The 115,343-nt window shown below is 40.4% G+C and carries 98 protein-coding genes, 3 tRNA genes and 4 pseudogenes (1 of these 105 running past the window's edge); 43 read left to right on the top strand and 62 right to left on the bottom strand.

Annotated elements, in window-relative coordinates; translation table 11 throughout:
* The 5 genes from ctaD to BCU68_RS07315 form a co-directional block, all read right to left on the bottom strand.
* On the bottom strand, positions 1-1,438 hold the 5' portion of the coding sequence (gene ctaD, locus BCU68_RS07335; RefSeq protein ID WP_102564138.1) for a cytochrome c oxidase subunit I. Its footprint begins 167 nt before the window's first position; 1,438 of the gene's 1,605 nt are visible here — the first part of the coding sequence; its start codon is at positions 1,436-1,438; its stop codon lies beyond the left edge, outside the window.
* Entirely contained in the window at positions 1,438-2,616 is a 1,179-nt protein-coding gene (gene coxB, locus BCU68_RS07330; RefSeq protein WP_102564137.1) for a cytochrome c oxidase subunit II, read from the bottom strand. The genes ctaD and coxB overlap by 1 nt, the downstream gene beginning before the upstream one ends.
* Positions 2,617-2,836: 220 nt before the next feature.
* On the bottom strand, positions 2,837-3,469 hold the full coding sequence (locus BCU68_RS07325) for a LysE family translocator (RefSeq protein ID WP_102564136.1): 633 nt from the start codon (positions 3,467-3,469) through the stop codon (positions 2,837-2,839).
* Between the two features lie 133 nt (positions 3,470-3,602).
* Entirely contained in the window at positions 3,603-4,217 is a 615-nt protein-coding gene (locus BCU68_RS07320) for a fumarylacetoacetate hydrolase family protein (protein WP_102564135.1), read from the bottom strand.
* Positions 4,218-4,380: 163 nt separating this feature from the next.
* Positions 4,381-5,421 (bottom strand): porin, encoded by a 1,041-nt coding sequence (locus tag BCU68_RS07315; RefSeq protein WP_102564134.1) that lies wholly within the window; start codon positions 5,419-5,421, stop codon positions 4,381-4,383.
* A gap of 881 nt (positions 5,422-6,302) precedes the next feature.
* Between BCU68_RS07315 and BCU68_RS07310 the strand changes: the two genes are divergently transcribed.
* Together BCU68_RS07310 and BCU68_RS07305 are read left to right on the top strand one after the other, a co-directional pair.
* Positions 6,303-7,235 carry a porin gene (locus BCU68_RS07310; RefSeq protein WP_102564133.1) on the top strand — a complete coding sequence of 311 codons (933 nt, stop codon included), beginning with the start codon at positions 6,303-6,305 and terminating at the stop codon, positions 7,233-7,235.
* 229 nt (positions 7,236-7,464) lie between these two features.
* Positions 7,465-8,097, top strand: coding sequence for a glutaredoxin (locus BCU68_RS07305; protein ID WP_102564132.1), 633 nt, complete (start codon positions 7,465-7,467; stop codon positions 8,095-8,097).
* Positions 8,098-8,155: 58 nt separating this feature from the next.
* On the opposite strand, the gene BCU68_RS07300 is transcribed toward BCU68_RS07305, so the two are convergent.
* Both BCU68_RS07300 and BCU68_RS07295 read right to left on the bottom strand, forming a co-directional pair.
* A complete protein-coding gene (locus tag BCU68_RS07300) occupies positions 8,156-8,770 on the bottom strand; it encodes a LysE family translocator (protein WP_102564131.1) in 615 nt (204 codons plus the stop codon).
* A gap of 165 nt (positions 8,771-8,935) precedes the next feature.
* The gene (locus tag BCU68_RS07295; protein ID WP_102564130.1) at positions 8,936-9,952 is read right to left on the bottom strand and encodes a porin; all 1,017 of its coding nucleotides are present in this window, start codon (positions 9,950-9,952) and stop codon (positions 8,936-8,938) included.
* A 247-nt stretch (positions 9,953-10,199) separates the two neighbouring features.
* Here BCU68_RS07295 and BCU68_RS07290 point away from each other — a divergent pair, with 247 nt between their 5' ends.
* Entirely contained in the window at positions 10,200-10,415 is a 216-nt protein-coding gene (locus BCU68_RS07290; RefSeq protein ID WP_347230765.1) for a hypothetical protein, read from the top strand.
* Positions 10,416-10,534: 119 nt separating this feature from the next.
* Here the strand turns inward: BCU68_RS07290 and BCU68_RS07285 are convergent, their stop codons facing one another.
* The 6 genes from BCU68_RS07285 to BCU68_RS07260 all read right to left on the bottom strand — a co-directional run bounded on the left by BCU68_RS07285 (position 10,535) and on the right by BCU68_RS07260 (position 15,204).
* The gene (locus tag BCU68_RS07285) at positions 10,535-10,885 is read right to left on the bottom strand and encodes a helix-turn-helix transcriptional regulator (protein WP_102564128.1); all 351 of its coding nucleotides are present in this window, start codon (positions 10,883-10,885) and stop codon (positions 10,535-10,537) included.
* 221 nt (positions 10,886-11,106) lie between these two features.
* Positions 11,107-11,451, bottom strand: coding sequence for a YajD family HNH nuclease (locus BCU68_RS07280; protein ID WP_102564127.1), 345 nt, complete (start codon positions 11,449-11,451; stop codon positions 11,107-11,109).
* An 87-nt stretch (positions 11,452-11,538) separates the two neighbouring features.
* Positions 11,539-12,051: an RNA methyltransferase gene (locus BCU68_RS07275; protein ID WP_102564126.1), complete on the bottom strand. Its 513-nt coding sequence runs from the start codon at positions 12,049-12,051 to the stop codon at positions 11,539-11,541.
* 117 nt (positions 12,052-12,168) lie between these two features.
* Positions 12,169-12,789, bottom strand: coding sequence for a LysE family translocator (locus BCU68_RS07270; RefSeq protein ID WP_102564125.1), 621 nt, complete (start codon positions 12,787-12,789; stop codon positions 12,169-12,171).
* A 101-nt stretch (positions 12,790-12,890) separates the two neighbouring features.
* Positions 12,891-14,177, bottom strand: a complete 1,287-nt coding sequence (locus tag BCU68_RS07265; protein WP_102564124.1) for a DEAD/DEAH box helicase — start codon at positions 14,175-14,177, stop codon at positions 12,891-12,893.
* A 127-nt stretch (positions 14,178-14,304) separates the two neighbouring features.
* Positions 14,305-15,204: a LysR family transcriptional regulator gene (locus tag BCU68_RS07260; RefSeq protein WP_102564123.1), complete on the bottom strand. Its 900-nt coding sequence runs from the start codon at positions 15,202-15,204 to the stop codon at positions 14,305-14,307.
* Positions 15,205-15,408: 204 nt separating this feature from the next.
* On the opposite strand from BCU68_RS07260, the gene BCU68_RS07255 reads away from it, so the two are divergent.
* The 3 genes from BCU68_RS07255 to BCU68_RS07245 all read left to right on the top strand — a co-directional run bounded on the left by BCU68_RS07255 (position 15,409) and on the right by BCU68_RS07245 (position 21,796).
* Positions 15,409-16,380 (top strand): cytochrome c peroxidase, encoded by a 972-nt coding sequence (locus tag BCU68_RS07255; protein ID WP_241901299.1) that lies wholly within the window; start codon positions 15,409-15,411, stop codon positions 16,378-16,380.
* Positions 16,377-19,169 (top strand): ATP-binding protein, encoded by a 2,793-nt coding sequence (locus BCU68_RS07250; RefSeq protein WP_102564121.1) that lies wholly within the window; start codon positions 16,377-16,379, stop codon positions 19,167-19,169. Before BCU68_RS07255 ends, BCU68_RS07250 begins: the two co-directional genes overlap by 4 nt.
* 89 nt (positions 19,170-19,258) lie before the next feature.
* Positions 19,259-21,796 carry an ATP-binding protein gene (locus tag BCU68_RS07245; RefSeq protein ID WP_102564120.1) on the top strand — a complete coding sequence of 846 codons (2,538 nt, stop codon included), beginning with the start codon at positions 19,259-19,261 and terminating at the stop codon, positions 21,794-21,796.
* A gap of 135 nt (positions 21,797-21,931) precedes the next feature.
* Here BCU68_RS07245 and BCU68_RS07240 read toward each other — a convergent pair whose 3' ends face one another.
* Together BCU68_RS07240 and BCU68_RS07235 are read right to left on the bottom strand one after the other, a co-directional pair.
* Positions 21,932-25,081: a multidrug efflux RND transporter permease subunit gene (locus tag BCU68_RS07240; protein WP_102564119.1), complete on the bottom strand. Its 3,150-nt coding sequence runs from the start codon at positions 25,079-25,081 to the stop codon at positions 21,932-21,934.
* A 12-nt stretch (positions 25,082-25,093) separates the two neighbouring features.
* The gene (locus BCU68_RS07235) at positions 25,094-26,212 is read right to left on the bottom strand and encodes an efflux RND transporter periplasmic adaptor subunit (protein ID WP_102564118.1); all 1,119 of its coding nucleotides are present in this window, start codon (positions 26,210-26,212) and stop codon (positions 25,094-25,096) included.
* Positions 26,213-26,500: 288 nt separating this feature from the next.
* Here BCU68_RS07235 and BCU68_RS07230 point away from each other — a divergent pair, with 288 nt between their 5' ends.
* Both BCU68_RS07230 and BCU68_RS16940 read left to right on the top strand, forming a co-directional pair.
* Entirely contained in the window at positions 26,501-26,944 is a 444-nt protein-coding gene (locus BCU68_RS07230; RefSeq protein WP_102564117.1) for a cytidine/deoxycytidylate deaminase family protein, read from the top strand.
* A gap of 120 nt (positions 26,945-27,064) precedes the next feature.
* Positions 27,065-27,205, top strand: a complete 141-nt coding sequence (locus tag BCU68_RS16940) for a hypothetical protein (protein ID WP_157935179.1) — start codon at positions 27,065-27,067, stop codon at positions 27,203-27,205.
* A gap of 173 nt (positions 27,206-27,378) precedes the next feature.
* Here the strand turns inward: BCU68_RS16940 and dbpA are convergent, their stop codons facing one another.
* From dbpA to helD, 4 genes are all read right to left on the bottom strand, one after another.
* On the bottom strand, positions 27,379-28,758 hold the full coding sequence (gene dbpA, locus BCU68_RS07225; RefSeq protein ID WP_102564116.1) for an ATP-dependent RNA helicase DbpA: 1,380 nt from the start codon (positions 28,756-28,758) through the stop codon (positions 27,379-27,381).
* A 261-nt stretch (positions 28,759-29,019) separates the two neighbouring features.
* Positions 29,020-31,677, bottom strand: a complete 2,658-nt coding sequence (locus BCU68_RS07220) for a beta-N-acetylhexosaminidase (protein ID WP_102564115.1) — start codon at positions 31,675-31,677, stop codon at positions 29,020-29,022.
* Positions 31,678-32,025: 348 nt separating this feature from the next.
* Positions 32,026-32,931, bottom strand: a complete 906-nt coding sequence (locus BCU68_RS07215) for an aldo/keto reductase family oxidoreductase (protein ID WP_102564114.1) — start codon at positions 32,929-32,931, stop codon at positions 32,026-32,028.
* Positions 32,932-32,986: 55 nt separating this feature from the next.
* Positions 32,987-35,077: a DNA helicase IV gene (gene helD / locus BCU68_RS07210; protein WP_102564113.1), complete on the bottom strand. Its 2,091-nt coding sequence runs from the start codon at positions 35,075-35,077 to the stop codon at positions 32,987-32,989.
* Positions 35,078-35,284: 207 nt separating this feature from the next.
* Between helD and yccS the strand changes: the two genes are divergently transcribed.
* Entirely contained in the window at positions 35,285-37,450 is a 2,166-nt protein-coding gene (gene yccS, locus BCU68_RS07205) for a YccS family putative transporter (RefSeq protein WP_102564112.1), read from the top strand.
* A gap of 166 nt (positions 37,451-37,616) precedes the next feature.
* The gene (locus tag BCU68_RS07200; RefSeq protein ID WP_102564111.1) at positions 37,617-38,879 is read left to right on the top strand and encodes a hydroxymethylglutaryl-CoA reductase; all 1,263 of its coding nucleotides are present in this window, start codon (positions 37,617-37,619) and stop codon (positions 38,877-38,879) included.
* Between the two features lie 112 nt (positions 38,880-38,991).
* Here the strand turns inward: BCU68_RS07200 and BCU68_RS07195 are convergent, their stop codons facing one another.
* Complete coding sequence (locus BCU68_RS07195; protein ID WP_102564110.1) at positions 38,992-39,573, bottom strand: class I SAM-dependent methyltransferase; 582 nt, start codon at positions 39,571-39,573, stop codon at positions 38,992-38,994.
* Between the two features lie 478 nt (positions 39,574-40,051).
* Here BCU68_RS07195 and BCU68_RS07190 point away from each other — a divergent pair, with 478 nt between their 5' ends.
* Positions 40,052-41,392 (top strand): MATE family efflux transporter, encoded by a 1,341-nt coding sequence (locus BCU68_RS07190; protein WP_102564109.1) that lies wholly within the window; start codon positions 40,052-40,054, stop codon positions 41,390-41,392.
* A 74-nt stretch (positions 41,393-41,466) separates the two neighbouring features.
* Here BCU68_RS07190 and BCU68_RS07185 read toward each other — a convergent pair.
* The 3 genes from BCU68_RS07185 to BCU68_RS07175 form a co-directional block, all read right to left on the bottom strand.
* Positions 41,467-41,540 (bottom strand) — tRNA-Cys (locus BCU68_RS07185).
* Positions 41,541-41,602: 62 nt separating this feature from the next.
* Positions 41,603-41,689, bottom strand: a tRNA-Leu gene (locus BCU68_RS07180).
* A gap of 195 nt (positions 41,690-41,884) precedes the next feature.
* A tRNA-Gly gene (locus BCU68_RS07175) sits at positions 41,885-41,960 on the bottom strand.
* A 272-nt stretch (positions 41,961-42,232) separates the two neighbouring features.
* Here BCU68_RS07175 and BCU68_RS07170 point away from each other — a divergent pair.
* A complete protein-coding gene (locus tag BCU68_RS07170) occupies positions 42,233-43,405 on the top strand; it encodes an HD-GYP domain-containing protein (protein WP_102564108.1) in 1,173 nt (390 codons plus the stop codon).
* Positions 43,406-43,423: 18 nt separating this feature from the next.
* Here BCU68_RS07170 and BCU68_RS07165 read toward each other — a convergent pair whose 3' ends face one another.
* From BCU68_RS07165 to norR, 3 genes are all read right to left on the bottom strand, one after another.
* Positions 43,424-44,494: a hybrid-cluster NAD(P)-dependent oxidoreductase gene (locus BCU68_RS07165; RefSeq protein WP_102564107.1), complete on the bottom strand. Its 1,071-nt coding sequence runs from the start codon at positions 44,492-44,494 to the stop codon at positions 43,424-43,426.
* A 74-nt stretch (positions 44,495-44,568) separates the two neighbouring features.
* Positions 44,569-46,230 carry a hydroxylamine reductase gene (gene hcp, locus BCU68_RS07160; RefSeq protein WP_102564106.1) on the bottom strand — a complete coding sequence of 554 codons (1,662 nt, stop codon included), beginning with the start codon at positions 46,228-46,230 and terminating at the stop codon, positions 44,569-44,571.
* Between the two features lie 195 nt (positions 46,231-46,425).
* Positions 46,426-47,952, bottom strand: a complete 1,527-nt coding sequence (norR, locus tag BCU68_RS07155; protein WP_102564105.1) for a nitric oxide reductase transcriptional regulator NorR — start codon at positions 47,950-47,952, stop codon at positions 46,426-46,428.
* Between the two features lie 151 nt (positions 47,953-48,103).
* On the opposite strand from norR, the gene BCU68_RS07150 reads away from it, so the two are divergent.
* Positions 48,104-48,349 carry a hypothetical protein gene (locus BCU68_RS07150; protein ID WP_102564104.1) on the top strand — a complete coding sequence of 82 codons (246 nt, stop codon included), beginning with the start codon at positions 48,104-48,106 and terminating at the stop codon, positions 48,347-48,349.
* A 180-nt stretch (positions 48,350-48,529) separates the two neighbouring features.
* Here BCU68_RS07150 and BCU68_RS07145 read toward each other — a convergent pair whose 3' ends face one another.
* A complete protein-coding gene (locus tag BCU68_RS07145) occupies positions 48,530-49,939 on the bottom strand; it encodes a coniferyl aldehyde dehydrogenase (RefSeq protein WP_102564103.1) in 1,410 nt (469 codons plus the stop codon).
* A 153-nt stretch (positions 49,940-50,092) separates the two neighbouring features.
* On the opposite strand from BCU68_RS07145, the gene BCU68_RS07140 reads away from it, so the two are divergent.
* Together BCU68_RS07140 and BCU68_RS07135 are read left to right on the top strand one after the other, a co-directional pair.
* Positions 50,093-50,767 carry a DUF2057 family protein gene (locus tag BCU68_RS07140; protein ID WP_102564102.1) on the top strand — a complete coding sequence of 225 codons (675 nt, stop codon included), beginning with the start codon at positions 50,093-50,095 and terminating at the stop codon, positions 50,765-50,767.
* A 159-nt stretch (positions 50,768-50,926) separates the two neighbouring features.
* A pseudogene (locus BCU68_RS07135) lies at positions 50,927-51,283 on the top strand (GTP-binding protein); the annotation flags it as partial.
* A gap of 82 nt (positions 51,284-51,365) precedes the next feature.
* On the opposite strand, the gene BCU68_RS07130 reads toward BCU68_RS07135, so the two are convergent.
* A complete protein-coding gene (locus BCU68_RS07130) occupies positions 51,366-51,629 on the bottom strand; it encodes a YgiT-type zinc finger protein (RefSeq protein WP_102564101.1) in 264 nt (87 codons plus the stop codon).
* A gap of 194 nt (positions 51,630-51,823) precedes the next feature.
* Positions 51,824-52,519, bottom strand: coding sequence for a hypothetical protein (locus tag BCU68_RS07125; protein ID WP_102564100.1), 696 nt, complete (start codon positions 52,517-52,519; stop codon positions 51,824-51,826).
* Positions 52,520-52,639: 120 nt separating this feature from the next.
* On the opposite strand from BCU68_RS07125, the pseudogene BCU68_RS07120 reads away from it, so the two are divergent.
* A pseudogene (locus BCU68_RS07120) lies at positions 52,640-52,756 on the top strand (IS110 family transposase); the annotation flags it as partial.
* Between the two features lie 337 nt (positions 52,757-53,093).
* On the opposite strand, the gene BCU68_RS07115 reads toward BCU68_RS07120, so the two are convergent.
* A complete protein-coding gene (locus tag BCU68_RS07115) occupies positions 53,094-53,795 on the bottom strand; it encodes a hypothetical protein (protein WP_102564099.1) in 702 nt (233 codons plus the stop codon).
* Positions 53,796-53,836: 41 nt separating this feature from the next.
* Here BCU68_RS07115 and BCU68_RS07110 point away from each other — a divergent pair, with 41 nt between their 5' ends.
* The 3 genes from BCU68_RS07110 to BCU68_RS07100 all read left to right on the top strand — a co-directional run bounded on the left by BCU68_RS07110 (position 53,837) and on the right by BCU68_RS07100 (position 54,976).
* On the top strand, positions 53,837-54,016 hold the full coding sequence (locus tag BCU68_RS07110; protein WP_102564098.1) for a hypothetical protein: 180 nt from the start codon (positions 53,837-53,839) through the stop codon (positions 54,014-54,016).
* Between the two features lie 428 nt (positions 54,017-54,444).
* Positions 54,445-54,675 carry a hypothetical protein gene (locus BCU68_RS07105; RefSeq protein ID WP_102564097.1) on the top strand — a complete coding sequence of 77 codons (231 nt, stop codon included), beginning with the start codon at positions 54,445-54,447 and terminating at the stop codon, positions 54,673-54,675.
* On the top strand, positions 54,650-54,976 hold the full coding sequence (locus tag BCU68_RS07100; protein ID WP_102564096.1) for a type II toxin-antitoxin system RelE/ParE family toxin: 327 nt from the start codon (positions 54,650-54,652) through the stop codon (positions 54,974-54,976). The genes BCU68_RS07105 and BCU68_RS07100 overlap by 26 nt, the downstream gene beginning before the upstream one ends.
* 200 nt (positions 54,977-55,176) lie before the next feature.
* Here BCU68_RS07100 and BCU68_RS07095 read toward each other — a convergent pair whose 3' ends face one another.
* Both BCU68_RS07095 and BCU68_RS07090 read right to left on the bottom strand, forming a co-directional pair.
* The gene (locus BCU68_RS07095) at positions 55,177-55,797 is read right to left on the bottom strand and encodes a methyltransferase (RefSeq protein WP_157935178.1); all 621 of its coding nucleotides are present in this window, start codon (positions 55,795-55,797) and stop codon (positions 55,177-55,179) included.
* 53 nt (positions 55,798-55,850) lie between these two features.
* A complete protein-coding gene (locus BCU68_RS07090; RefSeq protein ID WP_102564094.1) occupies positions 55,851-56,255 on the bottom strand; it encodes a VOC family protein in 405 nt (134 codons plus the stop codon).
* A 221-nt stretch (positions 56,256-56,476) separates the two neighbouring features.
* Here BCU68_RS07090 and BCU68_RS07085 point away from each other — a divergent pair, with 221 nt between their 5' ends.
* The 3 genes from BCU68_RS07085 (at position 56,477) to BCU68_RS07075 (ending at position 59,856) form a co-directional block, all read left to right on the top strand.
* The gene (locus tag BCU68_RS07085; protein ID WP_198591700.1) at positions 56,477-58,027 is read left to right on the top strand and encodes a phospholipase D family protein; all 1,551 of its coding nucleotides are present in this window, start codon (positions 56,477-56,479) and stop codon (positions 58,025-58,027) included.
* Positions 58,028-58,147: 120 nt separating this feature from the next.
* Positions 58,148-59,002 carry an ABC transporter ATP-binding protein gene (locus BCU68_RS07080; RefSeq protein WP_102564092.1) on the top strand — a complete coding sequence of 285 codons (855 nt, stop codon included), beginning with the start codon at positions 58,148-58,150 and terminating at the stop codon, positions 59,000-59,002.
* Positions 59,002-59,856, top strand: coding sequence for a hypothetical protein (locus tag BCU68_RS07075; RefSeq protein WP_102564091.1), 855 nt, complete (start codon positions 59,002-59,004; stop codon positions 59,854-59,856). Before BCU68_RS07080 ends, BCU68_RS07075 begins: the two co-directional genes overlap by 1 nt.
* A gap of 125 nt (positions 59,857-59,981) precedes the next feature.
* On the opposite strand, the gene BCU68_RS07070 is transcribed toward BCU68_RS07075, so the two are convergent.
* From BCU68_RS07070 to BCU68_RS07050, 5 genes are all read right to left on the bottom strand, one after another.
* Positions 59,982-60,566 (bottom strand): hypothetical protein, encoded by a 585-nt coding sequence (locus BCU68_RS07070; RefSeq protein WP_102564090.1) that lies wholly within the window; start codon positions 60,564-60,566, stop codon positions 59,982-59,984.
* A 123-nt stretch (positions 60,567-60,689) separates the two neighbouring features.
* Positions 60,690-61,637 (bottom strand): nucleotidyl transferase AbiEii/AbiGii toxin family protein, encoded by a 948-nt coding sequence (locus BCU68_RS07065; RefSeq protein WP_102564089.1) that lies wholly within the window; start codon positions 61,635-61,637, stop codon positions 60,690-60,692.
* Position 61,638: 1 nt separating this feature from the next.
* On the bottom strand, positions 61,639-62,043 hold the full coding sequence (locus tag BCU68_RS07060) for a DUF6088 family protein (protein WP_102564088.1): 405 nt from the start codon (positions 62,041-62,043) through the stop codon (positions 61,639-61,641).
* Between the two features lie 305 nt (positions 62,044-62,348).
* Entirely contained in the window at positions 62,349-66,494 is a 4,146-nt protein-coding gene (fdhF, locus tag BCU68_RS07055; RefSeq protein ID WP_102564087.1) for a formate dehydrogenase subunit alpha, read from the bottom strand.
* Positions 66,495-66,803: 309 nt separating this feature from the next.
* Positions 66,804-68,039: a DEAD/DEAH box helicase gene (locus BCU68_RS07050; RefSeq protein ID WP_102564086.1), complete on the bottom strand. Its 1,236-nt coding sequence runs from the start codon at positions 68,037-68,039 to the stop codon at positions 66,804-66,806.
* 263 nt (positions 68,040-68,302) lie between these two features.
* Here BCU68_RS07050 and BCU68_RS07045 point away from each other — a divergent pair, with 263 nt between their 5' ends.
* From BCU68_RS07045 to ugpC, 9 genes are all read left to right on the top strand, one after another.
* A complete protein-coding gene (locus BCU68_RS07045; protein WP_102564085.1) occupies positions 68,303-69,220 on the top strand; it encodes an ABC transporter substrate-binding protein in 918 nt (305 codons plus the stop codon).
* Positions 69,221-69,281: 61 nt separating this feature from the next.
* Positions 69,282-70,259 carry an iron chelate uptake ABC transporter family permease subunit gene (locus BCU68_RS07040; protein ID WP_102564084.1) on the top strand — a complete coding sequence of 326 codons (978 nt, stop codon included), beginning with the start codon at positions 69,282-69,284 and terminating at the stop codon, positions 70,257-70,259.
* Positions 70,252-71,202, top strand: coding sequence for an iron chelate uptake ABC transporter family permease subunit (locus tag BCU68_RS07035; RefSeq protein WP_102564083.1), 951 nt, complete (start codon positions 70,252-70,254; stop codon positions 71,200-71,202). Before BCU68_RS07040 ends, BCU68_RS07035 begins: the two co-directional genes overlap by 8 nt.
* A 1-nt stretch (position 71,203) precedes the next feature.
* Entirely contained in the window at positions 71,204-71,965 is a 762-nt protein-coding gene (locus tag BCU68_RS07030) for an ATP-binding cassette domain-containing protein (protein WP_102564082.1), read from the top strand.
* Between the two features lie 129 nt (positions 71,966-72,094).
* Positions 72,095-72,793 (top strand): phosphatase PAP2 family protein, encoded by a 699-nt coding sequence (locus BCU68_RS07025; protein ID WP_157935177.1) that lies wholly within the window; start codon positions 72,095-72,097, stop codon positions 72,791-72,793.
* A 218-nt stretch (positions 72,794-73,011) separates the two neighbouring features.
* The gene (locus BCU68_RS07020; protein ID WP_102564080.1) at positions 73,012-74,307 is read left to right on the top strand and encodes an extracellular solute-binding protein; all 1,296 of its coding nucleotides are present in this window, start codon (positions 73,012-73,014) and stop codon (positions 74,305-74,307) included.
* Between the two features lie 109 nt (positions 74,308-74,416).
* Entirely contained in the window at positions 74,417-75,298 is an 882-nt protein-coding gene (locus tag BCU68_RS07015; protein ID WP_102564079.1) for an ABC transporter permease subunit, read from the top strand.
* 42 nt (positions 75,299-75,340) lie between these two features.
* Positions 75,341-76,183, top strand: a complete 843-nt coding sequence (gene ugpE / locus BCU68_RS07010; RefSeq protein WP_102564078.1) for a sn-glycerol-3-phosphate ABC transporter permease UgpE — start codon at positions 75,341-75,343, stop codon at positions 76,181-76,183.
* An 11-nt stretch (positions 76,184-76,194) separates the two neighbouring features.
* Positions 76,195-77,325, top strand: a complete 1,131-nt coding sequence (gene ugpC, locus BCU68_RS07005) for a sn-glycerol-3-phosphate ABC transporter ATP-binding protein UgpC (protein WP_102564077.1) — start codon at positions 76,195-76,197, stop codon at positions 77,323-77,325.
* A 27-nt stretch (positions 77,326-77,352) separates the two neighbouring features.
* On the opposite strand, the gene BCU68_RS07000 is transcribed toward ugpC, so the two are convergent.
* Entirely contained in the window at positions 77,353-77,925 is a 573-nt protein-coding gene (locus BCU68_RS07000) for a L,D-transpeptidase family protein (RefSeq protein ID WP_102564076.1), read from the bottom strand.
* A gap of 182 nt (positions 77,926-78,107) precedes the next feature.
* Between BCU68_RS07000 and BCU68_RS06995 the strand changes: the two genes are divergently transcribed.
* Positions 78,108-79,058: a DUF523 and DUF1722 domain-containing protein gene (locus tag BCU68_RS06995; RefSeq protein WP_102564075.1), complete on the top strand. Its 951-nt coding sequence runs from the start codon at positions 78,108-78,110 to the stop codon at positions 79,056-79,058.
* 109 nt (positions 79,059-79,167) lie between these two features.
* Here BCU68_RS06995 and BCU68_RS06990 read toward each other — a convergent pair whose 3' ends face one another.
* Positions 79,168-80,784: a glycoside hydrolase family 43 protein gene (locus tag BCU68_RS06990; protein ID WP_102564074.1), complete on the bottom strand. Its 1,617-nt coding sequence runs from the start codon at positions 80,782-80,784 to the stop codon at positions 79,168-79,170.
* A gap of 28 nt (positions 80,785-80,812) precedes the next feature.
* The gene (locus BCU68_RS06985; protein WP_102564073.1) at positions 80,813-82,207 is read right to left on the bottom strand and encodes a glycoside-pentoside-hexuronide (GPH):cation symporter; all 1,395 of its coding nucleotides are present in this window, start codon (positions 82,205-82,207) and stop codon (positions 80,813-80,815) included.
* 155 nt (positions 82,208-82,362) lie between these two features.
* Here BCU68_RS06985 and BCU68_RS06980 point away from each other — a divergent pair, with 155 nt between their 5' ends.
* A complete protein-coding gene (locus tag BCU68_RS06980) occupies positions 82,363-82,887 on the top strand; it encodes a gluconokinase (RefSeq protein ID WP_102564208.1) in 525 nt (174 codons plus the stop codon).
* Positions 82,888-82,898: 11 nt separating this feature from the next.
* Positions 82,899-84,695 (top strand): phosphogluconate dehydratase, encoded by a 1,797-nt coding sequence (gene edd, locus BCU68_RS06975; RefSeq protein WP_102564072.1) that lies wholly within the window; start codon positions 82,899-82,901, stop codon positions 84,693-84,695.
* Between the two features lie 54 nt (positions 84,696-84,749).
* On the opposite strand, the gene BCU68_RS06970 is transcribed toward edd, so the two are convergent.
* From BCU68_RS06970 to BCU68_RS06960, 3 genes are all read right to left on the bottom strand, one after another.
* Positions 84,750-85,643 carry a DMT family transporter gene (locus BCU68_RS06970; protein ID WP_102564071.1) on the bottom strand — a complete coding sequence of 298 codons (894 nt, stop codon included), beginning with the start codon at positions 85,641-85,643 and terminating at the stop codon, positions 84,750-84,752.
* A gap of 10 nt (positions 85,644-85,653) precedes the next feature.
* On the bottom strand, positions 85,654-86,661 hold the full coding sequence (locus BCU68_RS06965) for a substrate-binding domain-containing protein (RefSeq protein ID WP_102564070.1): 1,008 nt from the start codon (positions 86,659-86,661) through the stop codon (positions 85,654-85,656).
* An 81-nt stretch (positions 86,662-86,742) separates the two neighbouring features.
* On the bottom strand, positions 86,743-88,170 hold the full coding sequence (locus BCU68_RS06960; RefSeq protein WP_102564069.1) for an ATP-binding cassette domain-containing protein: 1,428 nt from the start codon (positions 88,168-88,170) through the stop codon (positions 86,743-86,745).
* 562 nt (positions 88,171-88,732) lie between these two features.
* On the opposite strand from BCU68_RS06960, the pseudogene BCU68_RS17165 reads away from it, so the two are divergent.
* A pseudogene (locus tag BCU68_RS17165) lies at positions 88,733-88,921 on the top strand (helix-hairpin-helix domain-containing protein); the annotation flags it as partial.
* Positions 88,922-89,042: 121 nt separating this feature from the next.
* Here BCU68_RS17165 and BCU68_RS06950 read toward each other — a convergent pair.
* From BCU68_RS06950 to BCU68_RS06940, 3 genes are all read right to left on the bottom strand, one after another.
* Positions 89,043-89,927 carry a cation diffusion facilitator family transporter gene (locus tag BCU68_RS06950; RefSeq protein WP_102564067.1) on the bottom strand — a complete coding sequence of 295 codons (885 nt, stop codon included), beginning with the start codon at positions 89,925-89,927 and terminating at the stop codon, positions 89,043-89,045.
* Positions 89,928-90,087: 160 nt separating this feature from the next.
* Positions 90,088-90,948, bottom strand: coding sequence for a glutathione-dependent disulfide-bond oxidoreductase (yghU, locus tag BCU68_RS06945; protein WP_102564066.1), 861 nt, complete (start codon positions 90,946-90,948; stop codon positions 90,088-90,090).
* A 170-nt stretch (positions 90,949-91,118) separates the two neighbouring features.
* On the bottom strand, positions 91,119-91,718 hold the full coding sequence (locus BCU68_RS06940) for a hypothetical protein (RefSeq protein ID WP_102564065.1): 600 nt from the start codon (positions 91,716-91,718) through the stop codon (positions 91,119-91,121).
* 340 nt (positions 91,719-92,058) lie between these two features.
* On the opposite strand from BCU68_RS06940, the gene BCU68_RS06935 reads away from it, so the two are divergent.
* A complete protein-coding gene (locus BCU68_RS06935; RefSeq protein ID WP_102564064.1) occupies positions 92,059-92,913 on the top strand; it encodes a hypothetical protein in 855 nt (284 codons plus the stop codon).
* 108 nt (positions 92,914-93,021) lie between these two features.
* A complete protein-coding gene (locus BCU68_RS06930) occupies positions 93,022-94,326 on the top strand; it encodes a DASH family cryptochrome (RefSeq protein ID WP_102564063.1) in 1,305 nt (434 codons plus the stop codon).
* Between the two features lie 9 nt (positions 94,327-94,335).
* Here the strand turns inward: BCU68_RS06930 and BCU68_RS06925 are convergent, their stop codons facing one another.
* Positions 94,336-94,500: a DUF2256 domain-containing protein gene (locus tag BCU68_RS06925; RefSeq protein WP_102564062.1), complete on the bottom strand. Its 165-nt coding sequence runs from the start codon at positions 94,498-94,500 to the stop codon at positions 94,336-94,338.
* Positions 94,501-94,672: 172 nt separating this feature from the next.
* Here BCU68_RS06925 and BCU68_RS06920 point away from each other — a divergent pair, with 172 nt between their 5' ends.
* The 3 genes and pseudogenes from BCU68_RS06920 to BCU68_RS06910 form a co-directional block, all read left to right on the top strand.
* Positions 94,673-94,990 (top strand): DUF3861 domain-containing protein, encoded by a 318-nt coding sequence (locus BCU68_RS06920; RefSeq protein WP_102564061.1) that lies wholly within the window; start codon positions 94,673-94,675, stop codon positions 94,988-94,990.
* Positions 94,991-95,027: 37 nt separating this feature from the next.
* On the top strand, positions 95,028-95,798 hold the full coding sequence (locus tag BCU68_RS06915; RefSeq protein WP_102564060.1) for a glutathione S-transferase family protein: 771 nt from the start codon (positions 95,028-95,030) through the stop codon (positions 95,796-95,798).
* Positions 95,799-96,002: 204 nt separating this feature from the next.
* A pseudogene (locus tag BCU68_RS06910) lies at positions 96,003-96,161 on the top strand (chlorhexidine efflux transporter); the annotation flags it as partial.
* A 69-nt stretch (positions 96,162-96,230) separates the two neighbouring features.
* Here the strand turns inward: BCU68_RS06910 and BCU68_RS06905 are convergent.
* Entirely contained in the window at positions 96,231-97,670 is a 1,440-nt protein-coding gene (locus tag BCU68_RS06905) for an NCS1 family nucleobase:cation symporter-1 (protein ID WP_102564058.1), read from the bottom strand.
* 290 nt (positions 97,671-97,960) lie between these two features.
* Here BCU68_RS06905 and BCU68_RS06900 point away from each other — a divergent pair, with 290 nt between their 5' ends.
* From BCU68_RS06900 to puuE, 3 genes are read left to right on the top strand one after another with little or no spacing between them, the layout of a single operon-like run.
* Positions 97,961-98,623: a GntR family transcriptional regulator gene (locus tag BCU68_RS06900; protein ID WP_102564057.1), complete on the top strand. Its 663-nt coding sequence runs from the start codon at positions 97,961-97,963 to the stop codon at positions 98,621-98,623.
* A 12-nt stretch (positions 98,624-98,635) separates the two neighbouring features.
* Positions 98,636-99,409: an aspartate/glutamate racemase family protein gene (locus BCU68_RS06895; RefSeq protein WP_102564056.1), complete on the top strand. Its 774-nt coding sequence runs from the start codon at positions 98,636-98,638 to the stop codon at positions 99,407-99,409.
* 2 nt (positions 99,410-99,411) lie between these two features.
* Complete coding sequence (puuE, locus tag BCU68_RS06890; RefSeq protein ID WP_102564055.1) at positions 99,412-100,347, top strand: allantoinase PuuE; 936 nt, start codon at positions 99,412-99,414, stop codon at positions 100,345-100,347.
* Positions 100,348-100,541: 194 nt separating this feature from the next.
* Here puuE and BCU68_RS06885 read toward each other — a convergent pair whose 3' ends face one another.
* The 14 genes from BCU68_RS06885 to BCU68_RS06825 form a co-directional block, all read right to left on the bottom strand.
* Positions 100,542-101,795 carry an allantoate amidohydrolase gene (locus BCU68_RS06885; RefSeq protein ID WP_102564054.1) on the bottom strand — a complete coding sequence of 418 codons (1,254 nt, stop codon included), beginning with the start codon at positions 101,793-101,795 and terminating at the stop codon, positions 100,542-100,544.
* A gap of 19 nt (positions 101,796-101,814) precedes the next feature.
* Positions 101,815-103,047, bottom strand: coding sequence for an alanine--glyoxylate aminotransferase family protein (locus BCU68_RS06880; protein WP_102564053.1), 1,233 nt, complete (start codon positions 103,045-103,047; stop codon positions 101,815-101,817).
* A complete protein-coding gene (locus BCU68_RS06875; protein WP_102564052.1) occupies positions 103,037-104,626 on the bottom strand; it encodes a gamma-glutamyltransferase family protein in 1,590 nt (529 codons plus the stop codon). Before BCU68_RS06875 ends, BCU68_RS06880 begins: the two co-directional genes overlap by 11 nt.
* Positions 104,623-105,828, bottom strand: a complete 1,206-nt coding sequence (locus BCU68_RS06870) for an amidase (protein WP_102564051.1) — start codon at positions 105,826-105,828, stop codon at positions 104,623-104,625. The genes BCU68_RS06875 and BCU68_RS06870 overlap by 4 nt, the downstream gene beginning before the upstream one ends.
* Positions 105,829-105,845: 17 nt before the next feature.
* The gene (locus tag BCU68_RS06865; protein WP_102564050.1) at positions 105,846-106,847 is read right to left on the bottom strand and encodes a bile acid:sodium symporter family protein; all 1,002 of its coding nucleotides are present in this window, start codon (positions 106,845-106,847) and stop codon (positions 105,846-105,848) included.
* 33 nt (positions 106,848-106,880) lie between these two features.
* A complete protein-coding gene (locus tag BCU68_RS06860; RefSeq protein ID WP_102564049.1) occupies positions 106,881-107,699 on the bottom strand; it encodes a MurR/RpiR family transcriptional regulator in 819 nt (272 codons plus the stop codon).
* Between the two features lie 35 nt (positions 107,700-107,734).
* Complete coding sequence (locus tag BCU68_RS06855) at positions 107,735-108,463, bottom strand: amino acid ABC transporter ATP-binding protein (RefSeq protein ID WP_102564048.1); 729 nt, start codon at positions 108,461-108,463, stop codon at positions 107,735-107,737.
* Complete coding sequence (locus BCU68_RS06850) at positions 108,450-109,100, bottom strand: amino acid ABC transporter permease (protein WP_102564047.1); 651 nt, start codon at positions 109,098-109,100, stop codon at positions 108,450-108,452. The genes BCU68_RS06855 and BCU68_RS06850 overlap by 14 nt, the downstream gene beginning before the upstream one ends.
* Positions 109,101-109,112: 12 nt before the next feature.
* Positions 109,113-109,781, bottom strand: a complete 669-nt coding sequence (locus BCU68_RS06845) for an amino acid ABC transporter permease (RefSeq protein WP_102564046.1) — start codon at positions 109,779-109,781, stop codon at positions 109,113-109,115.
* Between the two features lie 14 nt (positions 109,782-109,795).
* Complete coding sequence (locus tag BCU68_RS06840) at positions 109,796-110,587, bottom strand: transporter substrate-binding domain-containing protein (RefSeq protein ID WP_102564045.1); 792 nt, start codon at positions 110,585-110,587, stop codon at positions 109,796-109,798.
* A 461-nt stretch (positions 110,588-111,048) separates the two neighbouring features.
* Positions 111,049-111,213 carry a hypothetical protein gene (locus tag BCU68_RS16935; RefSeq protein WP_157935176.1) on the bottom strand — a complete coding sequence of 55 codons (165 nt, stop codon included), beginning with the start codon at positions 111,211-111,213 and terminating at the stop codon, positions 111,049-111,051.
* Between the two features lie 34 nt (positions 111,214-111,247).
* Positions 111,248-112,888 carry an ADP-ribosylglycohydrolase family protein gene (locus BCU68_RS06835; RefSeq protein ID WP_102564044.1) on the bottom strand — a complete coding sequence of 547 codons (1,641 nt, stop codon included), beginning with the start codon at positions 112,886-112,888 and terminating at the stop codon, positions 111,248-111,250.
* Complete coding sequence (locus tag BCU68_RS06830) at positions 112,889-113,527, bottom strand: DarT ssDNA thymidine ADP-ribosyltransferase family protein (RefSeq protein ID WP_102564043.1); 639 nt, start codon at positions 113,525-113,527, stop codon at positions 112,889-112,891.
* Positions 113,527-114,921 carry a 3'-5' exonuclease gene (locus tag BCU68_RS06825; protein ID WP_102564042.1) on the bottom strand — a complete coding sequence of 465 codons (1,395 nt, stop codon included), beginning with the start codon at positions 114,919-114,921 and terminating at the stop codon, positions 113,527-113,529. The genes BCU68_RS06830 and BCU68_RS06825 overlap by 1 nt, the downstream gene beginning before the upstream one ends.
* Positions 114,922-115,343 lie beyond the last annotated feature (422 nt).

Below are 115,343 nucleotides of genomic sequence, written 5' to 3'. Positions count from 1 at the left end.
AGCCACCGATTGAAACGATTTGATTCACATCGGCAAATTGGATGGCATAGTCTGGAATTCGCCGAGGCATGCCTGCCAAGCCTAAAAAGTGCATAGGAAAGAAGAGAATGTTAACCGAGATCACCGAGCACCAGAAATGCCATAAGCTCAATCTCTGATCGTACATATGACCCGTCCACTTCGGTAACCAATAATAGGCAGCCGCCATGATAGAGAACACAGCTCCAGTCACTAATACATAATGAAAGTGCGCAACCACAAAGTAAGTATCATGGTATTGAAAGTCAGCCGGTACAATCGCCAGCATCAGACCAGAAAGACCACCTATGGTAAAGAGGACAATAAAGGCAATCGCAAACAGCATCGGCGTTTCAAATGTCAGAGCTCCACGCCACATTGTTGCGACCCAATTAAAAACTTTAACCCCTGTAGGTACGGCAATTAACATGGTGCAATACATGAAAAACAGCTCAGCAAAGACGGGCATTCCAGTGGTAAACATGTGGTGCGCCCAAACTAAAAACGACAGTAAAGCAATGCTGCATGTCGCATAAACCATAGAGTGATAACCAAAGAGTTTCTTGCCACTAAATGCAGGGATAATTGCCGATATGATGCCAAAAGAAGGTAAAATCATGATATAGACTTCAGGGTGTCCAAAGAACCAGAAGATATGCTGGAACATCACAGGATCCCCCCCACCTGCAGCATCAAAGAAACTGGTTCCAAAGTACTTATCTGTTAACACCATGGTAACGGCACCAGCGAGTACGGGCATTACCGCAATGAGTAAGAAAGCGGTAATTAACCATGTCCAGACAAACATTGGCATCTTCATCCATGTCATACCGGGCGCACGCATATTGAAGATGGTCACAATGACGTTGATCGCCCCCATGATCGAACTGATCCCCATAATATGCACAGAAAAAACAAACAGTGCCGTACTATCGGGACCATAGGTTGTCGAAAGCGGTGCATAAAACGTCCAGCCAAAGTTTGGACCACCTGCTGGCGTAAATAACGAACCAATAAGAATAAGAAAAGCAAAAGGGAGAATCCAAAAGCTTAAGTTATTCATTCTCGGTAGTGCCATGTCTGGAGCACCAATCATCATAGGGATCATCCAGTTAGCTAGCCCCGTGAAAGCAGGCATCACCGCACCAAATACCATGACTAACCCATGAACGGTGGTCATTTGATTAAAAAAGTCTGGCTCTACAAGCTGTAACCCAGGCTGAAACAACTCAGCTCGAATCACCATTGCCATCGCACCACCAGTGAAAAACATTAATAAACTGAACCAAAGGTATAAAGTCCCAATGTCTTTATGGTTAGTTGAAAAGACCCAACGACGAAATCCACTCGGTAAAGCGTGTTGATGATCTGCACCCGTTACGGATGCTTGTGCCTCTTTATCGCTCACGGTATTTTTCATTATTCATCTTCCTGTGCATTCTTTTGCGCTTTAAATGCATTCACATCTGCAGCTTGAATCATGTCGCCAACCTCATTACCCCATGCATTCCTCTGATAAGTAATAACGGCAGCAAGCTCTTCTTCAGAAAGTTGATTCACAAACGCTTGCATTGCAGTACCTGAGCGTCCGTTGACCACCACATCTAAGTGCGCGTCTTGCTCACCTAACGCCACAACACTTCCTTTAATGGCAGGAAAAGCACCTGGAATCCCTTCACCATTCGTTTGATGACAAACAGCGCAGCGCTCTAAATAAACTTTTTCCCCTCGCTGCATCAACTCATCCATTGATAAAGATTGTGATAATGCGGCTTGTGCTTGCTGCTGTTTTTCGGCTTGCTCAAGTTTCTTATCAGTGAGCCATTTATCATATTCATCTTCAGGTAGAGCTTGAACAACGATGGGCATAAATCCATGCGCACGCCCACATAACTCTGCACACTGGCCTCGATAGACACCGGGGTGATCTATTTTGGTCCAGGCTTCATTAATAAATCCGGGGATGGTATCTTTTTTCACGGCAAAATCCGGCACCCACCAAGAGTGAATGACATCATCGGAGGTCATTAAGAAGCGAATTTTGCGGTTAATCGGAACGACTAATGGATTATCAACTTCCAATAGATAATACGCCCCTTTTTGCTCACCGCCCTCAATTTGCTGTGAACTAGTAGCTAACAAGCTATAAAATTCAATTTCTTGATCGAAGTACTCATAGTGCCACTTCCATTGTGACCCGGTAATTTTGATGGTGAGGTCCGACTGCGAGCTATCTTCCATTGCAATTAAGGTCTTAGTGGCTGGGATCGCCATAGCGATCAAAATTAAGATCGGGATGATCGTCCAAATAATTTCAACTTTGGTACTTTCATGAAAATGAGCGGCTACTGCCCCTTTTGATTGTCGATGCTTAACAATGGAGTAAAACATGACACCGAAAACAACAAAGGCAATGGCGCAACAAATATAAAAGATCAGCATATGCAGTTGATAAACCTGCTCACTAATTTGTGTCACGCCTTGGGTCATATTCAGTTTTAATTCTTCTGCGCGTGCAGGACCTGAATGACTCACGGACAATAATGACAAAAGTAGGGGTAGTAAACTTTTCAAAGCTCTCTCCTTTATTCCGCACATCCACGCAAACCCTTTGTTACATTTGTGTTAACAAAGGCTAGTTGTTGGATGCAAAATGTTCAAGGGATCACGTATAAGAGAGCGGTATAAAAAATGATGAAGGTAAAATAGGAAGTGAGTAAGAAAGATAATAGAAGGTAAAAACAAATAAAAGCAGCCAGTTTATCAACGCTTTTTAATCAGCGTAACGATACCGACTACTTTATTATAGTGTACTGTTTTAACTGAAAAATGAGCTCAACATCCAAATTGAAAGCAGGACAAAAATGCCACCCATAAATTTATGTTGATAGGTTCTAAACTGAACATTATCAACGAGTGACTTGCCTAAAGAACCAACAAGCGCTACGAGGATAAAGTTAAATAACAAACCTAACACATTTAACATTAAACCCAGCACTAACATCTGTTCGCCAGAGGTTGCCGCTATATTGGTCGACACAAATTGCGGCAAGAACATCACAAAAAAGACTAATGCTTTTGGGTTGAGTAAGTTACTGATTAAGGCGCGTTGATAAAATCGACTGGCCATAGCAGAGGTGTCATTGAGCTCTGGCGCTTCTTCTGCCTGGGCGCGTAAACAGTCCCAACCCATTTTCAATAAGTAGCCACCGCCGAGTAAGTGCAATGCTTTCAACGCCAATGGACTCATCGCAATCAAGGCTGAAACACCTAATGCCGCTAATAGCGTTAAGATAATTCCTGACGTCGCATTACCAAGGCTAGCAAAAATACCCACTTTGCGCCCATAACTAATGCTTGAGCTAGCAATGAGCAGCATATCTGGACCAGGTAAAAGGAGTAAAGCGACCACGGCGGTCAAATAAACAGGTAAAATGGAGAGATCGATCATAACACTACAGCACTTAGAGAAAAACGAAGGATAATATACTAGCGATATTAACAAATCCACTCGTTATTCTCTATCTTCTTTAGCAATCAAGCTATATAAAGCTACTTAAATGCCACTAATGCCATTCATTCAACTATTTAGCCTGCCACTCTATCTCAATCAATGTTTTATCCGCGCACTTTAAGCGACCTAAAAAGATATCACCACGATGCACTTCACCCACCCCTTTTGGCGTACCTGTCATGATCACATCACCATCGCATAGTGTGGTATAGGTGGCTAACTCATCTAGAATCTGCTGGGGAGAGTAAATCATTTGTTCAATATGACCACATTGTACTCTGACACAGTTAATAAATAGCTCTAAGTTCAGTTGTGATATATCAAGGTTATCAAGAGTGATGAAACGACTTAGCACAGCAGAACCATCAAACGCTTTCGCTCGCTCCCAAGGAAGCCCTTTCGCTTTTAATTCACTTTGTAATTGACGTTTAGTGAGATCTAACCCTAATCCAACGGCAGTTAACTGCCCGCCTTCAACGACAAAGCAAATTTCCGCTTCATAATGCAGCGGTTGTTGATGATAAGCCAATAATGACTCTGAGATAGAAGTGTGAGGTTTATTAAACAGCACCATACGATCGGGAATGGCATTATTAAGCTCTTTAATATGATCGAGATAGTTACGTCCTACACAGACGATTTTACTGGGAGTGAGTGGTCGATTATCAACACGAATTACCGTCATTAGCCAATCCTTGGTTTTAACAAAACAAAGCCGCTATTTTACCTGAATTAAACGTCAATATGATGAAATTCACAGGGTTAAGATCAAAAAACCCACTCTATGAGTGGGTTTTAGCATTCGGTAATTATCTAACGCCTGAGTATTAACTCAAACCATCAAACAATTATAGGTAGAAACGGCCACCGACCATCCAAGAGTTGTCGCTAGATTCTTTGTAATCGCCAGAACCTTGGTGATCGAATTGGTAACCAGCAAAGCCAACAAACTTAGGTGTGAAGTTGTATTCAGCTTGTAGTGCTGTTTTAGCGAATACAGTTTCATCGCTATCGTTATCAACTACAGATTCGAAGTGAACGCTTAAGTTAACACCGTTAACAACGTAAGCAGCTAGAGCTTCGTAGCCCGTTGTATCTTTAAGAGCTTCATCAGAATAAACGTTCATGTAGTCGTTCATTGCGATCACAGCAGAAACGTATACGTTATCTTCTTGACCGTAAGAGCCGTAAGAAGCACTTACTAGGTTAGATTGTGCTGTAACAGAACCACCAGAAACGTTTTGGTAATTAACATCACCAGTGTTGAATGCGTAGTTTACAGAGAAATCAGCAATGTAGTAGTTCAGTGCGATTTGAGCACGGTCACCGTACGATTCTACAATTGTCTTATCTTCTTTAATATTAGCATCACCTTGCCATGCAAGTGCGTATGCTAGTTCGCCCGCTTCACCAAAAGATTGTGCATTGCTGTAAGAAACCATTTTATCGCCACGACCAGTACCTAGTTTACCAGCATTGTCGTAGATGAAGTTGTTAGCGTAAGCGATTGGTAGATCGGCAACACCAGCTGCATTGTAGTAAGGTGCCCACTGAGTACCAACAACAACGCGACCTAGATCTTCATGAGTAGCGCCAACGTAACCTAGACGAGTAGATAGTGCGTTATCGCCGCCCTCTAGCATGTTGATGCTCCACTCTGCGCGAGTATCAACTGTGATTTGGTCGTTTACTTGGTGCGTAGCATTGATGTTCACACGTGGAGAAACAGCAGTAACTGAAGCATCTGCGCTTTCAGAAGCAGTTAGTGCGCCAGTTAGGTGACCACCAATAGAGAAAGTGTTGCCGTCTTGGTTGTAAAGTTCAACAGCAGAAACTTGAGTACCAAATGCAGCTGCAGAAATAGCTAGAGCTAATAAATTCTTGTTCATTATATTATCCATAATAGAGCGGTGTTGTGTGTGCTATTAAACAAGGTGGCAAATCAAACAATGAGTTGCTAATAAAAGATAGAGACCATAACGAAACGGCATACCTAAAAAGTTGTGTTGTCACGCCTGCTTAACAAGTGATTCAAACTGTAATCCACTAAGTCGAAAAAGTTGCATAAAAAAATATAAAACATCACAAAAACGCAATATAAAAACATTAAACCATAATAATCAGATGCTTATATTTTTATAAATCTTATAAAAACCATCTCATTTAGCTTTATTTTTAGTTAATTGATAGAACAAAACACTGTAAAATACATATAAATGCATTAAATTGGCATTAATAAAATAATTACCGGTTAAAGTGGTTAAATTACAATCAGATAATTTGATATGCATGTCGTTTATTGTAAATTTTTATTTACATCACAAATGAGCGACAGGTGAACAATTTCATTGAATATCTATTCTCTATTCTCTATTCTCTATTCTCTATTCTCTATTCTCTATTCTCTATTCATAGGATAAGCAAAAAAGAAAACATACCTATCTATTATTATGCTGTCCCACTTTTATCTTTTCTTTGAATAGGGAGCACTTCCCTCTCCTCTCGCACTATCACCACTTTCTTCCCTTTTTATCTCATTCTTTCTATGAGTAGACAAATTCAATGGTTACCATATATATGTTTCCAAGCTCGAATAACAATACTATATAGATCACATCTTTCTGTTTTAGTTAAATAAAACTGAAATATAATCAACACGTAAGTGTCACAAAACAGCCACGAATCCGTCATTTAACTCGGTTAACTTATATCTCAAGCAAACAAAGAGCATGAAGCTCACATTTTTGAATTAAATTAGGATATAAGAAAAATGAAAAAAGCAGTGATTTCAACCGCAATTCTAGCCGCTCTAGTATCTGGCTCATCTCTTGCTGCAACGGTTTATAGCAATGACGGTACTGAGTTAAAAATTGGTGGTCGTGTTGAATTCCGTGGTGATTTCGGTGATGCTTCTGACGGCACTATGGCAGATAAAACTCGCTCTCGTCTAAACGTTGGCGGTACGACACAAATCGCTGATGGTCTTTCTGCATTTGGTTTCTACGAAGCTGAGCACTCTTCTGGTTCTAAAGAGTTCTCTAACCGTTACATCTACGCTGGTCTTGACACAAACGTTGGTGCATTCTCTGCAGGTAAACAGAACACAGCTGCTGTTCAAATTTCTGACATGACGGATATCACTGAATTCTCTGGTGGCCAACAAGTAATTGCTGCCGGCTCTGATAAGCAAGATGGTACTTTTGCCTACCGCGGCAACTTTGCTGACCTATCTCTAGAAGTTTCTTACCTAGCAAGCGATGAGAAAGACGCTGACGGTTACGGTATCTCTGGTCTTTACGCAATGCCATTTGGTCTTGATATCGGTCTAGCTTACTCTGCTGATGATGAACAGAATCAATTTCTTGGTGCTGTAGGTTACTCTATTGATAACCTATACATTGCCGCTTCTTACTCTTTCGGTGAGACGTTCTCTGAAAATGCAAATGACGATTATGAATTAACAGATTTCACTTCACTAGAATTAGCAGCTCAGTACAAAATTACTAGCCAATTCCGTATTACAGCACTTTATGGTCTAGCTGATGCTGAATTTGCAGATGGTAAAACAGATACTACGGATTTCTTTGAGCTAGGCGCTCGTTACGATTTTGCTAAGAGCTTCCGTATCTACACTGCTATTGAGTTCGACCAACTTGGCGACGAAGACACGACTGTTCGTCTAGGTGCTCGTTACGATTTCTAATCGTTGAACCTCTAGTTAAATATTGTCCATGATTCAAACCGAGAGATCTCATCACTCGGTTTTTTTGGTTTTTGTACACTGCATTCCTAAATACTATTCACTCCTAAGTTCTACTCAATAAATAATCTCTCTATTTCTCGTCTATTTATAAAAAAAACGATTACACTGAAAGATATACCAAAGGACTTCGTTCTTATTATCTATAAGCGATAAATATAAGGATACTGCTATGTCTCATTCTACATCACCAAAAACAATCAAGATGACACTCTACCGCTGGGGCGGAAGTTGGGGTCCGTTCAAAGTGACCATTCCCTGTGGTGAATGCACCTTAACCAAAGATATCCTCCAAGACACCTTTGAGAATGAGTTAAATGGCATCCCTGTTGAGCTTGAAGTTAAAGATTGGTTATCACACTGGTGGGAACCGCTGAAGATGGGTGCTTGGCATGCCCCTATTTTGGTCGTAGAAGGCAAAGTTATTAGCCAAGGTGAAGCATTAAATCGCGGTGTTTTGGTTCAATCGGTAGTAAAAGAGTGGACTAAGCACGATACCTTAAAAGGCAATATTGTCTATGGTAAAGCCACTTGCCCTTATTGTGTGAAAGCTAAGGCAATGCTCGATGAGGCTGGCGTAGATTATCAATATTTCGATGTGGTTAAAGACAGCGCTGCACTTTATCGCATGATCCCAGAAGTCAAAGCCATTATTGGTGAGAAGACCCCTGTGACGGTTCCGCAAATTTGGCTCAATGGTCAATATGTCGGAGGGGCTGATAACCTTGCCGATTGGGTAAAAGACAATAAGTTAGACCAAATCCCTGATAATGTCGTTGATTTAGCCAACCAATCCGCTGGCTAAATGTACTAAACAGATATCAAAGCCTCAATATCCATCATTATGAATATTGAGGCTTTGTCTATAGCATCCATAGCACTCGTATCGCCAGTGCAATTAATACCACACCGGATAATTGGTCGATTATTTTTGCCTTTGTTCTTAATTTTTCCAATATTTTCGGGCGCGATAGCATGATAGTGATGAGTGTATACCAGAGCCCATCCACCAGCCAAGGTGTGGAAACAATCAATAATTGGCTCAAAATATCATTTCCAGCGCTAACAAACTGACTAAATAGTGCAATAAAGAAGATCGCAATTTTCGGGCTAAGCAGTGAAATAAGAAAACCTTCACGCGCCGATTGCCAAATACTAACGCTTTCTCCCGATTCTAGCTTGGCCGCAACCCCACCTTTTGAGCGTAAAGCACCGTAGCCTAAATAGGCGAGATACAATGCACCAGCAATACTGATCCCCTTAAATAGCATCGGAGATTGCTGTAATACGACGGCTAGACCAATAATGGTTATAAAAGCATAAATACCAATACCACATGCATGTGCCCATGCGGCAGCTAAACCATTGGCTCGACCGCCCGCTAACGTATGTTTTGCCACCATTGCTAAGCTTGGCCCCGGTGACATCGCCCCCAGTAGACAGACCGCTAACAATGATAACCAAATAGAAAAAGTCATAATTACTCCTTGTTTTAACTAACAATAACAAGTAATTAGTTTGTTTTCTTTCTATTTTTTCGTTGAACGCTTATTAATAGTAAACTCGATACTTATATGTAAAAAATTGTGCATAAAAAATGCCCTACTAATAGTAGGGCATGGTTTTTATTTCGTGCTTAGAAACTAGAAAGCATAGCGCATCCCTAGCATCAACTCATCTTCGTCATTATCACCAACGCCACCCTCACCTTCATCCAGTAAGTTAAATTTATAACTGCCATAGAAAGCGACGTTACTTATATACCGAGCATACTCGACGCCAATAAAGTTAATATCAAGATCAGCTATATCATCGGCTGAAAAATAGCTGTAGGTTAAGTTAACCGTATTATCATTAAATGAATAACCAAGATAGGCATCTGCAGCATTATAGTCAGAGTCACTCACCCCTTTAGCTGAAATACTACCTCCTTGGTAAGTTGCAGCTAACCAGACACCGTCATCATTGGTGTATTTGGCACCAACTAGAAGTGAGTCCGATTTATCGGTATCTGTACCAACGCCATAGGTTTCATCACTCGCAGCATAGCCAATGCCCACTTCGACACCGACTGGGAAAAGGTAAGCAAGTACGACCCCATAACCGTCACTTTGATCGGCTTCACTTTCGGAATTAAAATTGCCATCAAGCTGAAAGGTTAAGCCGTAGTCGGTAGTGACGGCATAACGTAATACATTTTTAGCTCTATCGGCTGTCGATATCGTGTATTCGTTAATATAACCACTGTAGACTTCCGCCATATCAGTCCAGTTGGTTAAATACGTTACCGCATTATCTTGGTGACCGTAATAAATATTACCATGCGTAGTTTCAACCCCTGCGTATAAAAATCGCGTATTGATGCCAACATCATCGCCTGAGTTATCTTCTGCCTCGGTCAGTTCAAACTCATATTTACCAAAAAATGCGACATCACTGGTAAATTGCTGCGTACCATCCACACTGAGACGTACTCGCGATTTATCTTGATAAGAACTGCTATTGCCGGGATCTTTGTTCGCATCGGAGAAGTTTCCTCGCACTTCTGCTCGTCCGCCAATATTAAAAATGGTATCACCATCTTGATAAACCGTTGCTGCTGAGGCCGTCATGCTTGCAACTATACTTGCCACTGTTATGGCTATGAATTTAATTTTCATTTTTATGCCTTCTATTATCTGTCCATAGTTAATGGTTATATGGATAACCCTATAAAGCATAGACAACGATAAGCTTAAGTAATAGCTCCACAACCAAAGATACAAATAAGGAATGTTATTTTTGCTTTCTCTACTCACAATACTGGTTAAATTTACTTCACATTGACTGTAAAAATTTGACGCAGTCGAGATTCACACCTACTTTTAGTACACTTATTAACCGAATGAGCAGCTAGCAATGAAAAGAATGAACCCATCTTACAGACTCCAAATCATCAAAGAAGTCGCACTAAAAAATCAAAAAACAGCAACAGAGCAAGATCCAATGGCGGATTACATTTCTCGTTTATTAGAAGCCAGAGAGAATGGTGAACAAGTAGTAGAGCAGAAACAGCACTTTGGTGGGTGTCATTTTAATGAAGATATTGGCGGATGGGTCAGTAATTTTTGGGACAACAAATAACCTTTAAACTATCCAATAATGTTAGACAAAGTAAATAAGTAAATAAGTAAATAAGTAAATAAGTAAATAACAATATAGCAAGGCGAACTATTTTCTGTTCGCCGCTATTTTTTCATCATTTAGTGCTGCACTGCATGAACGTATTCTATGATCACTTGGTTTCCTTCAATATAGACATGCTCAATCTGCCCATCAATAACCACTCTATTTTGCAATCTCACCATACTTGGCATGTGTACACCAGTCTGCTTAAGCGATGGTAAGTAATGCTGAGGTTCAACTTTAAGTAAGCGACAAAACTGAGAAACAAAAGGCATTGTTAAAGGTGCTGAACCTCGTATCAGATCGGAAAACTCCACCTGCGTTAGCCCTAGACGCTTCGCCATCGCCATTTGTGTCATACGCATCTTGGCTTTTTGTGACATCCAAAGATCATGAATTGCAACTCTATCTTGCTCGACTAACTCCATTTTACACACCACTCTGCTTGAATCATTAATTGCCAATATTTTGACTAACTCATCACTTAGTCATGTCAATTTTACGTAATTTGATGTCATAGAAGTGTGATGCTTGTTCCATAGATCACAGTTGTGTTGCTACTAAGCCGTGAAAAGTGATCGCGTAATAAAAAAGCAGCCAGAGGGCTGCTTTTAGTCGACACTTAATAATATCAATCGTAATAACACGATTATTTTTTCAGCATTTTCGCTAAATCGGCAAATGGATTATAAGTCGCACTCTCATGATCATCTTGCCCAGGGACAACTTCCGTACCATAGCGATCATGGTCCGTGTATTTACTGTGCTCGTGATCGTGACAATAGAGACAAAGTAGCTCCCAGTTGCTGCCATCTTCAGGGTTATTTGTGTGATCGCTGTCTTTATGATGCACTGTTAGCTCACGCAAGTTTGAATACTCAAATTCACGAGCACAGTTACCACAAACCCAAGGGTATAATTTTAATGCTTTATCTCTATAACCCTTCTCTTGACGGGCATAAGCAGCACTTGTTCCAAAAAAATCAGATGACATCGGATAACCTATCTATTAACTATTCCAATCAAAATACCTTAGCATAATAATCAGCTAACCGACTATCAGCAAGTACTAGACCCTCACCTATTTCGCTTTAATCACTAAATGGTTACGGTTATCACGACTTTTGCGGATCAACTCATCACCTTCTACACGTTGAGAAGATTTTGCTAGGCGATCATAAAGCAATACGTTGACGGTCGCGGCTAAATTCATACAACCAATCGTTGGTACATAGACCACATGATCCGCACGATCAGCTACATCTTGGCTAATTGATCCATCTTCTGGACCAAAAACATACAAGGCTTTTTCTGGGTGTACAAAATCTGGTAATGGTGTCGCACCTTCAGCAAGCTCAACACAAACGACCTTCATATCTTCTGCTAAGTCTTCCAATACATTCTCAACACTCGTTAACGGGATCGTTTTTGCTGCCCCTTGAGTATCAGTGTGAAATTTGGCTGCCTTAGCGTAACGCTTACCGGTATATAAAATATTATTGGCTTGGTAGCAACCTGCGGCGCGCATAACAGCACCAACATTGGTTGGACATTTAGGGTTAATTAAACCAATAGTGACATGAGTTGTTTGCATTTTGTTTCTCTAAATTTAAAGCGTAAACATCGTGAGTACTATCGATAGAACTCATAATACAGCCGCGCATCTTAACAAACCGTTGCCGATGAAGAAAGATACGTTTAACGCTGACTATTAACCGACAAATAACCAGACAGCGACCCCGACCATTAAAGAGCCTGAAATTCGATTCATTAAGCGGACATTTTCACTATGACCTAATAGCTTTTTCAAGCCCTTACCACCGCCCGCATAAAGAGACATACAAATAAACTCGGAGGCTAAAATAATCAGCACAAGAACAGGCAACTGTGGAAACATAGGATAATTACTATCAATGAAAGGAGGCAGAAGCGATATCATAAACGCCCAGCCTTTCGGATTTGCTATCGCAGTAACAAACCCTTGCACAACTAACCCCCAATCATTGCTAGCTTTTATCGCTGTCGGCTCAGCGCTAATTGCCAACTTACCTTTTGAGCGCCACATTTGAATGCCTAAGTAAGCAAGGTAGCTCGCACCGACGAATTTAAATACCATAAATAACCAAGGGTAATTAAGCATAATAGCAGCGATACCTAAGACGGCAGAAACGGCTACCACTGCAACACCGGCTAACTCACCGATCATCATCCATAAAGTACGTTTATAGCCAATGCTCATCCCTAAGGTTAAGGCTAATGTCATACACATCCCTGGCGTTATAGAGACAAAGAAAAAGGTTGGGATAAACGCCCAAAGCATTGCACTATTCATAAATTATAAAAGTCCTTTCTATTAATAAAAAAGGCTACCGTCATATCTGGTAGCCTTTCGTCAATTGCTATGATGCATAGCTCTGCGTGTATTCTTTATCGTTATTTACGACGACTCTTAATACGCTGCATCATCGCTAAACGACGTTCAGCTGAAGCTTGATCCGGTTTTACTTCATCCGCATTATTACGGCGACCTTGGCGATTTTTATAAGCCGATTTAGTGTTCATACGCTCAACATAAGCATCGCGGTTTTTTGGTTCATAGCCAGGCTGCTCTACACGGCGAATACGTTGTTGAATAAGCGTTTCAACTTGAACCACCGTTAGCTCTTCTTCTCGGTTAACAAAAGAAACAGCATGACCACGCTTACCAGCACGACCTGTACGACCAATTCGGTGTACATAATCTTCCGCTAAGAAAGGCATGTCATAGTTAATAACATAAGGAAGATCAGCAATATCCAAACCACGAGCGGCGACATCTGTTGCAACCATAACACGAGCTTTGCCTTCTTTAAACTCATCAAGTGCACGACGGCGAGCACTTTGCGCTTTATCACCGTGACACAATACCGCTTTTATACCGTCTAATTTAAGCTCTTTTACTACATCATTCGCCGTTTCTTTATAGTTCACAAAAACCAAGACTTGTTGCCAGTTTTTGCGACCAATAAGTTCAGATAGCAACTCTGTTTTACGCTCTTGATCAACAGGGTAAATTACATGCGCTACCGTGTTCGCAGTCATGTTCTCACGATCAATCGTAATACGCTTTGGCTTACGTAGAATATCCACCGCTAATTGGTTCATCTGCGCAGATGTTGTCGCCGAGAACATCATGATTTGTGGCGCTGATTCCACATCTAGCATAATTTTACGGATAGGGTTAATAAAGCCCATATCGAGCATACGGTCAGATTCATCAAAGACTAAAAATTCCAATTGGCTAATTGAAACATTGCCTTCTTCTAAGTGCTCTTCTAAACGACCAGGAGTCGCAACAAGCACATCAACACCTTGATCTAACTGACGAACTTGTGATGACATTTTATTACCGCCGTAAATAGCAGCAACCGTCAATGATGTGTACTTAGTGTAATCTTTAATATTTTGCGCAATTTGAGCCGCTAATTCACGAGTTGGTGCAAGAATTAACGCTCTCGCGGTAGCACGAGATGGCTTTTTACCACTATCTAATAAATGCTGGATAACTGGCAATGAGAATGCCGCTGTTTTTCCCGTTCCGGTTTGCGCCGTCGCAAGAATATCGTGTCCTTTACGTGCTAAAGGAATAGCTTTTTGTTGAATTGGTGTGAGTTTTTCATAACCACACTCAGTTAATGCTTTAACGATTTCAGGAGCAAAACCTTGAGATGAGAATGACATAGAACAGATTCCTTAAGCAGACAACATATTTTTGCAATGCTTTGTTAATTTAGCCGCGCATTATAAAACAACTAGAGTGATTTATCTCACATTTATCCAAGCTTCACCTAAAAAGCGTGCAATTATCTTAATTAATAATCACTTCTAGGCTATTTTTGATGGTTTGGCTGACGGTTTCATAGCGTTTAGGCAACTGTCGATGCCGTTTACTGACTAAATATAGCGTTTCAAGCACCGCTTTTTGTGGAGTATAAACGAACAACTGATCTTTTAAAGCAAATGCCTCAACAGCACTTTGCGGTAAAACAGTAAATCCTATCCCTTGTGCTATCGGGACTAAAATTTGTGTCAATTGATTGATATAACTTTTGGCAGGCAGATCTGCTGGGTTAATATTCTTTAGCTCCGCATCACCACATTTTTCAAGATAGAGTGAAAGATAGTGTTCAGCATCAGGGTGCTTGATCATGCCACATGCTTTAAGGGCATCAATATCAATAACCTGACCTTGATAAGCCTTAGGAAAGATCATACATAGCGGCTCTTGCCCTATTTCTTCTGCTTGAAAAAGACTAGGATTTGGCACATGAGTCACGATACCTAAATCAATTGATCCCAATTGAATATCATTTAATATTTTGTGGTTCGGTGCCACTTCAAAATAAGTGATTAATTGAGGCGATTCATACTGTAAGCTAATCAACTTAGGGTAAAGCAGCAGTGCAAGTGCACCAGACGTTGCCAACTTACACACACCAGCTTTAGGGTTATCAAAACTCAGACGCTCTAATAAGCCAGCCTCATTATTAGCAACCTTCAATGCATAATCATAAACCAGTCGCCCTTGTTCGGTAAGCTCAAAACTTTTTCCACTGCGAATAATTAAACTATAACCGCATGACAGTTCGAGCTTTTTAATATGCTGACTAACACCTGGTTGCGTCATATAAAGCTTTTCTGCGGTTTGAGTAAAATGCCCGATCTCAACCAGGGTTTTAAATGTTTTTAACCATGCATTATTTAACATAACAGCCTAATGATATAAATATAAGTTATTATAAATGTAGTATATGATAACTTATATTTTCAAATTATTGCTGCATTTCTTCTTTAATCCTCAATATCGCCATATGCACCATGTGGGCTATACTTGATTGAATATATCATCAAGGTTGCCTTTATTATGCGTTTCTCTGTTTTTGCTTGGACTATATCCTTAATGGTTATACTAATGTTTAGCAGCTTTCTTTATTTCTCATATCAATCTACAACGTTAGGTTCAACTGCCCTTGTAAGTAATCCAAAAATTTCAACGGATAGCTTACCTATATTTCCAGTGCCAGAGTCACCCACTCACGATATTGCGATGGTTAAACTTGGATTCCAGTTATTTAATGATCCAAACCTGTCTTCAAATGGACAAGTCAGTTGTGAAAGTTGCCATCATATTTTTGAGGATGGAGCAGAGGAGACAAAAGTATCGATAGGTGTATTAGGTGTCGGAGCAAGAAACTCACCTACCCTTTACAACATTAACTTTAACTCACGTTTTTTTTGGGATGGTAGAGCCGCTAGTTTAGAGCAGCAAATTGATGGTCCGATTCACAACCCTGTAGAAATGAATAGTGACTGGGAGAAAATAATTACTTATGTCAAAGACCAACCAAACTATCAACGCGATTTTAAGGCTCTTTTTAAGCAAGGAGTGAGTGAAGAATCGATAAAACACGCGCTGGTCATCTTTATGGAAATGCTAAATACACCTAACTCCCCTTTTGATCAGTATTTACAAGGGGATATTAATGCCCTTTCAACTACCGCTATTATTGGCTGGAATAAGTTTCAAAGTTTAGGCTGCATTGTCTGCCATCAAGGTATCAATATGGGTGGCAATTTATATCAGCGCTTTGGCAACCTGCACTCAGGTAACATGTTAGAAAAAGAACTCGATCTTGGTCGCTTTAATGTCACAGGAAATGAAGCAGATAAACTGGTTTTTCGTGTCGCAGGTTTACGTAATGTAGCCGATACCCCCCCCTACTTTCATGATGGACGTGCTGCAACCCTAGAGGAAGCGATTGTCACCATGGCAAACTTACAACTTGGCATTGACCTAGATTCTGCCTCGATCATTGAAGTTAGCGCATTTCTAGAATCTTTAAGCGCCCCTAAGCCTGCTATCCTATCGGAGTTGTCACAATGAAAAATTTAACAACTAAGTTAGAGGCTGTAATAATTACGACTATCACGATTATTAGTTTAAATATTGCGATGAATATTTATCAAACTTATATGATCAATACATACCGCGCTAACTACCACAACCTGACACTGCAGGTGGCGAAAACATTTGAGGACATTTATACCTTCCATTACAACCAAACAAAGTCATACGATGATATTTCGCAAAGCATTGTTGGTATAGAGAATAAGGCTAATTTTTTATATCAAAGCTTGTTAGAAAACCGTAAAAACACATTGCTTTCTATCCATTTCCATAATGACAGCGCCTTCACGCTCACTAATAAAATTAATGACAAAATGCACGCTTTCAGTCAAGCGGCTGAAACACTATTAGCCGCAAAGGTTTCTTTAACCTACTCAAACCAAACAGTAATAAGCCTTAAAAACCAATTACTTGATAAATACCCAAAGACAAATGATAGACTATCAATACTCAGTGCTACCTATGAAAAAATAGAACAACCAGTGGTCAGCACTGCGCTATTTAATGATCAGATTTTTAATAATCTTATTAGTTATATCTCATTACGTAATCGAGTAACCGAAGATATAAACAAGCAAACTTCATCAATAGCATTAAAGGACATCAATACGGATTTAAAAGATTTTAATCATATTTTGGAGTCAGAGAGCAGTGAGCACAAACATAACATCATTACTTTCTCTATCGTATTATTTATCAGTTTAAGTCTCTATGTTTTTTGGAAACAGTGGTACAACTATCAGCATAAACTTGTTACTCGCCAACATTTATTAGATAGTGAAAAAGAGCGCTCAAAATTAGCATTTATTATTGAGTCAGCTCAAGATGCTATCTTTGTTACGAATCGAGCTGGCTATATTACTTGGGTAAATAAAGGATTTGAAACTCTTTCTGGCTTTTCTCGAACTGAAGCGATCAATCAAAGTTCGAGCCTCTTATTGCAAAAGAAAGAGATGGATCAAGAGCAGTTACTATTAATGCAAAAGTGTGCTCAACAAAGAAGTGCCGTTCAAACTGAAATTATTAATTTCCATAAGCTAGGTCACCCTTACTGGATTGATGTAGTGATCACACCAATATTTGATCACGATGATACACTGACTGGCTATATTGCCGTTGAAAGGGATATTACCAAACGTCGAGAGTTAGAAGATAACTTAGAAAAAGCCGTTGAAAAAGCACAAGCCTCAAACAATGCAAAATCGACATTTTTAGCCACCATGAGCCATGAGTTACGTACTCCTTTAAATGGAATTCTAGGTATGGCTCAAATTATTGATAGCTCTACAGAAAATAAAACTCAAAAGGAACAACTTTCTATATTAATTGAATCAGGAAACCACTTACTTTCATTACTCAATGATATCCTTGATTTCTCGAAAATTGAGCAAAATAAAATGGAACTCGAACTGCTACCATTCAAGTTTGACGATATTTTATTACCGATCAAATCCACTTATGATGTGTTATGCCACGAAAAAGGGATTGAGTTTGAATTGCAAGATTTGTCATCACAAGCATTGACCTATAATGGTGATAAAGCACGAATTAGACAAATTATCTTCAACTTGTTAAGTAATGCCGTTAAATTTACTACGACAGGTACTGTACGACTTATTTTTTCCGATCAACCTTTAGCAGATAAAAAACATAAATTAACCCTTATCATTAAAGATTCTGGTATCGGTATTCCAGAAGAGCGATTAGATGATATTTTTAACCCATTTACTCAAGCTGAGTCTTCAACAACCCGTGTCTTTGGTGGGACAGGCTTAGGTCTTGCGATCGTTAAGCAGTTTATTGATTTAATGCAAGGGACAATTGTTGTTGAAAGTGAAATGGGGATAGGAACCACCTTTACGATCACGTTTGAGTTATCTCACACCGATACGCTTCACGAAGAAACTCAACTAGAGCAATCACTGGATCAGCATGTACTCGTTGATTCATTATCGATTCTTTTAGTTGAAGATAATCGAGTCAATACCATTGTTGCCAAAACCTTCTGTACCAAACAAGGTCACACTGTAAGCTGCGCCGAAAATGGTCAAGTGGCTATCGATATGCTGCAAAAAGATCATTATGACTTGATTATTATGGATAACCACATGCCTGTGATGGATGGAATAGAAGCAACACGAGTGATCCGAGAAGAATTAAAACTCTCCATTGTGATCCTCGGTTGTACTGCTGATGTCTTTAAAGAAGCACATGACAGTTTTGTCCAAGCAGGCGTCGATCACGTCCTCACCAAACCCCTACAAAAAGCGAGTTTTATCGATGCATTACAAAAATATCAACATCGCTTTGTCACGAATAAAACAACAAATTCATCCGATGCTGTGATTGAATTACATCGCTCTAAACTAGGTCAGTTACCAGAGCATCAGTTTACGGAGTCCGAAGTTTGTTTTGCGCACTTACTGGCGAATCACCAAGGTAACCGACAACAAGCCTATGATAAAGTTGAAGATATATACAAAAAAACCGAAAACTACATCACTCAGTTAATTGGAGCTTATACTGAAAACTCCAGCGAGGATATTACTACAACATCACAGGCGATTCAGAACCTTGCTCGCCAAATGAATGCGATTAAGTTATTAAACAAAGCCACAGAGATCGCTCTTATTTCCGATAATGGCAAGGTGCCAGATAATGAAACTATGCAGACCTTGGTCAATCTACTTGAAGTAAATAGCCATCAAGCAAGACGGATTTTAGATAAACGTTTAACCCAAGAGAGCGATAACTTTAGTGCGTAGTCTTATGAACTAGCAGCTATAATAAAATAAGTTCATCAAAATTAACGCTTACTTTGCGCTCTCTTTGTATCAAGCATCTAAGGATAGTAATGCTCACAAGAATCAAGCAACGGCTTGCTCACTCCATAAAAAACCAAATGCAACTAGCTAGCGTCGTTATGCTTTGCATGCTTGCGCTTTTTTCATATTCTATCCATGTTTATCAAACCAATAATAAAGCCCTGCACCAATTACAATTAGAGATAGCTGCAGCCGATAACTTGATGCTCACATTACGTCGTAATGAAAAAGATTTTCTCAGCCGAATCGATGTGAAGTATTTAGACCAATTTATTGAAACGGCAAACACTCTCCAAGACAGTGTTCAACGGATTGAGCGACTCATTAAACAAAACGATTTAGACACCAAATTTGCCGCTGAAGCAGTGGATGACAATATCATGCTTTATGTCGATATATTTATCCGTATGTCTACATTACATTTTATTATTAATGGTGAAAGACAAACAGAGACAGGTCTGATAGATGAACTGAAAGACGATTGGTTTGACATCACAGATGCCACCATGGGAAGTGGTGATACTAAACTTGAATCTCTACTGGTTAATATCCAAGAAAATACTTATTACTTTTTCCGCACTTTTGAAAGGTCACATCTATGGGCATTACACGTCTCTCTTGATCTACTAATCAAGCATGCTGAAGATAACCACCAGGAAAGCCTAACCACTCTGCATAATTATAAAAACCGCTTTAAAGAGCTAGAACAGGCTTACGAACAATTCGGCTATGACTATAATTCAGGGCTATTTAAAGAGTTACGCATTGCTATTCATCATGTGGAGAGCAATTTGAGTCAAGTGTATAGTGATGCCCGCCATGAAATAGCTGACGAGCTCTACACTATCCAAATACAAAGCCAAGGCGTACTGCTTGCCATGGGGGTTACTTTAGCTATTGTGCTGCTGTTTGTGACTAACTCTATCTCAAAGCTAGAGCGACGTATTCGAGAATCGAGTGAGCAAGCCAAAACATCAAATATAGCCAAAAGTGCTTTTCTCGCTAACATGTCCCATGAAATAAGAACGCCTCTGAATGGGATTATTGGTATGTCGGAAATATTATCAGAGACAAGATTAACACCGACTCAAGAGGAGTACTTAGATACAGTTGAAACCTCATCTCATACCCTTTTAATGTTAATTAATGACATTTTAGATTTATCAAAAATAGAATCCGGTCACCTTAGCGTAACCGCGCACACTTCTGATGCCAGAGAAGTGATTTATGATAGTGCAGCAATGGTTATGGCTAAAATAGTTGAAAAGTCACTCCAGCTTAATATCGATATAAGCCCAGAAGTACCTGCTCGTGTATTATTAGATGAACACCGCCTACGCCAAATACTAATGAATTTAATGTCTAATGCGGTTAAATTTACTGATAAAGGGAGCATTTCTCTGAAACTGAGCACCTCAAAAAGTGCTGAAACTAACCACCTTTTATTACATTTTGCTATTAGTGACAGTGGGATAGGAATAGCAAAAGATAAGCAAGAAAAAATATTTGCTCCATTCACTCAAGAAGATGACTCGATTACACGACAGTTTGGTGGTACCGGCTTGGGACTCAATATTAGCTACCAGCTTGTCGAATTAATGGGTGGGAATTTAGAAATAAACTCAACTAAAGGGGTCGGTAGTACCTTCTTTTTCACTTTAGATGTCGACACGAATTTACCACAGCCACAGCTTCCACAAGCTATCACAAAGAAAAAGATCGCGATTATTAGTTCAGAGTTATTTGTCGTTAACTGTCTAAAAACAGAGTTGGGCGTTTATAACTTTGCAAGCATATCCTCATCTAACAATATTGAACAGACACAAGATAGCGATATTATATTGTATCACCATCAAGCGTCGAACTTAGTAATGAGTCATATTAGTGACCTTTCGCTCAAGCACCCTAATACCCCGATTATTGTGGTGCATGATATTTTATTACCTAGCTTTGACTATAACGATAAAATTGATGGATTAGTTAAATTTCCTTTATTAGGTAGTCGACTTATTAAAGTCATTCAAAACAGTTATGAAAACTTCCAGCATAGGCAATCTCTATCAACAATTGACAGTACACCTTTAGCGCCTGAAGAAACACAAACTAATACCGGTAATGACCAAGATAACTCTCGCAATACAACAGATAACTTTCGCAATAAAAAAGATCACAAAGTCGATGAGACGACTAGCCTACCGGTATTAATCGTCGAAGATAACCTTGTTAATCAGAAAGTTGCTACTCTATTTCTCAAAAAAGGTGGGTTTAGTTTTGAAATAGCCAATAATGGTTTAGAAGCTTTAAATATGATCAAAGATGGCAATACCTATCAAGTGGTTCTCATGGACTGCATGATGCCCGTTATGGATGGTTTTACTGCCACAACAGAAATAAGGCAGTTTGAACAAGAGAATAATTTAGCACCAATGCCAATCATTGCTTTAACTGCAAGTGTGCTCGATCAAGATGTGCAAAAATGCAGTGATGTTGGTATGGATGGGTATTTGTGTAAGCCGCTTAAAAAAGACAAATTATATGAAATGATTGAACAGCATGTCGCTCATTAAATAAAAAACCTCGGATAGATTAATTAATACTAAAAGTAAAAATCAATTCCGAGGCTTTATTTTGACTAGGTTTATACTGTTAAATTGCTAACCTTACCTATGCGAAGGCAAGGTCTGCCACAGTCAACCTGCTGTCTAATCATCAAGTGGGAGCAGTTTCGTGCTTCCCCCATGAAATTTCTCACGTCGGCGCTGAATGAAGGCGTAGAAGCCAGGGATGAGGAAGGTTCCAGCCAGAAGAACGCACAAAAGCCCGCCGATCAATGAAATACCCAATGAGTTTTGGCTAATATGCCCGGCACCACTAGCAAAGATCAGTGGAAAGATACCCAAGATAAATGACCACGATGTCATATTCACAGCACGGAAACGTAACATTCCCCCTTTCGTTGCCGCTTCATCTAATGGTACTTCTTTCTCTTCTCGCTCTTGCTTAGCAAATTCGACGATCAAGATTGCATTTTTAGCAGCCATGGCTATCAAGAGAACTAAGCCTATTTGAGCATATAAGTTTAATGGTGTTCCCGCTAAACGCAGCGCAATAAATGAACCTAAAGTTGCCACTGGAACAACCAGAATAATCGCCACTGGAATCGTCCAACTTTCATACTGAGCAACCATGAACAAGTAGATAAAGATTAAAGCAAGTCCAAAGGCATAAATCGCTTGGCTTCCGGCAAGTTTCTCTTGGTATGCCATCCCTGTCCATTCGTATTGATAGCCTTGCGGTAATACCTCGGCCGCTACCCGCTCCATTGCAGCAATCGCATCACCACTCGAGTAACCTGGTGCTGGTTGCCCCTGAATAACCGCACTGCGATACATGTTATAACGCCATGCTACATCCGGTTCAAAGACTTGCTCATAAGTGACTAAAGTACTTAGAGGGATCATATCGCCATTAGCTGAGCGTACATGAAACAGTGACAAATCTTCCATACCGCTACGATACTGAGCATCCGCCTGCATGGTTACTCGGAAGTTTTTACCAAACATCGTAAAGTCATTAACGTATATCGACCCAAGATTACCTTGTAACGTTTGAAATACGCTGCCTAATGGAATACCAAGTTGCTGAACTTTCTCGCGATCAATATCGACATAGTAGTGCGGAACGTTAGCACGGAAGGTACTAAAGGTATGCGCAATCTCAGGCTGTTCATTAGCCGCTTTGATAACATCAGCCATCACTACTGCAAGATCGGTTCGACTACGCCCAAGCGCATCTTCAAGGACAAACTCAAAACCCGATGCTGCACCCATACCAGGAACTGCCGGTGGTCCCATAGCAAAAATAATCGCCTGAGGGATCTCTCGACTTGCTTTCGCATTGATACGCGCGGCAATTTCATTGGCAGAGTGACCATCACCTAATGCATTACGATATTCCCAATCTTTTAACTTAATGAAAAATGAAGCACCATTTGAAGCAGCAGCTCCCGTCATAAAGGCATAACCATTAGCAACCGTCGCCGCTTCTATACCCGGCTCAGATTCCACCAGCGCCATTAGCTGTTCGCTTGTCTCCTGCGTTCTTGATAAAGAGGCTGAGTCAGGCAACTGAACATTAACCAGTAAAATACCTTTATCTTCCTGAGGAACAAATGCCGTCGATGTTGTTTTGGCTAGAAAGACTACCGACGCCATTGCAACAGCAAAGAAAGTCAGCAGAATCAGCGATTTTTTCACTAAGTAGCCAGCAATAAAGCCATAACGTGTGGTGAGTTTATCTAAACCTTGGTTGAAAGCTTTAAACCATCTTTGGGTATTTTCTCCACCTTGCTTAAGTACCAAAGAGCAGAGTGCAGGAGATAAAGTTAAAGCATTAATCGATGAAATAACAACAGCAATACAGATGGTTAATGCAAACTGGCGATACATTATCCCAGTGATACCTGGCAACATCGCAACGGGAATAAATACCGCTAATAACACCAAGGTTGAGGTGATAATTGGACCCGTTACCTCTTTCATTGCTATTAAAGTCGCTTGACGCGGCGTTACTGTCGGATTTTTTGCCATGGTGGTATCGACATTTTCAATCACCAAAATCGCATCATCCACCACAATACCAATCGCTAAGATCAAGCCAAAGAGAGTCACGGTATTGATGGTAAAACCGGTCACTTGCATCACAGCAAAAGTACCGATTAAAGACACCGGAATAGCAATAACAGGGATTAAGGTCGCTCGTGCACTGCCAAGGAATAGGTAAGTTACAGCAATAACTAATAAAATAGCCTGCAGTAATGTTATCAGTACGCCTTTAATTGATTCTGCGACAAAAATGGTCGTGTCGTAACTGGTTTCATACACCATCCCCTCAGGGAAGTTAACACTCATGCCATCTAACAGCTTCATGACCGCTTCACCACTTTCTAATGCATTGGCATCTGATTGTAAGGTGAGCGCTACGATTGAAGCATCCTGCCCTCGGAACTCTCCATTACCGCTGTAAAACTTTTTACCAAGTTCAACTCGAGCAATGTCTTGCAGGTAAACACTTGATCCATCAGAGTTAGCACGTAGTACGACTTTTTGAAACTCTTCAACCGTTTCTAATCGCCCTTTGGTCACTAAGTTAAACTGAACCTCCTGAGCATCGTGATAAGGCGCCGCCCCCACTTGTCCTGCTGCCACTTGTACGTTTTGCTCAGCTAAAGCAGCGTACACATCAGAAGTGGTTAGGTTAAGGTTGGTCATCTTTTCCGGATCAAGCCAAACTCGCATGGCGTATTCACCACCACCGATCACGTTAACATCACTGATGCCTTGTACACGGGTTAACTGATCTTTGACGTTTAGGTTGATATAGTTGATCAGGAACTGATCATCATACTTACCATCGGGCGAGTAGAAGTTTAATACCATTAATAGATCGGGTGAACGTTTACGCACGGTCACACCTGCCATCCGTACATCTTGAGGCAGTTTTGATTCTATTTGTGCAACTCGGTTTTGTACGTTGACCTGAGCCATATCAGGGTCAGTACCCACATCAAAAGTTACATTTAAGGAGTAGGAGCCATCATTTGCACTCTTAGAAGACATGTATATCATGCCCTCTACGCCATTCACTGACGCTTCGATAGGATCGGCAATGGCTTGTTCAACCACTTCTGCACTTGCGCCTGCATAATATGCCGTCACACTCACCGATGGCGGACTAATTTTAGGATATTCAGCCACTGGTAAAATAGCTAAAGCGATAGAACCCACCAACGTAAGGATAATCGAAATAACGAGCGCAAATTTAGGTCTTAAAATAAAGAAACGACTTAACATAACAAACGCTCCTTATTGCTCAGAATCTTGCAAACTAACACTCATACCATTACGAATACGCTGTAAACCTTTGGTAATAACAGTATCATTAGGCTCTAAGCCAGAGCGGATCATAATGCCACCCTCGACCTGTGCACCTAAGGTGACATTTCGACGCTCAGCAATATTTCCCTCTGCGACTAGCATAACAAAATCACTTTCTAAATCGGTTTGCACAGCGCGACGTGGGATAACAAGTGCTTCAATCGCTTGCTTTTCACGTAAATCAACCATCACATGTTGACCTGGAAGCAGGCGCTGCTGTGGGTTATCAACGATGGCACGTAAAGCAATCGTACCGGTATTTAGATTTATGCGATTGCCTAAAAAGTCTAATTGACCTAAATGCTCAAATTCGTTGCCATTTTCTAGAATCACTCTGACTTCAACACCATTATCATCCTCTGCACCTGTTCCTTGCATTTTATCCATACCAAACGCTAAGCGTTCACGTTCACTGATGCTAAAGCCAATATGTATGGGATCTAAGCTCACTAACGTGGTTAACGTACCTGATGAGGGAGAAACAAGAGAACCTTGACTCACTTTGCTATCACTAATTCGCCCATCAAAGGGGGCTCGAATGTTGGTGTACGACAAATTCACTTCAGCTGAAATAAGTTGTGCTTTTGTTGACTCTAACTGTGCCTGTGCCCCTAATAAATTCGCGGTTAAAGCATCAAACTCCGATTGGGAAATACTGCCTTTCGGTAATAAGTTTTCTCCGCGCTTAAAATCTAGTTCTGCTTTCTTTAATGTCGCTTTAGCTTGAGCAACCGCCGCCTTTGCGCTGGCCACTTGTGCTTCGAAAGAAGAAGGTTCAATGGTATAAAGCAACTGCCCTTTTTTTACCATTTCGCCTTCTTCAAAGTGATGTCCTTGTAAGTAACCTGAGACTTGAGCGGTAATTTCGGTATCTTCAACTGCATCTGCACGCCCGATATAAGATTTACCTTGCTGGTACGGAATAACCTCAACATTTTGAGCAGTAACAAGGGGTAACGGTGCTGATTGGCTACTTACAGAATTATCATTACAACCACTAAGCATCACTGAGCTTACCATTGCACTTAAAAGCATCACTTTACGCATAAACAAACCATTGTGTGAATATAGAATTAGCCTCTAATTTAGCGGATCAATCATTCATGAATGTCAGACGGTTATGAATGAAACCTGTTTTATTGTTTCAAGATATAAATAAGAGGACTTACATTCACTAAATCTTACAATCCCACAAAAGTATCCAGCCTTCATAACGAAAAGTTAATGATTTATTTTTACTACTTACCTTTTAAGATGGTTTTTCAGTATGATAGGAAGCGCCCTAAGCAGCGGCACAAGATTGGAATAAATAAACCACTTATAGAGAGAGCAAATATGATGACAAAATGGTCGAAACGTTTTTTTCAAATGGCCGAATTAGTTGCATCTTGGAGTAAAGATCCTTCCACTCAAGTCGGTGCAGTGATTACCAAAAAAAATCGTATTGTATCGGTTGGATTTAATGGCTATCCACATGGTGTTTCAGATAGCGTTGCAACTGATAGTCGTGATATGAAGTTATTAAAGACATTACATGCAGAAGAAAATGCCATTCTTTTTGCCAAGCGAGATCTTGATGAATGTGATATTTGGGTAACTCACTTCCCTTGCCCAAACTGCGCTGCAAAAATCATTCAGACAGGGATAAAATCAGTACATTGCCCTGAACAAAGTGAAGATTTTTTATCTCGTTGGGGGGATAAAATAAAGGTGAGCCAAGATATGTTTGAACAGTCAGGCGTGACGATACATTGGCTGCCAATAAAAGAGTTAGATTAATTATTGCACTACCACCTTCTACGCCTTTTAGTCTACACCTTAAAAAAATATAAAATGGATGAGGTTCACAGTTTTTAATTAAGGCATAATTGCCCTACGTTCAAAAACGAGGTCATTCTCATGTATTTCAATAAATATTACGTTTTTGTTCCACAGGATGCGGAACAACAAGTCGAAGATTCAGAGCAGGTACAAAGTATCTCTTCTCTTCTAGCAGCAGTTAAAGAAGCTCAAGAACTTGGTGGTTTGTCAGTCGAGTAACTTTCTTTGTTGCTAACAAAGAGATAATAACCATTCCACTTTAATCCTATTATTAGTGCAAATGGTATAGTCAAAATTCTGTTGTTTTTGATTTTTCTCGATAAAAAGGGGAATGCTTATTAAGCATTCCCCTTTTTCTATTTTCTACTTACAAAGATTGGTGTCACCATTCGTTATTTTAATAAACGAGCACGGAATTGACGACCTTTCATTTTGCCTGCCTGGATTTTCTTCAGCGCTTTATTCGCCATCGATTTTTCTACAGCAACATAAGCTCGCATTTGGAATAAGTTGATTTTACCAACCTGTTGACCCGTAATGCCACCTTCACTGGTTAGTGCGCCAAGGATATCACCTGCACGAACCTTCTGCTTTTTACCGCCATCGATTTGAATCGTCACCATTTTTGATGAGTAAGCCTGTGTATTTGGCTTCACTGGTAATGTCGCAGCTTCTGTTTCAATATTCATGTACTCATCAATTTGAGCAACACGGTGATATTCATTTTCGCTAAAGAAGCTACATGCAATACCCTTGCTTCCAGCACGTCCCGTACGACCAATACGGTGAACATGAACTTCAGGATCTCGTGATAACTCAAAGTTAAATACTGCATCTAGATTATCAACATCTAGACCACGAGCAGCGACATCGGTTGCAACAAGAATACTACGGCTTTTATTCGAGAACTGAACCAGTGCTTGATCACGTTCACGCTGCTCTAAATCACCATGCAATTCAATAACACTAAAACCACGATGGTGCAGTTCATCAGTTACATTCTGAACTTCTTTTTTCGTATTACAGAATACAACCGATGATTCAGGTTGATGGTGTAGTAACAATGCCTCAAGTGCATCATCACGAGCTTCAGAACCTTCTACTTTATAGAAGTGCTGCTGAATACTTGATGGCTCATGAGTCGCTTCAACTTTAACCATCTCTGGTTTATTCATGATGCGATTTGCAACGCTTTTGATCTGTGCTGGGAATGTCGCACTGAATAGTAACGTCTGGCGCTCAGCTGGTACTTCGCTAATAATCGCGTCTAGGGCATCTTGGAAACCCATATCTAACATGCGATCGGCTTCATCTAATACTAATGTATTCAGTTCTGATAAATCGATGCGACCTTTATCTAAATGATCAAGAATACGACCCGGAGTACCAACTAGGATGTGTGCACCGTGCTCTAATGAACCAATTTGAGGTCCCATAGGCATACCGCCACATAGAGTTAGTACTTTGATATTGTGGATCGCACGACCTAGAGTACGGATTTCCGTCGCAACTTGGTCAGCCAGCTCACGTGTTGGGCACAAGACTAATGCTTGTACACGAAAACGCTTTACACGTAAGTTAGATAAAACACCTAAACCAAAAGCAGCGGTCTTACCTGAGCCTGTTTTTCCCTGACCGATAACATCTTTACCAGCCAAAATTGTTGGTAGGCTTAACGCTTGAATTGGCGTCATGTGAGTGTAACCAAGAGAGTCAAGGTTAGATAATAATTCTGGCTGCAGATTAATCGCAGAAAATGGTGTTTTGCTCAAAGGAAGTACCCTTTATGTTAGAGACAATAAATGAAGGTGTATTATCGTTATTTGTCGCCGTCTGGCTAGTAGTTATTCACCTAAAGCTTAGGAATGAATCGTTAATTTAGCCAATATATTGAGTTTTTGATGAGAATAACGGCAAAACGGTCTATCGATACTTCTACCTGCATAAAAAATGGCACCTCAATCTAAGATCGGGTGCCATTATTCATGCTGCCTTATTGACGCTCATAATCAACGTCAGAAACACTATCGCGCTTAATTGATACTAATAACTCGACTTGCACGCTTACCTGTTTCTGAAATTGAGCGTAGTTGCACATTGCCAGCAACACTTGGTTTCGCAGCGTTATCATAATCTAGCCAAGTCTTACCATCATCAAGTGAGTATTGTAAACCGACGCCAGGGAATGAAGCGTTCATACTCAGCAGACCGTTTGCTACTTTTGCTCCTGGAACAGGCAGGCGATAATCAATACCGGCTCTTTCTAATTTCGCCAATTCACGCTGTCCCATCGCATTAGCAAAGTTTGTCCAATCTGCTAGGTGAGCCTCTTTATCGACTAAGTTACTTTCTTGAGAGTATTGAACCCCAACTTTATAATCATTTTCCCAAGAGGCTTTATGCCATGCACGCTCTGCAGCGGCGAGTACGCGTGGGAACACCATGTATTCATACTGCTCATCTGTACGTACTGTTTCACTCCATAGCTGTGCGGATAATCCATAAAATGGCTTCGACTCAACCGTTCCTTCACCAGTAAATCCATTGCCATCACGATCCAGTGACGTTTCGGCATTTTGTGGTAAGTTCTCTGGGGCAAAACCGAACATTTTACGCGTATCTGTGGCGCGAGTTGCCCAGTAGTAACCACGCTCTTTTGGATCTATCTCATACGGCATATCCATGTAGACATAATCTGGGTTAGATAAAATGACATCATACCCTTGATTTGCTAACTCATAGCCTGAAGCTGTGCCACCCCAATACAGCACATCCCAGAAGTTCACTCGTACGTTTTCTGTCGCAAATGAATCTGAATTTTCAGAGTATTTTAAACCATCTTGCCATGCCTGGAAGTTGGCAATGCCGTGTTTAGCAACCACCTTTGATACTTCTTCTGCAAAGTAACTTGGTAAATGATCAAAGTCAGCCACTTCCCCACTAGCAATGACCGTTTGACATGCTGGTGATTTTGCAAATGGTGCATCTTGCTTGGCTAAATCAAGATCGCCTTTCCATGCTATTTTCTCTTCATCATTAATATCTTGGAAGCCAGCGTGTAATTTAATATTTTTCGCTTCATCGCCACCAAATTGCCATGTCGTAAGTGGAACACCCGCCGCTTTGTGCATTGCAGCCACTTCCGTGATCACTTTGTCGACAAATGTTGTTGATGACTCTAAACAAGGGTTGATGAAACTCTGCTTATTATAAAATTGAACAGTCGTTACATTTGATTCATCCAATGGATCCATTAAGCGATACTGATTTGCTTCCTCTAACTTACCTTCATTCGCCAGACGTAAGTAACGCGCTTCCATCGACATTACAGCAGCACGTGAGTGGGCTGGCATATCAATTTCTGGGATCACTTCAATATTACGATGCTTAGCGTAAGTGAGGATCTCAACATAATCTTCTGTAGTGAAGTAACCAGAACCAAAGTTATCTGTATTAGCACCAGAGCCTAATTGTGGCAATAGACATTGGGTTTCTGATTCATCAAAACAGCGCTGTCCACCAATATCGGTTAACTCTGGTAAGTCAGGGATCTGTAATCGCCAACCTTCATCATCGGTTAAGTGTAAATGTAATTTATTAAGCTTATAGGCTGCCATTTGATCTAAAGTGGCAAGCATAGCGGCTTTTGAGTGGAAGTTACGCGCTACATCGACCATAACCCCACGATATTCAAAGCGTGGTTGGTCTTCAATTTTGACCGTTGGGATCTTTGTTTCAGCTAAATTGACCAGTGCGAGTAAAGATTGCACACCGTAAAATGCGCCAGCTTGATCAAAAGCGATCACACTGGTTTTGCCTTGCTCTACTTGAAGTTGGTATGCACCAGAAACACCATCGGTAAACTTGCTTTGATCGACTTCAACCTGGATAGGATAATCACCAGAAGTCGCTAGCCCTAACAGCTCTGCACGTTGATTGAGCGCCTCTATTTGACCCGCATCAAGACCACTTGCTGTAATGCGGATCCCTTGGCTTAGATCTGCCGTTCCATTGGTCAACGTTGTTTTGACTGGGGTAGGAATAATATGCGCAGAAACCTCTTTTTCAACGACATCAGCATTTTTAGCAAAACGTGTGGCAGCGGTAGCAAAGACATTATTATCACTTAATGTGCGCTTAAGTTTATTGCCCGTCAATTCATCAATATATTGGCTTGTTTCTTCAGTATCGAGTGAAACAATATTTTTGGCTTCAGCACCTGGCGCTGTCACAAATGCTCTTGGGAAAAAGTCCGTTTCAAATAACTGCCAGTACTCCCCAATCATAGGGATAACGATCTCTTCATCTTGTGCAAAACCAGTAAATTTATCGGTTGGCTCTAGCTTATGTAAGTCACCAGTAAGGCGAGTGACTTTAAACTGTTCATTTTCACTATCTAGAATTAAACGAACACTATGAAAATAAATCGACCAGTCCTGAGAATCAACGGTTTCACCTGTGTTTTTCAGCGTCATGTGTATTTTATTACATGATGCCCACTCTGCTTGCAGCGTTTTACATGGTAAGCCATCATCAACCCCTTGGTTAGTGATCACTTCATAGTTGATATCAAGATTGCTAGCCAACAAGTCGACTACACCTTGAGTTTGCGCGGCTTGATCCATGCTGTTTGTAGAGCATGCAGATAAAGTAGTAAGGATAACTGTCGCAAGGAACGTCTTTTTCAACATAATAAATACATCCTACAAAAAATAACGAAATTAAAAACTTTCCATTACGATACGAATGTTTTTTACCATTGAAAATTAAGTTTTTATTGAAGTATGGCTTTTATCACAAAGCTTAAAAAATTCATGCCGATTAATCTTTTACAATGCGACCTACTTCATATAGTTATATTTTTTATTTCGCTACGAAAAATAACTAAACGGCGAAGAAAATATGATATTGCTCGCAAAAAATATCAAGTAAAGTCAGTCCTTAGCCAGTGAGTGAGCAGAAATAAAAAAGCCTCACGATATGACTAGCAATTTCATGAGACTTTTCTCGACTTAATTGAATCTATTATGGCGTATACTCTATGGCACACCATGCCCTTTTGAAGCAACCCAAACGCGATACCACTGCTCACGGGTTAAGGTGAATTGCAATGCATCAACGGCTGTTTTGACTCGCTCAATATTACCAGAACCGATAATTGGTAAAGGCTTTGAAGGTAAAGTTCGGATCCAAGCATAGATAACTTGATCGATACTTTGCGCGCCAATCTCTGCTCGAATCTCTTCCAGTGTGTGACGTATTTGAATCGCTTGCTCGCTATCAGAAAAAATGGCACCACCAGCTAAACAAGACCATGCCATAGGGCGAGTGCGACTCATTTGTAACTGATCAAGCGTTCCATCATCGGTGACATTGAAGTTAATGGGATTAATCTCAACTTGATTGGTCACCAAAGGTTTACTCACTCGAGACTGCAATAAATCGAACTGACGCGGAGTAAAGTTAGATACACCGAAATGCTTCACCTTACCGACTTTGTAAAGTTCAGCGAAGGCTTCTGCGACTTCATCAGCATTCATTAGCGCATCTGGACGATGAATTAATAAAACATCGATCTCGTTAACCCCTAACCTCTGCAATGAGTTATCTACTGATTGGTAAATATGCTCAGCACTCGTATCGTAGTGATTGATTTTGCGCTGTGGGGTTTTATCACCACATAATTGAATATCGCACTTGGTCACTATTTCTATTTGCTCACGTAAGCAGGGTTCTAAAGCAAGTGCTTCACCAAATAGACGTTCACATTCATAATTACCATAAATATCGGCGTGATCAACCGTGGTAATACCCAAGTCAATGTGCTGCTTTAAGAAGTCTAAACGCTGTTGCGGGGTCAAATTCCATTCGGCAATTCGCCAGTAACCCTGAACTAACTCAGAAAATTCTGGACCTTGTGATGCTATTGCTACTTTTTCAACCATAGGATTTCCTTTTTAATTATGCTCATATCCTAGGTCTGATCTTGTCACATCACAATTATTTCTTCTTAATAATGGGATACCCATTTGAATGTAATTCTTGGACAAATCCAGAGCCCTCACCATTATGTGTGATCCAAACTTTCTCTTTAGCGCGTGTCATCGCAACATAAAACAAACGGCGCTCTTCGCTGTATGGGAAAGGATCGCTCGATTGGGTTAGTGCTCCATCAAGGTGAGTCTGTTTTTTCTTCGCTGGGAACTGACCTTCATCCACCGCTAAAATAATGACGAAATCCGCTTCTTTCCCTTTACTGGCATGACAAGTCATAAAGCGCAGTTCGAGTTGCTTAAAGAGCTTTTTCCATTCATTTAACTGATTTGGTTGATGATAGTGGTTACGTCCCAATAGCAAGACCGATTTCACTTTAGATTTACTCTGTCGATTCAGTTGATCTAAGATTTTTTCGACTTTTTCACTTGGCTCGGTGATCACCGCTTTTTGCTTCTGCTGCTTATGACTATTCAGCGTTTTTTCCAACTGCCTTGGGTTCGCTTGAATAAAGCCATTAGCAACATCACCTATCTGATTATTAAAGCGATAAGTTGTATCTAGGTAATGAATCGTTGAATGAGTAAACCTTGAGGTAAACTCAGTGGTTAAATCGATATCCGAACCAGCAAATTGATAAATAGACTGCCAATCATCACCAACAGCGTAGAGTGATGTCGATTTCTCGCTGCCTTTATTTTGATCGCATAGCGCTTGAATTAACGCTAACCGGTCAGGCGAAATATCTTGATATTCATCCACCATAATAAATGCCCATTGAGAGCGAAAACGCCCTTTCTTAACATACTCTGTGGCTTTGCTGATCATGCTAGGAAAATCGATATGCTTCGACTCTTTCAACATCTGCTGCCATGCGCTGTAAATTGGCCAACATAGTGCTAACTCGCTATTTAATCGCGTATAATCTGAGTGATCGATAAGCTTGGTTTGAATCGCTTTTTTGGTCATACCTAGGGCGGCTAGTTGTTCAAGCTGCCTTACCAACCAACTGACAAGTTTTGGATTTTCTACATGGCTGCCTAAGTCATCATCACCGGTTAAGTACGCAATTGGCCATTGAGTTAAATGTTTCTGCCAACGCTTAAAGTTAGTGGGTGTCATCCAATGTTTTTTTAGCCAATCAATACACCAAGCTTCTTTTAACTTACTATCCAGTGCTATTGGTGAAATTGTTATTTCGTTTTTCTCTACGGCTTTAATAATGTTTAAACCCAATTGGTGAAAGGTATTCACTTGAACTTGATCAGAAGACTGTCCTAATTTAACTTCCAAGCGCTCACGCATTTCCCCTGCCGCTTCTCGACCAAAGGCAACCATTAATATTTCATTAGCTTGTGCTTGATGGCTCTGCAATAAATAGCTCACTCTTGCCATCAATACACTGGTCTTGCCTGAACCAGCGCCGGCTAAGACTAAATTATTATCATCATTTAAAAGTACCGCATACTGCTGAGAAAGGTTCAATGGCGATGATTCACACTGGGCAAATAACACCGTCCAGTTTTGTATTTCTCTGTTCAACCACTCTTTATTACGCAGCGCTAATTTACCCGACTCTTTATCTAACCAAGGCTCTAATAATGCGACCCGCTGTGGAATACGCTGCTTCGCCTCTTCAACCGTCATCGTCAGTGTTGAAAATTCATCGCGCACGGTTTGTGACCACTGTTCAAGCTTAGAGTGTGGTAAAAAAGCTGGAAGGTGCTCTAAACGGTGAAGTTCTTGCTCCCATTTCGGCAAGTATTCGGCTAAATTCTGACACTGTTCATCATGCCACTTTTGATAAGCGGCGACGGCATAGCGAGCAAAAGCACGACATTGCGACCAAGGTAGACCTTGAACAAGCCAGCTGTGCTCGATATTGCTTTCGTCTTGCTTTTGATCCTGATGAGCAAAAAACTGAATCGATCCCCAACATAAACCACGATGAATTTTCACCTTGCCATTCCATACAGTAAAAGGGATACGTTCTTCGCTTCCCTTTGCAGATACAATAAGGCGTTGTGATTCGATTTCGACTTGGTGATATTCATTATGAATAAAGAATTGTGCCATTGCATTTGCACATAACTGCATAAAAGAGCCTATGATTTGGTTAACAATTGTTAGCTATCTATTGATATACTATACCGAAAAGAAAAAGAGTTGCTTATCTTTGCTATAAAAAAGTCTCTACGATAAAAAATAGCATCATTTATATTTCCTTACTTTTATCTATAACTTATCGCCTATTAAAGCTGAACTCTGCTACTATCAATTTTTTATTCTAGTGATGAGTGAACTGTGGCACTACCTGTAAAACTGCGCCGTTATTGGGCAAATAAAACCATCAATTACAGCATTTTAATTTTAATCACTCTACTTGGTGTCGTCGTTCCTTGTTGGTACTTTGAGCAACATACCCTCATCACACCATTGATTTTAGGCGTGATTGCCGCTGCGATTGCTGAAAGTGATAACCGATTTAGTGGTCGGCTCATTTCCATCACTCTGACTTTTATTTGCTTCTCTATTACCGCATTTTCTGTTGAGTTACTTTTTAATACCCCATGGCTATTTGCTTTGGGGCTATTCACGTCAACCTTCTCATTTATTATGATCGGTGCGATTGGTCCTCGTTATGCCAGTATTGCTTTTGGGTCGTTATTAATCGCAATTTATACGATGTTAGGGGCCCATGAAAGCATCAACCTCTGGCTGCAACCCCTGCTACTCTTATCAGGCGCGGCATGGTATTACTTGATGTCTCTCATTTGGCACCTTGTTTGGCCAATGCAGCCAGTACAACAAAATTTAGCCAATGTATTTTCCCAACTCGGTAATTATCTGAATGCCAAAGCGCACCTTTTTTATCCAGTAAGCGACCTCACTCCTCAACCTTATCGCATCGAAGAAGCTCGTTTAAATGCCAGTACCGTTATGGCGTTGAACCAATCAAAAGCAACGTTATTACATCGCTCTAAGCGTGGTCATGTGGATGCGATCAGTGACCGATTTTTAAATACCTATTTTCTTGCCCAAGATATTCATGAACGTGTTAGCTCGACGCATTATCGCTATCAAGATCTTGCTAAACACTTTGAACGCTCAGATGTGCTATTTCGCTTTAAGTACCTTATCGAATCTCAAGCGCAGGCTTGTCATGAAATCGCTAATTCTATTCGCCTTGGCAATGAATATGTCCATAGCAAGCAATCCATTCTGGCGCTTGATGAACTGCAAATATCACTCGATTACCTGAAAAATCATCCGCAACCTCAATGGCAGCATTTACTGAGCCAACTGAATTACCTTTTTAGTAATCTCGTTACCGTCGAAAAGCAACTGTCCAATGTTAGTAACCCTGATGCAATGGAAGAGAACACGCTCGATGATCGCGACCCACATACCTTAAAAGCGATGTGGCAAAAAATCACAGCAAACCTAACACCAGATTCAATGCTTTTTCGCCATGCCACACGAATGTCGATTGCATTAACGTTTGGCTATATTATTTTGCAAAGCTTTAGTATTGATGGAGGGTACTGGATACTCTTAACCACACTCTTTGTTTGCCAACCGAACTACAGTGCAACCCGTCAAAAGCTAACAGCACGAATTATTGGTACCTTAGCGGGACTGCTTATTGGCGTACTGCTACTGACTTTATTTCCATCACAAGAGAGCCAACTTGTTTTCATCGTGATCTCGGGTGTTTTATTCTTTGCTTTTCGGATCAATGATTACCGATTTGCAACTACCTTCATTACTCTTCTAGTGCTGTTTTGCTTTAATCAGTTAGGTGCAGGGTATGCGGTTGTTTTGCCAAGACTCATTGATACCTTGATTGGTTGTGGTTTAGCGGTCAGTGCGGTTGCATTTATTCTGCCTGACTGGGAATCGCAAAGGCTGCATAAAGTGATGTCGGAAGCGGTAAAAATGAATAAGGCTTACCTAGCACAAATTATTCAGCAATATCAGTTCGGAAAAAGCAATAATGTCGATTATCGTATTGCGAGGCGATCAGCGCACAATCAAGATGCGAATTTAAGTATTGCGATCAGTAATATGTTAGTTGAGCCAGGTAAACACCAAAGTGCTATTGATGAAAGCTTTCGTTTTTTAACCTTAAATCATGCTTTGCTCAGCTATATTTCTGCTTTAGGGGCACATCGAACCCATATTGAAAACAAAGTGACACGTGATCTGATCTTAGAAGCTCACATTGAAATTGATAAACATTTAACCAGTTTAAACCAACAGTTATTAAACAGTAGTCAGTTCAGTGACAAAATCTGGCAACATCATACTGATATCGAACTGCGCTTGAGTGAATGGCGAGATGGGGATGATGAATCCGCTCGAATGATTTTGCAGCAGTTACACTTAATCTACCAAATGCTGCCTGAGTTACACATGCTCGGCTCTCAATTTGCACATCGTGTTCAGAAAACCCAACCTGGACAGTAAAACACAGCCTCACGATATTCATTTCTGCTCTCAAAGTGAAATCTCTCGACCTTACTATAAGGTTGAGAGCTTTCTAGCACATAGAAAGTGTAACGACTCTTAACTTGCTCTTGTTTCTCAACTCTAGCGATGTAAAATCAGCACAAATTTTCTATGTTGCTTCTTTATGCCTAAATTAAATCTACATCGTCGCGATTATATCTCTATTCTGGGTGGTGATATCACCGAACTCGAACTTGAGCAAAGCCTTCAACCTCATTTCGAAGCAGTGACTAATAAGCTTACTCCTAGCCCTTATCTAACAGAGAAAAACCTTCAACGCCGTTGGAAAGCATTAGAGCAACCTGAGTTACAGCAAGAGTTGCTTGATCCTCATACGCACCAACAGATGCAAAGTTATGAGAAAAATATCGAGTACTTTATTGGTACCGTAAAAGTACCGGTCGGTATTGCTGGACCGCTTCGTGTTAATGGCCTATTTGCTAAAGGCGATTATTTAGTGCCTTTAGCAACAACGGAAGCAGCGCTCGTTGCCTCCTACCATCGCGGTGCTAAGTTGCTTACTGCTTGTGGTGGAGCGAGTGCTATGTTGCTCAATGAAGGGGTAACTCGTACTCCAGGCTTTGCTTTTTACAATCTAGCTCAAGCCGGTCAGTTTGTTGCATGGGTTGTAACACAATACGATCACTTTAAGTCACTTGCTGAAGCCACAACATCACATGGCAAACTAAGCGATATTAGTGTCAATATTGAAGGCAACCATGTTTATATTGTTTTTGAGTACCTAACCGGTGATGCTTCTGGGCAAAACATGGTAACCATTGCTACCAATGCCGTTTTTGAATATATCATGAGCAACACTCCCATTGAGCCTGAGTACGCTTTCCTAGACGGCAATTTGTCTGGTGATAAAAAAGCCAACTCACAGACGCTTCGTAGTGTTCGTGGTAAAAAAGTGACCGCTGAAGTGCACATTCCAGCGGATTTAGTGCTGAAGTACTTACACACTACCCCAGAAAAAATGATGCAGTTTGCGCAAATGACAACGGTGGGTGGTGCACTAAGTGGCACCATTGGTATTAATGCTCATTACGCCAATGCATTAGCGGCGCTTTATATTGCTTGTGGTCAAGATGCGGCATGTGTTGCCGAATCGGCAATCGGTATGACTCGTATGGAAATTGATCGTGATGGTGGTCTATACGCCAGTGTTACCTTGCCGAACTTAATGCTAGGTACGGTTGGCGGTGGTACTAGCCTACCAAGTCAGCAAGCATGTTTAGATTTGATGGGCTTGTCTGGCTCTGGTAAATCTCAAGCCCTTGCTGAAGTAACAGCAGCACTGTGTTTAGCTGGTGAATTATCGATTGTTGGTGCTTTTTGTGCCGGTCACTTCTCTCGAGCACACCATAAGCTTGCTCGAAAATAAGATCGTTTAACCGTTAAGCACTATGGAGATCAGATAAAAGCGATTGTCTGATCCCATGAAACAAAAAAAGCGACAATTACGTCGCTTTTTTCCTATCAAGTGTTATCGCTCGTTATTTTCGTGCAAAACCCATTAATACTTTTCTTGTACCTTGCTTAGTTTCAACCTCAAAAGGCGTACTCATCTCAACGGTATCAAAACCTGCTGCTGTTAACGTGCTTTCCGCTTTATGCATTGATAAGCCAAAGTCACCTTCATCGCTTTCCGTTAGCCAGTCCCAATGAATAAAAGTGCCACCAGCATCAAGCAGTGAGTAAATGACGCTTACCGTTTCTTGAAGTTGAGGCACAAAGCCACAAACTGATGATGCCACCACCATATCAAACTGCTTACGAAAAGCAGGGTGCTGTGCCACTAATCCTCGAGAGAAATAATCAACCACTGGTTCAACATTGCCCAGCATCTTATTATCAAGCTCTTCGATCATGGCTTCTGAAGCATCAATAGCAACAATATCTTTCGCATGTAGTGCGATTTTTTGAGTTAACAAACCGGTACCACAACCTAAATCTAGTGCCCTAATTCCTTTAAGGCTACCTAATTTATTCAGTTCATCAAAGGCGGATTGTGCAAAGAAAACGACGCTTGGATCGCTTTCCCACGCTTTCGCATACTCATCCCATTCATTTGCCATTATGGCCTCCCTCCAGATCTTTAATTCTAATAACCTAAGTACGCTATCAAAAGCACACTGAGGTTATGAGAATAGTGTCAGAGTAAACAAAACAACACTAAGATCATAGCTCTATAAACCTGTCATTATCCATATCTCTGATAATGAGCACACTATTTGTTCGTTTTGATACCTTTATCCATCATTCTAACCCTGCTTTAATGCGATTACATGACCATAATACCTCTTTAACCTAAAAAAAAAGAAGCACTAATACACTATCTTACTTCTCTCGCTCGGCAGTGAAGCTTACATTATCAGAATTTAGCAGCTTAATGGCAAATGAATATCTTAGTAAATTCTGGTTTGATTTCCGCATGATGGGTTAATTTCACTTCTTTTCCACACAATCATTTTTTAATGCGTATACTTGCCATAATAAAATCTGTTTTTACATACCAAGCAAACCTTGTCTGCTATCTTTATCTAAAAGGTCATTATGTGCTCTTCATTTAATAATAAAGTACTTTTCCAACAATTAGTTAAAATGACTTGGCCAATGATGTTCGGTGTCTTATCACTGATGAGTTTTCAACTTGTCGATAGCGCCTTTATCGGTCAGTTAGGCGTATTACCACTCGCCGCACAAGGTTTTACACTCCCTATTCAAATGATCATTATTGGTACTCAAGTTGGGCTTGGTATTGCTACAACAGCGCTTATCGCAAGAGCTTTAGGGAGTAGCAATTACCTCTATAGCAAACAACTTGGCGGATTAATATTAACAATTGGCACACTGGGGATAGGTCTACTCTGTGGACTGATATGGCTACTTAGAGACCCTATTCTTAATTTATTAAGTGCACCGGATACTGTCTACCCTGTTATTGAGAGTTATTGGCCACTTTGGTTAGTCAGTGCATGGACTGGAGCCGTTTTATACTTCTATTACAGTATCTGCAGAGCCAATGGAAATACCATGCTTCCTGGCGTAATGATGGTCGTCACCAGCATCATCAATATGATACTTGACCCACTGTTTATCTTTACTATGGATCTCGGCATTAATGGTGCTGCGCTTGCCACGATTGTCTCATTTGGTTTGGGCATTTTAGTCGTTGCCCCTAAAGTAGTGCAGCGAAATTGGGTTAGCTTTCAGTGGCAAGATCTTAACATTATTCAAAGTTTACGCTCACTTGCTAACATCATGGGACCGGCCATGATTAGCCAATTACTTCCCCCTCTTTCATCCATGCTGGCGACTAAGCTATTGGCAACCTATGGCACTGCTGCTGTCGCGGCTTGGGCACTCGGTTCACGTTTTGAATTCTTCTCTATTGTGGTGGTGTTAGCCTTAACTATGTCAATGCCACCGATGATTGGGCGCTTGCTTGGTGCAGGAAAGATTGAAGAAATACGCAGGTTAGTTGTCATAGCTTGCCAATTTATTATGGCATTTCAACTGATTGTTGCCATCGCTAGTTTTTTACTCTCAGCGCAACTTGCTGATCTCATGACGAGCGATAAACAAGTTGAAGATATATTAAATTGGCACCTGATGATCGTACCACTGAGTCTCGGGCCACTAGGGATTTGCATGTTAATGGTATCGGTCTCAAATGCATTGGCAAAAGCTTACACAGCACTACTCATTTCTGCATTACGCCTGTTTGTCTTTTTCTTACCTTGCCTAAGCTTAGGGGCTTATATAGCTGGAATTCATGGACTCTTTGTGGGCGTTTTGGTCGGTAATATTTTAGCGGGGTTATGTGCTTGGTTTATTTACTCACGTATTATCAATCAGATACTGCATGAGGCAAATACCAATCAAAGCACGTAGATAGTCTGAGATTGCGCAGAAAAGCAGACACAAAAAAGCCTAACATTTCTGTTAGGCTTTTTTGTGTCGAATAATGGAGGCGCCTCCCGGAGTCGAACCGAGGTCCACGGATTTGCAATCCGCTGCATAGCCACTCTGCCAAGGCGCCTTCGATGAGTGTTTTAAGAGAACTACTCTGCTGATTCCTACCAAAAGTAGCAATCAAATAGATGGTGCCCCGGGCCGGACTTGAACCGGCACAGCGCGAACGCCGAGGGATTTTAAATCCCTTGTGTCTACCAATTCCACCACCAGGGCACGCAATACTTTGCGATGCGCCAACTGAAAAGTTAAACACCATCTTTGTCTTATCGCGTTAGCAATAAGATTTTAATTTACAGTGACACACGAGGTTCCCGAATCTCGAGAAGCTAGGCGTGACCTCAATATTAGCAAGGTGACTCTAACTTTACCTGTATCCACTTATCTTACGATAAATCATAAGACTTAATTTGGAGCGACACACGAGGTTCGAACTCGTGACCTCAACCTTGGCAAGGTTGCGCTCTACCAGCTGAGCTAGTGTCGCATTCAAATTCTCATTCAATGAAGTAAACATTTAAAACGTCTTCTCCGTGAGAACGAGGTGTACTTTAACGGATTAAAAAAATGAGTCAACAAAAAAATGTACTTTTAAATTCAAGCGATTGAAAAGCATACGCAAAAGCACAAATAACACACAAAACAAAGAGTAGCTATGCGAATTTTTCACAAAAAATACATTTTTCTAATAATTTTATATACGAATAGAATAAAAAAATGAATACTACCCGTCTAGTCATTATCAAAGGCATAGGATAGATGCTTCAAGAAGTAAACTGTTCCGATCTTGAGGTTGGAATGTATATTGTTAATATTCACCAACAAAATCATTCATTCCGATTAAAGAGTGCAGACTGGATCAAAACTAAAGCGACTATTCAAAACCTAATTAGCAACGATGTTATTAGTGTTATCGTCGATACAAGTAAAAGAAAGTACACCAAAGCGGTTAATCCCATTAAAAACCTGCAGCATAAAAGTGCGTTAGAAGATTTCACCTCAGCAAATCGTATTTTTACTGAATCAAAGAATATGCAACACAAACTGTTTAGCAGTATTCAGCAGGGTCTGCCTATTAATATTGATTTAGTGAAAAATGTCACCGATAAATCAATTGATCTGCTATTTAAGAACCCTAATGCTATTAGCTGCATGCTTAATATGCGTAATAAAGATCATTACTTATTAGAGCACTCTATTGGTGTTGCTATTTTAACGGCTATGTTTGCCCGCTACCTTAAGCTTAATAAAGATGTTATTCAGCATATGACCATAGGTGCAATATTGCACGATGTCGGTAAAGTAGATACACCTGATAATATATTACATAAACCAGCACGACTCACTAGTGCTGAGTTCGATATCATGAAGCAGCATATTACTCACTCTATTACTTACCTTAACAAGATGAAAGGTCTATCAAAGTTGTCATTGAGCACTGCCTCTTTGCATCATGAAAAACTAAATGGTACTGGCTATCCACACGGGTTATCTGGTGACGCAATACCATTGAATGGGCGAATTATCGCGATCTGTGATGTCTTTGATGCACTAACAGCCGCACGTTGCTACAAGCAAGGAATGACGCACACACAAGCTTTTATTATCATTCGAAAAATGGCGGCGGCTGGTGAACTGGATGAAAACTTAGTAAAGAAGTTTATTGATTGTATGGGGGCTTACCCTATTGGATCTATTGTCGAGCTTAGTTCAGATAAATTAGCGCTTGTCGATACACGAAATCAAGAAAGCTCTACTAGGCCAAAGGTTTATCAGTTCTATGATTTAACCACTAGAAAGTATTGCCCAGTGAGCTATCTCAACTTAGCCGATGCACATAACATCGAGATCGTTAAATGCATCCGCGTAGAAGAATATGGGATTAACTTTCAGAAATCGATTGAGTATATTAATAAAAATAAACCTAGCTAATAACCCGAATCTTTTAGATTAATTAATATTAACTTCAACATCACTTTTAATTTGACTAGAACAAGCTAATACATAGCCATTTTCTATCTCTTCTGCACTCAAGGTCTCTTGGCTTGTTGTCGTAACCGTGCCACTTTTCACTTTACACTTACAAGATCCGCAAATACCACTTCGACAAGCGGCAATAATAGGTACGCCACCTTTTTCCAAAGCATCGATTAAACTGCTATCAGGTTCAACCTCAACAACGGCAGAGAATTCAGGTACGGAAACTGTAACGGTTTGCTTTGAATCTTCACGGCTTACCTCTGTGCTGGCAGCGCTAGAATCAGACTGTTCAACGGGGGTGAAACTTTCTTGATAAAAGCGCGCCATGTTAAAATCTATATTCTGTAAGTAGCTCTCAACATCGTGCATAAAGCCTGTCGGTCCACACAAAAATACAGTGCTGCTATCAAGGGTTGAGCATAATCTCACTAACCAATCTTGATCTAATCGTCCTTGCGGATAATCCGATTGCTGAGCATTCTTTACTAATAATTTCAGGTTAAAATTAGTGTGTGTTTTAGCGAGATTTTCTAATTCAGCAAAGTAGATAGTTTCACTCACTGAACGAGATTGATGCACAAAGGTAATATCAACATTTGCAGCATGCTCTAGCCAGTGTTTCGCCATTGCCATAACAGGCGTTATTCCACAACCGGCACTGATTAAAACGACTTTAGCGCTATCACCACTGACTTTATCTAAAGCACAATCAATACTATTAAACGATCCCGTTGGCTTTAGTGCTGTAACAATATCGCCACTTTTAAGGCTATCAATGATAAAGTTTGAAACCTTACCACCAGCGACACGCTTAATCGTGAGTTTTAATACGCTTTCCATCGGCAAAGAACTGATCGAATAGGCGCGATATTCCATCTTCCCTGCGACTTCAACACCCAATGAAACAAACTGACCTGGCTTAAAATCAAATACTTTCGCTTGATCTAATGCTTTAAATTCAATACTGACGGTATCTTCGGTTTCAAACCATTTATTACAACAAACTAGCTCAATAGAACCGCTATTAGCCCATGCATTCATATAAAGAGAACCTTAAAAAATAAGCCCCTGTAAAATACAGAGGCTTGTTATTTGATGAAAAAATTACTAATAAATTACGCAGATAAAATCGTTTTCAGATCTTGCTCTGGTGTAGAGATAGAGCGCATATCAAACTCTTTCTGCATGATATTTAACAAATTTTCAGTTAAAAATGCAGGAGCCGTAGGGCCGGTATAAATGCCTTTAACACCTAGTGCAAATAACGTCAGTAGAATAACGATCGCTTTTTGTTCGAACCAAGAAAGTACCAGAGTTAATGGCAATTCGTTAATCCCACAATCAAACTCTTTAGATAGCGCTAAAGCCAGTTGAATCGCTGAATATGCATCATTACATTGACCTACATCGAGCAAGCGTGGAATACCATTAATATCGCCAAACTGGTTTTTATTAAAGCGGAATTTACCACAGGCTAATGTCAAAATAACGCTGTCTTCTGGTGCTTGAGCAGTAAAATCTGTGTAGTAGCTACGTTCAGATTTATCACCATCACAACCGCCAACCAAGAAAAAGTGCTTAATGTTGCCTTCTTTCACTTGTTCAACCACAGCTGGCGCTGCAGCCATTAACGCATTACGACCAAAACCAACCGTAATCATTTGCTCAATTTCATTGTGTTTGAAACCGTCTTGCGCTAATGCACATGCAATCACTGCGCTAAAATCATCACCTTCAAGATGAGCAACACCAGGCCAGCCGACAATACTGCGCGTAAATAAGCGATCTGCATAATGACCAACATCAGGGTTTAATAAACAGTTTGATGTCATGACGATAGCACCAGGGAAATTAGCAAACTCTTTTTGCTGATTCTGCCAAGCACTGCCGTAGTTACCAGCTAGGTGTGGGTATTTTTTCAATTCAGGGTAAGCGTGCGCTGGTAGCATTTCGCCATTGGTATAAACGTTGATACCAAGCCCTTCCGTTTGTTGCAGTATTTTCTCTAAATCATGTAGATCATGACCTGAAACCAAAATACAGTGGCCAGATTTCGTTTTTACGTTAACCGTAGTTGGTTCAGGGTGACCGAAAGTATCTGTCTCGCCTTTATCCAGCATTTCCATGATTTTGTAGTTCATTAAGCCAATTTGCATTGAGGTATCAAGCAGTAACTTAAGATCTGTAGGATCAGTACCCAGCAAGGACATAATTTGGTGGTATTCACCTTGTACCGCTTCATCGGTTTGACCAAGAACGCGGGCATGCTCCATGTAAGCAGCTGCACCTTTTAAGCCGTATAAACAAAGTAAACGCAAGCCAATAACATCTTCATGTAGAGTATCATGTCCACGGTTTACTGCCGCTTCTGGAGCTAACGCCAGTAATGCTTCAAGATCGGTTGGTAGGTCAAACTGCGCAGCAGCAGAAAGGGTAGGAATCGCAACATCGGCAATCAATGCAGCAGCACGAACTTGTTGCTCTAATTGCTGTTTATATTGGTTTGATTGTTGAGTAAATTCAACGATTCGTTGTGGGTCAAAGTTAACGTTGGTTAACGTAGCAAAAAACGCTCTTGGTGCCCACTCGTCGATCTCTGCATTAATCACACCGCATTGACGACCTAGTTCAGCCCAAAATGAAACGCCTTGCAAAGAGTAAACCAGTACATCTTGTAAGTCCGAAACATCCGAAGTTTTACCACACATGCCTTGAGAAAATGAGCAGCCTTTTACCGCTGGGGTTTGAATTGTTTGCTCACATTGAATACAGAACATTATTTGGGCTCCAAAAATAAAATAGGTTACCGAGGGTTGAGTCATCTCGGAAATTAAATACTATTTTTATCTTTGCATCTTCCATGCCAAAACTTAAAGCGCTGATTTATAACAATTTAATTTTCAAAGCATCAATAACAAGTCGTCTATACAACAACAAGCGGGTGTCATATAGACAACATTAGGCATTCTCGCCTACTTTAAGCCTAATTTTTTCCCCATTCGGTGTAAATTCCCTCTATCCATCTGCAAAAAATCAGCCGCTTTAGACCAGACGCCTTGGTTTTGCTCTAAGGCATGTTGAATCAAATTCACTTGAAAAACTTCAACAGCCTCACGCATCGCCACAGGTTGAGCTGTAAATTGGGTCTGCTTTGTGGTTGTATCTGGCTTTTCATCAAAGCCAAAGTGATGATTTTGAATAATATGTTCTTTTCTTTGAATAGCTTTAAGCCCAGCTCTCATCAAAGTATGTTCTAGCTCTCTGACATTACCAAGCCAAGGTTGACGATCTAGCACATCTAATGACTTAGGATGAATATGCAAATTATCAATGTTAAATTGACTACGAACTTTCTCCAGCAGGTAGCCCGCTAAGACTGGAATGTCCCCCTCTCGGTGGCGGAGCGCTGGTACAAAAATAGGAAAGACATTCAAGCGATGATAAAGATCAGCTCTAAAACGCCCCTCTGCAACTTCCTGCTCCAAATTACGGTTTGTCGCTGCAATGATGCGAACATCGACTAATAAATTCTTATCTGCCCCAACTCGCTGCACTTCACCTTGCTGGATCACGCGCAGTAACTTAGCTTGTAGTAGCAATGGAAGTTCGCCAATTTCATCTAAGAAAATAGTCCCTGTATCAGCCAGTTCAAACTTACCCGCTCGATGACTTGTCGCCCCAGTAAATGCGCCTTTCACATGACCAAACAACTCACTTTCCGCAATAGATTCCGGTAAAGCGGCACAGTTTACATACACCATAGGTTTATCACTACGCTGAGATTTTTCATGCAGGCTATGGGCAACCAACTCTTTACCCGTCCCCGTTTCACCACTAATTAATACCGCATAATTTGAAGGGGCAACCATCTCAATGCTTTCGCGTAGCCTTTCTATTTGCGGGCTAATACCGATGAGTTGACCATTTTTATGCCTTGCTTGCTCGATAAGTAATTGGTTAATCGATTTCTGCTGTTGGTTATTCTTTTGCAGCCCTTCAAATAGAGCAATATTACGTAAAGTGGCCGCCGCTAATGCTGCAAAAGTTTCAATAATGATAGGGTCGATGCGATCAAAAGCCCCAACATCCAGTGCATCTAACGTTAACAAGCCAACCAGTTTATCTTCAACATACAAACTGCAACCCATACAGTCGTGAACATCAATATGCTCATCAGGATTAGACAGTAATAAACCATCAAAAGGATCGGGCAATGCACAATCAGCACTAAATCTCACTGGTGCTTTACTGTCTAAGATGGCTTTTAAGCGCGGATGCGTGGTCGGGAAAAAACGACGACCTAATACTGTTTGCGATAAACCATTTAAGGCGACAGGCTTTAAGAAACCTTCGTTATCGAGCACAAAAAGCGCACAAGCATCACAAGGTAGTACTTGGTTAAGTGAATCGAGTAACTTTTGATAATGCTGACCTTGCGATAAATCAGAGCTTAAATTAAGCGCAATTTGCAGTAGAACGGTTTCAATAGATTGCTTCATGGTGGTCTATCCTTACAGGCGTAATATTATAAACGTACCACTAGGTAGTCATAATGACAACTTAATCACTTTATAAACGCTTATTTTCATTTATTCATGTTCGATTCATCTTGCCTTGTTATGATGGAGAGGAATTAAAAGAGGTGACTAAATGAAAAAAGTATTCGTATCAATCTTTGCATTAATGGCCGGTTTTATGGCTCTTGTAACAAGTTTATTCCTTGCTATCCCACTCGCTATTGCAGCGGTTATCACAGGGAAACGCATTCAAAAGCAAATGAATCAACAAGGTTTTACTTCAGCTTATGCGACAGCTGGTAGCACACAAAACCAAAGTAATACTCACCGATCTCATGTCATTGAAGGTGAGTTTGAAGATCTCTCAAATCAACGTTAAATGCCCGCTCACTCATACACCAAGCTGGTAACGTAGTCAGAGAAGGTTAACTATTTCGGTATTATGCTCCCCCCAGTTGTCATAATACGCACTGCTCCGCCCTATAGCGATACGACCGTTATAGGGCTTTTTTATCTTTTCACTTTTTATCTCTCGTAAAGTCTCAAGCATACAATGAGACTAGCGTAGGAAAAGACGTTTGAGCATTTTCATCATTGTATGGCGACGCTTTGTCATCCAATGCGCTCTAGGTAGCCATCCTGGTGTATGGAGCAAGGTTCGTGAATGGCTAAACGTTTTAAACCCTTCAAAGCCATGATAAGCCCCCATACCTGACTCACCAATACCACCAAAAGGAGCATCATCGGCTGCTACATGAAGTAATGTATCATTAAAAACAATACCACCACTTTGAGTCTCAGCTAACACCTGCTGCTGCACCTGTTTGTCATTACTCATCAAGTACAGTGCCAACGGATGAGGTTTAGAGGCAATATACTCCATCGCTTCATCAATCGTTTGATAGGTCTTAAGTGGTAAAATAGGGCCAAATATCTCTTCTTTCATCACTTGCATATCATCACTGACATCCGTTAGAAGATGAACCAGCATCTTCGTACCTTCTTGAACACTCTCTGCTTCTGTCACCGTATGTATTTGCGCGCCCTTTTCTTGAGCATCGTCTAAATAACCTTGTAAACGCTGATGCTGGGCTGAATTAATAATATGACTAACCTGCCAACCCTTTTTCTTGGAATAGAAAGCACTTTTAAAACGTTGTAAATATAAAGCGATAAAGTCATCTTGCATCGCTTGAGGCAACAATACGTAATCTGGAGCGACACAAATTTGTCCAGCATTAATCGATTTACCAAGCAATATGGCATCAACGGCTTTGGTCATATCCGCATCTGGAGCAATAATCACCGGCGATTTACCCCCCAACTCAAGGGTCACAGGCGTTAGATTTTTAGCGGCTTCTTGCGCGACAAGGCGACCAATCGTTGTCGATCCGGTAAAGAGGAGATGATCAAAAGGTAAATGGCTAAATGCAGCGGCCACCTCGCCTTCCCCCTCAACAATGACAACTTGCTGAGACAGCGGCTCAAATAGTGTCTTAATAACTTGATTGGTTGCTGGCGTATGTTCACTCAACTTGACCATGACCCGATTACCCGCAGCTAACGCAGTCACTATCGGGGCTAAACATAACACGATAGGAAAGTTCCACGGCACAATCACACCAACCACTCCTAAAGGCTGATAGTGCACTTTCAATTTAGAAGGCGATAACAACAACCCAGCAGAACGCTTTTGACCTTTTACCCAGCGAGGCAGTTGTTTCACTGTATAATCAAGGTGGTTAACAGCAGGTAAAACATCACAAATCAACGAGTCAAACTCACTACGAAAACCATAATCTTGTGATAGCGCGGTGACACACGCCTGTTGAGCCGCGAGTAAACGTTGCTTCAGCGATGTTAATATCTCCACTCTTTCAACAAGGGTTAAGCGAGCACCATTTTGCTCTTTTTTCAGATCTTGAAACTGCGTGTTAAGACAAACAGAATCGGTGGAAGTCGCTGTCATATAAACCTCATTTTCAATAAATTAAGACCATGCCTTCGTACTTGATTAATTTTTACCTTAAATTTTCAATCTTAAGTGCGTCTATAGTTGCAATCTATAACATTCAAAGGCAAGCTCCAACTATACAGTGAATACTCTCTAGGACATTAATAGATGAATGTTATAAAACCGTTGTCATGCCTTCTTGCTATCACTCTTAGCCACACAGCTTTTGCTGATGTTACTTTAAACATACCAGCAAATGTGGACGTGTTAGCGATTAACGCTGAAAAACCTGAGCTTTCTGGTGGCTTTTTCTCAACCAAAAAAGAAGCCGTATTACCAAATGGGGAAAATCAGATTGTTTTTCGCTATAGCCCTTATTTTGAGCAAGGAGACGGTCGAGTAAATGTTGACAGCAAAGCGATTATTACAACATTTACCGCGAGTAATACAACGCTCGATTTTGAAATGCCACGCTATCGTAATATTCAGGATGCAAAAAAGAATATTGATCCATTAGACTGGAAGCTTATCGAAAAAAGTGGTCAAACCGTTACCGTGCTGCAAGATACCCTAGTGAAAGATGGCTTACAGCTTGGTCGTGACTACCCTCAAGAAGCGGTCACTTATAATGCTACTGGCGGTGTCGCAGCTTTAGGGGTCAACATGAAACCAGTGACACTTCCAGCAACAACGGCTGCGACCTCATCACTTGCCACCAGCACGCCAGCAGTAACTCAAGCTCAACCGGCTGCATCAGGCACAGAAGAAGAGATGCTTCATTTTTGGTACAGCAAAGCGGATGCGGAAACAAAAGCTCGCTTCAAAGCATTCATTAACCAATAATAAGTCGTTGCTCTATAACATAATGAAATAGCTAATATAACGAATTAACCAATGACTCAATAGGCTGCCCTTCAATAGGGCAGCCTTTTTTCACGTTTATTTACTCGCCTTTCAAAGGTAAGTCTCGCTTCAACTGCAGCTTGTATCGACTTCAGCACTGCTAAGCTGCATAAAAACCTTGATGTCGTTTTTGTTGAAAGTGGCGGTGACAACCTAAGCGCAACTTTCAGCCCTGAACTGGCTGACTTAACGATTTATGTGATTGATGTGGCTGAAGGTGAAAAGATCCCTCGTAAAGGCGGACCTGGCATTACTCGTTCGGACTTGCTTGTTATCAACAAAATTGATTTAGCCCCTTACGTTGGTGCATCATTAGAAGTGATGGAGCAAGACACGAAAAGAATGCGTAAGACCAAGCCTTATGTGTTCACCAACCTTAAAGAGAGTGTTGGTCTAGATACCATCATCGACTTTATTTTAACGCAAGGCATGCTTGAATTTCACACCGATAAGTAAGCCAGTATTGGCTTCGGTGGGATAAAGAGCGGTATTTCAACGGCACTATTTCGATAGTGCCGTTTAGTTTTTGAACCAAAAGCTACCACTTTGAGTAATCAATGTATTGATACAGTGGTCGATCTATTTCTAGCTCACCTTCAAGTTTTTCTCCGCAATAAGGACAATGAATTATAGGCACTTTTATTTTCTCAATTAATTCTCCAACCATTTCTAAGTAATGATTTGACTCCAGATCTTCTTCCGTTGCTTCTTTATATAAAGAGAGTGTCCATGTCGATTCTTCCTTATATATTGCAATACTATTCTTACTTATTAAAAATTGACACGAGTGTTTTCCGTCCATATTTCATACCGATACTATAAAGCTTTACCAACATAAAAGGTCAAGATAAACGCTTTAGAATTGAAGGTGATGCGCCCACCATGCAAGATCGCACAATTTACTAATATTAAATGGCTTCGGGCTTGTTCAACACCTGGAATTAAGTGTTGGCTACACAGCACTTAATCCTTGTTTGTTAACAGTATGCTTTCACCTTACTTCTCAATGAATAAATGAATATCTACTGAGGAGCTTAGTGAAGACTTTTTGCGTCGATACTCATTGATAGCATGATCGCTATTGGTTTTATCTTTTGGCGGAACAGGAATATCCGGTAACTCTTGAACCAGATATTTGCACTCTTTAGCAACTAAGTTGCGATCATTTAGATCGCAGATATTGTCCATTAACTTTGATAGCTCATCTTGAGCATCATCAATTTTTTCAACAATGTCGGAAGCAAGCATAGCACCGTTGGCACCACTTTTTATTCTTCCTAGTTGATTCAAAATTTTATGAACAGAACCAATTATTCCAGTCCTTGCCTCTACTCGAATAACATCATGATGTTTTGCTTTGGTTTGATACAGAGACTCCGAAATGATTGCATCTGACAACCATTTAGCATCCGAGTGTAGTAATTGAAGACCTTCTCTAAAGTCTTTGTATGAGCTAATGCCTTGTAGTAGAAGCATTAACGTACCAATTACCGTAACTCGTGCTCTAATTGAACCTTCTTCAAACTCAATGTTTACATCAAGTCCATCAGATAAGAAGAACTCTGTACGACTAAGCGCAAACGCTCTTAGGTTTTCTTTGAACGCTTCAAGCTGTTCTTCAGTTTCAATTCCCGTTGGCTCCACGTGAATATAAGCCTGACTCAGAATGTTTTTATTTATGTAATCAGCCACGAAAATCCCTCAATACTGTTAGACATAATGACCCCCACGAGGTGCTAGCCTCCATTTTCGTGAGTTAGCTTGACGCCAGAGCCATACTTAGTGTGCAAACAACTAAACCTGGAGGCTCACATGAATAACGATACCATAATTTTCATTGGCTTAGATACACACAAATCCTTTATTCAGGTCGCAACTTTACAAGATAATCGTGGCGCACAACCCATACATTTTGGTCGTATTAAATCGGCTCGGGGGTTAGAGCAAAGGCAACTCGTACGTATCCGTGTTACCAGCATGAGATGGCTTGCATGGGAATAACTCAACGAGGTAGTCGATAAGCAAGCATAATGAGGATAATGGCTGGAGTGGAGTTAAAGCGATAAAGACTGCATATAAAGAAAGGTAAACAAATAACAGATTGATAAGATAACTGTCGTAATCTTATCTCAATCTCACTCGCCTTGAAAAAAGTATCAAGGCGATGCACTCACTATACAAGATCACACAATTTAAATTACAGGCTCTTGGGCTTGTTCAACACCTGGAATTTAGTGTTGGCTACGCAACACTTAATCCTTGTTTATTATTTTTTTATTGCCAACCATAGATTTTGAATTGTTTCGACATCCAGTTTTATCAAAGTAAATATTATAGCTGTAGAGCCCAGAAAATAAGGCCCCCAAAGATCAAGGTTTTCTCTATATTTTAATAATGCTTCCAAACGGTACCTCGATTCATACCAATAAAGTACGAAAAAGCTCCATCGAGTCCACTCTTCATTATATCTATTTAATGGGATATCCTCGTCTAAGAACTCTCTACCTTCTTCGTTATGATATTCCTTTTGGTAGACAATTTTGCGTTTCAAAAAACCGTCAGTTTCGTACTTGGCGGCTTGTAGCCCTGGTTCATCACCACCAAAAAGATCAATTCCATATCTAAGCAAACCAGATATTTCTTCAGTGTGGTGGTTAAATCTAAATATTTTATAGTCAGACATCATTCTTTCAGCCATAAGTTTGAATAGCTCTTGATGATATTCATGTGCATAGCTGTAATAACGAACCATCAAAACGACAACAGCTAAGAGCAAAAATACACTCAACCCACTTTGATTAGTAAACTCAATTTTAAAAATAAATGTATTAGCTTCTTTAAAGACTGCACCAGTAAATTGTATAACAAGAAGTAATAATGACAGTGTAACGAGCATTCTACGCTTGGAAACTAATCCAGCATTACCATCTAGCCTTTCTCGAAAGGCTAGTAATGATTTATTGTTCATCGTTTTCTCTATAGCTAATTTAACATTATATTGTTACGCATATGCATAGAACTTTTTCCGTACCAATTTACCACCAGCATCCATTTGATAATGAAGGCAAGCAAAATGCGCATGCTCACTTTGTTTTTCTCTTATGTCACCAAAGCAATGCCTCTACCTACTATGCCTACTCTCGTTATCTTGATGTTGGCCAAACAGAAGCATCATCGCTCATTTTATAAACAACACTTTACCAACTTAAATTTCCAAGATAAATGCTGCAAAACCAGCAATGCCTATTTCGTGCTGTATGTCAAATTTATTAGTCATTTAACTGTGACTTCACACATTAAACAGCATCAGTTTGAAAAATAATCGGAGCGTATTCGTGTTGCTGGAATGAACCTAAAGGGAAAAGACCACAATGGAGAGTGGTAAACAGATAACGGATGGATAAAATTGCTGTCGTAACCTTAGCTTAGCCTCACTCGCCTTGAGAAAAGTATCAAGGCGATGCACCCACCATACAAGATCGCATAATTTACTAATAAGTGGCATCGGGATTGTTCAACACTCAATCCTTGATTATTAAGTAAAATTTATCTCAATTGACCAATGCAACAATTTGTCGCATAATTACACAATTATATTTCTACAAAGGTAACTCATTATGGCTACTAGCGTCCGACTCGATGATAACTTTGTGAGTCAAGCAAAGGTTCATGCAGAAGCTGAGAATCGCTCTGTTCCAAAACAAATTGAATACTGGGCTAAGATTGGGCAAATCATGATTGATAACCCTGACTTACCATATGAATTTGTAAAAGAATCTCTACTTGCCAATCAAGAAGTTAAACAAGGTCTTACTAAGCGTTATGAGCGAAGAACAAAGAAACATTGATATCTACGAATCTCGACGCTTTGAGAAAGCATTAGCCAAACTCCCTGAGAGTTTACTCATTATCGTTGAAGATGAGATTGAAAGAATTATTGAAGACCCTGAGATTGGTGAACTTAAAAAAGGTGACCTTTCCCATATGCGGGTTCACAAATTTCAACTCAATAACCAACTAGCACTCTTAGGTTATTCTTGGGTTGAAAATAAGCTAGAGATTTACTTGCTGCATTTAGATTCACATGAAAATTTCTACCAAAAATTGAAGAATAAACGTAAAACAGACCTGAAATTCATCCAATCTTAATTCTGGCGCTGGATAATGCTTTTTACCTAACATTATATTATTATGCATGCACATCGGTATTTTTCCCGCACTAACTCACCACCAGCAACAAACTGACTTTTAAGATAAACAAAACAGATACCTGATTGATAAGATTACTATCGTATCCTTATCTCTGTTTTGCTCACCTGAAGAAAAGTATCAAGGTGCTTAATACTTGTTTATTTACATTTAGTTGCTACAAACAAAAACAGCGGATACGGCACTTCTTTACCTTCAAAGTTTTCTTGCCATATTTCATAATACTGTTCTATTTTTTCAATCTTAAACCCAACACTTTCAGCTATATTAGACAATGCAATAACATCGAAGCCATTGTGACCATCAAAGGACTGATTGTGTTTATGAAAAGATCCATCTTCTTTATATAAATCAGCGATTATTAGAGAGCCTTTTTGTTCTAATAAATTATAAGCATCAATAAAAAAATCTTTAACACTGTTTATGTGATGTAGTGTCATCAATGTCACAATCGCAGAATGTCTCGAAGCTAAGTCAGATAGTCCAGTGACATAATGAGTTTCAACATTTGTTATTTTAGATGTGGCTAATTTACTACGAGCAACTTTTAGCATTTCGTTTGACGAGTCAGCAAGGTGAATCTGTGCAAATGTATCTTTTAGCTGTACGCCAAGTAACCCTGTGCCGCAGCCAAAATCAATACAACTATTAAATGAAGAAAATGGAATCTCTTTGATTTTTTTAGCCGTTATCTTGGCTCGTTCAATTTTCAGTGTATTTGAATCCCAATTATCCGCTACGCTATCAAAATAATTAGTCATAATATTTCCTTGTATACACCTATAGATAAACGTCGCTGACATATAACATTATATTACTGCGCAGGCGCATCGGCAATTTGCTCATAAATCTCTAGTGGAAGACCATCAGGATCATTAAAAAATGTAAACTTCCTGTCGGTAAATTCATCGACCCTAATTGCTTCAACTTCAATGCCTTTTGATACCAGGTAATCACACGCATCCTCTACTGAAGCAACGTTAAATGCTAAATGTCTTAAGCCTAGCGCTTCTGGTGAGCTTGGTCTTTTAGGCGGATTTGGGAAAGAGAATAATTCTAACTGACCACCATCTGGTAATTTAAGGTCAAGTTTATAAGATTGTCTCGATTCTCGGTAATTCTCAGCGATCACTGTTAAGCCAAGTATTGATGTATAGAATTGCTTCGATTTTTCATAGTCCGAACAAATTATTGCAACGTGATGTATCGAGTTAAACATTGGACTCTCCTTGTCATATAACAGCTTACTCTGCGAATAAAAGTAGTTGGTAAAAATAACGACATATTATTTAGGATAATCTCTTTGATTTCTATTTTTTATCCCTGCATTCTAATATCGTTGATCTTTCTAAAACATGAAAAATAGAGCTAATCACTTCCTCTTTCTGTCATTTTGACTAGACTCATAACTTAGCCAACTCATTGATTAAGGATACTACTTTGTCTAAGTCGTTACTTGCTATCTTCTTCTGTTGTTGTTTACTTTCTGCGTGTGCCAGTTTACCTCAAAATACAACATCACCAAGCAGTGCGATATATCAATCAGAACAAAGCTACCTAAGTCATGCCGTAAAAGATCAGCGTCAACGACTAGGGTTAACCGATAGCGAAACCTTACTGACCTTACTTGATACTGGTGTTGACTCCTTTGTAACACGTATCGCTTTAATCAACGATGCTCAAGAGAGTATCGACTTACAATACTACCTTTTTCATTCTGATTTAAGTGGTGGTCTAATTACCGCAGCGCTTTGGAAAGCCGCTGAGCGAGGTGTGCGTATTCGCGTCTTAGTTGATGATATTGACCTAGATGGTAAAGATATTGAAATGGAAAAGTTTAATGCCCATCCCAATGTTGAAGTGCGCATATTCAACCCTTTTGTTCGTGGGGAAAGCCGTATAAGCCAATATGTCACCGGCTTAGGAAAAGTGACTCGCCGCATGCACAATAAATCCTTTTCCGTTGACGGCAGTGTGGCTATTTTAGGTGGCCGTAACTTGGCAGATGAATATTTCAGTGCTTCTGAAGAGGTCTCTTTTGGTGATTTAGATGTTGCTTTCACGGGAGAGTCAGTCAAAGAAGTGCAGCAAGCTTTCGACTTATATTGGAATAACGATCTCAGTTTCAACATTGAGCTGCTTACCGATTATCGACCTCAGCCTAATGATCTAGAGTTAGTGTCTCAACAAATTGATGCGTTTATTATTAAAAACCAAAACTCACTTTATATGCAAGCGGCGAATGATGACGATCTCGTTGAAAGAATTAATAACGATCAAAGCAACCTATATGTAGGTCAAACGGTTGTTCTTTACGATAACCCTTTAAAAATCATCTCTTCTCATGATAAGCAGCAATATAACCTCGCGCCTCAATTACAACCTTATGTTGACGCGACCAATGAAGAGCTAATTATTGTATCGCCTTACTTTGTCCCTGGAAAAGAAGGGGTAGCTCTCTTTCAAGCCATTGTTGACCGCGGTGTTAAAGTGAAAATATTAACCAACTCGATGATGTCTAATGATGTCACGGTTGTCCATGCCGGTTACTCAAAGTATCGCAAAGCCCTGTTAAAAATGGGCGTGGAATTACATGAAATAGATAGCCAAAGACTCGGTGACTTGGTCAAAAAATCTCACAAAAAGCGCTCATCAAAAGCCTCTAAACTTAGCCTTCATGCTAAATACTACATCATGGATCGCGATACGGCATTCATAGGGTCATTTAACCTTGATCCTCGTTCCCGCAATGAAAATACTGAGATAGGTATTCTGACTAAATCCGACACTCTCGGTCAATTTCTAGCGGAAGAGTTCGACAGAAAAATTGATACCCTTGCCTTTAAATTAACGCTAGAGGATGGTGATATCATTTGGACTAAAATGATTGATGGTAAGACGATTCGATACACGAAAGAACCATACAGTAGTTGGTGGGATCGTACTCAAAACACATTAATCAAAATCTTACCAATGGAGTCGCAACTTTAAGGCTGCATACTGAGATACCAAGAATAATTCATTGGTATTATAGCTAATTGTTTACATTACTATTAGGCTAACTACACTCTCTAAAAAGTAATCATCGCAACAATCAAGAAAGGGTGAATAATGACGCCATTAATTAATATCCAACAGCTTTCCAAGCACTATGGCCAACATTCGGCACTCAGCAACATTAACCTTGAACTGTACTCCGGTCAGATACTGGGATTACTCGGTCATAACGGCGCGGGCAAATCGACGCTGATCAACGCTATTTTAGGCTCGTATCCGTATCAAGGCACTATTGATATCGATGGATTAAATCCAATTAAACACCACACGGCTGTCATGGAGAAGTTAGCCTATATTTCGGATGTGAATGTCTTACCCGATTGGATGAGTGTTAAGCAGTTACTCAAATACACCGCAGGCGTTCACCCAGGCTTTAACCCAACTAAAGCAAAAGAGACCCTCAGCCACACGCAAGTGAAACTCAACAGTAAAATTGGAGCGCTATCTAAAGGGATGAAAGTGCAATTGCATCTCGCTATTGTTATTGCCACCAATACACAAATTTTGATCCTTGATGAACCAACGTTAGGGCTAGATTTGCTCTACCGTGATGCCTTTTATCAACATTTACTGCGTTGGTTTCATGAAGGCGAAAGAGCGTTAATTATTGCAAGTCATGAAGTAGCTGAAATTGAGCATTTACTTACGGATGTATTGATCCTAAAGCAAGGTCAGCAAGTGCTACAAAAAAGCATGGATGATATTGAACAAGATTACTTTATCCTCGAGGCACCAAAAGAGCACAGTGACGCGATAAAAGCCTTTCAACCCCTTTCCCACAGCCAAACGTTAACCAGCGTCAAGTGGCTACTAGCAACGCCATACCAAACTCAAGCGGGTTCATTAGGCACAATCCATAAGGCAACGTTAGCCGAGATTTTTATTGCCTTACAGAAGGAGGGAGAATAATGCACTCTAGTTTCTATATGATTGAGAAAGAGCTCATTGAGCATAAAATGGTAACGCGAGTTCCTTTATTTGTACTGGTTTGTGGCGGGCTACTGTTTATCAGTTTGATCATGAATAACGGTTCACTGGATAACTTTTCTTATCAAGTGGAAGTCAGCGGTGATATGGATATTATGCCTCTTGATTTAGGTAAGAATATCAACTGGGCACTCACCTCCATTATCGGCATACTTTCAATGGCCTTAACGAGTCTCTACCTGCCTAGAACTTTACGTAAAGAGCGCCAAGATGGAACCAGCATGTTTTGGCGCAGTATGCCGGTATCTTATTCATTAACTCATGCGGTTAAGTTAGGTTTTGGCTTATTGGTTATTCCTTTAATCTGCTCCCTGCTTATATTGATCGCCAATGCTGCCCTGTGGCTTGCGAATATAACCAGTGGTGATTCATCGCTTTTATTTAGCCACCAAAGTAGCCTTGCGGTTGTGATGACCAACTGGTTTATGTTTATTATCAAAACGTGGGAAGTGTCAGTGGCTTTGCTACCGCTGGCATGTATTGCCTTAATGTTATCTCAGCTTGTGACGTCACCAATTTTAACGATGGTACTTATCGGTTATGCAGCAAAGTGGCTAAGCGTTGGGTTATTTGGCTACCAAGGTGTGAGTGAGTTTTTATCCACAGTTCTATCACTGCCCTACCAAACGCTCACGACGGGCTTGTTCACGAGTTTCTCTCAAGCCAGCATCATGCATGTCATTATCTACTTTGCTTTAGGTGCTTGTGCTTTGGTGGCTAGCATCTCTTTATATAAAACCGCTAGCCCATCATGGAAAAGTTTGTTTGATCGCTAACTGCGCGATCAGTAAACCAGATAAGCGTCTTGCATAGCGTAGAATTGAAACAGAAAAAAGGGTCGGATACGCTTTCTCGTTAAAAGCATGTCCGACCCTTTTTATTGAAGTGCTGGTATTTTTTACTAAGCGATCACTGTGTTTAACGTTTGATCTCTTAGCTGTAAAAGATGCAAAATGGCTTCTGCATGCTGAGGGTAACCGCTAAATTTAGCGCAAACGTCAGCGTTCATTAGCATCAGATCGTCACTTAATTCCCAATATAGCGTTGTGGTATATAACATCGCCATCAGTGGTTTATAAACTTGGAATTCATACGCCATTGCAAGTTCATCAAGCGTTTGTGCACGTTCATCTTCTGTTTTAATCGCATCTGCAATTAACTGAGTCGCGTTACGATACGCATCACTTTCCGCTAACGTATCCATAATCGGGCGGTTATTTTCTGCTTGCTCTGTCAGGTTGTTTTTAATGATCGACAACCAGTGCTCTTTGCTTAATTCACTTTCATCAAGGTTGGCAAAGTCTTGCTTAATTTTCTTCTCAATAACGCGTTGCGCTTTTTTTAATGCTGAGCGAACCGTTTGAAAAGGAAGCAGAAATTCTCTTGATAATTCAACAATCTGAAGGTGAAATCCACCACCTGGTAAGTGAAGATTACCTTTTAAGGTCGCCATTGCGTTTTCTTGTTCTTGAGTCAACTCACTCATAAATAAGCTCTTATTAAAATTTGGTTGATTATACAATATGTTAGAGTTCACTATCACTGACCATTAACAAAAAGTAGATAGGGATTTAGTACTGATTTACTCACTCCCTTTTGACACCTCGATTCACTCATCTACCGAGGACAATAACTGATGCGCAACGCGCTTAAATGAAGCAAAGCAAGTATCAAAGTCGTGTGGTTGTGAGTTAAACACCATAGGTGTAACAAAATCGACAAACCGTTGACGGAAAATAGGGTTGTCTTCTAGCTCTTGTAAACCGAGGCGTAACTCCTTGATAGGGGCAGCAACAAACTCAGCGTGCTGGTTGCCGAAACGGTCAACATCTTCTTGCAATACTGTGAGGAATAGCGAGGTTAGTGACTCAATATCTAGAGTCTGAGCGGTATCAATGCAATGAACATCGTAGATATGACGAACCAAAGTAGTATCATCTTTACGTTCAGTATCACGCTTAACCAACATGGTTCGACGTAACATAGAAAGTACTTTCTCTACTAATGTTGCGTAAACCGAAACACAAGCGAATGAACTGACCTCTTGTGGCTGCTTATAAAGCTCTGCAACTAACGATTCAACTCCTCGGTCTTCTACTTCTAGAAGTGGAATTGTCTCCATCAACTCTAGTTTGATGATCGGTCGTAAGCATGGGGCTTGGCTAAATTGTTGTGGGTATTTAAGTTCATACTCCACATAGCGGTATTCATCACGAACAAGTTTATCTTCAACTGTAAACTGCTGAGATCGTGCAATCGCCTGCTCTATTTGCTCGATAAGCATTTTACGTACGGCTTTCTTTTTACCACGACTTAATGGATCAAACTCTTTACTTGGGATCAGTTTAATATCAACGTCTTCTGACATCCGTAGGATCTTGACATTAGATTTTGCTAATGCGGTACCCCCTGCAAAAACTAATTGATGAGTTTCAAATGTGAGCTTTTCTAGCTCTGCCAGTAGCGCAACGACCCAGTAATCTTTTTCAATGATGGCTGGGTTTCCAAGCTCAAGTGCATCGGAAACCTCTAGGAATTGTTGTTTTAGTTTTTCCATATTAACTCGGCGAGTTTAACACTCGGTTACCTACAACTAATTTACGATTAAATTGTTTGGGATTCCAGGAATATTGAACGGATGATGGGATTTGGGTACTTTCACCTGATAGGCTTTGCAAAGATAGATTGTCCATCTCAAAATCGACACCTTTCATCTTTAATACCTCACGTATCAGGGCATCGCTTCCCCCTGGGTTAGTGGGCATAGGCCTGCCTGTCAGACTGTTAATTCTTGCCTTGGTGTAAAGACCATAGCCAAGCTTTATTAACTCACCTTGCTTGACCAACTGCCTTAGTGCTCGACCAATTTGGTCGTAGCTAGCAAAGCCATCAAAGTCTTTACGCTCAAAAACATAGCGTCTCGAACGCTTTATCTTTTGATAAATACGATCAACGGCTGTCATTTGAACCTCCCAACATTTAAAGTAACTTGAGTATAACTCAAACCTCTTTAAATAGGAATAAATACGGCATTTAGATCATTATTAATACGGCATCTCCATATCAAAAAACCAAATATAACCATACTTAACAGCAACTTATAGTAAGTATAATAAATACCACCTACAGTAAACACAAGCACCCACTTACGTTACACTCTGAGTGGGTTAATAACATAATGAGTCTCTTTTCATAAACGCTATCATACCGCTTATATTAATAAAGCCCGCATAAATACGGGCTTTAATAGGTAGAAGGTGTGAATTAATTATGCTTCTTGCATCGCTAATACTTCTATCTTAACCGCTGCTACTTTGAACTCTGGGATTTTAGCCTCAGGGTCCGTTGCTGCAACAGTCAGTTTATTCGCAGGTGCTTCTGCAAAGTGGAATGGAACAAACACAACACCCGGCTGCATTCGCTTAGTCACAAACGCAGGCGCTTCAATGCTACCACGACGAGAAGTCAGTCTTAGCGGTTGGCTATTGCTAATACCAAGTCGCTCAGCATCCGCAACACTCAGCATAATTCTTGGACCGGCTAATGTATTAAGTCCTTTGGTCTTACGTGTCATGGTTCCAGTGTGGAACTGTTCAAGTAAGCGTCCAGTAGTCAAGATTAGCGGGTACTCTTCATCTGGAAGTTCTGCTGCGTAACGGAATGGTACGCCTGCCATTGCACCTTTACCGCGTCTAAACTCATCAATGTGCATCGTGCGAGTACCTTCTGGGTTCGCATCGTTACATGGCCATTGAATGCTTTTCTCTGTCACAGCATCCCAATGAATACCGGCATATTGAGGGACAACTTGAGTGATCTCTTCTGTGATGTCTTGCTCTTTCTCATAAGACCAATCACCACCCATCGCGTTAGCAATTTGGCTGATGATCCACCAATCTGGTTGAGCAATGCCTGGCGCTTTCACCGCTGGAGATAGACGCTGAACGCGACGCTCGGTGTTTGTGAAGTGACCTGATTTTTCAGCAAATGAGTACGAAGGTAAAACAACGTCAGCAAACTCTGCCGTTTCAGATAGGAAAATATCCTGCACAACAACAAAGTCTAATGCGTTAAGCGCTGCAATAACGTGTTTTTGATCAGGGTCACTCAGTACTGGGTTCTCACCCATAACATAAAGTGCCTTCACGGTTCCGTCGCAAGCTGCATCCATTACTTCCGTTAGAGTTAGACCTTTCTCTTTCGGTAATGAGTCACTTCCCCAAGCCTTGGCAAACTTCGCTTGAACTTGTGGATCAAGGACTTTCTGATAACCTGGGTAATCCCATGGTAGCGCACCCATATCACATGCACCTTGTACATTTGACTGACCACGTAATGGGTTAATACCACCACCTTCAACACCGATGTTGCCACACAGTAGTTGCAGGTTAGCAATAGAACGTACGTTATCATGACCTGTCGTATGCTGAGTAATACCCATAGAGTAATAAACCGCTGTTACGCTAGCCGTACCGATAAGTTTCGCCATCGCTTTAATATCGTCAGCTTTAACACCAGTCACTAACTCCACTTTTTCTAGTGAGTAGTCTTCTAGCATGACCTCTTGCTTAAAGTCTTCAAAGCCTTCAATACGCTGTTCAATATAGCTGTCATCTTGCCAGTTATTTAACAAGATCTGCTGCATCACACCGTTAAGTAACATCACATCAGTACCTGGGCGTTGAGCAACATACAGCTCAGCGTGATCCGCCATATCAATGCGTTTTGGATCGGCAACGACTAAACGTGCACCGTTACGAATCGCTTGTTTCAGATGAGAAGCAATAATTGGGTGTGCTGACGTGGTATCTGAACCGATGATAAAAATCACATCCGAAGATTGAATGCTCAAAATATCATTGGTCATTGCTCCACTGCCTAACGCCGCTTCCAGACCGGTTACAGTTGATGCATGACAAAGACGCGCACAGTGGTCGATGTTATTGGTACCAATTTCACGACGCATCAGTTTTTGGAAAGCGTAGTTATCTTCATTGGTGGTTTTTGCCGATGAGAAACCTGCTAGTGCATCAGGGCCGTACAACTCTTTAACTGTGCTAAATTTATCAGCGATTAATGCGATCGCTTCATCCCAACTCGCTGGCTCTAATACGCCGTCTTTACGAATTAGTGGTGTATTTAAACGTGACTCACTATGAATGAAATCAAAACCGTAACGCCCTTTAACACATAGCATGCCTTGGTTTACTGGCGATGACTTGTCACCTTCAACGTAACGAACTCGGTTAGTCGCTTCGTCAACGTACATCACAACGCCACAGCCGACACCACAGTAAGTACAGATACTTTTAACTGGGGTTAGCATTTCAACGCGACCTTGTGATTTATCACGTTTATCAACGAGTGCACCGACTGGGCATACTTGAACACATGAACCACACTGAACACAGTTGCTATCGCCCATTGGGGTGTTGTCAGCAAACTGAGGACGGCACGTTGCCTCTTCGTTACCACCTTGGATGAAGCTGATAGCACCGTGAACCGCTTGCTCTTGGCAGGCTTGAACACATTGACCACAGCTAATACAGCGGTTGGCATCAAACACAATAAATTCGCTGCTTTTATCGACGCAGTGAATTTGGCGCTCAGCATTGTTTAGCTGTTCATTTTTAACTTGGTATTCGGTTGCATAATCGCGCAAGCTACAATCGGTGTTCGCTTGGCAAGCACACTCTAAACAACGTTCAGCTTCACTTTGTACTGCTTGTGCTGGCGAGTCTTTTTCAACTTCAGCAAAGCTGCCTTGGCGCTGTTCATTTGATAGGTGTGGGAATTTAATACGCTGCTTCGCTTTTTCGCGTCGGTATTCTTTGTCTGAAACTAAGCTCAGCTTCTCGGCTTTATGACTGTTAAAGCGATTTGCTGAGTGAACAGGCATTGGCTTTGCTTCTTGCGGATTGAGTAACGCTTTTTCAATCGCATTCGCTGCAATTTTTGCATCTGCAATTGCTTCAATGGCTGTTGCTGGTCCGCGACGGAAATCACCAATACTGAAAATCTTGTCATGATGCTGCATTGAGTGTTCATTAACGTCAGCAGTACCCCAGCGCGTCATAGGCAGCTCAATACTTGAACCTTCAAACGGTGTTAAATCTGGTTTTTGTGAAAGTGCACAAATAACAGTATCAAAGGCTTCTTCGAAGTACTCACCTGTCGCTTCTGGACGTTGACGCCCTGATGCATCAGGTTCACCTAGTGCCATGATTTCAAATTTAACCACATCAACACGACCGTTTTCATCTGCCATGTTTTCAACTGGATTGGTTAGGAAGTGGAATTTCACCCCTTCTTCAATCGCTTCTTCAATTTCGTAGTCTTCTGCCGGCATTTCAGCTTTAGTACGACGGTAAACCAGTGTGGTATCGGCGCCAGTACGAATTGCCGTACGTGCACAGTCAATCGCGGTGTTACCACCACCGATAATTGCCACCTTCTTACCGGTCGTTAGCTTACCTTCAGTGACATAATCTTTTAGGTAATCGACACCTAAGTAACAACCGTCTAGTTCGCTGCCTGGGTAGCGACTTTCAACCGCTTTTACCGCACCGACAGCTAAACAAACGGCATCGTAATCTTGTTTTAGTTGATCTAGTGTAAAGTCTTGACCTAGCTTTTGGTTGCATTTGATCGTCATTCCACCCAGACACAAGTGCTCGATCTCTTGATCAAGTAGATCTTTTGGCAGACGGTATTCTGGAATACCATATTGAAGCCAACCACCCGCTTTAGGCATCGCTTCAAATACCGTGACTTCAAAGCCTTGGTAACTTAGGTAGTAACCGGTAGCAAGCCCACCAGGACCAGCACCAACAATCGCCACTTTTTGGCCATTGCTTGCTAATTTTTCTGGAGAGTATGGCGTCGACATGCTCATATCGATATCAGCAGCGTGACGCTTTAAGTGACGAATCGCTAATGGTTCATCCACTAGACTACGGCGACACTCACTTTCACAAAAAGCAGGACATACACGACCAATTGAGATCGGTAGTGGTAATGTCTCTTTAATAATTTCAATGGCTTTTTGGTGCTCACCTTGAGCGATGTGATGTAGGTAAGATTGAACATCGACATGCGCTGGACAAGCGACTTGGCAAGGGGCTACACAGTCGGCATTATGATCCGAAAGTAGCTTAGTTAATGCTTGATGACGATGCTCGGTTAAAGCGGCTGACTGAGTCGTCACCGTCATACCTTCAGAAACCTGAGTTTCACAGGCTCTCACCGTTCCTACTCCATCAATTTCCACTCGGCACAAATCACAAGGCTGTTTATTTTCTTGGTGGCTATCACCACACAGTGATGGAATATCGACACCTAAAGTACGAGCTGAATGCAAAAGCGATGTTTGCGGCTCAACTTTATAAGCGTTTCCATTAATTATTATTTTCATCGACAGCCCCTTACCAGACATGTACTTATTTACGATAGAGAAATTGATTCACGTTGGTAGGAGCGTGACGATAAGGTAAGTGTAAAAGAGGGGGAGTACCATCACCGAAACGACTCAAACGCAACAAATATCCCACATAAAAACGTCGAACTACCACAAAATTATTACAGGTAAATAACAACAGTTTTTATATGGGAATTAAGACTATCATATAAATATCAATAGTCATACAAAAGTGCTTAAGAGTTGAGCGGTTGGCTTTCTGGTCGTATGAGTTGGCTCAAAAAAACGACATTTTATGGTTAATATTTAACGGTCTGTCTTCTTTTTGAACTGTTTAATACTGCGTTTTTGAGCGGTGCGACGGTTGGCACTTTTATCACGTGGCGGACGCTTGCGAGCTTCACCAGTTGAGGGCTTATCAGTCACAGGAAACTCGGCCAATTCTAAGACAGGAAGCGCTCGATTGGTTAGCGTTCGAATGGCGTTTAAATGCTCCATCTCAGCATGACAAACTAAAGAGACAGCATGACCTGATAAACCGGCTCTTGCGGTACGTCCTACACGGTGAACATAAGTTGCCGCATTCGCAGGTAAGTCGTAATTAATCACCAGTGGTAGTGCATCAATATGTACACCACGCGCGAGCACATCGGTTGCGACAAGAACTTGCACTTTGCCTGCTTTAAAATCGGCTAATGCGACTTCTCGCTCTGTTTGCTCTTTATTACCATGTAATGCAGCGGCTAAAATACCCGCTTTATTTAAACGCTTCACAACAGTATCAGCGCTGTCTTTTGCACTGATGAACACGAGTGCTTGATTGTGAGTGATTAACGTTTGCTTAAGTAGCCAAATCAGAACTTGTGGCTTGCTGCCTTTATTGACTAAAAACAACTGCTCTTCAACCTGATCAACTGTGCTATTCATGGCTTGTGCTTCAATGCGCTGCGGTTGATTAAGAATCGGTGTTAATACTGCTTCCAACTCTTTACTTAGCGTGGCAGAAAAGCACAGCGTCTGACGAGGTTGTGGTACAAAAGACAAAATACTTTCGACATCACTCCAAAAGCCCATATCGACCAGTCGATCGGCTTCATCAAGCACGACGCGTTCCACCTGACTCAAATCAATATGCTGATTCTTTAGTAAATCCAATAAACGCCCTGGTGTTGCAACGATAATCTGTGGTTGCTCTGCCAGCGATTGAATTTGACTCTCCTGCTCAACGCCACCAACCAGCAGTACACTCTTAATCCCTAACGGTTGAGCCACTTCTTCTAATGTTAACTTAATTTGAGCGGCTAGCTCTCTGGTTGGGGCAATAATGATGCTACTAAATGACTGATCGCCTTTCTTAGAGTGATTTAATAGTGGTAAGCCAAATGCCCATGTTTTACCACTTCCTGTTTGAGCTAAGCCTAAAACATCCTGTCCATTTAATGCCGCTGGAATAGCATGCTGTTGAATGACTGTTGGTTGTTTTAAAGCAGTCGGTAGTGCTGCAAGCAGTGAAGAATTCAGTTTTAAATCAGAAAAAGTCATAATAGTGACATCAACAAAGAATAGAGTGCCCGCAGTCTAAACAGAGCCTGTTGGGATGTAAATGACTTATCCCTCATCAACTGCTCTCATTTAGAAACATTGACGCTTATTTGGGTTTAACCATGGGTGAGTTAATCGATTCCCCCACAAAAACAAGGGTAATATTCACACAAATACAAATAAGAATGGAAGTAGTTCTCATTTGGCATTATAGTGACCCTCATATTGATAATTTTACTCTAATTCATTTTTAAAGGTTCATTATGTCGCGTTTATCTACACTTATAAAAACGATGTTTATTAGTAGCGCCTTGCTGTTGAACTTATCTGTTTCAGCACAAAGCATTACTGTTGAACATGCTCTAGGTACGACTCAAATTGCACAAACTCCACAGCGTGTCGTTATTGTTGGCGGTCATGGTAGCCTTGATGTTCTTGATGAGTTAGGTATCAAACCGGTTGGTCTGGTTACGCAAATGCTACCTGAGTACCTAACATCGTACGGCGACGATCAAAGCGCTTCGACTGGCAGCATGAAAGAAGCTAACTTTGAAAATATCTTTACGCTAAAGCCTGATCTTATTATTGCTGAAGCTCGCATGGTTAATAGCTACCCTATGCTTTCTAAAATTGCCCCTACCGTAATGTACTCGGTAGAAAATGGCGATTACTGGAATGGCACGAAAGCAAACTGGCGCATGCTAGGTAAGATCTTTGATAAAGAAAGTGAAGTCGAAACCATTATTGCTAATACTCAACAGCAAATGAATGACATTAAAGCGATTGTTGAAGATAAGCACTTAAATACCCTAGCGCTAATGAACAACGGTAATAATGTATCAATGTTTGGTCACAAGAGCCGCTTCTCCGTTATTTTTGATGAGTTTGGTTTTGCTGAAGCACGCACAAGTGATACACAAAACCCACACGGCAACTTAATTTCATTTGAATTTATTGCTGACTCACAACCTGATGTTATCTTTGTTCTAGACCGTGAAAATGCGATTGGTCTTAGCTCTGGTAAAGCACAAGAGTTGTTCGATAACGTCTTAGTGAAATCAACGCCTGCATACAAAAACAACCGCATCATTTTCCTAGATGCTAATGCTTGGTACTTAACGATTGCTGGCACACGCTCTACACAGCAAATGATCCAAGATATGGCTCAGGCTACTCAGTAGAACTTTTATCTTTTAAGGCATCGTCTATACGGTGCCTTATGTATTATCGATATAAAAAACTATGTTAAACATTAAACCTTCTTTTACATTGAACCAAGTACTCGCCACGCTTTTGCTATTAACGTTAGGTGCACTCTCTCTTTTTGTTGGGGTAGCTAATATTGATATTCACAGCCTTCTCGCGGGTGACCCACACAGCCAAACTATCTTATATTCCAGTCGTTTGCCTCGCTTGCTGGCGATCTGTCTTGCCGGTGCTGGTTTAAGTGTTGCTGGTCTTATCATGCAACAACTGTGTCAAAACCGCTTTGCCTCCCCTTCTACTACCGGGACTATCGACTGTGCGGTTTTAGGCTACATCGTTAGCATCATCTTTTTATCTGGCACAAGCTTGTGGCTTAACCTTTCCGTGATTTTTGTTTTCTCGGTTGCGGGTACTCTGATTTTTGTTCAGTTCTTACAACGCTTACAATTTAAAAGCGTCATTTTAGTGCCTTTAATCGGTATCATGTATGGCAATGTTGTCTCGTCATTAACCACCTTTATTGCCTACCGATACGATCTTGTTCAAACCATGTCATCGTGGACGGTCGCTAACTTTTCTTCGGTTCTACAGGGCAACTATGAATTCCTTTACCTAGCGCTTCCTGCTGGGTGTCTGGCGTATTTCTATGCCAGTCAGTTTAGCGCAGCTAGTGTAGGTGAAAGCTTTGCAAAAAATATTGGCTTAAATTATAAGCGAGTCGTTTTCATCGGCGTCATCATCGTTGCTGTTCTTGCTTCTTCTGTGGTTATGATTGTTGGCGTGATCCCATTCCTTGGTTTGATTGTGCCAAATTTAGTGGCCATTTTTATGGGTGATAATATGCGCCGTAATTTGCCGTGGACTGCCTACTGGGGCGTCATCATGGTATTGGCTTGTGACATTATTGGTCGCGTAATCATCTTCCCTTACGAAATGCCTATCTCAATGATTATTAGTATTTTTGGTGGTGTTGTTTTCATTATGTTAGTCCTCAAGGATAAGTCTAATGCGTGATGTATATAAAACTTGGGCATTAGCTATCATCTCGGTCATGGTTATTGCCATTTTTCTAGGTCAGGGCTTAAACGCGCACAATTACTCTTTCTTCTTGTCGTTGCGTATTCCTAAGATTCTGGCGATCGTGCTGGCTGCTGTAGCGATTTCAGCATCATCACTGGTATTTCAGACCATCACTAACAACCGGATCTTAACGCCATCAATCTTAGGGTTTGACTCTTTATATGTCATGATCCAAACCGTGATTATCGTATTCTTCGGTAGCATGAGTGTTTGGTTTAGTGATCCTAAAGTGAACTTCTTAATCTCCACCATGATCATGGGTGTGTTTTCTGTTTTGCTATTTAGCTTCTATTTTAAACGTGCTAACACCAACATCTTTACCCTCTTACTGATTGGTATTGTGTGTGGCAGTTTATTTAGCAGTGTGACGGACTTCTTCACTATGCTCATCGACCCAAATGAATTTGCTGTCCTACAAAACTCTATGTTTGCGAGCTTTAATAACGTCAATGGTGATCTGGTTTATTGGTCAATCATTCCATTGCTGCTTTGCTTTCTTTACCTTTTCCATTTATCACCAAAGTTAGATGTTCTTTGGCTAGGTATGGATAATGCGAAAAGCCTAGGGGTTGATACTAAAACCATTACCGTTAAAGTCATGCTGGTTATTACCATTATGATTGCAATCGCAACGGCTTTAGTTGGACCGGTACTCTTTTTTGGCTTAATTGTCGTGAGCTTAACTCGTGAGATGTTCAGTCGTTACCAACATACCTTTTTGATGGTTGCATCTAGCCTACTTTCAATCGTTTTGCTTGTTGGTGGACAGTGGTTAATTGAAAGTGTTTTTGCCTTTGACACTACAATCAGCGTTATTATTAACTTTGCTGGTGGTAGTTATTTCTTATTTTTGCTAATGCGTAACAAGTTGAATTAATATGATAAAAGTAACTGGATTATCGAAAAAATACAGTGATAATTATGTGGTAAAAAATGCCGATGCACTTTTCCCTCTCGGTGAAATTACATCGATCATTGGTCCTAATGGTGCGGGTAAAAGTACACTGCTTTCTATGGCGAGCCGTTTAATTGAAAGTGATGCTGGCAACGTATTTATCGCTGATAAACCACTAGCAGAGTGGGACACAAAAACATTAGCAAAACACTTAGCCGTTCTACGCCAGTCAAATAATATTAATATGCGCTTCACTGTTGAAGAGTTGGTGGCGTTTGGACGCTTTCCTCACAGCCAAGGTCGCTTAACATCTGAAGATAAACAGGTGATCAACCAAGCGCTTGAGCACCTAGGTATTGCCGATATTCGCACTAAATATTTAGACCAGTTAAGTGGTGGTCAACGTCAGATGGCTTTTATTGCCATGACGGTAGCGCAGGATACCCAATACATCTTCCTTGATGAGCCACTAAACAACTTGGATATCAAACACTCTGTTGAGATCATGCAAACCTTACGTAAGCTTGCCCATGAACTTAATAAAGCTGTTGTGATTGTTATCCACGATATTAACTTTGCTTCTAGCTATTCAGACAACATTGTTGCAATGCGTAAAGGCGAAGTCATTAAAAGTGGCAAGGTTGATGAAGTGATCGAAAAAGAGGTGATGGAAAGTATTTACCAGATCCCATTTGAAATTCAGCAAGTTAATGGCAAGCGTATTTGTATGTATTACGGCCAATAAATAACTCCCAATTGCAGGTTTTATGACATTTCAATGATGATAGATAAGTGGTAGTGATGTATTATCCTGCCACTTGTTTAATTTCAATACATGGTACTTGCATTGTCATCTCTAAAAATAAAGTCGTTTATGATTTTAGCGATTTTTACTCTCTTACTCTTCCCTGTTATCTATTTAAACACCAATGGATCGCTTACATCACCCGTCAATGATAGCTACGGCTTATTTATTAGTCTATTAACCGATTCCGCTGGTAGTCGAGGATTTCTCATTACTCTTGCAGTATTATGCTTAATGACACTTTCTCTCAAATTAAATAAAGCCACATTATTACGCTTTACCCTCGCTCTCGCTTTCCTGCTTATTACTAGCTTTGCGACCAAGTCGATATTAAAACATGTCACACAACAACCCCGCCCTTATGTTGAGTTTCTCCAGCAAGAACACATTATTCCTGATACCGATACATTTTATCGCGCGGAGTTATTAGAAAAGAACCTCTTTATTACTGAAGCAACTAACAATACCAGTACATGGCGTACTCGGCATTGGCTAGGTGAGACCAATTATTCATTTCCATCGGGTCACACTATCTTTGTCGCCATCTGCATTATTTTCTTTGGTGGTATTTTTGCTCACTACCGCTGCTATGCTTTCATTGCTTTGCTCCTAACTTGGGGGCTCGGTGTTAGCTATACGCGCCTCTGGCTTGGGATGCACCACCCTTTCGATTTATTAGCTTCGACGCTTTGCGCAGCACTTCTTTTTGCCCTTATGCCAACGAATGCCATTCAACGCTGGTTAGTATCAAAAAAACTCTCGAAATAGCGTAATGATAATGTGAATGTTTTACCACTAAAATAGATGGATATGGACGCTCATCTATTTCGCCTTCGCTCTCTACCTTCCTGTCACCCTATTGCCATAAATCCTTAATCAAACTGACATCGCCCCTGCACCTAATCGTCACATTTTCCTATCAATATAGCGTCAAACGAAAAAAGTTAATTCGTTCGAAACTAAAACATCATAAATAAGGAAAAATGATGAACAAGATTTGGTTAGCTAGCGTGTTATCAGCAACAGTATCTGGTACCGCTTTTTCTGCTCCAACAGAAGTAACTTGGTGGCACGCGATGGGCGGGCAATTAGGTGAAACCGTTAATTCAATTGCTACGGACTTCAACAATCAACAAGATGAATTCAGAATTGTTCCTATTTATAAAGGTTCATACGTAGAAACATTGACGGCAGGTATTGCTGCTTTCCGTGCTGGTGAAGCGCCAAATATTTTACAAGTTGCTGATGTAGGCGCGGCGACAATTATCAATGCACCAGGCGTTGCTAAACCAATTCAAGATATTTTAGTTGAATCTGGCTACACATTTAACAATCAAGATTACATTGCTGGCGTACGTAACTTCTATGCGGATAGCGAAGGTAAGATGATTGGTATGCCATTTAACAGCTCAACCCCTGTTCTTTACTACAACAAGGATCTGTTGGAAAAAGCGGGCGTTCAAGCTCCAAAAACTTATGAAGAAATGGAAACTGTTGCTAAGACGCTAAAGAAAAATGAGATCGCAACATTCTCACAATCTTTAACGCCTTGGATCATGTTTGAGAACTTCAAATCTCGTCATAACCTACAGTTAGCTGATAAGAACAACGGCTACGAAGGTCCTGCTTCTAAGATCATGTTCAACACACCTGACATGCAGATGCACTTTTCAAAGCTTAAAGAGTGGTCTGATAAAGGTTACTACAAATACTACGGTAGCGATTGGGATGCAAACCAAACGCCATTCGAACGTGCAGAAGTGGCAATGTGGATGGGTTCATCTGGCTCATTCGGTGGACTTAAAAACCGCGTTAAATTTAACTTAGGCACGGCTTACCTTCCTTACTGGGAATCAATCAATGCAGAAGCTGGCCGTACCTTTATCGGTGGCGCAGCACTATTTGCAATGAACAACAAGCCTGCACAAGAAGATAAAGCGGTTGCGGCATTCTTTGAGCACCTAACGCACCCTGAAACGCAAATGCAATGGCACCAGTCTACTGGCTACGTTCCTGTGACTACTGCTGCTTACGAGCTAACTAAAGAATCAGGTTACTACCAAGAGCAACCTGAAGCTGAAGTCGGTGTTAAGCAACTAAGCCTACCTGGTGGTGAGTGGACGAACGGTTACCGTCTAGGTTACTACTCGCAAATTCAAGAACTGATGCACCGTGAGTTCGATAACATCTTTTCTGGTCGTTCAACGATTGAAGATAGCTTCAACAAAGTAGACCAAGAAAGCCAACAGCTACTAAGACGTTTTGCGCGCGCAACTCAATAGTCTTTAGTGAGTTCAACTCATTAGCTTTAACGCTTACTAAAAAACACGCGCTCAGTTATTATTTATGGTTGAGCGCGTACATAACTTTCAGATAACCTAAGGAAATATTGTGGTACGTCGACAACAATTTTTTCATTCACCTTTGCCATATTTTTTTCTTGCCCCGCAAATTATAATTATTGCAATTTTCTTTATCTATCCAGCATTACAAGCTTTCTATCTCTCGTTTAGGCTTGAAGACCCTTGGGGTCTATCATCAACGTTTGTTGGATTTGAAAACTACCTTATGCTTTGGGAGTCTAGCGAATATTTAAAATCCGTTGGTTTTACCATTAGCTTTGCATTTATTGTCTCTTTCTTATCGCTCGCTTTGGCACTCCTTCTCGCGGTAAAAGCGGATGGGATTCTACGTGGTCAAGGGGCTTATAAAGTCACACTAACTTGGGTTTATGCCGTTGCTCCTGCTGTTGCGGGTATTATGGGTAGTTTTCTTTTTAACCCTCACATTGGCGTATTAACCGACTTCTTCCAGTACATTGGCTGGCAATTCAACTTCCAAACTGACCCTGTCGATGCCACTTTTGCATTGATTGCCGTTTCAGTGTGGAAACAAGTCTCTGTTAACTTTATCTACTTCTTAGCGGGTCTACAGTCTATCTCTTACGCCGTAAAAGAAGCAGCCATGCTCGATTGTGTGAGTGATTCACGCCGTTTCTGGACAATTACTTTCCCACTACTGGCTCCAACCGGCTTCTTCTTATTAGTGATTAACTTAACTTACGCCTTCTTCGATACATTCGGTGTTATCGATACGATGACCAATGGTGGTCCAGGTGGCACAACGACTTCTCTGGTATATAAGGTATATCGCGATGGTTTCATTGGTGCTGATTTAGGTGGTAGTTCTGCTCAATCGGTTGTGCTGCTAATGCTAGTACTTCTTTTAACTTTTATTCAATTCCGAGTGGTTGAGAAGCGTGTTCACTACTAATTTAGTTGCCACTATTTTCATCCAGATTGTAAAGGATTCATAATGAAATCGAATCGTATAACCGACCATCTTATTCTTATTATCGGCGCTCTGTTTATGCTCGCTCCGGTTTGGTTGATCTTTGCTAGCTCCACTCACGATCCAAGTATGATCGCAAGTGAGGGTTTGCAGTGGCTACCAGGGGAAAACCTGACTTCTATTTATCAAGAGGCTTGGAATAAAAGCTTAGGGTTTGAATCTGGCGTTAACGCTAAAAGTATGATCATCAACTCAATGATCATGGGTCTAGGCTTCGCCATTGGTAAAATCATTATCTCGATGATGGCTGCCTATGCGTTAGTTTATTTCCGCCTACCATACGCAACAGCTTGGTTTTGGCTAATCTTTGTCACACTACTCATGCCACTTGAGGTTCGTATCATCCCTTCTTATGAAGTGGTATCACACCTTGGCATGCTCAATAGTTACAGTGGTCTAATTATCCCATTAATTGCCTCTGCAACGGCGACATTCTTTTTCCGCCAATTCTTTAGAACCATCCCTGATGAGTTACTTGAAGCTGCACAACTTGATAATGCAGGACCATGGCGCTTTTTAGTCGATATTTTACTTCCTCTGTCTAAAACAATGATGGCTGCTATTTTCATCATCATGTTTGTGGTCGGTTGGAACCAATATCTATGGCCAATAATGATGACAACCGATGAAAGCTACAACACCATCGTTATGGGTATTAAACAGATATTAAGCAATATAAATGATACTAGCCTACCTCGTTATGACTACGCATTTGCCATGGTAATTTTAGCCATGCTACCACCAGTATTAGTCGTTATTATTTTCCAACGTTGGTTTGTTAAAGGCTTAGTTGAAAGCGAAAAATAAGGAATACCAAAATGTTACATATCAAAAAATTAGTAAAAACCTACGAAAATGGTCACCAAGCAGTAAAAGGTATTTCTTTAGATATCGAACAAGGTGAATTTATTGTTTTAGTTGGCCCATCAGGGTGTGGTAAGTCTTCTGTATTGCGTTCTATTGCTGGGTTAGAGTCTATTACTGATGGCGAGATTCACTTAAGTGGACGCCGTGTTGATGCAGAAAAGCCGGCACTGCGTGATATCGCTATGGTATTTCAAAACTACGCACTTTACCCACACATGACGGTTTACAATAACTTGGCTTACGGGCTAAAAAACCGTGGCGTGAACAAAGACGAGATTGACGCAAAAATTCAACAAGTCGCACGTACATTGAAAATTGAGCAATACCTAGACCGTAAACCATCTAAACTTTCTGGTGGACAACGTCAGCGTGTGGCAATGGGCCGAGCAATTGTGCGTGACCCTCAGCTTTTCTTGTTTGATGAACCACTATCGAACCTCGATGCTTCTCTACGTGCACATATGCGTTTAGAGATTAAGAAGTTACAGCGTGAACTGGGGGTGACGAGTGTTTACGTTACTCATGACCAAGTAGAAGCAATGACGCTAGCTGATCGTATCGTGGTATTAAACCAAGGTGAGATTGAGCAAGTAGGCACACCGCATGAAGTTTACCACCAGCCGGCAAGTCAGTTTGTTGCTAGCTTTATGGGTAGCCCTGCAATGAACTTTATTCCTGCTCATATTGAACATGGAAAAGTATCGGTTGCGGGTCAAGTTTTGCATACGCCAGAGTTTCTTCATATTCCAACAAGTAAGATTACACTTGGTATTCGACCAGAGCATGCCGACATCACACCGATGGAGTACGGCATCAAGCTTAATGCGAATGTACAAGCGATTGAGCCATTAGGTCCAAACCAACTGGTTCACTGCGATATCGAGCAAGAGCGCTTTATTGCTGTCACACCAGAAGGAGATATTGAGCTAAACCAAGAGATGCCTCTTTATGTTAGTGCCAATAATCTGCACTTCTTTGACAGCGAAGGTAAGCGTATTACAGCGAAGCCGTTAACGAAAAAGCCAGAATCTCTAGAAGTGGAACAAGAAGCGTCTTTAGAGACAAGCTCAGAAGAAGAGTAATACCTATTATAGCCAAAGATGGGATCCCTACCACTCGATGTAGATAGGTGTTCCCATTGATACAAAGCGAAGAAACTCATCCATTTCTTGATTAGTAATCGCAATACAACCGTCTGTCCAGTCAAAACTCTGAATGAACTGGGCAGGCTTTCTATTATTATTCTTTAACCCATGAATTTTAATATTGCCCCCTGGAGAAACCCCTCGCGTCTTAGCTATATACCTATCTATCTTATTAGGGTAACTAATGTGAACAGAGCGGTGGAAAGCAGAACCTTCTATCACAAAATCAAGCGTATACTGACCTTCTGGCGTTCGCTTATCACCTTCTTGCTCCTTATGCCCGCGTGGATTTGCCCCCAGCGCAATTCGATACTCACGAAATATTTTACTGCCACTCATTAGATACATTCTTCGAGCTGATTTATCCACTTTAACTAACGTCACCGTCGAGCGTTTAAGCGCCTTTTTTTGCTGTTGAGAAAGTGCTAGATGATTGCTGTTAGGCTCAACAGAGAGCGTTGAGTTTGCTTGACAGTGCACCGCTATCACAAACACTAAGCAAGCACCGATTCGTTTCCAATTTTGTCTTTTATCCATCGCTCTTATTGATCCTAACTCATACTTTTTTCATATATAACTCTAGCTAAATTAAACTCTAGCAGAGAGTAGTCAGAAATTAAGTTCGCAATAAATACATTTTTACCATTTAGAGACTATCCTTAATTCTAAGGGACTGATATCAATAAAATTAATATTCAAGAAGCAAAGGAGTAATACGTATGGGGATTCCAGTTGGCATTAGTGCTTGTGTTATGGGACAAAAAGTCCGCTTTGATGGTGGACATAAACAAAATAAATTTGCAGTCGAAGAGCTAAGTAAGTACTTCAAGTTTGAACCCGTATGCCCTGAAGTTGGTGCTGGTATGACGGTGCCACGCCCCACGATACGATTGCTTGCAAAAGATGAAGATGATATTCGCTTGGTCGCTACCAAAGATATTAGCGAAGATTTCACCGACAAAATGACAAACTTTATTGATAAACGCCTACCTTCCCTAAACGCGCTATGTGGGTTTATTGTCTGCGCTAAATCGCCGACCTGTGGCATGGAGCGAGTTAAGCTTTATATTGAAAACGGCAACACCCTCCCAGGAGGCACAACAGGGCTTTTTACCAAGCGTTTAATGCAAGATATGCCATGGTTACCGGTTGAAGAAGACGGGCGCTTACAAGATCCAGTATTACGAGAAAATTTTGTTGCTCGAGTCTACGCGTTACATGATTTATATGAGTGCGTAAAAGATGGCATAACACGGGCAGCGATTGTTAACTATCACTCGCGCTACAAGCTAACCTTGATGGCTCACAATAATGTCGCTTACAAAGAGTTAGGGCAGCTTGTTGCGAGTATTGCTGACTGGGATAGCATTGATGAGTTCTTTATCGAGTATCGTCAGAAAATGATGGATGCACTCACACACAGAGCCAGTCGTAAAAACAACACTAATGTACTTATGCATTTGCAAGGTTATTTCAAGCGCAGCTTAACTAAAAAACAAAAAGCGGAATTAAATGCGGTTATTTTTAGTTATTCTGATGGTCTTACGCCTTTGATCGCGCCTTTAACCTTAATTAATCATTACTTATCAGAGCACCCAGACGGCTATCTTGAAACGCAGTTTTACCTAAACCCGCACCCTGCAGATTTAAGACTGCGTTACGCACTATAAGGTAGATTTATTGCTCTTATAAAGTATAAACCCACGTCATTCTTTTTATTTAGAATAAACGTGGGTTTTATTATTGTTAGTAGTCTGTTTTATTGGGGATCAAAGATCATTATGAGTCACTGACCTCATAGGTAAATGATTCAAAATCAGCAAAACAACCATCGCTACTAATGTCTTCACAATGCAAACCAACGAATGCTCCAGTAAAGAACCCACGACCATCGATGTAATCATCTGAAATTTTCCAAGATTCAAAAGATTTATCGAATTGTGTCCAAGTTTCACCATCAAATGAATAGCTGTAATAATAATCTAAACCTTTAACATCAACCTTCATCCAAATATGTTCTATTTCATCAGGTACAATAATTTCATTACCATCATAATGATGAAAAGTTGCGTTCTGCTTATCAACTTGAATTAACCGTAAGCAGCGCTTTGCTAGTTTTTCATCAAAGTCGACTAAACAGTATGTCCAGTTACTCGTATTATAATAACAACACATACCCGCAGATTGCTGAAAATTCTCTGGTTGGAAAGCCATCTTAGTTTGCGCACTAAAATGATGATGACGCCATCGCGTTGCTACGGTTGATTGTTCAAAAAGAGATAGCAGGCTGTCATTACCATACAACCTTAAGTGCCCTGGATTTTCACTCAAGCTTCCTAATTTATCACTAAAGGGAATGCGTAATGTTTGCCAGTTCCCATCCAATTTATGCGTGTCAAAGTTATCAATAAAATCCTCTGAAAGCCCCCAGTCACATTCTGGTAAATTCGCTTCCGGTATTGAGACTTTTGCATGCGGTCCGCCAACAACTAATGGCCAACCATCAACCCATTCAACCCTATCAATCACAGTCTCACGCCCTAGAGGACACATGCCTCTCCCTCGACGAGCTAAAAGAGGACGATCAGGAAAACGTATAGGGCGACTTGCTAAATAAGTAATAAACCACTCACCATTTTGCGTGTCGACTAACGCACCATGACCGGCTTTTTGCAGTGCATTTGTTGGGGTATGCCAAGTTGTCACTAATGAACCATGTGGGCTCACTTCATATGGACCAAATAAATCCGTTGAACGTGCGACCGTTACTGAATGCTCAAAGCTTGTTCCGCCCTCTGCGGTCAATAAATAGTAATAACCATCTTTTTTATAAATATTCGGCGCTTCTGTATATTTAAGATCAGTACCTTCAAAAATATTAATTCGTTTTTTATCTAACTTGTTTGTTTGTGCATCAAATTCTTGCACTACTATTTTATTATATGGATCACTATGATTTCTTGGCCCCCATGGACGAGATACATAATATTTTTTTCCATCTTCATGCAATAAAGAAGGATCAAACCCGCCATTTCCCATCGAAATAGGATCGCTCCATGGTCCTTCGATACTCGGTGCTGTCACTAAAAAGTTACGTCCATTTTTCCAAGGCGCATCTATCACCTTTACATCGGTATACAGTAACCAAAAAAGACCGTCGGAATACGTCAAGTTAGGAGCCCAAATGCCACCTGAATCGGGATTACCACGCATATCTAACATCTCAACGGAATCTAATGGTGTTGCTGCTAGACGCCAGTTTTTAAGATCTTTTGAATGAAATATTCTAACCCCAGGAAACCACTCAAACGTTGATGTCGCAATGTAATAATCCTCACCGCTACGACACACAGAAGGGTCGGGATGAAAGCCTTTTAATATTGGGTTATTAATCATGAATATCTTTCCTAATATATATTAATATTTAAACTGCAGGTGTGACTTTAGGTTCTGTAACCTCAATAAAGTCATCATCAACTACATTATTACGTTTCTCTTTTAATTCTTCTGCAATACGATTTATCGTTACACTATCTAATCTATACATGCTCAGCATAATGTACATGCCCGCATATAAAACAACAGGTACAACACAAAATAATAATTTAATCATTGTAATTATATTGTCGGGTTGAATGGTTAATGATGCGTCATAATTCATTGCAGCTAATAACCAACCAATTAATGCTCCACCAATGGCTAAACCCATTTTCAAGCTAAATAGATAACTTGAGAAAATAAGACCATCTAAGCGGCGTCCGCTGCGGATTTCTTCATAATCAATAACATCAGATGCCATTAGCCATTGAACAGGCGTTGTTGTGTTAAAAATAAACATAAAAATAATATTAATTATAAATAACAGAACAATATAATCAGACGGAGCAAAGAATAAAGAAAGACTTAACAGAGAGTAAGCTATTATAATTGCTTTGAATGATTTTATGCGATCATATTTAACTAACAATTTAGCAGAAAGTAATGAGCCTAACATGGCAGCAATACTACCATACAACAAAAATGTTGGTGCTAATTCAGGGACATCCATAGCATATTTAACAAAGTATAGTGTCGCACCACCACGAACAACATTCGAGCACGTTGCCATTGACTTAAATAGACACATAATACGCCACTCTCTATTTCCAAAGAGAACTTTTAAATCTTCTTTAAAATTCGCATTCTCAACTTTAGGAAAGCTTGTTCTTTCTTGTGTCGTATTAAAACTAGTGATTAATAATAATGAACCTACTAAGCCCAAAACACACATAGCACCAAAATATCCAAGTTGCGCATCGCCTTTACCAATCAAACTGACTAGTGGCAATGCCACCCCTGCAATAACCAAACCACCAGCAGAAGCACAAAAGAAACGAATCGATTGTAAAGAGTGACGCTCGGTTGGATCATTTGTTAACGCACCAGGCATCGCACAATATGGCACATTAATAAAGGTATAAACTAATGTTAAAGATATATAAGTAATAGAGGCATAGATAATTTTTCCTGTTTCTGAAAAATCAGGTGTATAAAATGTCAACATACTTACCAATGCAAAAGGAATGGCTCCCCATAATAAGAATGGTCGAAATTGTCCATATTTCGTTCGAGTTCTATCAACCCAAGCTCCCATCAGTGGATCCGTTATTGCGTCCAATAATCGAGAAACTAAAAATAAAGTCCCCATGACTCCCGCTGGAATCCCAAAGACATCTGTATAGAAAAAAGCAAGTAAGATCATTGTGGCATTCCAAATAAAGCCACATGCTGTATCCCCTAAGCCATAACCAATTTTTTCTTTTAGTGTTAATTTTCCCATTTTCTCATTCGTCCATATTCAATGATTTTTCGTTAATGGTTCACAAAACGCCAAGTTACGGGTAACATGTTACCCGTAAAGTCGATAAGATAAAGTCATTATTTAAAAGGATTTCAAAAATGAGATCTGGCTCAGAATTAAAGCAAGAGGCTTATATGACCGGTAAAAGTATTGTTGTTATGGGAGTTTGTGCTTGTGGCAAAAGCACAATAGGACAACTGTTAGCGATAGCATTGAACGCTAAGTTTATTGATGGAGATGACTTACACCCCAAAGCTAATATTCAAAAAATGTCACGCGGTGAACCACTTAATGATCAAGATCGCATTCCGTGGCTTGAGCGTATTCGTGATGCCGCTTTTAGCATAGAAAGCAAAAATGAAGTTGGTGTACTTGTTTGTTCTTCATTAAAAAAAAGCTATCGAGATCAGATACGAGAAGGTAATAAAAACGTTTCATTTCTTTTTCTTGATGGCAGTTTCGAGCTGATATTAGAACGAATGAGAAGTCGAAAAGGACACTTCATGAAAGAGAATATGGTTAAGGGTCAATTTGATACATTAGAAAGACCAGTCAATGAAGATAATGTCATCACTATCAATATTGACAATACCATCGATGAAATTGTTCGCCAAGCAGCACTTGCTTTCACCAATCTTGATAAGAAAGAGTTAGTATAATAGGTTTCCTTATGACACATACCACCATTGTAAACGTTACTCAGCGCATTATTGAACGCAGCCAAAAGTCACGCCAAGCTTTCTTAGCAAAAACACAGCAACAAGCATCTCAAGGTAAAGGCCGCACACAAATGTCATGTGGAAACTTAGCCCATGCTATTGCTTCTTCTTGCTCAAGTGAAAAACAAAAAATGTTGAATTTTACTCATGCAAATATCGGCATTATTACCGCTTATAATGATATGTTGAGTGCACATCAAACTTATAAACATTATCCTGATTTGATCAAATCAACATTAAATCAGCACGGTCATACAGCCCAAATCGCAGGTGGAGTTCCTGCGATGTGTGATGGTGTCACACAAGGTCAAGCAGGCATGGATATGTCATTATTTTCTAGAGATCTTATTGCACAATCCACCGCTTTTTCACTGAGTCATAATGTCTTTGATGCGACATTATTACTTGGTATTTGTGACAAAATTGCTCCAGGTCAACTCATGGGGGCTTTAACTTTTGCTCATCTACCAACGGCATTTATTCCTGCTGGTCCTATGTCGACAGGAATAACCAATGAAGAAAAAGTAGATATTCGACAAAAATTTGTCGCGGGTGCGGTTGGTCAAGACGTATTACAAGAAATGGAGTGCAATGCGTATCACTCAGCCGGTACTTGCACTTTTTATGGTACAGCAAATACAAACCAGTTGGTTTTTGAAGCAATGGGGTTAATGCTTCCTGGTTCTGCCTTTGTAAACCCTAAATCTGAACTACGTACTGCACTGACTAAACATGCATCAACTCGACTGGCATCAATGACTATCGATACGCCTTCTTATCGACCATTACATACTGTATTGACAGAAAAAAGTCTTGTTAATGGCTTAATTGCACTGTTAGCTTCTGGCGGTAGCACCAACCATAGCATTCATATGATTGCTATTGCTCGAGCCGCAGGGATTATTTTAACATGGCAAGATCTTAGTGAGCTCTCTGATATTATTCCTCTTTTAATCAAAGTTTACCCTAACGGTCCCGCCGATATAAATGCCTTTGAAGCTGCAGGTGGTGTTCCAGCATTAATGCGACGTTTACACCAAAGCCATCTTCTACATACCGATGTGACACCCGCTTTTGGGGAATTTTACGATCAAATGAAATCGCCAACATTACAAGATGGTGTTTTAGTTTGGAATGACCGAGAAGAAACAAATAATCCTGATGTTATCTCTATAGCTAGTCATTATTTTCAGAAAACAGGAGGAACAAAAGTATTGCAAGGTAATATAGGTAATGCCGTAATCAAAATTTCTGCGGTTGCTGATCAACATCGCTTTATTGAAGCTCCTGCTAAAGTTTTTCAATCACAGCATGATGTCGAAGCTGCTTATAAAGAAGATAAGCTTAATCACGATTGTATTATTGTCGTAAATTACAATGGTCCAGCCGCAAATGGTATGCCTGAATTGCACAAATTAATGCCAATTCTAGGTAATATACAAAAAGCAGGTCATAAAGTTGCACTTGTCACTGATGGTCGTCTTTCTGGTGCTTCAGGTAAGATCCCTGCTGCTATCCATGTATCTCCAGAAGCATTACGCGGTGGGATCATTGGTCTTATTCAAGATGGTGATCTTATTCGCTTAGACAGCGAAAATGGTCAATTAGAATTACTGGCTGATACAACTGGACGCACTGCTCATCACATGAATACAGAGGCTGAACAGATAACTTGGGGGCGAGATATCTTTAAAGTAATGAGAGATAATGTCTCTAGCGCAGAGCAAGGGGCGACATTCTTGTATTAGAATGCCACACCGTTACTACAGATTGACTATAAAGCTCATATTACATGAGCTTTTTTATGCCTTTTTTACACGTCGGCAATATTTCATCATCATCTCACTACCACGATAAATAAATAGAGAAAATAAGATCACCATACAGCCAATAACCTTGTATTGTGGCATTTCTTCTGCATACCAAAGTACACTTAAAATAACCGTAAATACCGGCTCTAATATCATAATAATCGCAGCATTAGCTGGATTAACATGCTTTTGACCAATGGTTTGAAATACATAACGAAGACTCGTTGCAACCACAGCACTTAAAAGAAACCATATCCAAATATCTGAGGGGATCGAACTAGGCCACACTTCAAAGCATAAAGAAACAGTAATACCAATAATACCAGTAACAAAAAGTTGTAAAAAAGTGAGTGATAATATTGGAATTTTTCGTGAGTACTTACTATTGACATTAAAATGAATGGCTAGCGTTAATGCTGCAGCTAAAAATGAAAACTGGCTTGAAGAGAACTGCCAACCATCACCACCACCAAAAGAAAGTATTGTCAGCCCCAGAAGTGCAACTGGTAAGGCTAACCAAAAGATTCTTGGTGGTCTACGTTTGAATAGTACCCACGAAACCAAAGGCACAAACAGCATTGAGAGGCTCATAATAAATGCACCTTCCCCAAGGGTATCACTCATTGCTATAGAAGAAATCCATAACAAAATTGTCACTGCCATTAAGCATCCGACTGCCATACACTGAGCTATATCTGAACGACTAATTTTACGTAAATCCTGCCAGCAAAATGGTAATAAGCAGAAGGCTGCAACAAGAAACCTTAAACCAATAAAACCAAACGCTGGTAAACCCTGAATTGCTTCCTTAGAAAAAACCCAACCTGCCGCAGCAACGATGGTTGTCATAACCAACAGTAATTCTGCTCGACGTTCTATATTCATACTACCCTTATTACAAGCTTTCACCGCTAGTGATGCTAAAACCTAAATCAATAATTTTTGATTCCACTTTTTCTCCTACGAGTACAGAGAGCAATAGCTCTGCACTCTGAGTTCCTATTTCAAATCTTGGTGTATTCACACTGGTTAGTTTTGGTGACATTGCCTGACCAATATCCAGTGCGTTATAGCCAACAACACTTATTTGAGCAGGTACATTCATACCAAGTTGCTGGCAAGCCATGATTGTGCCAATAGCAATATCGTCATTGGTACAAAAAATGCCATCTAAATTTGGTTGTACTGCCAAAGCTTGTGCTAATAACACTTTACCTAAAGTAAAACTCGAATGCTCTTGAGTTAAAATAGGTAACGACGGCAACCCCGCTTCCTGCATAGCTCGGTTATACCCATCCATACGTAATTGCGTACGAGTATCCAAACGAGCACCGAAATATGCGATATTTTTCTTACCACTCGCAATAATCTGTTTTACAACCGTATAAGACGCTAACTCATGATCGAGTCCAACGACCATATCAATAGGCTTTAAGGGCATCTCCATCGTTTCCACGACTGGGATACCGGCGGTTTTGATCATTTGTAATGTTCTTTGAGTATGCTGACTAGCCGTTAAAATTAAGCCATCAACTTGATAAGATAATAAAGCGGCAATTTTACTTTCTTCCTCTTCCTCACTATAGCTATAGTGTGCTATCAAGGTTTCATATCCTTGTGCTTTAGTCACTGTTTCAATACCTTGAGCAAACTGTGCAAAGACTTGATTGGACAGTGAAGGAAGTAATACACCAATGGCCTTACTGGATGATTTTGATAGCATCGCAGGCGCTCGGTTTTGTATATATCCTAACTCTTCTACAACAGCAGCAATTTTATCTCGCGTTGTAACCGCTACGGATTCCGGATTTCTCATATAGCGGCTTACCGTCATTTTGGTAATTCCAATTTTATCCGCTATATCTTGTAAAGTTGGACGTGTTTTCTTTGTTTCTAAAGTCATATTAAAATACCCCACCCAGTGTTACCTGTAACATCGCTATTCTATATTAAGTTAAAACTGTAGTTAATAGCTACTTTATTCTTACTGACTTGTCACTACGGTATAATATCCACCAGCAGGATCAGCAACAAAATCAATGAAATGATTAATGCTCGGTAATGTATCTTCATGGTAATGAGAAACATAAAGTAACTGGCTCAAATTCTCAGCCGCGATCAACTCTAGTCCATTAAACACCAATCGGCGATTTAAGAAATCTAACCCTTGATAAGGCTCATCTAATATCAATAGACTTGGCTTTTTCACTAATGCTCGAGCAATTAATAACAGGCGCTGCTGTCCATACTCTAATGACTTAAAAGCGTTACGAGATAAATGATCCATATGAAAAAAACGCAACCAGGCTTGGGCTTGCTTTCGCTCTAATACGGAGGGATGCTTGTATACACCAATTGAGTCATAAAAACCAGATAAAACCACTTCAAGAGCCGAACAATTCACTCGGTACTGTAAATGCAGTGCTGATGACACCATGCCAATATGACGCTTAATATCCCAAACCGACTCACCACTCCCCCGCTGCATACCAAAGATCGTTATATCATTGCTGTAGCACTGTGGATGATCACCAAAAATCATACCCAGTAATGTACTTTTACCACACCCATTTGGGCCTCTCACTTGCCAGTGCTGCCCAGAGTTAATTTGCCAATTCACATCACGAAAAATAACGTCGTCGGTATATTCAACCCGACCATTTTTAATCTCAATAATGGGATTTTGGAAAGAAGATTGATGCTGATTACCTTTTATAAACGCCAACATAGACTCGCTGTATTGTGCCGATTGCGCCTTGAGTTGTGCGATAAGAGGGTCTTGGTGCCATTGTTCAATGGTCATCGTTTTGGTTAAAACATTATCGTGATTGCCTTGCTGATCAAACAAAGCGACATGAGTGATATAGTCACCAATCTCGCTTTCTCTGGAGGTTGCTAAGATGATTTGTATCGACCTTGATAACTCATTTAATAGCTTTGATAAATGATCGCGATGAGCACTATCGAGCCCAGTATAAGGGTCTGCTAGAATAAGTAACTCTGGCTTAGACAGTAACGCCCTCGCAAGCATTAATCGTCGGGTCTCGCCTGTCGATAATTCCCTAAAACCTCGTCCTAGAAGCAATGCTAGGTTGGTTTTATCAACAATTGATGCTAAGTGTTCACTATCCGTAGAGCATTCATTTAACAAAGCCTCAACCGACATCCCAGTATCAATTCTATCAAGAAAGTCGGTATCATCATTGTCTAACTCTCGTTCTAAAAGTTCTTGCTGCTGGGCTAATGACACCCAAGCGATTTTGTTAGGAATACCCGAGATGTTGACCTGTTGAGATTCGCTATCAGTAAATAACGTGACAAGCAAATCACTCACGTCACTTTGGCTAGAAAATATAGCCCAATGCTGATCTGCTTCGATCGCCCAATGAGAAGCTGCTGCTGGTGATTTCATATACCTTCCTTAGTTTTATACCGAAATACTTCCATTAATGAATCCATAACAAATGAAATTTAGCGTCTATACTCAGGGTGAACGCTTAAGTACTTTTCATTCACTGGAGGAATGCATGCTACGTACCCTAATCTTAATTATGACTTTTTGTTTCACTCCCCTGCACCTAGCTAATGCCGCTGATAGCACAAGCATTAAAACTGAACTTCAAAAATGCCAAACTAAATATGCAAGCGATAGCCAGAAGAAGTCTGAGTGTATTAAGAAAGTTAAAGCGAAAAAAGACACCGTAAAAGATAAAGCAAAAAAATCTGATAAGAAAATGAACAAAGCCAAGCCTATGACAGAGGATCAAATAAATAGTGCTTGTAAGAAGAAATATCCAACAGATACGAAAGATCGCTTAGCCTGCATGGAAAAAGGCAAAAGCAAAATGCAAGATAAGTCGGAAAAAATGACGAAAAATAAGGATGAATTAAAAGCAAAATCGGCTTCAATGGATAAGCCAGCGAAAAAAGACATGGCTGCTATGGGAACAAAAGCAACCAAAGATCTAAAAGCGGTTAATATCAATACGGCTTCAGCAACCGAGTTATCGGCATCATTACCTGGTGTCGGTGAGAAAAAAGCACAGGCTATTATTGATTATCGCAAGGCCAATGGTAAGTTTAAAAGCACTAGTGACTTAACCAATGTTCCAGGGCTTGGAGAGAAAAGTGTTGGTAAAATGGAGCAGTATGTAAAATTCTAATCTTTGTTTTTTCTTTCTATTAAACCATCGCGCCTATTTGAGTCAATTAGCTTAAGTTAATGATTACTCTCAAATAGGCGTTATTTTATGCATTTCTCGATCTGTGTTTTACGCTTATGCTTTAGTGCTTCGGATGATAAGGCTCAATGTGAATAATAATGTCGTAAAGCTCCGAGTGGTTTTCAATTAATAATTGCTTGAACATTTTACTAATATCATGCGCCTGCTCAACTGACATGCTTGGCTCAACAAGCAAGTGAAAATCTAATAAAATACCACTGCCTAGACGACGGTTTCGAATGGCATGCACCTCTTTTATCTCATGATGCTCTAACGCATAACGCTGAATTTTACGGTGCAATTCCTCATCGGCCTGGGTTTCGGTAATTTCTCGAATAGCTGGCCAAAGGATCTCAACAGACGCTTTTACTATCATCGCAGTCACAAACAAACTCGCGATCTGATCGACATATAATATCTCTGGGTAAACAAAGCCAATAATAACCGATAGAGCAACAGGAACAGAACTCAACGCATCGGATCGATGATGCCAAGCATTGGCGAATAAAACACGGCTATTAATAATATCGGCTTGCTTTGCTGTCCAGCGATAGAGAAGCTCTTTGATAACAATTGAAATAAGTGCTGCTACTAATGCCCATGAACCAACGATGGTTTCTGGCTCATTATTTAATGCATGCAAAGAATCCCAAGCTAAGCCAAAACCAACCATCAGCAATACAATACCGATAAAGATATTGGTTAACGTTTCATAACGGCCATGACCATAGGGGTGATTGTCATCGGCTGGAGCACTCCAATAACGAGAGCCTATAAGGATAGCAGCATCCGTGATCAAATCTGAAAAAGAATGGACGCCATCAGCGATCAGTGCTTGGCTATTGGTTAGTTTGCCCACCACGATTTTCATGATAGCTAACAACATATTAGCAATAGAGCCAACCCACGTGACCTTTCTTACCGTTTCTGCTGTCTGAAATGACATAATAAAGCACTCATATATATAATTTAACCATATGATACTTAGCAACAAAACTTTATCAAGCCCCAAAAGTAAACCCACAATGAATTAACAAATTAGTACATTTAATTTGCTCTCATTGTGGGCATATTGGCGAGTCTGCCTATGTCACTTGAAGTGGTTGTTACTCCGGCTTTAGTGCTAACACCTTGGTAATATCTGCTGCACAATGGCGTTCGGGCAATTGCTCCCATGCTTCACCAAACGAGCGATTAATAATACGGCCACGTTGGACCCCTTCTCTTTCTTCAAGCATTTTTGCCCAGCGCAGCACATTGGTATAACTTTCAACTTGTAAGAATTCGGCGGCATCGTATAGCTTGCCAAGCACTAAATTACCGTACCATGGCCAAATCGCCATATCCGCAATGGTGTAGTCATCGCCAGTAATGTAGGTTTGCTCAGCTAACTGTTTATCTAATACATCAAGTTGACGCTTTGCCTCGAGTGCAAAACGGTTAATTGGGTATTCCATTTTCTCGTCAGCATAAGCATAAAAGTGACCAAACCCACCACCAAGAAACGGAGCTGAACCTTGTGCCCAAAATAACCAATTAAAAGTCTGAGTACGAGCACTACCCGCTTTGGGTAAAAATTGACCAAACTTTTCAGCGAGGTGAACCAAAATGGAGGCTGATTCAAAAACATTGACGGATTCAGAGCCTGATTTATCGACTAAAGCTGGGATTTTTGAATTTGGGTTAACCCCGACAAAACCAGATGAAAACTGATTACCCTCACCGATATTAATCAAAAAAGCATCATACTCTGCTTCTTTGATCCCTAATGCTAATAACTCTTCTAAAAGAATCGTCACCTTCTGTCCATTAGGCGTCCCTAAGGAGTAAAGCTGCAGATCATGCTCTCCCACTGGCAAGCTTTGCTCATGCGTTGAGCCTGATACTGGACGATTTATATTCGCCCACTTGTTACCGCCATTGGTATCATGAACCCACACTTTCGGTGGTACATATCCCTTGCTCATGCTAAATCCTCATTAAAATTAATAAATTAACATCCTGAGTTTAGTACATATAAATAAAGATTACTGATGTAATACTCTTCTTTTTAAGAGAGATAAAATATCAATATTGATAAGAGAGGTAACGATCTATGGTAACGCTTCTTATTTTTATCGGTTAGGCAAGGTCGTTCTTATCTTTTAAATTTTTTCGTATAACCTGGCTTTAATTGATGTTTAGGGCGCCATAAGTTTCTTATTGAGCGAATTTTTTTTAGCTTTTGTAACTTAGCTCTTAAATCCGTAAATCGCTTTAATTCCTTCGTTTCTTTATCCGATAACAACAAAATATTGTGATTGGATATAAATCTCAATAGATTAAAACGTGTCACTTTCTTAGCAATAAGCCAACTAGGTGACCAGCGAAAATGACGCAAAGTAACTCGCTCAAAATCAACCATTGAAACCGTATCATTATCGATTAATAAATCCCGTTCTGGCAAAGAATGTCTAGCGACACCCGACTCTAGCATTTTCTCAACGAGTAATCGCAGATCTCTAAGTGCTGAATCCGATAGCTTCTTTTGGTTATCACCATTTAATCGACTCATCACAACAATGCTACTATTTGCACTAATAAGTTGAGGAAAACCTTCTACACCGGCTAATCGGCTTAATGCCTCTTTTTCACATTTAAAACGCTTTTTCGAGCCAGGAAATGACTTAAATTGTTTTTTTACATAGTCTTCGCCAATCTCAACTCGCATTTTTTCGGTTTCATAAATAGAAGTCATAACCACTCCAGAATAACAATTATTCTCTGTATTATAGTTTATGTATAGATATGCTGAATAATATTAGTTCCAGTGTGCTATCAAATTTAAACATCATCAAAAACAATGAACGCTGTACATAAAAAACATTTGCAGATAATAATCAACAAGAACAAACTACGTGGCAGCCATTGGCAAGCAAAGATTGTAATAATGCAACTAATATTTAAATAGAAACTTACATGCTAATTTAGGTAAAAACTGCCCTTCAATCTTAATTTTCATAATGCATGGCTACAAATTTCTCCATTATTTTTATCAGTGCTACACTTATAAAAACAATGAATTTAACAGGTTACCGATGTACAAATATCTTATCTTCTTTGCATTACTCATCTCTCCTTACACCTTCGCAGAGACAGAACCAGTGGCGTATTCAAAAACGGATATGCTCGATAGACCTCTTATGGAAAGGTACATTTTGGATGAACTTAAATCGTTACGACAAGATTATCAAAACCTAGAAAAGAAACTGGTTATAGATATGACCGATAGAGAACTCTCTGTTGCTGATAAGTCATTAAATTACGCCAATGTTACTGTTACCTATTTTTTCTACATTATTGCTGGTGTGGCTTCCCTCATCGCTTTCGTTGGTTGGCAATCACTGCGAGAATTTAAAAATAACGCAACTGAAATTGCCGATAAACGTCTGGATGGTATTGCTAAAGATTATGAGAAAAAGTTCAGTGCATTAGAGCGTGATTTAAAACGGAAAACTCGTATCATCAGTGAAAACAACAAAGAAATTGAAAAAATCAATGAGATCCATAACTTATGGCTACGAGCGCAAAGTATGCCTACCGCTGAACAAAAAATAGATGTGTATGATGAGATATTGTCCATTCGCCCTGGTGATCTTGAAGCCTTCACATACAAGGCCGATGCAGCTATGGAGATCAATGAGTACAACTGGGCACTCAGCTTATGTAACCGAGTTCTTGAGCTCGATAACACCAATGGTCCAGCCCTCTACCAAAGAGCGTGTGCCTATTCTCGTTTAGGCGTAGAAGAACAAGCGATTGAAGATCTCGAATTTGCCATAGAAACCAGTCCATCCATTAGAGACCTAATCGATACAGAGCCGGATCTAGAAGGTCTCCACGGTAACCCAAGATTTGATAGCTTAATTAGTTCATACTCAGATGAGCGATGAAATCACAGCGCCTTTAAAAAAAGATAACGCACCCATAATGAACTTTTCTTTTCACTTCCCGTAGATAGATGAGTGATAGATATGTGCTAAATAATATGGGTGTTAACAATGAAGAAAATTGGTCTCTACTACTTTACGAATGATCTAAGAGTAAATGATAACTCGTTACTTGAACAAGCAAGCCAACAAGTCGATGAACTCATTTGTCTTTTTATTTTCCCTGAGCTATCTGGTTACGTTATTAAGTATTCATCAGAGAGCCACCTTGGTACACATCAACAACAATTCATCTCACAATCATGCCAAGATCTGAATCACCAGTTATCACAACGAGGCCAACATTTATTTGTTGTTCGAGGTGATTATTATGAGGTTTTAAATCAATGTATTACTGAAAACAGCATCACTCACTTTTTTTCTTCACAATCATCAGGCGATAGTGAAAATAGCTTAATTAGTCACCTGAAAAATGACTTCCCTCATACCACATTTACTCAAGCCTATACGACAACACTTTTTGATAGAAACGGCCTCCCCTTTGATCTTTCTTCTTTACCATCGTCGTTTAGTCAGTTTCGCAAACAAGTCGAGCATCTACCGATTCAACCACCAATAACAAGCTTACGCTCACTACCGCCAGCACCAGTAAAATTATTTATTCCCAACCATGCGCTACTGCCTGTTCATCACGATGACTCTTCATATTATCAAGGCGGCGAACAGGCTGGCGTGCATCACCTTAACCAATATTTCTCGCATACTTTTGCTAGTAACTATAAAAAAACACGTAATAAACTTGATGGATTTAATGACTCGACCAAGTTTTCTTTATGGTTAGCACAAGGCTGTTTATCACCACGGACTGTTTATCAATATCTATGTCAATATGAACGCCACCATGGTGCGAACGATTCAACCTACTGGATTTTTTTCGAGTTACTATGGCGAGAGTATTTTTATTGGAAAGCCTTACAACAAGGCAAGCAACTCTTTCATTCATCCACTTCAACAATCCCACCCCCATCAAAAGCATCGGTACAATCTTTTTCAAAATGGAAGAGTGGCAATACTGGCTATCCGATTGTTGATGCTTGTATGCGCCAACTCAATGCGACCGGCTATATGTCTAATCGAGGTAGACAGTTAGTTGCAAGCTGTTTGATCCACGAACTAGGGATTGATTGGCATTACGGTGCTGCCTATTTTGAAAGCCAACTGATCGACTATGATGTAGCATCCAATTGGGGAAATTGGGCATATATTGCTGGAGAAAGTAGTAATATCAGTAAGTATTTTGATTTAGCCAAGCAAACCGAAATGTATGACCCTGAGCATCTATTTATTAATAAGTGGTTAAACTGTCAAGATAAACTAGCTCTAGACCATGGTAAACAGGTTCATTATAACCGTTAAAAACACGAATCATTCTAAGTATTCAACGCTCACCGTAACCACTTTTTTATGTCGCCGGCAACGCTCTGAGCAATAGGTAACCTGCTCCCAATCGCGTTGCCATTTCTTACGCCATACAAAATATTGCTGACAAACTGGACATAACTTGCTCGGTAAATACTTTTTTTTATGCATGCCACCTGCCTCAGATCATTAAAAATAACCTGTTATCTTAACTAATTACTGCCATTTATACGTATCTCTCTCCTTTTTTGATTACTTTAACACCAATAATATAGTTGACAAAGGCAACTACAACCAATAATATAGTTGACTCAATCAACTATATTAGCAATTGGAATTTAACATGAAAACATTATTTAAAAAAGAAAATACTTACCGCATTACTATTGAAAAAGTTAATGGAACTGAATCTGACAAGATCAAAACGCTACAGTTTGAAACACAGGATCGAGAAAATATTTTTGATGTTGTCGATAAATTGCAACAAGGCAGTGGGTTAGAAAAAGCAGAAGCGACCAAGTTAGGTGTCGCATTACGCTTACTTGGTCCGATTATGATGAAAAACCGCAAACACCCACTATTTAGTGATTTTATGCCGCATTTCAAAGCATTTATGATTAACCTAAAAGGTACAGTTAAAAATACTGTAAAAGAGAGCTAGAAAATTATTAACCAGTATTCAGCAATAAGGTGACACTATGCCAATTATTAAACCAACAAATAAATCAGTAGAAAAATTAAAGGGATTACACCTTTACCATACCGGCTTTTCAAATTGCTCTATGCGCGTAAGAATTGCTCTCGAAGAAAAAGGATTAGAGTGGACAAGCCATTTAATTGATTTACAAAAAGGGGAAAATCTAACTGAAGAATATTTCGGAATTAATCCCAATGCAGTCGTTCCGACCTTAGTGGACGATGGCATTGTCATCATCGACTCAGCAGATATCATTGACTATCTCGATAAAAAATTCACACTAGGATCGCTTCGTCCAAATGAAGAGAACGAGCAACAAGAAATGTATGACTGGATGTATTTAGCAAGAGATAATCACCTATCAATCAAGACCTATATGTATGGCAAAATGGGTAATTCACAAAAAATGAAGCGTTCAGATGAGGTAATGACGGAGTACCGCCAAAAGCAAACCTTTGATACGGCTTTACTCGAATTCCATGAGCGCTTTAACTCTAGTAATGGATTCTCTGCTGAAGATCTCGCTAATGCTACGACAGTAATTAATGCATGTTTTGAGAAAATGGATCAACGACTGGCAAATAATGATTGGCTTGCAGGTGATGATTTCTCTCTTGCTGATATAACTTGGATCCCTCAATTAGTGGTATTGAAAGCTGCCAATTATCCTTTTGACAATTATATCAACCTTGCCAAATGGAAAAACGCTATTATCGAACGTCCAAGCTTTAAACAAGCCGTAATGACTTGGTTGCCGATAAAAAAACAATAATGATCAATGATCACTAAAGGCTGTTTGTTCTCAGGCGCATTCCGTATATTTAATGCGTCTGGAACTTATTAACCTATACATGTCTCATTTCTTCTCCCCATCAATAACCAAACCCAATGTGTTTTGAAGATCCTGCCGTTGTTAACCAACCATCAAAATCATGGGTAACCGGTAATGCGAATAGCTGTTTATTTAAACTGGTTTTTTGATCGAATTGCTACTGGTGGCAAAGTAAAACGCTCACTGAGTTTACGTATTCTCCATGTTATTTTATTTGAACTAGGCTTGTTGTTTATCACTATCCCTGTAACGACAATAATACTAAACAATGAGGCTTTATCTAGCCTCATTGTTTTCAGTTAACACGAAGGAATAAACATGCATTGGAGTACAATGCCTTATTACATACCTTTATGTTACTATAACTTATGCCTAATTAATTGAACTTACTTTATTATACATTACCTTTCTTTCTTCTGACTTCATCAGAAAGCGATAAACAAATGCTGCTGTAAAGCCACCAATAAATAATGCGAAATTAGCAAGACCAGTGAAAATAAAAGTAGCAAATATTGCAACTATGCCGGCAAACCCTAGTGCATAAATACTCTTCATATTAAAACCATTATCATACCAGTAAAGTCCCTTTGATGATTCTGTATATAGAGAATCAACATCAACTTGACCTTTCTTAATAAAGTAATAATCAACAATAATAATGCCATATAAAGGACCGATCATTGCAGCTAACACATCCACAGTATAATGAATGACTTCTGGATTATTGAATAAATTCCAAGGTGTTAGAAGAACCGATCCAAATGCTGCGATAAACCCACCAGTTTTAAAACTTATCTTTTGTGGTGATACATTAGAAAAATCAAAAGCAGGAGCAACGAAGTTAGCAACAATATTAATGCCCACGGTGGCAAAGATAAAAGTAAGAGCACCTAATACAGTAATCAAACCAGAATCTAAACGTTTAACCGTTTCAACAGGATCGGTAATCATCTCACCAAAGACTGGAATCGAAGCCGAAACAATTAAAACACTAAATATAGAGAAGAGGATAAAGTTAACAGGTAGCCCCCAAAAGTTACCTTTTTTCAGATCTTTATAACTAACACAGTAGCGAGAAAAGTCACTAAAGTTAAGCGTTGGACCTGCAAAATAACCCGCTACCAATGAGGTGGCAATAATCATCTGGATAACCGCATCCCAACCAATTAGCGTTTGTGAGCTTAAATTAAGCCTCATATTTTCCCAACCCGCTAAGTTGATTAAGTAAATACAAAGTGCAAACATCGCCAGGTAAATAGCAGGGCCAGACCAATCAATAACCTTACGAATCATATCCATACCAAAGAGAAATATAACCGCCTGCAACAGCCACATTGAGCTAAAACCAACCCAACCTAAATGAGATAGCCCTAAAAATTCTGAGTCGGCTAACGTTGCCATACTCGGGAAAAAATAGAGAATCAAAATAATAAAGGCACTTGAAGCAAGGTAGGTTTGAATACCATACCAAACCACTGCAATTAAACCTCGAATAACAGCCGGAATATTAGCGCCAAATACACCAAAAGACATACGAGCTATAACTGGAAATGGTGCACCTGTTTTTTGCCCAGGTTTTCCCATCAAGTTAGCAAATAATAAAACTATTGAAATCCCTGCAATCAAGCTAATAAAAACTTGAATACCGTTTAAACCCAAAGCGAATAAGCTAGCTGCAAATACGTATCCACCAACGCTATGTACATCCGACATCCAAAAAGCAAAGATACTATACCAACCCCACTTTTGCTCTTTCTCTGGTGCTAAATCTTCGTTACTTAACCTAGGACTGACTGATAATGCTTCCTTCATAATATACCTCGACTCTTCCATTCGTAAATTGTATACAATTAAAGTTTGCAATTAACGAGCCACAAATACAAACCACTACTTACACCTTATATTTAAAGCAATAGTCTCGATTTGTATTTTTTATAACTGTTACGATTTGCACTATATATATGCAGATTGGATCAATAAAGTGCATCAATTCTTATGATTAGCACTATTTCTTTCGCTATAACCACCAATACATACGTAAATTAAACGGTATACATTTTGCATCTTTATATTGTATACAAATAAGGAAGCAAAGAACGATTATGTTAACGGATGACAAGATATATCAAAAAATACTGAAATCGATTGTCGAACATCAGTTACCCCCAGGGACACGACTTCCAGAAGATAAACTTTCTGAAGCATTTGGCAAAAGCAGAACAACTATTCGCAAGGTTTTACAACGATTGGCTCTCGAAAGAATTGTAAGCATCGAGCCGAACAAAGGTGCGCATGTAAATAATCCGAGCATAAAAGAGGCCGAAGAAGTATTACAAAGCCGCATTATGCTAGAACCTTTATTGGTTAAAAGTATTAGTGATAACTGGACTTCAGCTAACTCTGTTCACTTTAGAAATATGGTTGAAGAAGAAAAATTAGCAGCAAAAAACCAAGATCAAGCCGCATTAATACAATTAACAGCGCAGTTTCACTATGAATTAGCTCACCTGTCCGGTAACTCAGTCATGGCAGAATTTATTGAACAGCTATGTTATCGATCGTCTTTAATTATTGCCGCTTACGGAACTCGACATAGTGTGAGTTGTGATTGTGGTGATCATGTTGAACTAATTAACTTACTTGATGATAACAATATACAGCAAGCAACAGTGTGGATGGAGAAACACCTTGTGCATATTAAGTCCTCATTGCAACTTGGCCCTATCAAGAAGCAAACAATTAACTTCCAACAACTTTTTTCATAAATGGAGTAATAGATGCACATTAACTTAATTAACCCTAATACCTGCTTAGGGATGACAGAAAAGATTGCTGAGTCGGCACAAATGGTCGCTCTATCCGATACAGTCATTACGGCATCATCCCCTCGACATGGTCCTGAAAGTATCGAAAGTGCATTTGATGAAACGATCGCAGCAGCTGCTCTTTTAGATGTGATCCGAGAAGGTGAAGAGAAAGGGGTTGATGCACATATCATCGCATGCTTTGGCGATCCTGCCCTTGATGCCGCGCGTGAAATTGCCAGCGTTCCGGTGATTGGTATAGCAGGTGCTGCATTTCAACTTGCCAGCTTAGTTTCTTATCGTTTTGGTATTATCACAACCATGACCCGCACATTACCAGCCAGCGAACACCTATTAGCTCGTTATGGTTATCAGCACCTTTGTAGCAGCCTACGTGCTACCGATATTGCGGTATTAGACTTAGAAAACATTAGCCAAGATAGTTACCAATGCCTTAAAAATGAATGTTTAGCTGCCATAAAAGAAGATAAGGCAGAGGCAATAGTGCTTGGTTGTGCCGGTATGTCTGATCTCGCTCAACAATTATCTTCTGAGCTAAAAGTTCCAGTTATTGATGGTGTTTCAGCAGCAGTAAAACTTGCAGAGTCCCTGCACCAGTTGCAATTAACAACCAGCAAAGAGGGGCAATATGCTGCGCCATTGAGCAAAGGGTTTAGTGGTCGTTATCAGCACTGGGATAGCCAATCAAAAACAGATTCACCTAAAAAATTACATCGAGTTAGTTAATTATGGATAAGCAAAACCCACGCGATTATACCGGTTACGGCAGAGATAACATACCCCATGCGAACTGGCCTAATAATGCCAAAATCGCTGTCCAATTCGTGCTGAATTTTGAAGAAGGTGGCGAAAACTGTGTATTACACGGTGATACACATTCTGAGACTTTTTTATCCGAAATTGCTGGTGCAGAAGCATACACAGAGCGCCACATGAGCATGGAGTCATTATACGAATACGGCTCAAGAGCAGGTGTATGGCGTATATTGAGCGAGTTTAAGCAACGACAACTGCCATTAACTGTATTTGCTGTTGCAACAGCGTTACAGCGTAACCCAGAAGTGACTCAAGCAATTATTGAAGATGGCCATGAGATTGCATGCCATGGATTAAAATGGATCCATTATCAGCATATGCCAATTGAAGACGAGCGTGACCACATGCAGCAGGCATTGAGCATTATTACTGAATTGACGGGAAAAACACCGATGGGCTGGTATACCGGTCGCGACTCCCCTAATACTCGTAACCTGGTTGCTGAACAGAAAGAGATACGGTATGACTCGGATAATTATGGTGATGACCTGCCATTTTGGACACAAGTTCCATGTGTAGAAAATACACAAGAAACACGTCCACACCTTATCGTACCTTATACTCTTGATAATAATGATATGCGCTTCTCTTCACCATACGGCTTTAGCCATGGCGATGAGTTTTTTCAATACTTGAAAGATAGTTTTGATTGCCTTTATGCAGAAGGAAGTGATAAACCAAAAATGATGTCTATTGGTTTACACTGCCGTGTGATTGGCAAACCAAGTCGCTTTATGGCACTTAAAAAGTTTTTAGATTATGTAGAATCACACTCTGATGTTTGGGTTGCGCGTAGAGATGAAATTGCACAACATTGGTATGAACATCACCCATATAAAAAAGATTAGCTTCACGATTAAAACTTAGCCTCTTAATGACTCAAATTCACAAGAGTCACCCGTAGGCTAAGTTTTCATTCCACCTCTTTTTAAGCTAAACAACTCGCTGTTGCAAAAATAGAATATCATCACTATTTAGTGAGGAAATATCATCATGTTCTAGCATTAATTGCTTAATTGTCTAGAGTTGATAACGCTGACTATCATTCCTCATGTGCTTTCTCCACAACGGCTTCGATAGATAGCTTCTTAACCATATCAACTAAGCAGTTAAGAGCAACGGCTACATCTGCTTGCATGACCTGCTCTTTCGGATGATGACTGATCCCCTTTTCACAGCGCACAAACAACATACCAATATCGGTAATATTGGTCATGACCATCGCATCATGTCCTGCACCACTGGTTAATAAACAAGGGTTTTGTTTGGTATGCTCTTCAACCACATCGCTCCAATACTGCTGTAAAGAATCACTACAGAGTACCGCTTCAGCTTGGTAAATATTTTCGCTATGCAATTCTAGTTGTCGCTGCGCTGCAATATCAGATAATTGCGCCAGTAGCATCTCACAACAGTTATCTAACGCTGTTTGACATTGGCTACGGATATCCAAACTAAAATGCACTTCCCCTGGGATCACATTGACAGCATCAGAAATCAATTCGCACTTACCAACCGTAGCGACAATGCCGTGTTGCTTAGCAAATTCCTCAATAGTAGAGATCATCTGAGCTGCGCCACATAAAGCATCATTACGCAAATTTATTGGCACAGTACCAGCGTGACCTGCCATACCAAAAAGCTTAAATTGATAGCGCTTGGCTCCAGCGATTCCCGTTACAACACCCACGGGTAAATCCTTCGCTTCCAATACGGGACCTTGCTCAATATGCACTTCTAAGTAAGCGAGTGTCTCTTCGCGGCTACGGCTGTCACTTCCCGCTAAATCGGGGGCTAAACCAAAATCGGACATCGCATGTGCCATGCTGATCCCTTGAGCATCCTCGACCGCTAACCATGCATTATCAAAGCAGCCAGCCGTTGCACTAGAGCCAATTAAGGTCGTATTAAAACGTGTACCTTCTTCGTCTGCAAAGGCAACAACATCAACATGAAAAGGCAGCGCTTCTTCCTGCAATTGGTCGAGTGCTTCAATCGCTAATAAAATGCCTAAGTTACCATCATATTTACCGGCGTTAGTAACCGTATCACTGTGTGAACCAATAATCAGAGTCGGCAGAGTTGAGTTAGTCGATACTTTTCTTCCCCACTGATTACCGACACTATCTTGCCAAGTTTGCAGGCCTGCCGTACTCATCCAGTGCGCAATTTGCTGGTGCGCCTGTTTATGTTCAGTCGTTAGATATGCTCGCGTTAGCCCACCTTGCATAGCACTGTAAGTAGCGAGTTCGTCAGACCAATCCATGATCTTTGCTGCGCCTTGTTGTGTTTGCATATACTCTCCTAAGTTTGGCTTAGCCGGCAAAATGCAACATTGCAGCCGTCACAGCCTGACCAGGATGAATATTGGCTTTATACTTCAACAGAACCGACTCTAGGGCCGCTAAAGTAGTAAGTACACACTCCTGCCTTGCATTGAAGCCCATTGTACCAATACGCCAAATCTTGCCATGCAACGGACCAAATGAAGTACCGATTTCAATACCAAAACAAAGCAGTAACTCTTGACGAACTTTTTCACCATCAATGCCTTGCGGGATATACACACCCACGACATTATTCATTTTATAATCTTGATTACCGAATAGACTTAACCCCATTGCGTTAAGACCATCTGCCATCGCATCACCCGCCTGCTTATGACGTGCAATCACATTATCACCCCCCTCTTCAAGGAAGATTCGAGCACACTCGCGCGCTGCGTATAACATGCTCGTTGCTTCAGTATGATGGTTTAGGCGTTCAGGACCCCAATAGTCCATGATCATAGCGAGATCAAAGTAGTTTGACTGAATAATCGCTTCTTCACCCGCTTGATGATGATCGGCACGAATACCTGCCTCAATATGCTTACGACGATTAATCACATCAGCACAATGATCGCTTAACGTAATCGGTGCGCTACCAGAAGGACCGCCTAAACACTTTTGTAAACCAGCAGAAACCGCATCAAGATGCCACTCATCTACCTTCAAATCATTACCGGCAATAGAGGCCGTTGCATCACAATAAAACAGCACATCATGACGCTGACAAATCTCACCAAACTCAGCCAGTGGTTGGTTCATGGTGGTGGATGTATCCCCTTGCACGGTGGCTAACATCTTAGGTTTGAACTCTTTAATCACCTGCTCAACAAGCTCTGGTGGGCAAACTTCACCCCATTCTATATCGATGGTTTTCACGACGGCACCGATACGTTGAGCAATTTCACAAAGTAGATGACCAAAACGACCAATCACAGGAATTAGCACTTTATCACCAGGTTGCAGCACCGATACCAGCACAGCTTCAATGCCCGCTCGCGCCGTACCATCAACAAGCATGGTTTGCTTATTCTCTGTTTCAAAAAGATCACGATACAAACACTGCACCTGATTCATATAACCGGTCATTACTGGATCATATTGACCAATTAGTGCAGACGAAATCGCTTGATGCACACGAGGATAAGCATTAATAGGACCTGGCCCCATAAGTAGGCGTACTGGTGGATTAAGCGTTTCAAATAGGGATTTAGTTGTCATGATGTTCTCCAAGTAAACTTTGTCCGTCACTACGAGGGTCGCTCGTTGCAGTGACGCTTCCATGTGCTGCTAGCATGATGGCACCTGCGTGCCCCATTAATTCATTATTATCCGTAACCTGAGTTACCTCGTGCCCTAACGCTTGTAGTGCTGCGCCATGCGTTTTATAAAGTTGATTCTCAAGGCGTAAGTTATTCGTGCTATCGCCCCAAGTTCGTCCTAGCAACCAACGAGGCTCTGCTACTGCATCAGATAAGCTCATTTGCTGATATAAGTGGCGACTGAATAAACAAGCCTGAGTCTGTGGCTGTCCCTCTCCCCCCATGGTGCCATAGACCATACGTCGACCATCATTAAGCTCAACATAAGCTGGATTTAGGGTATGAAAAGGCTTTTTCCCTGGCGCTAATACATTGTGGTGAGTTTCATCAAGTGTGAAGCTTTTACCGCGAATATTCCAAGTAATGCCGCTGCTTGGTAGTACGACACCAGAGCCAAATTCCCAATAGATACTCTGAATAAAACTCACCATGGTGCCATATTGATCACAAGCGCCCATCCATACCGTATCGCCTGGCTTAGCCCTATGCGGCCAAGGTAAAGCCTGCTCTAAGCTGATGTTGCCAACGCAGTCGTTAATGACATCGTCAGTTAACCAAGTTTGCAGTGGGGCTTTTAGGCAAGTAGGATCGGTGATCTGCTGATCTCGAATAATAAACGCTTGTTTAGTGGCCTCGACCAACAAATGAATATGATCGCACTCCGATTTGGCTTGATCAGCAAGACGATCATAAATAGCTAAAATTAATAAAGAAGCGAGCCCTTGTGTCGGTGCATCGAAGTTATATAAGTGACCTTTCGATATTTCAACACTGAGTGGATCAAGTTGCTTTGCCTCATGTGCATGAAAATCCGCTAGAGTTAGTGGGCTACCAGCAAGTGCCAATTCTTCTGCCATTTTTTCCGCTAACTCACCGCGATAGAAATCATCTAACCCTTGTTCTGCTAGGTGCTGCAAAGTATTCGCTAATGCTGGGTTTGTCACTGTATCGCCCAATTGCAATGCACGACCTTGCTTGAGGTAGCGCTCGGCAAAAGGTGCAAGTTGGCTTAATCTTGCTAAGGTTTTTTCACTCGCATCGACTAAACTTTGTGTGACTTCAATACCTTGATTGGCAGCGTCAACGGCTGGCTGAAATAGATCAAGCAAAGCGTGTTTGCCACCGTTAATCTGTAACGCTTTATCCCAACCAGAGAGAGTCCCCGCCATGGTTAAAGCGGCTTTACCACCACTTTCTGGTAGCTCAGAGGATTGCTCACGATAGCCATCCACATCAATATTTATCGCTGCTGCACCGCAAGCATCTATTGCGACTGGCTTCTCACCTGGCTTACAAATCAGCCAAAAACCATCACCACCAATACTGTTCATATGTGGATACTGAACCGCAACCATTGCTGCAGCGGCAACCATTGCTTCACTTGCTGTACCACCGGCATCCAGAATCGCCTGCCCTACTTGAGCGGCTTTATAATGTGGTGCTGTAAATGCCGTTTGTACTTTAGCCTGAGATGTCATTCCTTTGCTCCTGCTGGCAATAGTTGTAATGCCGTAGCGATAATATCAGTCTCTTTATTCGCCGTTGCCATCAATGAAAAGCCACACGGCCCTTCTGCTAACCCTGAGATTGGAAAATGCAATTGCGGCAAACCACTAAGCCCTGCAATGCTGGTTAAGCTCATCAGTTGTGAGCGATATTGCGCTAATGGCTCACCCGTTAGCGTTAATGCTGGCGGACCTGACGGTGTTGTAGGCAGGACCCATAATCCATCAAGTTGATTCAATGCGTTAGATAGAAAAGCGTGGAATTCACACTGCTTGGCCTTCGCCGCTTGATACTGCGTTTCACTAATGCTGCGAGACCAAATAACACGTTGCATAATCGTAGGATCGAGACTTTCACCATACTGTTGCAGCCATTGGTCATGCTGTTGAATAATCTCATAGCCTTGAATGGTTCTAAACAGCAGGCTTAGATCATCAAGTGAATAACCACTACACGCAATCACATCACTTTCTAGCAGCGTCATACCGGCATTAGCACAATAATCATTCAGTGCATCGATACGCGCTGGTGTAAGCTGGTTAGCTAACGAGCTATCGAGATAAATCTTGTTAGCGGCATTACCATCGTTATCGCTATCACTCACTGTTAATACAGAGAAAACACTCTTCAATAAGGCTAAGTCACGGCTAAAAATCCCTGCGGTATCAAAACTGCCTGATAGCTGAAAAGCATGTTGCAGATCGAGCCTGCCTAATGTTGGGCGTAAGCCAAATAAACCACAATAGCTTGCAGGTACACGGACAGAGCCGCCGGTATCCGTACCGATAGAGAAGTCAGCATCCCCATTCGCAACGGCAACAGCACTGCCACTTGATGAACCTCCAGGTAAACAATCTGGCGCAATGGGATTGATCGGTGTACCGTAATGAATGTTTTGACCATTTAAGCTATACGCCAACTCATCCGTTTGTACTCGCCCAACACAATGTGCACCTTGCTCTAAAAGATCGGTTAGTAAGCGATTTGTATGTTCCGCAGCTTCATGTGTTTGAAGCCAAGTGGGGTTCCCTGCCCCTGTCACATAACCTTGCACATCAAACAAATCTTTAAAAACAAAGGTCTTACCTGATAAAGAGCCATGCGTATTTCCCACGAGAAACTCGGGTCCTTGGGAGCAATAAATACGCGCATCCTTAGCGACTTTGTGATTCATTTCGCCTCTCCTTATTATCAGTTTGTCGAGGCTGGCTGAGCTTGCTCACTTTGCGTAGCATAGCGACTTGCTAGAATAGCGCAGTAGAAAATCTGAATCGGGTGATAAAGCATAATTGGTAGCAAAATCATACCAAGTTCCGGCTTTGTTCCGAAAATCACTGTCGCCATAGGAATACCAGCAGCGAGTGTCTTTTTCGTACCACAGAAAACCGCGGCAACTTCATCGGCCAATGCGAAATGACTACGACGTGCACCCCATTGAATCAAATGCACCATGCACAAAAGAATAAGGCTACAAAGAACAATCGAAGAAATCAGCATTTCAATCGAGAACGACTGCCAAATACGGTTAGCGACTGAGTCACAGAATGCGTTATAAACAATTAATAAGATGACGTATTTATCAACTTTCGTTACAACCGCTTTGTGCTTTTCAGCAAAGCTTAATAGGAATGGACGAGCTAATTGACCTGCAATCATTGGCAACAGCAGCAATTTAGCAATCGAAATAACCGAAGCCATTAGATCTAGCTTCACACCTTCAAAGCCCATGAACAATTGGATTAATAGTGGTGTGATTAAGATGCCTAAAATACTGGATAATGAAGCATTAAAGATAGCGCCTGGAACATTACCTTTACCAACACTCGTCATCGCAACAGATGATGATATAGTACTTGGTAAAACAAATAGATAACAAAAACCAAATGCGAGTGCTGGCGGCATATAAGCTAAGAATAGATCACCAAAAATCACCCAAAGTAGAGGGTAAGCAAGGAAGGTCGCTAATTGAATATAGATATGTAAACGCCAGTTACTGACCCCAGCTTTAATTGCCGCAGGAGATAAGCCTAAGCCGTGTAAGAAAAAGACAATCGCTACACCCACAGCGGTCAATTTATCAAGCTGAATAAGACCACCGGTTTTACCAATATCAGCACTGATTGTTGCTAAAGCGATAGCGACAACCATACCGACTAAAAACCATTCTTTTTTAAGTTTGTTTATAATATTCATTGTTTCACTACTTAATTAATATTAATAAAAAAATCATTCTAACTCATTTAGCTTTGAGTAATTTGCACTAATTTTACTGCTATTTTGAGTCGCTTTTTCTTTGAGCAATTGATAGGTACTATTGACTAAATGAGCAATCATACTCATCGGTACTGAATAGCTATCTAACGCGGTTTGATTATTCATGTGACAGACTAAAAGGTGGCTCGTATAAGTGGCATACTTTTGTCCCGATTGATCGGTAATAAGCAAGCACTGCTTACCTCTAAGTAAATCCATGATCTTGGCAAAATTACTGACTCGTCGACGGATGCCAATCACAATCACAAAGTCATCTGGCTCTATTGCTGCAAGATCCTCACCTATGGTTTGCCCAGGTAGCGGCAGTAGATCCACGTTGCCACGACACTGCATTAACTGCTGACGAAAATGCATGGCTAATGGGTAACTATTTCGATAACCAATGATCTTAATGCGTGGCGCTGTGGCCATTGCACTAATGAGCTCTGAAAGATCCACGGAAGCTAACTGATCTTGCAGCTGTTGTAATGCACCAATATCTTGCTGAAAGATCGAACCTGCCATCGCACTAGTCTGAATTGGCTCACCTCTATCACGTACGGCAAGTAATTCATCCCGTAATGCTGCGTAATCTTGATAGCCCAGTTTGCGAATAAAGCGGCTAACACTGGTTTTCGATACTGAGCATGCTTCCGCAATCTCATTGGTGGATAATATGAGAATTTTTTCAGGGTTAAGCTGCAAGTAATCAGCGAGACGTTGGTTACCCTGAGTTAACGTAGAGTAGTGCTGCGTAATACGTTCAATCAATGGGTTGTTATTAGTCGTCATTTGCGTCTCCCAGTGTTAAAGCCGAGCAAAATTATCTATCTTACTGCGGCAAGAAAATTCTTTAACTCTTCCGTTTGTGGGTTAGCAAAGACTTCATCACTTGCCCCTGTTTCCCACACCTTACCTTGATTCATAAATACAACTCTGTCACCAACATCGCGCGCAAAGTTCATTTCATGTGTGACGAGGATCAGCGTCATTCCCTCTGACTTTAGCTGCTCAAGTACTTTTAATACTTCACCCACTAATTCAGGATCGAGCGCTGATGTGATCTCATCACATAACAATACTTTTGGTGACATCGCTAATGAACGTGCAATCGCAACTCGTTGCTGCTGACCGCCAGAAAGGTTACCAGGGTAAGCTGAAAACTTATCCGCTAGACCAACTTTCTCCAATAACTCTTCGGCAATTTGCTTACTCTCTGCTGGTGATTTTTTCAATACTAACTTGGTTGCTAGCATGACATTCTCACCCACTGTCATATGCGGGAATAGATTAAAGCTTTGAAATACCATACCGACACTACGGCTTAGTAAACGTATCTTATATTCATCATTTTCTACGGACTGGTTATCAACAATCACCGTCCCTTTTTGATACTCTTCTAGGCCATTAATACAACGCAATAAGGTACTTTTGCCTGATCCACTACGACCAATGATAGATACAACTTCACCAGCTTCAATCTTAAGATCCACACCTTTTAAAATATGGTTATCGCCATAATACTTATGGACTTCATCTAAACTAACGAGCGACATGATTTTTCTTCTCCAAATGGCGAGCCAAAACAGAAAGTGGGAAACAAATAAGGAAATACAAGAGTGCAACCAGCGCAAAGACTTTAAATGGTTGAAAAACAGCGTTATTGATCATGGTTCCAGCCTTTGTTAACTCAACAAAACCAATCACTGAAGCCAACGCGGTACCTTTAACAATTTGCACGGAGAAGCCGACCGTAGGCGCAATCGACATACGCATTGCCTGTGGAACAATCACGTAACGCATTGTCTGTAAGTAGGTAAACCCTAATGTACGACATGCTTCCCACTGCCCTTTTGGTAACGCTTCAATGCAACCACGCCATATATCGTGAAAGAATGCACTACTAAAGAGGGTTAATGACAACACCGCTGCCGACCAAGCATCGACTTCAAAACCAAATAGCGATAAACCAAAGAAGGTTAAAAATAGCTGCATTAATAATGGAACGCCTTGGAAAACTTCAACGTAACACTGAATAATACGAGTGATCACTTTGCTGCGCATGCTACGTAAAAAAGTCAGTGCTAAGCCAAATAAACCACCGCCAACAAAGGCTAATAGGGATAATAGAATCGTCCAACGAGCTGCTAATAATAGATTTTTTAAAATATCCCAATCAGTAAACTGTACCATTTTATCTCTCTCCTACAGGGATGGGTTTTTAAAAGCAAAACGTTTGATAAGTGCAAAGCTTTGACGCATCAATATGGCTAGAACTAAGTAGATAACCGCTGCCAACATGTAAGATTCAAAACTTAAAAAGCTACGTGATTGCACAAAGTTTGCAGCAAAGGTCAGCTCTTCTACAGAGATTTGCGATACCACGGCAGAGCCAAGCATGACAATAATGCTCTGACTGACTAAAGCGGGATATACACGCTGATATGCTGGCGGCAAGATGATATGCCAAAATACTTGGCGTCTTGTTAAGCCAAGTGTTTTGCCCGCTTCCCACTGTCCTTTTGGCGCTGCATCGATACCTGCTCGAATAATTTCAGCACTGTAAGCACCTAAATTTAATGTCATCGCAATCATGCCAGCCTGCCAAGCCGTCATTTTTAAACCTAAAGCAGGTAAACCAAAGAAGATAAAAAACAGCTGCACGATAAAAGGAGTATTTCGAATGACTTCTATATAACAGCTACAAACTCTACGTAGCCATGCATCATTACTAATACGCCCTTGGGCACAGCATGTACCGAGCAATAAGCCACTAAAAGTAGAAATAATGGTTAACTCAATGGTGGTCCACATACCTGTCATAAACTCCGGCAGGTATGGAACTAAAGCAGCAAAATCAAGTTGATAACTCATAACGTTAATCCAGCTTAAACATCAAGATCTGCAGGGAATGGCGCTTTTAACCATTTTTGAGAAAAACCTTCTAATACACCATCTTGTTTCGCTAGACCAATCAGTCGATTCACTTCATTAAGCAGCTCTTTTTGACCTTTCATGATACCTACGTAACATGGTGATTTTTGTAGCATAAATTTGGTTTGTGGCGCTTTTTTCGGGTAACGGTTTGCAATTTCAGTGACGACTAGATTACCCGTTGCAATTAACGATACTTGACCAGATAAAAATGCAGATAATGTACTGTTGTTGTCTTCGAAGCGACGAATAACGGTATCTTTAGGTGCTTGTTTGCTAAGTTCGATATCTTCTACAGAGCCACGTGTTACGCCCACAATTTTACCGCTCAGCTCTGCAGGAGTGGTGACTTGCTCTTGTTCTGTACCAAAGACACCAAGGAAGAAAGGCGCATAAGCATCGCTAAACTGCACGGCTCTTTCACGCGCTGGGTTTTTACCTAAACTGGAAATGATTAAATCGACTTTGCCTGTCTGTAGGTAAGGTACGCGGTTGGCACTTGTTACAGGAACCAGTTCCAATTTTACGTTTAGTTGTTCAGCAAGGTAATTAGCCATATCGATATCGTAACCTTGAGGCTTTAGATCTGTTCCAACTGAACCAAAAGGAGGGAAGTCTTGCGGCACTGCAACTTTCAGTACTGCTCGCTCTTTAATAAGTGACAGTTTATCTGCATGTGCAAAGTGTGCTGTAAACAGTAATGATGCTGATATACATAGACTTGATAGCACTTTAAAAAATTTCATATTGTATCTCCATATCAAAAGATGAAACGATTGGAACATCTTTTTCTATGACTGCAACGAATGTGCCATAAGTTTCAAAAATACATTACCTATAAAAAACAACAATTTAAATTGATCGAGTTATAGTGGGGATATTAACAGTATGAAAAACTAACCCTTTAGTGGTGCATCATGCACCAAAAAGAACAGTGAATGGTAGATAGTGGAGCAAGAAAGGACAAACGCCAGATACAAAAAAGCCGCTGATGAATCAGCGGCTTTTTTGTTTTATGTGGTGGAGGGATAGGGATTTGAACACTATCTAAGCTTACTCACTTTAAAAAACATCCTTATTATTTAGGATGTTACCTGATGATGATAAAAGTCAGATTGAACAAATGTGATTCACATACAACATAGCCGACGAGCTTTTAACCGTCAAGTACCGTAGTTAACTAAATCAAAGCCTTTTTAAAGGTTCATCATAGCTTTTTCTCTAGGTAGAACCCACTGCCGTCATCAAGTGTTGTACATGATAGAGCGTCATTTTCCCTCAAGCTAAGCTCATCAATTATTTGCTCTGGAATTTCAATAAATCCCTCACCATCATCAGTTTTTTGAACTTCAACTATAAACTCATGGGGCATGACATCCTCCTGTATGATTTAAAACTCTGTCTGATTATTCACTATCTAAAGCATGAGCAATGATTGAACTATATGCAATTACACTTTCTATAGAGTAGTTTCTCTTATTTGCTAGAATTTTAATGTGTCGACCTATTGTAGAATCATCAAAATCACTCTCTATTGCTTCTTTAGCTAACGCCTTCATATCAATGATTTTTGTTGCTTGATGTTGAATGTTAGCATCTTCGCTTAAGGTACTTCGCTCATCAACTAACACCGAAGGTTCATCCTTATTCAGCTTGGGAGCAGATATTTTCTCCAAACTAGAGTTAGGGAAAGGCTGCTGAGAGCGCTCAGTGAAATTACCCCAGGCTCTTCGCTTTAGCAAAATAGAAAAGCCTTGCTGAGTCTGATACCACTTGTAAAGAAAGCCTTTCTTTTTATCTTCAAATGGGGGAGATAAAGGCACTAATTTTTGAAATAATGCTATGTTAGGTTGATTGTCTACAATCATAATGTTATCTAAGGACGAACGATTTGGATTCCAGCAAAGAGCATCAGGGTAAACAAAAGAAGTGACTTCTTTTCCTGTACTTATGTCATACATCCTCTTTGCTTCAGATACTATATAGTCGATATCTTGTATTAAACCACTAGGCTGTTTCTCACAGGATGCACCATGAAGAGCACCAAACATTGTAGCTATAGTATCTGTATCAGTTTGCAACTCATTAACTACATCAACAAGTAGAGCTTTATGGTTATTTACTTGGTAGTTTTTCAACATCAACAGAGATGCTGCAAGAGCAGTTTTAGAACCTGAGCCTCTTTGAGCGTTATCTTTCAGACCCAATAAGTCTGAAAGCTGTTGATAATCTATTTTTGGTGACTGTAGCCATTCAGATACGATTTCTAAGTCACTAATCATTTCATCAGCTACATTGGAGAATGCATCGTCTAAGCTTTGTTCCGCGTCTGCTTCCCATTGATGAGACCAGAAAGTATCCAGCATATCATCCTTAGAAATAAAAAATGATGCGCGGCTACATATTCTTGCATCGTCTTTTAAAGTATCTAAAGATAAGTGCTCACTTCGTAGAACGCGAGCTAAGGATAGTGAATGAAGCATAGCACCAGCAATAGCTCTTGGATGTCCGTGAGTTACAACGGAGTTACGAATCACATCAATAATATATGTTTCAAGATCATGTAGGTTAGTTGCTGACCATACATGTGGTTGAACTCTCATGGCAGCGCCATTACCACCTCCAAGTACATATTTTGAATCTTTATTCGCATAAAAATTAGAGAACCAATTAACCGATTTTTTTATCAAATTATTTGTGGCTATCTTGGTTCCTCGACCTGCTCCTAGTGCATAACTCAACCAAACGGGTAACTCACACTTTGCAAAAGCCTCTACATCAAAATAGCCATTACCATTTATAGCCCTAGATGTGCTTAATCGCAGTTGAGTATCGTCAGAGTATGTACCCGCTGGAAGTTGTACCTGTGTTCCATAGATACCATCTAATTTTCTTTTCCAAGGAATGGTATCAAGAATAACCTCAGAACCAGCTCGAGTTTTAATTGTACTTTTTGCCTTGGCTAGCTCTGTTATAAACCCTAAAGCATCAGCATAAGCTGCCCATAGTGCTGAATTTATGGTTGCCTCTTTTCGATCGTTGCTCATTTATAAACCTTTGAACTTGTCTTCGTTTACTTCGATTATGATACTGTCGAATCTTTCATCAAAAGATAGTGCCGCGCTTGCCAACGCCAAAGTATCGTCATTAGGAACATATAACTTTATAAGATATTTCAGTTCTATATCTTCAGGATACAGAACTTCCGCCTCTTCACAAGTTGTCCAGTTTTTTGGGAACGACTCTTGGCGGGACTTAATTGCACCTCGCTTCCCTTTTACTTGATTATCGAACAATTTCAGTAAACTAGCTTCCCCATCCCCCCGAATACATTCATTTCTGTAAATATTGTTGGTCGTAGTGAACAGAACGTTTCCATGGGTTAGGATCTCGGGACGGAAAGCTAGAATCACCCAAAAGTCATACTCACCTTGATGCCAACTTTTACTGTAACCAAAAAAACTTGAATTAATTCTTGATAAAGAGAGGTTTATATATGACGTCCATTGTGGATCGGAGCGAAATTTAGAATTATAACGGGTGATATATTCAAGAGCTTGTTCTTTAGCTAGTTGTTCTCTTGAAACTAGTTTGTTCAATGAAAAAATGCCGACTAAGCCTGAGTTGGTTGTAAAATGCAGGACTTCTTGTATCCCTAGGTTTGAGATTGTGTGTTGTATCGGCATTACAGCTCCACATATTCATAGGTGTTGGAATCAATAAGCTCTAACAGCTTAGGTTTATCGCCACTTTTGTAACCTAGCATGACAGACTTTTTCGCTCTCGTAATTGAAACCGTTAACAATTTACATGTAGTTAGGTAAGAATCGGATTCACGATCTTCTTCATAACGAAGAAACTCATCGCTTAGACCTAGCAAAATTACATGATCAAATTCCAAACCTTTTGCTGAGTGCATCGTAGATAAAACTACATTTGTATTAATTTCAGGCCATTCAGGGGATTTTGTTAAATCGGCAAAGTGAACACCACTTTTTCTTAACGCTTCTTTTAGGAACCCTTGCGTTTTTTGAGAACGAGATAGAAAACAGACGGTCTCTCTTTCTAGATCAATGGTTTCTTTGATTAGCTTAATCGAAAAGCTAACTTGTTGACGAAATAATCCACAGATTACTTTCGGCAGCTCACCTGAAATAGGACAACTATCGAAGTCAGGAGCCGTACCATCAGCATCAATCCCCACCTGTTTGAGCAATTGATACCCTAACTTTGCTATTTCCAGCGTATTACGATAATTTTTTTCAAGCCTAAAAGAGTTTTGCGGTCTAATTTCTAAACCAACCTCCTTCCATGTAAAGCCTCTGTTGTAGATTTTCTGCACAGTATCTATCACAAATGTACCATGTGATTGCTCATGAAGCATTGAAACAATTGTTCGCAGTTCATTAGCTGAAAAGTCTTGTGTCTCATCAGCGATTATAATATCAAATTTATCATCTAAGTTATTGATTGGATACTGATTAATATCGTTCCAATCTACGATATTGTTCGTCTTTTTATATGCTTGATAGGGGAGCACAATACCATTTAATATTTTTTCTCGTAATGCTCTGTCTATTCTAGGTTTTGTTCCTCTGCCAACTCTGGTTGCATCAAGATAATTAGAAAGGTTATCTTCAGGAAATCGCCCTAAAATGTAATCAACTTCAGAGTACAAGTAATCTATCTCTAGCCCGTATGAGTCTTGGATTTGATATTGAGAGTATTGAATATTATGTACTAATTTCAAACTTTGAATATTGGGATATTTATTTCTACAATATTTCGCAAGCGTTTGTACTTCAATATCTATACCTTGCCCTATCTCTTCTGCTAATTGCCTAACGTATGAGCTTAATGTTGTATTAAATGTAAATACCAATGCTTTGATTGGCTTGCCCTCATTACGATTTCTCTTACGACTCATTTTGTGAAAGGCTATTGCGAGCCTGAGCATCAGAAGTGCAACCGTAGTTTTACCACTACCTGCAGCGCCTCTGATAACACGATTCATTGGGTGAGGTGTCGTAAAGAGTTGTCTTTGCTCATGTGTAGGCTCAATTTTTCCTAGAGGTCTCACTCTTTTATTCCTTATAATTTTTATGACTATTCACTTAATGTTGAATAACATACAATTCATTTCATATCAAATGTGAATATCTCCATTCAGCATATCAACAACAAATATTTACTGCTGTGCCTCTCTCCCTACCTTATACTCATGTTCACACATATCACTTTCTTTGAGTGCAGCAGCAACCAGAGGTCTTAACTGGTAAGAGATATCGTCATCTAGATGCTGTGATATTCGTTGTGCGTTTTTTCTTGTCGATTCTTTGTATTTTCGATGCTTATACCAATTACATTAATTTTGTGATCTAATGTTTCATAGAAAAGGAGCTTCTATGAACAATGATTTTCAACGTCTAATCAATGCCACATCCAACGCTAGACTTAGAGTCCATTATCTTGCTGTTTCTCATTTTATTGATGGGAAAAACC

The sequence above is a fragment of the Vibrio sp. 10N.286.49.B3 genome (genome assembly GCF_002873395.1).
Classification (GTDB): Bacteria; Pseudomonadota; Gammaproteobacteria; order Enterobacterales; family Vibrionaceae; genus Vibrio.
The sequence above is the reverse complement of the archived record's forward strand: the minus strand, read 5'-3'. Positions and strand labels throughout refer to the sequence as shown.

Bases quoted from the DNA above. Each gene is read 5' to 3' on its own strand.
- BCU68_RS06980 (WP_102564208.1), top strand. From the start codon at position 82,363: ATGACCGGTAAAAGTATTGTTGTTATGGGAGTTTGTGCTTGTGGCAAA.
- BCU68_RS07260 (WP_102564123.1), bottom strand. From the start codon at position 15,204: ATGTTAAATAATGCATGGTTAAAAACATTTAAAACCCTGGTTGAGATC.
- BCU68_RS07100 (WP_102564096.1), top strand. From the start codon at position 54,650: ATGAGCGAAGAACAAAGAAACATTGATATCTACGAATCTCGACGCTTT.
- BCU68_RS06855 (WP_102564048.1), bottom strand. From the start codon at position 108,463: ATGTCGCTCGTTAGTTTAGATGAAGTCCATAAGTATTATGGCGATAAC.
- BCU68_RS07305 (WP_102564132.1), top strand. From the start codon at position 7,465: ATGTCTCATTCTACATCACCAAAAACAATCAAGATGACACTCTACCGC.
- BCU68_RS06925 (WP_102564062.1), bottom strand. From the start codon at position 94,500: ATGCATAAAAAAAAGTATTTACCGAGCAAGTTATGTCCAGTTTGTCAG.
- BCU68_RS06950 (WP_102564067.1), bottom strand. From the start codon at position 89,927: ATGTCATTTCAGACAGCAGAAACGGTAAGAAAGGTCACGTGGGTTGGC.
- BCU68_RS07110 (WP_102564098.1), top strand. From the start codon at position 53,837: ATGCATAGAACTTTTTCCGTACCAATTTACCACCAGCATCCATTTGAT.
- BCU68_RS07295 (WP_102564130.1), bottom strand. From the start codon at position 9,952: ATGAAAATTAAATTCATAGCCATAACAGTGGCAAGTATAGTTGCAAGC.
- puuE (WP_102564055.1), top strand. From the start codon at position 99,412: ATGGATAAGCAAAACCCACGCGATTATACCGGTTACGGCAGAGATAAC.
- BCU68_RS06865 (WP_102564050.1), bottom strand. From the start codon at position 106,847: ATGAATATTATAAACAAACTTAAAAAAGAATGGTTTTTAGTCGGTATG.
- yghU (WP_102564066.1), bottom strand. From the start codon at position 90,948: ATGAGCAAGGGATATGTACCACCGAAAGTGTGGGTTCATGATACCAAT.
- BCU68_RS06885 (WP_102564054.1), bottom strand. From the start codon at position 101,795: ATGCAAACACAACAAGGCGCAGCAAAGATCATGGATTGGTCTGACGAA.
- BCU68_RS07285 (WP_102564128.1), bottom strand. From the start codon at position 10,885: ATGGAGTTAGTCGAGCAAGATAGAGTTGCAATTCATGATCTTTGGATG.
- coxB (WP_102564137.1), bottom strand. From the start codon at position 2,616: ATGTGCGGAATAAAGGAGAGAGCTTTGAAAAGTTTACTACCCCTACTT.
- BCU68_RS06940 (WP_102564065.1), bottom strand. From the start codon at position 91,718: ATGACTTCTATTTATGAAACCGAAAAAATGCGAGTTGAGATTGGCGAA.
- BCU68_RS07045 (WP_102564085.1), top strand. From the start codon at position 68,303: ATGTCGCGTTTATCTACACTTATAAAAACGATGTTTATTAGTAGCGCC.
- ugpE (WP_102564078.1), top strand. From the start codon at position 75,341: ATGAAATCGAATCGTATAACCGACCATCTTATTCTTATTATCGGCGCT.
- BCU68_RS06875 (WP_102564052.1), bottom strand. From the start codon at position 104,626: ATGACATCTCAGGCTAAAGTACAAACGGCATTTACAGCACCACATTAT.
- BCU68_RS06985 (WP_102564073.1), bottom strand. From the start codon at position 82,207: ATGGGAAAATTAACACTAAAAGAAAAAATTGGTTATGGCTTAGGGGAT.
- BCU68_RS06920 (WP_102564061.1), top strand. From the start codon at position 94,673: ATGAAAACATTATTTAAAAAAGAAAATACTTACCGCATTACTATTGAA.
- BCU68_RS07275 (WP_102564126.1), bottom strand. From the start codon at position 12,051: ATGCAAACAACTCATGTCACTATTGGTTTAATTAACCCTAAATGTCCA.
- BCU68_RS16935 (WP_157935176.1), bottom strand. From the start codon at position 111,213: ATGCCCCATGAGTTTATAGTTGAAGTTCAAAAAACTGATGATGGTGAG.
- BCU68_RS07090 (WP_102564094.1), bottom strand. From the start codon at position 56,255: ATGTTTAACTCGATACATCACGTTGCAATAATTTGTTCGGACTATGAA.
- BCU68_RS06840 (WP_102564045.1), bottom strand. From the start codon at position 110,587: ATGAAATTTTTTAAAGTGCTATCAAGTCTATGTATATCAGCATCATTA.
- BCU68_RS07105 (WP_102564097.1), top strand. From the start codon at position 54,445: ATGGCTACTAGCGTCCGACTCGATGATAACTTTGTGAGTCAAGCAAAG.
- BCU68_RS07165 (WP_102564107.1), bottom strand. From the start codon at position 44,494: ATGAATGCATGGGCTAATAGCGGTTCTATTGAGCTAGTTTGTTGTAAT.
- BCU68_RS07235 (WP_102564118.1), bottom strand. From the start codon at position 26,212: ATGCGTAAAGTGATGCTTTTAAGTGCAATGGTAAGCTCAGTGATGCTT.
- BCU68_RS07130 (WP_102564101.1), bottom strand. From the start codon at position 51,629: ATGGACGGAAAACACTCGTGTCAATTTTTAATAAGTAAGAATAGTATT.
- BCU68_RS07245 (WP_102564120.1), top strand. From the start codon at position 19,259: ATGCTCACAAGAATCAAGCAACGGCTTGCTCACTCCATAAAAAACCAA.
- BCU68_RS07300 (WP_102564131.1), bottom strand. From the start codon at position 8,770: ATGACTTTTTCTATTTGGTTATCATTGTTAGCGGTCTGTCTACTGGGG.
- BCU68_RS07050 (WP_102564086.1), bottom strand. From the start codon at position 68,039: ATGACTTTTTCTGATTTAAAACTGAATTCTTCACTGCTTGCAGCACTA.
- BCU68_RS07065 (WP_102564089.1), bottom strand. From the start codon at position 61,637: ATGGAAAAACTAAAACAACAATTCCTAGAGGTTTCCGATGCACTTGAG.
- BCU68_RS07250 (WP_102564121.1), top strand. From the start codon at position 16,377: ATGAAAAATTTAACAACTAAGTTAGAGGCTGTAATAATTACGACTATC.
- BCU68_RS07150 (WP_102564104.1), top strand. From the start codon at position 48,104: ATGAAAAAAGTATTCGTATCAATCTTTGCATTAATGGCCGGTTTTATG.
- BCU68_RS07115 (WP_102564099.1), bottom strand. From the start codon at position 53,795: ATGAACAATAAATCATTACTAGCCTTTCGAGAAAGGCTAGATGGTAAT.
- BCU68_RS07145 (WP_102564103.1), bottom strand. From the start codon at position 49,939: ATGACAGCGACTTCCACCGATTCTGTTTGTCTTAACACGCAGTTTCAA.
- BCU68_RS07040 (WP_102564084.1), top strand. From the start codon at position 69,282: ATGTTAAACATTAAACCTTCTTTTACATTGAACCAAGTACTCGCCACG.
- hcp (WP_102564106.1), bottom strand. From the start codon at position 46,230: ATGTTCTGTATTCAATGTGAGCAAACAATTCAAACCCCAGCGGTAAAA.
- BCU68_RS07240 (WP_102564119.1), bottom strand. From the start codon at position 25,081: ATGTTAAGTCGTTTCTTTATTTTAAGACCTAAATTTGCGCTCGTTATT.
- BCU68_RS07070 (WP_102564090.1), bottom strand. From the start codon at position 60,566: ATGAGTGAGTTGACTCAAGAACAAGAAAACGCAATGGCGACCTTAAAA.
- BCU68_RS06845 (WP_102564046.1), bottom strand. From the start codon at position 109,781: ATGAGTTATCAACTTGATTTTGCTGCTTTAGTTCCATACCTGCCGGAG.
- BCU68_RS07320 (WP_102564135.1), bottom strand. From the start codon at position 4,217: ATGACGGTAATTCGTGTTGATAATCGACCACTCACTCCCAGTAAAATC.
- BCU68_RS06935 (WP_102564064.1), top strand. From the start codon at position 92,059: ATGTACAAATATCTTATCTTCTTTGCATTACTCATCTCTCCTTACACC.
- edd (WP_102564072.1), top strand. From the start codon at position 82,899: ATGACACATACCACCATTGTAAACGTTACTCAGCGCATTATTGAACGC.
- BCU68_RS07280 (WP_102564127.1), bottom strand. From the start codon at position 11,451: ATGTCATCTGATTTTTTTGGAACAAGTGCTGCTTATGCCCGTCAAGAG.
- BCU68_RS06835 (WP_102564044.1), bottom strand. From the start codon at position 112,888: ATGAGCAACGATCGAAAAGAGGCAACCATAAATTCAGCACTATGGGCA.
- BCU68_RS07265 (WP_102564124.1), bottom strand. From the start codon at position 14,177: ATGTCATTCTCATCTCAAGGTTTTGCTCCTGAAATCGTTAAAGCATTA.
- BCU68_RS07190 (WP_102564109.1), top strand. From the start codon at position 40,052: ATGTGCTCTTCATTTAATAATAAAGTACTTTTCCAACAATTAGTTAAA.
- BCU68_RS06895 (WP_102564056.1), top strand. From the start codon at position 98,636: ATGCACATTAACTTAATTAACCCTAATACCTGCTTAGGGATGACAGAA.
- BCU68_RS07030 (WP_102564082.1), top strand. From the start codon at position 71,204: ATGATAAAAGTAACTGGATTATCGAAAAAATACAGTGATAATTATGTG.
- BCU68_RS06850 (WP_102564047.1), bottom strand. From the start codon at position 109,100: ATGGTACAGTTTACTGATTGGGATATTTTAAAAAATCTATTATTAGCA.
- BCU68_RS07270 (WP_102564125.1), bottom strand. From the start codon at position 12,789: ATGAATAGTGCAATGCTTTGGGCGTTTATCCCAACCTTTTTCTTTGTC.
- BCU68_RS07000 (WP_102564076.1), bottom strand. From the start codon at position 77,925: ATGGATAAAAGACAAAATTGGAAACGAATCGGTGCTTGCTTAGTGTTT.
- BCU68_RS06905 (WP_102564058.1), bottom strand. From the start codon at position 97,670: ATGAAGGAAGCATTATCAGTCAGTCCTAGGTTAAGTAACGAAGATTTA.
- BCU68_RS06870 (WP_102564051.1), bottom strand. From the start codon at position 105,828: ATGAATCACAAAGTCGCTAAGGATGCGCGTATTTATTGCTCCCAAGGA.
- BCU68_RS06900 (WP_102564057.1), top strand. From the start codon at position 97,961: ATGTTAACGGATGACAAGATATATCAAAAAATACTGAAATCGATTGTC.
- BCU68_RS06960 (WP_102564069.1), bottom strand. From the start codon at position 88,170: ATGAAATCACCAGCAGCAGCTTCTCATTGGGCGATCGAAGCAGATCAG.
- BCU68_RS06915 (WP_102564060.1), top strand. From the start codon at position 95,028: ATGCCAATTATTAAACCAACAAATAAATCAGTAGAAAAATTAAAGGGA.
- BCU68_RS06860 (WP_102564049.1), bottom strand. From the start codon at position 107,699: ATGACGACTAATAACAACCCATTGATTGAACGTATTACGCAGCACTAC.
- BCU68_RS06880 (WP_102564053.1), bottom strand. From the start codon at position 103,047: ATGACAACTAAATCCCTATTTGAAACGCTTAATCCACCAGTACGCCTA.
- BCU68_RS07290 (WP_347230765.1), top strand. From the start codon at position 10,200: ATGAACCCATCTTACAGACTCCAAATCATCAAAGAAGTCGCACTAAAA.
- BCU68_RS07325 (WP_102564136.1), bottom strand. From the start codon at position 3,469: ATGATCGATCTCTCCATTTTACCTGTTTATTTGACCGCCGTGGTCGCT.
- BCU68_RS07170 (WP_102564108.1), top strand. From the start codon at position 42,233: ATGCTTCAAGAAGTAAACTGTTCCGATCTTGAGGTTGGAATGTATATT.
- BCU68_RS16940 (WP_157935179.1), top strand. From the start codon at position 27,065: ATGTATTTCAATAAATATTACGTTTTTGTTCCACAGGATGCGGAACAA.
- BCU68_RS07075 (WP_102564091.1), top strand. From the start codon at position 59,002: ATGCACTCTAGTTTCTATATGATTGAGAAAGAGCTCATTGAGCATAAA.
- BCU68_RS07255 (WP_241901299.1), top strand. From the start codon at position 15,409: ATGTTTAGCAGCTTTCTTTATTTCTCATATCAATCTACAACGTTAGGT.
- BCU68_RS07195 (WP_102564110.1), bottom strand. From the start codon at position 39,573: ATGGCAAATGAATGGGATGAGTATGCGAAAGCGTGGGAAAGCGATCCA.
- BCU68_RS07220 (WP_102564115.1), bottom strand. From the start codon at position 31,677: ATGTTGAAAAAGACGTTCCTTGCGACAGTTATCCTTACTACTTTATCT.
- BCU68_RS07215 (WP_102564114.1), bottom strand. From the start codon at position 32,931: ATGGTTGAAAAAGTAGCAATAGCATCACAAGGTCCAGAATTTTCTGAG.
- BCU68_RS07140 (WP_102564102.1), top strand. From the start codon at position 50,093: ATGAATGTTATAAAACCGTTGTCATGCCTTCTTGCTATCACTCTTAGC.
- BCU68_RS07020 (WP_102564080.1), top strand. From the start codon at position 73,012: ATGAACAAGATTTGGTTAGCTAGCGTGTTATCAGCAACAGTATCTGGT.
- BCU68_RS07310 (WP_102564133.1), top strand. From the start codon at position 6,303: ATGAAAAAAGCAGTGATTTCAACCGCAATTCTAGCCGCTCTAGTATCT.
- BCU68_RS06995 (WP_102564075.1), top strand. From the start codon at position 78,108: ATGGGGATTCCAGTTGGCATTAGTGCTTGTGTTATGGGACAAAAAGTC.
- BCU68_RS06830 (WP_102564043.1), bottom strand. From the start codon at position 113,527: ATGCCGATACAACACACAATCTCAAACCTAGGGATACAAGAAGTCCTG.
- BCU68_RS07080 (WP_102564092.1), top strand. From the start codon at position 58,148: ATGACGCCATTAATTAATATCCAACAGCTTTCCAAGCACTATGGCCAA.
- BCU68_RS07060 (WP_102564088.1), bottom strand. From the start codon at position 62,043: ATGACAGCCGTTGATCGTATTTATCAAAAGATAAAGCGTTCGAGACGC.
- BCU68_RS07035 (WP_102564083.1), top strand. From the start codon at position 70,252: ATGCGTGATGTATATAAAACTTGGGCATTAGCTATCATCTCGGTCATG.
- BCU68_RS07200 (WP_102564111.1), top strand. From the start codon at position 37,617: ATGCCTAAATTAAATCTACATCGTCGCGATTATATCTCTATTCTGGGT.
- BCU68_RS06970 (WP_102564071.1), bottom strand. From the start codon at position 85,643: ATGAATATAGAACGTCGAGCAGAATTACTGTTGGTTATGACAACCATC.
- BCU68_RS07095 (WP_157935178.1), bottom strand. From the start codon at position 55,797: ATGACTAATTATTTTGATAGCGTAGCGGATAATTGGGATTCAAATACA.
- BCU68_RS06990 (WP_102564074.1), bottom strand. From the start codon at position 80,784: ATGATTAATAACCCAATATTAAAAGGCTTTCATCCCGACCCTTCTGTG.
- BCU68_RS07315 (WP_102564134.1), bottom strand. From the start codon at position 5,421: ATGAACAAGAATTTATTAGCTCTAGCTATTTCTGCAGCTGCATTTGGT.
- helD (WP_102564113.1), bottom strand. From the start codon at position 35,077: ATGCAGTTATGTGCAAATGCAATGGCACAATTCTTTATTCATAATGAA.
- fdhF (WP_102564087.1), bottom strand. From the start codon at position 66,494: ATGAAAATAATAATTAATGGAAACGCTTATAAAGTTGAGCCGCAAACA.
- BCU68_RS07025 (WP_157935177.1), top strand. From the start codon at position 72,095: ATGATTTTAGCGATTTTTACTCTCTTACTCTTCCCTGTTATCTATTTA.
- BCU68_RS06930 (WP_102564063.1), top strand. From the start codon at position 93,022: ATGAAGAAAATTGGTCTCTACTACTTTACGAATGATCTAAGAGTAAAT.
- BCU68_RS06965 (WP_102564070.1), bottom strand. From the start codon at position 86,661: ATGACTTTAGAAACAAAGAAAACACGTCCAACTTTACAAGATATAGCG.
- BCU68_RS07230 (WP_102564117.1), top strand. From the start codon at position 26,501: ATGATGACAAAATGGTCGAAACGTTTTTTTCAAATGGCCGAATTAGTT.
- ugpC (WP_102564077.1), top strand. From the start codon at position 76,195: ATGTTACATATCAAAAAATTAGTAAAAACCTACGAAAATGGTCACCAA.
- norR (WP_102564105.1), bottom strand. From the start codon at position 47,952: ATGAAGCAATCTATTGAAACCGTTCTACTGCAAATTGCGCTTAATTTA.